Consider the following 114,734-nt stretch of genomic DNA (forward strand, 5'->3'; position numbering starts at 1 on the left):
CCAATACGTCGAGTCCGATCGTGGAGGGGATCGAAGATTTTGACGTGTCCACCGAGCAGTATTACCTCCATGTCGACCCGGCGGTCGAAGTGCTGGCAACGACCCGGTTCCCGGTTGCCGACGGGCCTCACGTGTATAACAAATCCGTTGATATGCCTGTCGCATGGACCAAACGGTGGGGGCTCGGACGGGTGTTCTATTGCTCGCTCGGGCATCAGGCGAACGTGCTCGAGCTCCCGCCGGTGAAGGAAATCATGCGCAGAGGCATGCTGTGGGCGGCGGAAGGCAAAGCGAAGGCGGCGGGTCAGCGTGCGGGAAGCGGGTATACCGGCATGATGGACAGCCAGATATAAATTTTTATAGGAATGGAGAGCGTTCATCATCATGAAGAAAATGAATGTCGGCATTATCGGATGCGGAAATATCAGCTCCATCTATTTTGAGAATTTAAAAACGTTCCCGGCGGTTGAAGTCACCGCCTGCGCGGATTTGGATCTTGGCCGGGCCAAGGAAAAAGCCGAACGGTTCGGAATCGCCAAGGGCTGCACGGTTGCCGAATTGCTTGCGGATCCGGAGATCGAGCTGGTCGTCAACCTTACGATTCCGGCTGCCCACGGTCAGGTATGCCTGGATATTTTGGAAGCCGGGAAGCATGTGTACGTCGAAAAACCGCTGGCCGTTACCCGCGAAGAAGGGCAAGCCATTTTGGCTAAAGCCGAAGAAAAAGGGCTTCTCGTCGGCAGCGCCCCGGACACGTTCCTTGGCGGAGGCATTCAAACCTGCATCAAACTTATTGCGGATGGCTGGATCGGCACGCCCGTGGCCGCAACGGCGTTTATGATGGGGAGAGGGCATGAACATTGGCATCCGGATCCCGAGTTTTATTACGCCAAAGGCGGGGGGCCGATGTTCGATATGGGACCGTATTACCTGACGGCCTTGGTCGCCATGTTGGGTCCGATCAAACGCATAGCCGGCATGGCAAAGATCTCCTATCCTGAGCGGACAATCACCAGCGCCAAAAAATTCGGGCAAACGATCCCGGTGGAGACGGCGACCCATGTCGCGGGCGTACTCGATTTCCACGGCGGGGCGATCGGTACGATGATTACGTCCTTTGATGTGTTTGGCGGGAGCCGGCTGCCTTGCATCGAAATTTACGGAAGCCAGGGAACGCTTGTCGTCCCGGATCCGAATACGTTCGGCGGGCCGGTCACGCTCAAGCGCCATGACAGCCAGGAGTGGAAGGAAATCCCGCTGTCCCACGGCTATACCGGGAATTCGCGGGGGATCGGCGTGCTTGATATGGTTTATGCGCTGAAAAGCGGCAGAAAAAACCGGGTGAGCGGCGATTTGGGCTTCCATGTTCTTGAAGCGATGCACGCCTTCCACGACTCTTCCGAGCAGGACCGATATTACATCATGAAAAGCAGCTGCGAACGTCCCGAACCGATTCCGCAACATCTTCCCTACGGCGTGATGGATTAATCCATCGCGCTTTTTTTTTTAGGCTTTAGCCAGTTGAGCTCGCGAAGCGTGCGAAACAAAAAACCACCCGCTATGCGGGTGGAGGGAACGAGGGTTTGACCAACAAGACCATCCCGATAAAATTGAGATGTTCAGGCTCAATTGAAAGGAATGGTCTTAGATGGCAAACAAGAACTATAGTTTAGCTCACACAAAGTGGATGTGCAAATACCACATTGTATTCACCCCGAAGTATAGACGGAAAGAGATCTATAATCAAGTGAGGAAAGATTTAATCGAAATTTTCAAACGATTATGTAAATACAAGGGAGTAGAGATCATAGAAGGTCACATGATGCCAGATCACGTACACATGCTGGTAGCGATACCACCGAAAATTTCAGTATCAGCCTTCATGGGATATCTGAAGGGGAAAAGTGCGCTAATGATCTTTGAGAAGCATGCGCAATTAAAGTATAAATATGGGAATCGAAAATTTTGGGCGGAAGGATACTACGTCAGTACAGTAGGCTTAAACGAGGCAACCGTCGCAAAATATATTCGTGAACAAGAAGCACATGACCAGGCAGTGGACAAACTGAGTGTGAAGGAGTATGAGGACCCTTTTAGCATAAATAGTAGCAAGAAAAAGTAAACCAGTTTAACTGGTAAGTGAAAGAGGCAAATTACACTGAGCCTGAACAATTTATTGTCAGGCTAGCGTCTTTAGGCGCAGTTTGGCAACAGGGGGTTATACCCCAAGTGCAAACCACCCGTTGGACGGGTGGTTATGATTTTCCGCGCGGGCGGGCCACCAGGCCAGGCATCGTAATCTATGGCAAAAAACACAAGAATATCGTAGAAACCTAGAATACACTATTACCTGCAAGGTCAATGACAGACGATTCTTGAAAATGACTGCCCGAGGTGAAATCGATGCCTGTTAAAAAGAAGAAACAGAGACGGCGCTCGTCCAAATGGACGGGAAAACCGGTGCTTGTCGTGTTGAAGGACGGCAGCAGCTATATCGGCACGGTGAAGAAACAAGACCGCAGCGGCGTCGTCCTTAGCGGAGTATGGGCCGATCCGCAGCGAACGGCGGCGATTTTGGAGAACAGGAACAAGGCCCATGTATCCGGCATATTAAGTCTTCTGTTCGGCGGGGGATCCAGCCGGTCCGCGCCATCCGCCAGTCTGAACAGATCGGAAGAAACGGATGGAAGCGGAACGGGAATGTTCGGCTTCATCGGCAAAATCATTCCCACCATCCAAATCGGCATGAATGTCATGCGTTCGATTATGCCTCTGGTAGGATTGCTGAAATAATGACCTATTCGCATAACCCCTGAGGCTCCCGGAAGGGAGCTTTCTTTTTTGGTTCGTTTTATGAACGTCCGATGCGTCAACATCCGCTGCCCTCCTTCCAATTTGTATTTTTTAACATTGAATACCGAATATACGTTCGCATATAATAAGAACAAAAGTTCTTGTTTGGGGGGATATTCATGCCGCAAAAATACGTCGGTCAATGTCTGGAAATCGTGTATATCGACCGAGCCGGAAACATCACGCAGCGCAAAATCGAGGTGAAGGGCATTCGCGGCCCGCTCGTTCGCGCGACCTGCCTGCAAACGGGGGAACCGCGAACCTTTCGGGTGGAGAACATTTTGGCATGGAAGCCGGCCGGAGGGGATCGCCGCAGTGCTTGCTGACATCGAACGGAAAATACTCCGGATTTTTTACAACTATTCCAGCGGGCGGCGGAGAATGCCTTCCATGCGGGAACTCATCATCAAAACGGGGAGAAGCCGGCAGGACATCGCTCGTGCGCTTGCTTCCTTGGAAAATCAAGGGTTTATTGTTTGGGAAGACAAACAGCGCACCCAATCGGTTCTGATTCTTAAAGGCTGGGAAGATGGCCTTCCAGCGCGCCAAAAAAACGCAACGAGCAGCTTGGATTACTGGACGCAATATTAGTTGGCGGAAACGGGCCGCCGGTACGGCGAAAGACCGCTCATGGTTCCCCGTGCCCGGTTTTTTTGTGCTGCCGGGAAAATGGAAGCATTCGGCGCATCAAGGGCGAGAAATATGTTATACTGCAAAAAATATCCAAACAGGAGGATGATCTTTATGAGTATGGAATCCGAAGTTGCCGCTCAAATATACCGGCTGCAGGAATTGCATAACCGTTTTGCCGCGGGGGAGTACGAGGAGATGAACGCTTTATATTCAGAAGACTTCCAAGGCACGCTCTACATGCCTTCATCCGGAACCATTGAGACGTACAATGCCAATCAGATCCGGGAGGGGAATAAGGAGGCAGCGGCCTATTACAAAGGCCAACGATTCAGGTTCATCTTTTCGGGGGTGACGGTCATCCCCCAATCGGAGAATCAAGCCGCCGTATCTTATGCCATAACGTACATAAATGGCGCCAAGGTCGTCAGGGCCCTCTCTCTGGAAACGTGGAGGCAAGAAGCGGACGGAGTTTGGAGAATGCTACGTTGGCATGAAGAAAAGGGCCAATGAATTTTTTTGATCCAAATCGCCTATTTTTTATTGAAAGCCTTTTCATTGGTGTTTAAATGTGGTATCTTGGAGATAACCTAATTGTGTCTAAATTGTGAATGGATGCGGCGTCATTGCGTATGATAAAGCATCACCGTTACCGAGGGGGAATGTTCCATGACCACGTTGATTCTTGCATTGTTCACCGCAGCGATGATTGGAGTCGTTATGTTTGGGAAAAAACATGAAATATTGATCGCGAGCATCATAAACGCCGTTTTGCTTGCCGGGCTTGTCACCGCATTCAGCCTGAATCCGGGACCGGACGGACTGTTTTATATGGCGCTGGTGTTCTATTTCGTGATTCCGATGTACGGCGTGATCGCGTTGTTCGGTGCCATGAAGAAAAGCCGCGTCAAGAAGGAAAATTCCTTGGTTTGATCGAATAATAACATCGAATGGCCATTCATATAACTCTCTGAAACCGACTCCGTATGGAGTTGGTTTTATTTATGGAGGGCATAGAAGACAGAGAAACGGGAGAGATCAGCAACATGATTCAAACCACGAAAGAACTCATTCATCGACTCGAAGCCGACCCGAGAACCGACTCCGCCATCATTACGGCCTATTGCCGCATCATATCCATATATGGAGACGATGAGGATGCAAGGGCATTATTCCGGGTATTTGCGGAAGATCCGTCGGATTACAGGCGCGTGCTGCTCCTTGATCCGGTGATGAGATGCGGCGGCCTGGAGCTCGCCGAAGACATCGCCCGGGTTAGCTTCGACCAGGGATCGCTGCGCGAAGACATGCCGAGCGATATTTTGCATGTGCTCGGGTACATGGGCTATGAAAAATATATGGATTACATGGCCGCTTGCGTTTGCGAAGACGATTGGGACCTCTCGAAGGATGCCTGCCTTGGATTGCTGCATCTTCCTTGCCAAGCGTACCGGGAACGGTTTGAGAGCGAATGGAATAAGGTGGCCGGACAGCCGCTTTTTCCTGAATTTTTGCCGGCATTAAGTTACACGTTTGCGGATGAACGCATCGTGCCCAAACTTATGTCTTGGGGGAAAACGGCCTCAACGGATTGCAACGCGGGGCTGCTGCTTGGCATATCCATGTTTGGACCTTCGCAAAAAGAGCGGGTGCGGCAAATTTTGATGGATCCTTTCTGGGAATTGAACAGCACGGGGACGGGAAGCCATTGGTGGGGTTACATGTGCATGCCAATGACCGGGTTGACGTTCGCCGAGATCATCGCGGACCTGAAGAATCGAACGCCCGTCGGCGGGGGAACCGGGGACCATAGGCCCGATGAAGTATGGATCGGTCACGGATATCATGTGTTGCATGATTTAATCGAGGTAAAGCTGGCAGGCGATCCGCATCCGATCAAATATGCGCCGCAAAATACGGAAAAAATGATCGATCTGTACCGGGACTTGTTCCAGTGGAGCAGCAGTCATGAAGACGACTCGGTGCCGGGAAGAATCAGCGCTTATTTGGGATACGACCATCCGCTGATCGATCAATATGCGGGCCTGAGAATGAAGATGGAAATGGCTTTGCAGAAAGAGCTCGAAATGGACTTGATGCGCAAGTAGAGTTTCGCAAAAGGGAAACATTTTAAAAAAAACAGAAGCAAGGTAGAAGGAGAGATTCGTATTAGAACGTTGGCGATCAGCGATATTCACGGATGTTTGGACGAGTTCAACCTGCTGCTGACGAAAGTGAACTACGACCCGTCCAACGATAAACTCGTGCTCCTCGGCGATTACGTAGACCGGGGGCCAAGCAGCAGGGGAGTCGTGGAACAGGTGCAAGCTTTTAAGGAAATATGGAACGTCACCGTGCTTCGCGGCAACCACGACCAGATGATGTACGATGCCATCGTGAAGGATACCGAAACGTTTAATGCCAGATGGATCCGCAACGGTGCCCGTCAAACGCTCGAAAGCTACTGCGGCGCCGATTTTTTTGGCGGGGACATGACCCGGGAACGTTACGACGAAGCAAAAGCGCACATCAAAAAACATTATCAGCAGCACTTGGAATTTCTCGGCAGCCTGGAGCTTTATCATGAAACGAACGAGCATATTTTTGTGCACGCCGGCATCAATCCGGAGCATGACGACTGGAGGAACCAGCCGCAGGACGATTTTATTTGGATCCGGGAGCCTTTTTTTGAGCGTCGGACGGGGCTGAGGCAGCAGGTTGTATTCGGTCATACCCCGGTCGTATATCTTCATGAGTCGGCCGACATCTGGTTTAGCCCCGCAGGGGATAAAATCGGGATCGACGGCGGCTGCGCATTTGGAAAACAGCTGAATTGCCTGGAAATCGACGAACAAGGAACATACAAGACGCATTCGGTCCGAAGGGGAGAAGCCGCCATGATGGATGGGAATGCTACCGCCTGACCCGCTTTTCGAGCGGGTTTTCTTTTTGCGCGGAACGGGTAATGCATGGAGGATGATAAAGCATGGGGAATTGGATCAAAATAAATGGTAATTCATCCAGGGTCTTATTCTGCCATGCCAATCGAAATAATCCTTCGGGTTAAAGGGGCGCGCTAATCAATGGAAATATTTTTAATGGTGCTGGTGCTGCTGATTCTTATAGGGATATCGAATGTCGTCAACCACTTTTTGCCCGTCGTTCCGGTACCCATCATTCAGATTGCATTGGGGGTGGCGGCCGCGTTTTTGCCCGGGCTTCACCACATCCCGCTGAATCCGGAGCTGTTCCTGCTGCTGTTCATCGCGCCGCTGCTGTTTAACGACGGCAAAATGACGCCGCGGGACGAGCTGTGGCAGCTCCGATCGAGCATTTTGCTGCTCGCTTTGGGACTCGTATTTGCGACGGTGCTTATCGCAGGACCGTTCATTCATTGGATGATCCCCGCGATTCCGCTGTCCGCCGCTTTTGCGCTTGCGGCCATTCTTTCGCCGACGGACGCGGTGGCGGTCAGTTCCTTGTCGGGCAGGGCGAAGCTCCCCGGCAAAATTATGCGCCTGCTGGAAGGCGAAGCGCTGATGAACGATGCCTCCGGCCTGGTTGCCTTTAATTTTGCGATCGCCGCGACGGTGACCGGGCATTTTTCCTTGCCGAAGGCCATCGGGAGCTTTCTCGTCATCGCCATTGGCGGGGTCATCGCGGGCGTCGTATTGGGTTTTCTGATCATCGGGATGCGGATGCAGCTGCGCCGCATGGGGATGGAGGATGTAACGCTGCATATGCTGATCATCATCCTGACGCCGTTCGTCATTTATTGGGTTGCCGAGGAAATGCATGTTTCCGGGATTTTGGCCGTCGTCGCCGCCGGAGTGACGCATGCCATCGAACGGGATCGGATGAGAAGCGGATCCGTCCGGCTGCGGGTCGTGTCCGACAGCACCTGGTCGGTCATTCTTTTTTGCCTGAACGGTCTGGTGTTCATTTTATTGGGGCTTGAAATTCCGGGGGTCATCCTCGAGATATGGAAAGACCCTGCCTACAATAACGGACAAGTGATCGGGTATATCCTTCTGATCACCGCCGTGTTGATTTTGCTTCGTTTCGTATGGGTGTGGGCGGCTAACCGGCATTTTAAATCGGCGCTTCTTACGGCTTTATCCGGCGTCCGGGGGGCCTTAACCCTTTCCGCGGCCTTTTCGATTCCGTTGACGCTGGCCGATAATAGCCCGTTTCCGGAGCGCAGCCTGATATTGTTTATCTGCTCGGGCGTCATCCTGTTAACGCTCGTCATTGCCAGCGTGCTGCTGCCGATCCTGACGAGGGAAGCCCAAGCCGATCCCAAAGAGCTGGCCGAGACGGAACGATCTGCGCGGATTCGCGTGCTTGAAGCGGGATTATGCGCGGTGCGCGAAGAGATGAACGACGATAACCGGCGGGAAGGGATCGAACTGATCACGGCCTACAACCGCAGGCTTCAAATGGCGAGGTTCCACAATAAAGACGAGTCCGGAAAAGCATGGAAGCAGGCGCTCGACATCCGAATCGGTGCCCTGCAAGCGGAACGAAAAACCGCTGAACGGTGGCTGCAGGAAGGGCGGATTTCCCCTAAGCTCGCAGACCGGTTCCAATCGTCGCTTAGCCGGATCGAAATGCTGCTCACGACCAGTAGAAAGTTCAAAAAACTGCTTGTTCTCGGATGGGGCGGACTGCAGCGGGCGATGCGCAGGGCAAGACATAAAGAGGCGGCATTCGATCCTTCGCATCCGAAATGGAAACTCTATAAAGCGCTCAAACTGGAAGCCGTCCGTGCGGCCATCGCGGAGGTCAAATCGATGGAAACCGACCAGAACCGCGAAATGATACGAAGCATTCTCGCCGATTACCGGGGGATGGAGCTTCAGCTGCTTGACGACAACGTCCCGGCCGAAACGGGAAGGGAGACCGATGCCAGACGCAGGGAGCTTGAACTGAAGGCGATTCAGGCTGAACGCAACGAAATTCAGAACATGTTCGAACAAGGCAAAATCAGCCGGACCATCGCCAACAATCTGCGGATGGACGTGAATTACCACGAAGGGCATCTCTATGAGGCGGAGTCGGTGCATGATGAAGACGCCGGGGATTAGTGGAAACGGATGAAGAGAAGAGTAAATGAAACGTGATTCCTGACAGAGAGCCCCGGCTGCTGAAAAGGGGCAGGAAAAACTTCATTGAACCAAGCCTCTGAGCGGTGCTTCGGAAGCGAATATTCGCGGATGATGCGACAGGAGCTCCTGTTACAGAGCTAGGGTATACGCAGCTTAAACGCGGTTGCCGTACCCGAAGAGGCGGAAATAGCGATATATTCCGCGAACCGGGGTGGCACCGCGAACGCAAATCTCGTCCCCAAGACCCATCGTCTTGGAGGCGGGATTTTTTTGTTTTTTATGAAGCATGGACAAAATTCGAATGGATGAGGGAGGTTTTTCGAACATGAAGAATCGAAACAAGGATGTTGAAGGGCCTGCCGACTTTTTGACAAAGGAGGTATGGGAAGACGTCAGGGACAACGCCTATTCAAGGCCTGTTGCGACGCGGTTTTCCCCGGAGCCGAACGGTTATTTGCATATCGGAAGCGCCTATGCGATTTATATCAACCACTCCGTGGCCCGGAAGTTTAACGGAGCGTTCAACCTGCGCCTGGATGACACGAATCCCGTTAAACGGCAAGGACAGCCCGTTCCGGAACCGTTCGATTGAAGAAAATTTTATCCCGGATTGATGACCGGATCGCCGCTTTTTTCTGTTATACTCAAAATGAGATTTTTACAGAAGGGACGGGCGTGATCGCTTCATGGGAGACACAAATATCACCATCGGTCTGCTGGCGCATGTCGATGCGGGAAAAACGACGTTTGCGGAGCAGCTTTTATACCATACCAACAGCATTCGCAGCAGGGGAAGGGTGGACCATAAGGATGCCTTCCTGGACAGCCATGAACTGGAGCGGGCGCGCGGCATTACCATTTTTGCGGACCAGGCCGTCATGACGTACGGGGATTCGGCTTACGATTTGATCGATACGCCGGGGCACGTCGATTTCTCCGCGGAAATGGAGCGGGCCGTCCAGGCGATGGATTATGCGGTCATCATCGTGAGCGCGGTCGAAGGCGTCGAAGGGCATACCGAGACGGTATGGCAGCTTCTTCAGGCGTATGGGGTGCCGGTGCTGTTTTTTATCAATAAAATGGACCGCGAAGGGGCGGATGCCGCGGCCGTGCTGGAGGAGATCCGCCATCATCTGACTCCGGACGCCGTGATCTTTCAGGGTTCTTTAGCGGAAGGCGTCTCCGAAGAAGTGCTGGAATTCGCCGCGGAACGGGATGAGGAGCTGCTGCGGATGTATTTGGATGGCCTAGCGGATGAAGAGTCCGCGATTCGAAGCTTGCGTACTTTGGTAAAAACACGCTGCCTGTTCCCGGTCATGTGCGGTTCGGCATTGCAGGATAGGGGAGTCAAAGAATTTCTTGCGAACCTGGGCACGCTTGCGGAGGTCAACCGGGATTCGTCGGGCGAACTTTCAGCTCGCGCGGTCAAAATCCGCCATGATGCGCAGGGCGTGAGGCTGACCCATTTGAAACTATTGCAAGGCCGGCTGCGCGTCAGGGACGAAATCGAATACGAAAGCTGCGGCGGCGAACGGTTGCGGGAAAAAATCACATCGATCCGTATTTATAACGGCGAAAAATATGCCGCGGTTGATGAAGCCCGCGCTGGTCAGCTCGTGGCTGTGACGGGACTTACCTCCCTGCCGGCCGGGGCGGGAATCGGCCATATCGGCGAACGAAAGCCTTACGAGCTTGTTGCGGCGCTGAAATCGAAGGTGTTGTTCGATCCTGCCGTATCGATCCGGGAAGTGTTGCGCTGTTTTCAACTATTGGATGCCGAGGACCCGTCGCTGACGGTAAACTGGGACGAATCGCTGCAGGAGCTGCACATTCACGTCATGGGCGTGATCCAGCTCGAAGTGCTGAAGCAGGTCGTGTATGACCGTTTCAACCTGGCCGTCTCGTTCGGAAAGCCGGAAATTCTGTACAAGGAAACGGTAGCGGACGCCGTGATCGGGTCGGGCCATTTCGAGCCGTTAGGCCATTATGCGGAGGTCCATCTAAAGATCGAACCGGGGCCACCGGGCAGCGGCGTCAAGTTCGTTAACGACTGCCATCCCGACGATCTCGGCGTCGGATACCAGCATCTGATCGGCCAGCATGTGACGGAGAAGGAACATCGCGGCCTGCTCACGGGCTCTCCCTTGACGGATGTCGTCGTGACGCTGCTGACGGGCCGTTCCCATAACAAACATACGTCAGGAGGCGACTTTCGGGAGGCGACGCTCCGGGCGCTGAGGCAAGGGCTGGAAAAAGCGCAAAATGTGCTGCTGGAGCCGGTCTACGACTTCAAGCTGAAAGTCGGCGTCGATCACATCGGCCGGGTGATGTCCGATATCCAGCAGGCGCGCGGCGTCTTTGACGCTCCGGATATCGAGGGAGACACGGCGGTGATCACCGGGCAGGTCCCCGTCGCCACCATGATGGATTATCCGGCGGAGGTTGCCGCTTTCACGAAAGGAAAAGGCGCGCTCACGCTCCGGCTGGCGGGTTACCGGCCTTGCGGCAACGCGGAGGAAGTGATTGCGGCCAAAAGCTATGATAAAAACGCCGATCCCGAATACACGTCCACGTCGATTTTTTGCGCCAAAGGGAAAGGATTCAGCGTCCCCTGGGATGAGGCGGATCGGTACATGCATCAAGAGACGGCAAAGAGGACCGGCGTCTAAAAGTTTGAGATATGAAGAATAATGGGCAGTAGGCAGCGGTCAGGCCATGCGCGCTGTATGTTTATCAGGCGGTCGTGAAGGGATAGAGATTTCCTTCCAGGCAAAACGACGTGGTTCCATTCGCCGCGACCAGCAAAATCAAGGCATCGCACCGTTCCGACAAGCCGACGGCGGAGGCCTCGTTCAAGTCAAACAGCCGATCCCAAAATATTTGCTGCGTGACGGGAAGCACATTTCCTGCGGAAAGGACCGTATCGGCTTTGATGAGAACCGCGCCCTGCTGCAATTTGCTTCCCGGATAAAAAATCGATTCCAGCAAGGGACTTGAAATTTGGGCGTTAATAGGGGTTCCTCCCTGGATATGGGGGGTTACCGGGTCGCTTTTTTCCAGAACGATCAACGCCTGCTGCCTTTTCAAGCTCAGTTTGTGGACGGCGCGTGACAATTCCTTGCTGGATTCCGTATATTCCGTGAGCAGGCAGTTCAGAAAATACGTGGATACCAGCATTTCCAAATCGGCAAATTCCTTGGATATTTCCTCCAAGTCGTTCAGGATTTGAATGTCGTTTTGATCGAACGTGGAAATCCCGTGCCGCAGAATTTCCGCGACCCGGTTGAGCTGCTTTGCCATTTCCGCTTGCAGCAGAGCGGGGTTGTCCCGGCAGTTTTTGTTATTCATAACGTCATGTCACGCTCCCAGTGATGCTTTTGACCGTTACGGGCTGATGGTTTGAAAAGGGTAAAGGGCTCCGTTAAACGAAAACGACTCTTTCCCAGTCTCCTCGGATACGACGAAAACCAAGGCATCCGTTCGTTCCGACAAGCCGATGGCGGCGCGATGCCGGGTTCCGAGCTTTTTGCCTTTGTAAATCTTTTTCGTAAGGGGAAGGATGTTGGCTGCCGAGACGATCTTATCGCTGCGGATCAGCACGGCCCCGTCGTGCAGCGGACTTCCGACATGGAAGATGGAATCCAGGAGCTCGCCGGATATTTCGGCGAACAAGGGCGTGCCCCGGGTGATCCATTCGTCGACCGGATCTTCCCGTTCGATGACGATCAGCGCACCTCTGCGGATGTCGCTAAGCTGACCTAACGTTTGAAGGATGACGTCGCATTTCGTGGTATAAGGAAAGAGCAACCGATTCAAGTGGTAGGCGGATGCCATTTTGCTTGTAGCCGAAAACCGTTTGGAGAGCTGCCTGACTTCCTTAAGAATGCCGATTTTCTGCTGATCCAAAGACGAAATCAATGCGTCGACGCCGTCCGCGATATGGTTGAGCCGTTGTTTGATTTCCTCCGGCTTTGGTGAAAAGCCGCCGAATTCGTTCTCCACGGGATGGGCCTCCTTTGATATGCATTACAATTATCCCCTTTGAAGGGGATAATTATTTGCTCGGCGGCGCGATCAATGGATTGGACGTTGCCGGGGGACGAAAAACAGCCCTCGCCTTATCGAACAAGGCGAGGGCTTTATGGTTCAGACCGCTTTCAAACCGGTAATGCGCGCCGCTTAATCCGCCAACAGCTTCAAGGACTCGCGGTTGAAGGCAGGCAAATCGTCCGGCGTGCGGCTCGTGACGATGTTGCGGCTTACGACCACTTCTTCGTCTTTGTAGTTGGCGCCGGCGTTTTTCAGATCGTTGCGGATGGATCTGTATCCGGTTATGTCAACGCCCTTCAACAAATCGGTATCGATCAGCACCTGCGGTCCGTGGCAGATGGCAAACACCGGTTTACCTGCTTGCACGAAGGCTTTGGCGAATTCGCCAAAACGGTCGTCCGCGCGCAGGATGTCCGGAGAAAATCCGCCGGGGATGAGCAGGGCGTCGAAATCCTCCGGTTTCGCTTCATCAATGCCCAGATCGATGCTGACCTTCTCTCCTTTTTTGCCGGTGACTTGCTGCCCGGCCTTTTTTTCAATGGTTATCACTTCATGGCCGGCCTCTTTGAAAGCCTTGGCCGGATCGGTAAACTCGACGTCTTCGAACATGTCGGTGATGAGGGTTGCGATTTTTTTGCCCATGGTTGTCATCCTCCTTCGTAATCATTCAAATGGGTCATAAGATACTTACCACCAGGAACGCCATGTGAATACGGCAAGCCGCAAAAAAATAAAAACAGTCAAGCCAGAACTATAAAAGATCTGTCGCTTGACTGTTTATTTTTATGAAATGCAGCATTCGTTCATGGCGCTTGCCAATGCTCGGGCCTCATTAAGGAAGGAGGCAGCTTGGTACGGGCATCTCCTTTTGCGGCATTAATCTGGGCTTGAGCGAGAAAGAGGCTTCCCCGGAGGTCGGCGCCCCGAAGATCGGCATCCCGCAAATCCGCTCCGATCAGATCGGCCATTCGTAAGTCTGCCGACCTGAGATCGGCCGCAATGAGGTAAGCGCCCCGCAAGCTTTGGTACCTCAGATCGGCCCCCTTCAGTTTGGCCCCGATGAGGTCGGCCCCGCGGCCGGCAACCTTTTTTTGTTTGAGCGGTCCTTGATGTTTGCGCCGCGCGTCTTCGCGGACAAGCTCGCTTGTGCGAAGAAGAAGGACGTTCACGCTTGCCCGATAGGCGGTCATGTCGATGCTTAGGAGCGATTCGGGATCAAGCTCCGTGAGCCGCCAAGTTTCCTGGAGCGCCTCATCCAGCTCCTCATGAATAGGGGACGCGGGTTCCAAAGAACGTGCTTCCGTCAAATACCACAGCAGCTCATGAAGCTGCCACATGACGGGAAACACGTCGAACATTTGGCGCGCTTTTTTCGGGTCCTGGCGCCAGTCGCGCCCGCCGTACGTTTGTTGGGATACTTTTTGCCCGGCTCCGAAGCAGTCGTACACCGTGCACCCGCGCATGCCAAGGTTTCTAAGCTTCTGGTGGACGCCGCAGCGGAAATCCGCATTCAAATGCCGGCAAGGCGTCCCGGCCGGTTTGTCGAACGCGAAGTCTGCCGATGCGGCATAAGGCAGGGCCACGCAGCACAATCCGAAGCATTGTCCGCAGTCTGCCCGAAGCTCCTCCCGATCCGGATGCCGCGCATCATGTTCTGGTAAGTTAAGCATGCAAAATCTCCTTGGTCGTTTTAGTGTTCCGGTTCCGGCTTGTTTTTTCCGTGTTTACATTGTACATGATTTTTTTGCCGAAGAACAAAGATTCTTTCATTGCCAATTGAAATCATTTCCATTATGATAACATTAGTACGGTCGTTCTATTTATGTTTCCATAGGATAAGATCAAAGGTGCAATTCCCATTCTTTTATCAAGATTAGAACGATCGTCCAAAATATTCGAAAGTGGTGGAAGATCATGAGTTGGGTGTATTGGGTATTGGGGGGACTCAACGTGCTGATGTGGGGAAGCATTGCGATCATTTTTACGGCCAACGCCGGAAAGATCGGCATCCTGCATCGTACCCGGGAAGAGCCGGCGGGACGGCAGCCGTTCATTTCGGTCGTCATTGCCGCGAGAAACGAACAAAAGGCATTGGAACGCTGCGTCGAATCGTTAATGAATCAAACCTACGACCCGCTGGAGGTGATCGTGGTCAACGACCGCTCCGAAGACGGCACCGGCGCGATCGCGGCCAAGCTTGCACAGGCTTATCCGAATGTTACCGCGCTGGACGTGCGTGATTTGCCCGAACAATGGATGGGAAAAAGCCACGCGTTGTTCCAAGGCACGAAAATGGCCAAAGGAGAGTGGCTGCTGTTCACGGATGCGGATATTTTGTTTCAGCCGTCGTGCATCGCCAAAGCCGTTGCTTACATGGAACGCCATGAACTGGATCATCTGACCATGATTCCCGATTTTATCGGTCCTCATGCGCTTTCCAAATGGTATGCCTCTTTTATTTTCATGAGCGCGTCTTCCTTCGGCCAACTGTGGAAAATCAAAGATCCGAAGGCATCGCATTCGCTTGGCGTGGGGGCGTTTAATCTGGTCAAACGGGAGGCTTACGAGAAGATCGGAACCCATGAAGCCTTTTCTTACGTCACGACGGATGATGCCGAGCTTGGAAAACGGATAAAGCAGGGGGGATACCGCCAAGATGCGGTTTACGGAACCCGGATGATCGGCGTCTGGAATTGGTACGAAAGTTTGAGCCAACTTATCGGAAGCGTGGAAAAATCGGTGTTCAGTTACCCGAAGGCCGTCATCACCGCGGTCTCCTGCCTGTTGACGATGATTTATCCCTGGATCGGGTTGTTTATCGGTCCGCTCTCCGCGCGCGTTTTATGCGGCGTAAGCATCGTATCCGTATTATGGCTCTATTTCATCTATTCAAGGTATTCCGGCAGCGGTTTTTGGTATGGGATTGCCCATCCTTTGATAGGCCTCATTCTGACGATCGGAGGCTTTCGAGGGGCTTACCGCGCCGGCCGGCGGGGAGGCATGACTTGGCGCGGCACGACGTATGATCGTACTCATCTGAAAGCATAAATGAAGGAATGGAAGGTCTAGAACCCGTGCAAGGCACAGGCGAAAAAAAGCGGAAGCCGTCGTCGTTTCGGCCGATTATCGGTTGGCTTCAAAATATCCGTTTGCGGCGTTGGTCACGGATTGCTTCGATGCGGCAAATGGACTCATGAACATGCGGGAGAGCTTGGCGTCGATCTGATTTTTGAATATGCAGGAGCCGACAAGCATGACCCGTATTTTTCGCCGCTTCATGTAGAGGATTTGGACGGGCAGCTGGAATCTCAATACAAGCAAGCAGGAAAGCAGGTTCTCTTAACGGGGGCCTGTTTTTTTGTTTTGGACCTGAGGCGGTAACTGTATTCATTTTATTATGAAATTATATACATAAAATTTGCTTGACTTCGTCTTTGCGACGGAGTATATTACTTAAGTGTTAAATGATTAAGTGGTTTATTTATTTACGCCTTATTAAATAAAACTTAATTATTTCAAAGATTTCAGCAAAGGGTTTTGCACGGAATCCCGCAGGCGGACTTCACTCGTCAATGTTCGCAAAATCCTTATGACAAAGCACTTGAAAACGTACAAGGAGGTTGGCATTTTGCCTAAGAACGAACTATTGTTTGAAGTCTCGGGGATGTTCCGCCAACTGCTGAAAAGCATGTCCCAGGAATGGAACAAAATCAGCACCAAGGAATACAATCTCACGTTTCCGCAGTTTCAAGTCTTGTATACGCTCAACATGCGCGGCTCCTTGAAAGTATCGGAGCTGGCGGAGGCGCTGGGGTTAACGTCCCCGGCCATCACAAGCTTGACCGACAAGCTCATCGCAGCGGGTTACGTCAAGCGGGAGCGGGCGGAAGACGACCGCCGGGTGGTATACACGATGATCACGCAAGAAGGCTATGAGATCATAGACAAAATCAAAGATGACCAGAAGGAGGTTATCCAGGTATTTTTCGGCATGTTGTCCGAGGAAGATATTCAGCATTTGAGAAGAATCTTCTCTTCGATGCTTTTGAATATAGAACATAACAACGGTTAGAGGTGAAGGAGAGGGAATGGAGCATTTAACGCTTAAACGTAAAATAACGATCATGATCGCGATCATGGCCGCCATGTTTTTTGCCGCCATCAACCAGACGATCACAAGCACGGCGATGCCGCGCATTATCGCGATTCTGGATGGCATGGACTATTACACGTGGACCATCAACATTTATTTGCTGACGTCCACCATTGCCACCATACTGGTCGGTAAGCTGTCCGACATGTTTGGACGGAAGCCGTTCATACTGATCGGTATATTGTTTTTTATGGTCGGGGCCTTTTTGACGGGGACCTCCACCGATGTCTATCAATTTATTATTTACCGCGGGATTCAGGGGATCGGCGCGGGGATCATCCAGTCCACCGCCTTTACGGCCGTCGGCGACTTGTTCCCGCCGCGCGAACGCGGCAAGTGGATGGGCTTGATGACCGCCGTATTCGGCTTCTCCAGCGTGTTGGGACCGACGCTCGGCGGCTATTTGGTCGACCATATCGATTGGCACTGGCTGTTCTGGATTTTCCTGCCGCTGGGCATCGTGGCATTTATCATGATTATGATGTTGTTCCCGAAAGTCGACAAAAAGAAAGGCCAGCATATCGACTACTGGGGTTCGTTGTTCCTGACGACGACGATCGTTCCGCTGCTGCTCGCGTTCTCTTGGGCAGGTACGGAATATCCGTGGGGATCTTGGCAAATTCTCAGTTTGATCGGAGGCGCGGTCGTTTCCGCCCTGATTTTCATTTTCGTCGAAACGCAAGTGAAGGAACCGATTCTTCCGCTGCATTTATTTAAAAACGGCGTCGTAACCATTTCGAACATTATCGGTTTTATTATGAACTTCGGATTGATGGGCGCGATGATCTACATTTCGTTCTACGTGCAGGGCGTTTTGGCCATTTCGCCGACGTATGCAGGTTATGTCACGCTGCCGATGTCCTTGTGCATGGTTATAACAAGCGCCATTACCGGTCAGCTGATCGCAAAATCCGGCAAATACAAACGGTTTGCGCTGATCGGCATGCCGATCATGATCATCGGGATGGGCATCATGATTTTCATGAACAGCTTGTGGATGACGATCGTCAGCTTGATCATTTTCGGCATAGGTTTGGGCCTTGGCATGCCGGTTTTCTCGCTGGCCACCCAAAACGCCGTTTCGCATAAAGAGCTTGGCGTCGTGACGGCTTCCACGCAGCTGTTCCGTAACCTCGGGGGTACGATCGGCATCGCGGTCATGGGTACCGTCATGTCCAATAGCTTGACCAAAAACCTGAAGGAAGCCCTGCAATCGGCCAGCGCTCCGGATTTCAGCAAATTGGATCCGAAGCTGGCACAGAACATGCTGTCTTTTGCCAACCCGCAAACGCTGATGAACAAGCCGCTGGTCGAAAAAACCGAAGCCGGCTTGCCGGATCAAGCCAAGCAGTTGTTTGCCCAGATGATCGACAGCATCCGCGATGCGCTGGGCAACACGCTTTCGACGGTTTTCCTGACAGGGACGCTGGTCCTCGTCGTCGCGCTCCTGCTCGTATTTTTCTTGAAGGAGCTGCCGCTTCGTTCGACCAACCAGGCGCAAGGGGAAGCCGGCGCCGCAAGCGAACCGGCAACGGGCAGACCCGGCAAAACGGTAACGGCAGAGTAACGACATATTTTCGCGGATATGCGATATGTGAGATAACGGTGCTTCAGGCAGCCATGTGCTGCTTGGGGCACTTTTTTTATTTTTGGATGCAAACGGGATTTTGGCCTATCCGATTGGCACATAATGGTTGACAAGGACATAAACTGAAGCTATAATAAAATTAACAAATCGTTAAATGTTAAATAATCATACAGAAGTGAGGCTGTCTTCATGTCCAACGAACAAGCGCTCAAGCAATACGACGTTAAAAAATACCGTACGCCGGACGGCTACACCTCGGACATTGCCGTATTCACCATCTTGAGCGACAAAACCGAAGCGTTCAAGCCGCCCGCCATGAAGCTGAACCTTATGCTGATCAAGCGAAGCATGACCGACAGCGAAGGGCGAACGAACATCGAAGCGGGCAAATGGGCTTTGCCCGGAGGATTCGTCGGCGAAACCGAAACCGCGTTTCAATCGGCGCAGCGGGAGTTAAAAGAAGAAACCGGGGTGGACCGGATTCATCTCGAGCATTTCGGGGTGTACGACAAGCCGGGGCGCGACCCCCGCGGCTGGATCATTTCCAACGCCCATTACGCCATCGTGCCCGAACACCGGCTTGCGGATCGCGTGGCGCAAGATGATGCGAGCGAGGTTGCGCTGTTTCCGGTGGAAGAAGTGTTTAAGCTCGATTTGGCTTTCGACCATGAGACGATCATTCGGGATGCGGTGGCCGTCATCCGCAAAAAGCTGCTTGAGACGACGGCGGCAAAAGCCTTCTTGCCCGAAGAGTTTACGTACTCCGAGCTGCAGGCGGTGCTGTTGACCGTCACCGACGATACGGCCATCGCGCTCGATGCCGCATTCGCCCGCAAAATCAAGACGCTGCCTTTCATCGAGGAAATCGCCGGAAAAAAGACGACCCGCACGTCCAAGAAACCGACGCAATTGTACCGTTTTAACGACGCACCGGTGAACAGTTCCATTTATTACGCCAAAAAGTAATATGAAGCTAACGGATCAGGAGGAATCGCGATGACGAAAACGAATCAAAAGGCACTGATTAACATCGATTACACCAACGACTTCGTGGCAGCCGACGGGGCGCTGACCTGCGGCGAGCCGGGACAAAACATCGAGCAGCGCATCGTGCAATTGACGAAGGAATTCGTGGACAATCAGGACTTCGTCGTATTCGCCGTCGATTTGCACAAGGCCGGGGATACGCTCCATCCCGAAACGAAGCTGTTCCCGCCGCATAACATCGACGGCACCGCAGGCCGCCATCTCTACGGAGCTCTGCAGGGCGTATTTGATGACCATAAACATTCGGAACACGTCTATTGGATGGATAAAACCAGATACAGCGCCTTCGCGGGCACCGACCTGGAGCTTCGGCTGCGGGCGAGAGGCATTACCGAACTTCATCTCGTGGGCGTCTGCACGGACATTTGCGTTTTGCATACGGCCGTGGATGCATACAACAAGGGATTCGATCTTGTGATCCATAAGGATGCGGTGGCGAGCTTCGATCCGGAAGGCCATGCTTGGGCTTTGCGGCATTTTGAAGGTTCGCTGGGCGCGAAGGTCGTCTGACTATTTTTCGAACTCTCACAAGGGAGGATGTTGGCCATGACAGATCAAACGGTTGGAACGCCCGAAGCGCTTTACCCGGATGACAGCCTGGCGCTGCATACGGACAAATACCAAATCAACATGACCCAGGTGTATTGGCAGGACGGAATTCACGACCGCAAGGCGGTATTCGAGGTGTATTTCCGGAAAATTCCGTTTCAAAACGGCTATGCGGTGTTTGCCGGGTTGGAGCGCCTTGTCCGTTATCTCCAGGATTTCCGCTTTTCGGACAGCGACTTGGCATTTTTGAAGGAAGACGGTTATCCGGACGAATACCTCGATTATTTGCGAACGCTCCGCTTCACGGGAACGGTCCGCTCGATGAGGGAAGGGGAGCTCGTGTTTGCCAACGAACCGATGCTGCGAATCGAAGCTCCGCTGGCGGAAGCCCAGCTGATCGAAACCGCGGTGCTGAACATCGTCAATTTTCAAACGTTGATTGCCACCAAAGCCTCCCGGATCAAGCAGGTCGTGGGGGACGAAACGACGATGGAATTCGGCACCCGCCGGGCGCAGGAGCTGGATGCGGCGATTTGGGGCACAAGGGCTGCCTTTCTTGCCGGCTTCGACGCGACGTCGAATGTCCGGGCAGGAAAGCTGTTCGACATCCCGACGGCGGGCACGCATGCCCATGCGATGGTCCAGGCCTACCGCGACGAGTACACCGCCTTCCGCAAATATGCCGAGTGCCATACCGACTGCGTGTTTCTGGTGGACACGTACGATACGCTGCGCTCCGGGGTCCCGACGGCGATCGAGGTTGCGAAGGAATTCGGCGATCGGATAAAATTTAAAGGAATCCGTTTGGACAGCGGCGACCTGGCGTATTTGTCGAAGGAAGCGCGCCGAATGCTGGACGAGGCGGGATTTACGGACACGAAAATATACGCGTCGAACGATCTTGACGAGCACACCATTTTGAACTTGAAGGCTCAAGGGGCCAAAATCGATGTATGGGGAATCGGCACGAAGCTGATCACGGCATACGATCAACCGGCATTGGGTGCCGTGTATAAGCTGATCGCCATCGAGGACGATAACGGGGACATGGTCGACACGATCAAAATCAGCTCGAATCCGGAAAAAATATCGACGCCCGGCCGCAAGCGGGTATTCCGCATCATCAATAAAGCAAGCGGCAAATCGGAAGGGGATTACATTGCGCTGGAGCACGAAGAACCGCAGCAGCAGGATCGCCTGAAAATGTTCCATCCGGTCCATACGTACATTGCGAAGTTCGTGACGAATTTCGAAGCGAAGGAGCTTCACCATACGATCGTCGAAAACGGCAAATTGGTTTATCGGCTGCCCGACCTGCGCGAGATCCAAGCCTTTGTGAAGGAAAACTTGAACGTGCTGTGGGATGAATACAAACGCCTGCTCAACCCGGCGGAATATCCGGTCAACTTGAGCCAGGAATGCTGGGACAACAAAATGAAACGGATCGAGGAAGTTCAGCAAAAAGTGAACCGGAGGGTTCAAGCTTAAGGAGGACCTATGGCTAAAATCGGAATTTACGGCTCGTCCTTTGACCCCATCACGAACGTGCACTTGTGGACGGCAAGCACGGTGGCGCAGCGCTGCAAGCTGGATCGCGTGATTTTTCTTCCCTGTTCGAGCAAAAGAACCGACAAGCAGCTTCATATCAGCGATGAACACCGCTGGAACATGGTCCTGATGGCGATCGAAGGCAATGACAAATTCATTGCGGACGATTACGAAATGAAGCAGGCCGGCTGGGAAATCGCGACGTATTTGACCTTGAAGCATTTTAAGGCCAAGTTTCCGGAGGACGAAATTTATTTTATTATGGGCGCGGACCTGCTGCTGGATATCGGGGAAGGCAAATGGAAGAAGTCCGAAGAGCTGATACAGGAAAACAAATTTATCGTCATGGCGAGAGACGGCATCAACATGCTAACGGCCATCAGCAAATCGCCGATTCTGCGCAATAGCGACGACGGGCAAACGTTTCATCTCATCGATAAAGGGCTGGCCATGGAGATCAGCTCGAGTTATATCCGGGACGAATTGAAAATGGGGGGAGAACCCCGGTATTTGGTGCCCGAAAAATGCTACAGCTACATCAAAGCCCATAAATTGTACACGTAAGCCTCTGAAAATCCATAATCCATAAAAGGGAGAATGCAAAAACGATGAACACACAAGAGCAGATCATGAAAGAGCTGAACGTAAAACCGACGATCGATGCGAAGGAGGAGGTCCGCAGACGGGTGGATTTTCTCAAAGCATATTGCAAAAAAGCCGGAGCGAAAGGTTTCGTTCTGGGCATCAGCGGCGGACAGGATTCCACGCTGGCCGGGCGTCTTTGCCAGTTGGCCGCCGAAGAGCTGCGCGCGGAGGGGTACGAAGCTTCGTTTTGCGCGGTCCGGCTTCCTTTCGGCACCCAAAAGGATGAGGACGACGCGCAGGCGGCGCTGGCGTTTATCAATCCGGATGAGTCCATCGTCTTTAACATCGAAAGTTCGGTGAATGCCCTGGCCCTGACCTACGCCGATGCGACGGGAAGCGGTTTGTCGGACTATCATAAAGGCAACGTGAAGGCCAGAATGCGCATGATCGCCCAATACGCGATTGCCGGAGAACGCCAGTGCCTCGTGGTGGGAACCGATCATGCGGCAGAGGCGTTGACCGGATTTTTCACCAAATTCGGGGACGGAGGAGCGGACGTGACGCCGCTGACGGGGCTGACCAAGGAACAAGGCCGCGAGCTGCTGAAAGAGCTCCGCGCCGACGAGCGGCTGTATTTGAAGGTGCCGACGGCCGATTTGCTCGACAATAAACCGCAGCAGGCGGATGAAACGGAGCTGGGCATGAAATATACGGTCATCGACGAATATCTCACCGGGCAGCAGGTCGATCCCGAAAATCGCGAAAAAATCGAAAAACGCTACAAAAATACGGAACATAAACGGCAGCTCCCGGTGACGCCGTTCGATGAATGGTGGAAATAGGAAAGCGGCTTTTCGAACACGAAGCTCAGCGGATGCTGAGCTTTTTTTCATGCGTATTTTATCTTTCGCCAGCATAGGACTGTGAGGAACAAATAATGATAGGCAGGAACTGATTTTGACCAAGTACCTTGCAATGCACAGTACTAGGTGATATTATAATACCGAAAGGAGCGAACGGATGTATGGAAATGTCGGAATGGACATCGCAGGTTCGCAGGGGAATATTGGAATACTGCATCTTGCAGCTGATCGGCCATAAGCCCAGATACGGTTATGAACTGGTCACTCTGTTAGACCAATGGGAGCCGCTTGCCGTAACGGAAGGGACCTTATATCCCCTGCTGCGCAGGCTGCTGAAGGATCATTACATCGAATCGTTTTGGAAAGAATCCGAGTCCGGTCCGCCGCGGAAATACTATAACCTAACCGATTCCGGGCACCAACTGATGCATATGATGGCTGCGGAATGGAATAAAATCAGCGGCGCGGTCGAACAAATACAACGATTTGGAGGAGAGAACATTGATTAGCCGGTATGGAAAGGAATATTTGGAGAAGTTGAACCGTTACTTGGAGAAGCTGCCGGAAGACGAAAGGATGGACGCCGTCATGGAGATCGAAAGCCATATTGCGGAAGGCATCGCTAACGGCGTTCCGGAGGCGGTCATCTTATCGCGCCTTGGCGACCCGCGCAAACTGGCAAAGGCATATCGCAGCGTGCGCTTGAACGGGTTGAAGGGCATGAAGTCGCTTAAAGACGTGTTCGCGGTGATCGGATTTTACTGCACGGCAGGTTTGCTCAGCGTCATGATCGTTCCGGTGTTGGCCACCGTTGCTTACGGCTTCGGATTTTGCGCGGTTCTCATCGTGATCGCAGGCATCCTTCGTACCTTCGGAGCGGCTTGGATCAATATGAGCATCGGACCCGGAATGGAAATCGCGACCGAATACAGCATGATTTACGCGCTTGTGGTTGGAGGAATCGTTGGAGGCATCGCCTTTGCGAGCTGGTTGGGGTTGAAAAAATACCTTGCGTTTTTATCCGAGCGTTACAGACGCGTGCTGCCCGGCAAACAGGCAGTTCATGGGTAATGCCTGGCAAGCATAAAAGAAACCTCCTTCGTTGGAAGGAGGTTTCTTCATGCCTCTAAGGCAAGTTATTTCGCCAAACGGTAGCCGCCGTGGAATACCGGGCCAACATATTGGTTGAACTGGTAGCCGCTTCGGATGGCCGCGGATACGAAATCCTTCGCTTTGGCCACGGCCTCGCTTACAGGCAAGCCATTGGCCAATCCACCGGTGATGGCCGCGGCGAACGTGCAGCCCGCACCGTGGTTGAATGCAGGTTCGATCTTGTCCGATTCGAGCACGGCAAATTCTGCTCCGTCATAGAAAACGTCGATCGCTTTTTCGCCATCGAGCGCTTTGCCGCCTTTGACGACGACGTTTTTGGCGCCAAGCTCGTGAATCCGGCGGGCCGCCTCTTTCATCTCTTCGATCGATGTTAGCTTTCCAAGGCCGGAGAGCACGCCCGCTTCGAACAGGTTAGGGGTGACAACGGTTGCCAGCGGAAGGAGCAAATCGCGAATGGCCTCGGCGCTTTCCGGGTTCAGCACTTCGTCTTCGCCTTTGCAAACCATGACCGGATCGATGACGACGTTGGTTTGGCGGTGTTCCTTGATCGCTTGTTCGGCGACGCGGACGATTTCCACGCTGCCGAGCATTCCTGTTTTCATGGCGTCGACCGGGCCGCCGGCAAACACCGTTTTCAGCTGCTCCGCGACAAGCGCGGCGTCAACCGGATATACATTATGGTGCCAGCCATTGTCCGGATCCATCGTCACGATGGTGGTTAATGCGCTAAAGCCGTATGTTCCGTACTCCTCAAACGTTTTGAGGTCGGCTTGAATGCCTGCGCCCCCGCTGGAATCGCTGCCGGCAATCGTTAATGTCTTGATGATTTTGGACACGGTGAAAACCTCTTTTCCTGCATTAAAATATAAACCGCTTAAGTCGACATTGATTATATCAAAAAACGACAAGCAGGTGAATCATTAAGCTTCGTTATTCCGAATGAATGCGCTCCAGGACGGCATCCTCGATCCTCTCCCAGATCGACTTGCCGTTTTGGATCGCGGTTCCCGCCGACAGGCCTGCCTGCCCGCCGGCATCGTTACCAGGCACGTTCCCGGCGTTTTGCTGAAGAAATAAGGTTTCCGCCGCACCATCCGGTTTCTCCTCCAATTGCTGAAAAAAGTATACGTAAAGAGCAAGCACGCTCGCAGCCAAAAATGACATCACGCCGTACATGATCGTTTGAGTTCGTTTCACGTCGTTAAACCTCGCTTTGAAAAATGATGACAGGACTGATAGTATTAAATCATGTGATGTTGTTCGTGATCGATAGGTGTTGTTCTTACTATAAAATGAGCCCGTGTGGCAAACAATGGAGCAAATCTGATGAAATTATCATTTTTGGTTAGGGCCGCCCTTCGGTGCGCCTAACCGCGGTTAGAAAGTGGGAGATTGAACATGCCGGATATCGTAAAAATCATTCTGGATACAGCCGGGCAAAAAGGACATGGTTCGTTCCTGTATCTCGAGCAAGGGAGAAGCGTCACGATCGGCAGACACACGCATATGAACCGGGATGTCCTGGCGATCTATAATCAATTGGTATCGAAACGCCATTGCTGCTTGCACCGCGTTCACCAGGAAGTGTTCATCGAAGATCTGGGCAGCAAAAACGGCACCGAGCTGAACGGACAGCGTTTGATTCCGCACAGGAGATATCCTGTTTCCCCCGGAGACCGGCTGACGCTTGTGAACGGGCTTGTAAGGCTGCAGGTGGAATTCGACGGGGATCTGGAAGAAACGCGGGAGTATTCGGTTTCCGAATTGCTGGAGCGCGAAGTGCAGCTGTATGACCATTTGCAGAGCATTCAGATCGGCACCGAGCAGGTGACCTTATCGAAAAAAGAGTATCTGTTGTTTAAGCTGCTGCACAGCCGCTTGAACCATTTCGTCACCAAAGAGGAAATCATGAAGCAGGTGTGGCCGGAACGCTGCGTCGAAAACGCCGAGCTGGTCGGCATCGATGAAGTGAATTCGCTTATTTACCGGACGAACAAAAAACTCGGTTCGAATTTCGTCATTAAATCGGTGTATAAAAAAGGCGTATACATGAAGCGCGAAGGCAGCTTCGCCGAGCTGGACGCGTCAAACGCATGAATTTAGAAAAAGGCCGCAATCGCTGCGGCTTTTTTTGTGCGCCCGAAATGGGCTGCAGAAGGGAATATTTTGCTCATGAATGGAGAAATTACCAAGTAACTCATCATAATCGGAAAGCCAGGCGATCATTCATGAACGAGTCATCCCAACATGCCTTTTTCAGTTTGGAGCAAAATACGAAGTATATTCAAAAGGCGCTGTTTGATACCCATGACCTCAAAATAAAACATCATCCGTACAAAGATACGCAGGGAGCGCTGATTTACCTTGAATCCCTCGTCGATCCGGCATTGATCGAACGCAATATTCTTGCGCCCATGAGTTTTGCGGAAGGAAAAAGCCTCTCGGAACTGTTTACGACCCTAAGGATGGAACGGAGCAACGACCTTGAAAAAGGCATTCAGGGCTTGATGCAGGGCAGCTGCCTGTATGTTTTGGACGGGGACGATGAATTTTATGCGCTTACGACGCCGGCCAAATACGAGCGGAGCATTACCGAACCGGAAAACGAAGCGATCGTTCGCGGCCCGCATAACGGCTTTATCGAAAATTTAACCGTCAATCTGCATCTGGTCCGTCAGCATATCGGCACTCCCGACCTCACGGTACGGTACCACACCGTCGGCAACACCGTGCCGAGAAAGGTTGCCATGCTGTACGTTCAAAACCTATGCGATAACGAGCTGGTCCAAAAAGTGGAACGACGATTATCGGAGATTTCGCTCGACACGGTGATGTCTACGGGGTTCATTCAGGAATTGATGGAGGACAATCCGTTTTCGATCTTCCCGCAGCATGTGAATACGGAGCGGCCCGATCATACGAGCGCGTATCTTGTCGACGGACATATCGCCTTGATTTTGGAGGGCGATCCGACGGCTTTGATCGTGCCCGCTTGCTTTTTTACTTTCTATCAAACGCCCGACGACTACAACAACCGGTGGATGATCGCGTCTTTTATCCGGTTCATCCGCCTCATCAGCTTTATTACCGCGTTCCAGCTGCCGGCGATCTACATTGCGACGGTATCTTTCCATTCCAACGTTTTGCCGATCCAATTGTTTTTTACGGTGCAAGGTTCGCTGACGCGCGTTCCTTATCCGCCGATCGTTGAAGCGATGATTCTCGAGCTTATATTCGAGCTTTTAAGGGAGGCCGGACTGCGGCTTCCAAGCCGCGTCGGCCAAACGATCGGTATCGTTGGAGGTTTGGTGATCGGAGACGCGATCGTCAAGGCCGGATTGGTTTCGTATACGATGACGATCGTCGTCGCATTGACGGCCATCTCTTCCTTCCTTATCCCGTCCAACGAAATGAGCTCGTCGCTAAGGATTCTAAGATTCCCGCTCATGATCGCGGCCGCCTTGTTCGGATATATCGGCATCGCTTTTGGATTGACGTTGTTGTTTGTTCACCTGTGCAAGCTCGAATCATTCGGCAAGCCGTATTTTTATCCGATCGCTCCTCTCAAATTTCAGGGGTTGAAGGATACATTCTCGAGGTTTCCGGTCTGGAACATCCGCAAAAAGGCGCAAGGGAACGACAATTGAATTTTAGGAAAAGAAGCAGGAAAGGGGGGACGATATGGCTCAGACCGAAAAAAAGATATCGGCCAGGCAGCTGTTCCTGTTTATCATACAGGCCCAAATCGGAGTCGGGGTTCTTTCCATTCCCTATAAACTCAACGAGACCGCCAGAGGCGGGGCGGGCATTACCGTTCTCATTACGGGAGCCATCACGCAGCTTATCATCCTGATGTTCTGGTTGCTGCTGCGCAAATTTCCGGGCCTTAATTTGTTCCAAATCTGCCTGCGCCTCGGGGGCCGCGTATTCGGCAAACTGCTCATTGCAGGATACATCGGATATTTCGTGCTGCTCGGCGCCAATATTATGCTCAGCGCGGTCGGCGTGCTGCAGAGATGGATGATGAATGCAACGCCGACATGGATATTGCTTGGGTTGTTTTCGATCATGACGTATTACTTGGCGAAGGAGAAGCTGACGGTGATGGCCCGTTTTTATACCTTGTCGTCCGCCTTGTTTATCCCGCTGATCATCTTCGTAAGTTATGGATTGACCCAAGCCCGCCTGGAATATATGTTTCCGCTGATGGAAGCGGGCATTTGGAACATTTTGAAGGCGACGAAGGACACGACGATCTCCATGTACGGATTCGAGGTGATTCTGGTCATATTTCCGTTTATCGATGCTTCGGACAAAAAGAAGCTGATGATCATAAGCATGTCGAATTTGTTCGTCACGTTGTTTTATGTTTTCGTGGTCTGCACCTGTCTCATGGTGTTCAGCTCCGAGCAGCTTCGCTTGATTCCCGAGCCCGTTCTTTATCTGGTCAAATCGCTGAATTTTTACATCGTCGACCGGGCGGACGTCTTGTTCCTTCCCATCTGGTCGATTACCCTCGTCTGCTCGATCACGAGTTATGCGTATGCCGCTTCCGTGGGGCTTGCGCAATTGTTCGAGCGAAAAAGCCATGGAGTGTTTACGCCCTACGTTAACGCCGTGATATTTTTCATTACGCTGCTTCCAGCAACGCCGTTAGCCACACGCCGGTTGGACGTTTCCGCGGAATATGCGGCGTATCTGTTTATATTCATTCTTCCGTTTGCCATGGTCTTCGGATCGAAATTGTTCAAAAAGAAGGTGGAACGATCTGCATGAAACGTTCAGTCGCCGTGCTTGGAGCGGTCCTGTCGACGGCAATGTTGGCGGGATGCTGGGACCGGGAGTATTTGAAAGATTTGAATCTTGCATACAGCGTCGGCTTTGATCTGACGAAAGACAAGAAGATAAAAGAAACGGTTGAGCTCATTATTCCGCCCGAATCGGAGCAATCCGGCACGAAAAACGAAATCCACAGCGCAGTAGGACCAACGACCCGCGGCTCGAGCAACGAGCTTCGGGCCCGGGTAAGAGGGAACATGCGGGTGCTCAAAAACGGCGTTCAAGTCATCGGCAAAGACTTGGCGCTAAACGGCTTGAAACCTCCGATGGATGTGAACTTCCGGGATCCCGACAATCCGAGCTCGAACGTAAGACTGATCATCACAGACGGGGAAGCGTCGGAAATCATCGGCCAAAAAGAGGTCGGGGAACTGAAAATCGGGGAATTCCTGATCCAAAAGATCGAAAGCCTGGAGAAAATGAGCCTTTTTTATCCGCCCGAAACGATGGATACGGTCTTCAAGGCTTTGAAGGATCCGGGCCAGGACTTTGCGCTGCCGTACATCGGGTTGGAAGGGAAAGAGATCGTTGCCAAAGGCGTCGCATTGTTTCATGATCAATATTTCACCGGGGAGCTGAATATCGAGGATTCGATTATGCTGGTCCTTCTCAAGGGACGTTCCGGAGATAATGCGCGTTTGACCAAAAAGATCGATGACGGACCGCTTCGCGGAAACATCAGTTTCAACGTCGGCAAAAAAAAGGTCAAACGAACATTCAAGGTGATGGTTGGAAAAAACGGGGAGGTTCACGTTCAGCTGAACATCAAGCTCAAGGGGCTGATCGAAGAATATACGGGAAGTCATCCCTTGACCGAGGAATCGCTCGTTCGGGTCAATCAAGAGTTGTCCGATATTTTGACGAGGCAAGCGCGGGACGTCGTGCGCAGCTTGCAAAAGGCTAATTGCGATATATTCGGCGTCGGCAGGGAGCTTATCGCATACCATAATAGCCTTTGGAAACAAAAGGACTGGAGCAAGGAATATCAAGAGGTGCAATTTCATACGGACGTCCAGGTTTCCATCATAAACACGGGGATCATCCAATAGCCGGATGATCCCCGTGTTTGCAGCTAAATACGTATAAGGACGTTTCTTGGATTTGACGAATCGATTACGCGCCTGTGATGGTCAGCTCGGAGCGCTTTGAGTCCCAAGTGACGGTGAATCCCATCTGCTTCAATAAGGAGGCGGGAATCATCGTCGCTCCGTTCTCTGCGGTGATCGGGCTGGGCAACAGCACTTTTTTGCCATTGATGTCCACTTCGTTATAACCAGGGCGGAAGTCAACCGAGGTATCCTTATATTTGAGCGTATACATGCCTCCGTCCGCCGTCGTCGGGGTCTTCAATTCGGCCCCCAGGGCCTTTGCCGTATCCTTTAAGGGCACGTTAATCAAGTTGCCGGACATCGTAGCGGGGAAGGAGGAAGAGAGCAGGCTTCCGTTGACCTTAACGGTGATCGGGATTTGCAGCCGCTTCGGCGCATATTCCATGCCGTCCTGCGAATTTCTGCGGCCCCCGACCTCGTTCCATTGATTGGCTCCCCAGCCCCAGACCTGGCCCTGAGCATCGATAGCCAAAGCATGCCTCGATCCGGGGGAGAGGGCAACGATCCCTTTCAAGCCATTCACTTTGCCTTCCTTGCCGTCAGGTCCTTTGCCGTAAGTCCAAACCTCGCCTTGTTCGGTGAGGAGCATCGTTAAGCCGCTGCTGGCCGCCTGTTTAAACTTGAGGCCGGGATAGAGCTTTATTGGTTTCCCGGAAAGTTTATACGACGCGGCAGAAGGCGTTAACGACCATTTCCAGGCTGTGCCTGATCGATCGATCCCGTACATACCGGAGGAGAAATCCCCTGTGACCTGCTTTAGGGCAGGGAGGCCTGAAACGCGAACCGGCGGGAGTACGTTCAATCGATGATCTTGCCGTTCCGCCCGAATCACCCATAACGACCCGGCATCGTCGAGTGTATATGCGGTATCTCCCGCAACGCTCAAACTGACGTATTTGCCGGTGTGCTTAATCTCGAAGGGCTGACCTATTTTCCCGGTATCAACATCCTTCGTCCAAGCCCAAAGCGATCCGTCCTGCTTAAGGGCAAAGTTGACGGCATGCTGCGTCGCGACCTGGGCAACGCGCGTTAGCAAGGGGAACTGCCGCGGCGGCAGCGTCTCGGTCGAATTTCTTAGATGGGATCCCCATTCCCAGACGGTTCCGTCATCTTTGACGGCAAGCTGATACCCGGAACCGCTCGTCGCGATCGAGCGGATTCCGGTGAGACCGACCAGCCGGACCGGCGAATTGACGCTTCCGACCGCGCTTGTGCCGGGCAGCCCCAATTCGCCGTATAAATTGCGGCCCCATGTCCACACCGATCCGTCCGCACGCAATCCGACGGAATAATAGGTACCTGCCAATACCTGCGTAAAGGCGGTTTCTGCTGCCGTTTTGGCGGGAGAAGAAGCTACCGGACCTGAAGAAACATGTGCAGCGGCATGAGCAGGCACGCTAACGCCGCGATGATTTTCGTCTGCCGCCAGGCTTGTACCGGCACCCGATGCCATTATTATTGCAGCGATGGCCAGAACGGCCGGCCGGCGAAGCGACGTTACGGGCTTTGCGCGGTTCATATACGACCCTCCTTGTTTTTTTACCGAACCGAACTAGTTCATACGGATGGCGATCCGTTCCTCGTTCGGCAGCCAGTTGACGGTGGCGCCCAGCTTTTCGCTGATCAGACGAAGCGGAAGGTATACCGTTCCGTCCACGGTAAACGGTTTGTTATCGAACCGGATCGGGTTGTTGTTCAGCGTGATGCTGCCCGTTTTGACGTTTACCGCGATTGAAATGGCAGGTTTTCCGGCTTCATTGCGCGTAACCTTAGCCGTCTTGCTTTTTTCGTCGTAGGAGACTTCGGCGCCCATTTTTTCGAACACGGAACGAAGCGGCACGAAATTTTGCTCATTGCGCGTGATGACGCCGCTGCCCAATGGCACGTTTTCCCCGTTCAAGGAAACGGAGATCGGTTTTTGCACGGGTACGGGCGTGTTATGCATGAACTCATAATCGCCATGGCCGAGTTCCGCCGCTTTATTGACGCCCCATCCCCAAAGGGTGCCGTCTTTTTTCTGCATGATGATGTGGCGGTCGCCGTTTTTGACCGAAACCACGTTCGAGGCGAGCAGCTTAAAGGAGACGTTGGACGGTACTTGATTCCGCTGGATCGAAGTCTCGTACACTTTGCCGTCGCCCGTGAAGGCCACAATCGAATTTTCTACGATATACGCCTCTTTCACGTTTTTTACGCCGGTTAACAGGACCGGTTTGGCATGGTCGGTATATACCGGGCCGTCCGAATATCCGGTTACGGTTGCACCCCAGAACCAAAGCCGGGATTGGTTGTCGATGGCCAGCGAGGATTTCTGGTTCTGCCAGATGCTTTTGATATGGCTTAAAGACTGGATTTTCGTCGCGCTCAGCGTGCCGGGAAGAGGGCCGGTGCCTTTTAAGGTTTTCGGCCAGGTCCATACGGTGCCGTCTTTTTTCAGCGCGATCGTGTCTTCGAGTTGAACGACGTTATCGAGATTTTTGACGGGGGTGAAGGTTTGGGCGGAATCCGAGTTCGTCCAGACCGTCCCGTCAGATTTCAAGAAAACGCGGCGTCCTTCGCCGGTTTTGTCGTTGCTGCGGTAAAAGCTTTCGACGTCCGTCACATGGTCGATGCCTTTAACGGGTTCGAAATGCGTCAGATCCCAGCCCTCATCCGTTTTTACCGAGCTGAAAACGTTCCCGTCCGCATCGATGGCGAGCATGGGCCCATAACCCTCGATTTTCGCAACGTTGCTGATCCCGCTGACAGGTTTGACGGTCACCGCTTTGCTCAGCACTTTGGTCTCCCAGAGCCATACCGTGTGGTCTTGTTTCTCGACCATTTTGTTGCCGAGCATGGACGTTACGCCGCTGAGTTCCGGGACTTGGGTCGGCACGGGCTGCTGAGGGCCCCAGATCCAGAACGTCCCGTCCGTTTTGACAAGGGAATCCGTTCCGTACGATGCGATGGTCGAAGCGGTATTCGTATTTGCTGCCGCTGCGGACGCCTGGGCCGAAACCGTTAGGCCGATTGCCAGCGACAAAAGTGTAATCGTTTTTTTCATGTTTGAAATTCTCCTTTCAAGATGTAACCAAAAAATGATGCAGATTGCCGCGAAAAAATGAGATCGGTAGGGAGCTTGGATCGGAAGATTCCAAATATTAGACGTGCATCATGATAAAATGTTACATTTTTGACCGCAAAAAAACACCCCTGGATGCATTCCGCAAATTTTGTCGCAAGTACTCGAAGTTTTTTTTATTTGAGAACATTCACCCTGGATTCGCGGCGCACATCGCGCATCATGTTGTCACATTTTCCAAGCCAAAGTTTCGATGAGAAAACAGGCCGGTCTGTGATACAATGAGTTGGTCCAATTTTAATAGAGAAGTTTCACATGCATGGGAGAAGGAGTCGGCTACATGGAAAAAAACACGCCTTTTATTGCCGTTGAGGGACCGATCGGGGCGGGCAAAACGACGTTGGCTGCGATGCTTGGAGAGCATTTCGCGCTTCCGGTCGTGAAGGAAATCGTCGAAGAAAACCCGTTTATCGATAAATTTTATCAAAATATGGACGATTGGAGCTTTCAGCTCGAAATGTTCTTTCTGTGCAACCGGTACAAGCAGTTGAAAGAAACGGTCCAAGAGTACGTCATGTCGGGAAAACCTGTGGTTTCGGACTACCATATTTTTAAGAACCTGATCTTCAGCCAGCGAACGTTAACCGGCGCGGAACGGGACAAATACGAGCAAATCTATCATATTCTGACGGATGATTTGCCTAAACCCAACATCATGATCTACATCAAAGCAAGTTTGGAAACCCTGCTGCACCGGATCGCCAAGAGGGGGCGGCCGTTCGAGCAGGACATGGATCCGGGATATCTCCAGCAGTTGATCGAGGATTACGAAGCGGCGATGTCGTCGCTTGCAGACCGCGAACCTTCAACGATCATCATGACCATCGACGCCAACCGGGTCGACTTCGTCCAAAACAAAAACCAATTCGAGGAAATTGCCTCTCAGTTAAAGGAGAACTTGTCATGAATCCATACCAAATCCCGGAAAACGCGATCATCACGGTCGCGGGTACGGTCGGCGTGGGCAAATCCACGCTTACGAAAGCGTTGGCGGCGCAGCTCGGCTTTAAAACCTCCATGGAAAAGGTCGATCATAACCCTTATTTGGAAAAGTTCTATCACGATTTCGAACGATGGAGCTTCCATTTGCAGATCTATTTTTTGGCCGAGCGTTTTAAGGAACAAAAAAGAATGTTCGAAATAGGAGGAGGGTTCGTCCAGGACCGCTCCATTTATGAAGATACCGGCATTTTTGCCAAAATGCACGCCGACCAAGGAACGATGTCGAAAATCGACTACGAAACATACACCAGCCTATTTGAGGCGATGGTGATGACGCCGTATTTCCCGCATCCCGATGTCCTCATTTACCTTGAAGGCAGCTTGCCGTCCATCCTGGCCCGGATTAAGGAGCGGGGACGCGAGATGGAGATTCAGACCGACGTATCCTATTGGGAACGTATGCACCAAAGATATTCGGATTGGATCCGTGAATTTCAGGCTTGCCCGGTGCTTCGCTTGAACATCGACGAATACGACGTGCATGATCCCGATTCGATGTCGGACATATTGAAGCAGGTGGGAGCCATCATTCGTCCTTCCTAATGAACAATCGCAAAATGAAAGCAGGCGGCATCAACAAATAACCATACCGATAACGAAAATGCCGGGAACGGACGACGGATCCGTTTTCGGTATTTTTTGTATGCAGGTTAATCGATGTTTTCAACCTCTTTTAAAGGCTGTGTCATTTTTGATGAAAAAGTCCCGGATCCCCGCCAGGCAGGGTTCGATCCGGATACAAGAAACACATATTCCCTCATTTCCCGTTATGGATTATAATCATGCCTTGTGGAAAAAGAAGGATATGGAGGGAGGATTGGATAAATAGAAAACGCTTCCACGGAAAGCAATGACTTAAATCGTCAGAGAGGGATGGCATGATGAAAAAGGATGTATTTTTCCGGCTCATAAAATATATGAAGAAGTATAAGCTTCTCTATGCCGGGTTAATCGCGACCATGCTGGCTGGAATCACCTTGGATCTGTCCGTGGCATGGTTTTTGTCCCAAATAACAAACGCGGCGGTGAAGTTCGACGTTGACCGTTGGCCGTTACTTGTCGCCATTGGGATCGCCATCATGCTTGGCTGCAGCTTGATTTCATTTTTCGATACATATTTGAAACAAAAAGCTTCAGTAAAAGTCAGGAACGACATCCGTCTGGACACGATGGACCATGCCTTGCGGCTGCATCAGGCCTTTAGCGACCGGATTCATACCGGCGATTTGCTCGCGAGGTTCACGAGCGACAACCAAGCGGTGGGCGAGGCGGCCGGGAACGTGATCATGGGGTTGATCCGAAATCCGCTGCTTGCCACATGCGCCTTTATCTACCTGCTCAACATTCATTGGCCGCTTGCGTTGATCACGATTTGCGTCGGACCGGCGATGATCTTGACGGGTAAAATGTTCGGGGAATCGATGCGCAGGAAAGGGGTCCGCCTGCAGGAGACGATGGGACGAGGAACGTCGTATTTGCAGGATGTGCTGGGATCTGGCGTTTTGTACAAAATTTTCGGCCTGGAAAAAAAGATATCCAAGCAGTACCGGCAATTCAGCACGGAAATCGCGGAAATCGAGCAAAGCCAGGGCAAAACCCAAGGGGCTGCCGCGGCCATGTCGCAGGGGATTGCGCTTGTAACCTTCATGACGGCCATCCTGCTAGCCGGGTATTTCGTCGCCAAAGGCAGCCTGGAAGTCGGCGCGATGCTTGCTTTTATCCAGCTCATGAACTATCTGGTGAATCCGTTTGCTCTTTTGCCGGCTTTATGGTCCAGCATGCAGCAAGCATTGGCAGGGGCGGAGAGGATTTTCCAGGTGATCGACGCCCCCAAAGAGTACGCCGAGCTGCCGGCGGCGAGCCGGGCAAAAACGGCATTCAGCGAGCTTGTTGTGTCCTCTGTCGGATTTTCGTACAAGGAGGGGGCGGAAGAGGTACCGGCGCTGCGCCATATCGGATTTCGGGTGTGCGCGGGACAGACGGTGGCCGTCGTCGGCGGCAGCGGAGGAGGCAAGTCTACCTTGTTCAAACTGCTGCTTGGGTTATATCCTCCCGGATCGGGCAGCATTAGAATCGACGGGAAAGCGCTCGGGGACATCGGACCCCGGGAATACAGGGATTATTTTTCGCTCGTGCCGCAGGAATCCATTCTGTTCACGGGGACGATCCGGGACAATATTTTGGATGGAAACCCGGATGCGAGCGAGGAGCAAATCATCGCAGCCGCCAAACAGGCCAACGCCTACGATTTCATCATGAAGCTGCCGGAAGGATTCGCTACGGAGATCGGGGAACGGGGCTCGCGGCTCTCCGGCGGACAAAAGCAGCGGATTGCGATCGCCAGGGCGATCTTGCGGGATGCGCCGATCCTGCTTCTCGATGAAGCGACAGCCGCACTGGACAACGAATCCGAAAGATTGGTCCAGGATGCGCTTTCGAAGCTGATGATCGGCAAAACGACGCTGGTCATTGCCCACCGCTTGTCCACCGTGCAGCATGCGGACCTGATTCTGGTCATGGAAAACGGCGAAATCGTGGAAAACGGGACACATCGCTCCCTGCTGGCGGCAGGCGGAAGATACCAGGAGCTTTATCAAGCGCAGATGAAGAATGAGGCTATTGCAGCCTCTACGTGAACGGGGTCATGCAAACGGCCGATGCTTCAACCGTAACGACGACAGCGATTACCATTCCCGGAGGGGATGCCCTGGGTCCCGGAACTCCGGTAATCGTCCAGTTCGTCATATCCTGATCCTTTTGACCGCACTACAACATCGATGCATTTCATCGGCTTCTGCCCAACATGTTTTTCATCCTTGAGACCTGCTCCTGCTTTTGGGGCGGGTCTCTTTTTTGCGAAAGGGCACCCCGGGCGGAACAAAAAATTTTAATCGTTCCAGACCCCTGTGACATATGGTACAATTTTCAAAAGGCAAGGGTATTTGGACCAAGCGGAATCTTTTGCCGATCGTGGTCATCGTTTGCGGAATGGAACCTATTCGGAACTGCAACGTAGGTATATGGAAAGATGAGGTAAGACGCAATGCAGGATCGGCGTCAAGGGTACATAAACAAAATGGAAGAGAATGGTTCGCAATCACGAAAACCTTCCGCCAAACGGAACAAGCAACTTAAAATATATTGCCTTTAACAACGCAAGATCACATGGGATAGCCTGAATGTGTTTTCCCGCGTTTGGCGAGGTAGCAAAAGGAGGTAGACGTTGGATCGAATGAAGTACATAAAATTTTTCGGGCTTGTCGCAGGGCTCGTGGTCCTGAACATTCTCGTGCTCTCTCCCGGATTTTTGGGCATTTCGATCGGGGGAAGCGCTCTTTCGACGGCATGCGGGATTACGTTGCTGGTTGCAAGCGCCATCATCCTATTTTATGGATGTTATATGCTGCTGTTCAAGCCTCCGGCCGTCATTCCCGTCAAAGAGATCAGCACGCATGAAGACTATGTGGAGGCGCTCAATCGCTACCGCAACGTCAAATCGCTTCAGGAATTCGTTACGCTGGCCCTCGAGCAATTGGACCGCATCCTGAAAAAAAGAGCCACGCTGATGAATATCATCAACCAGCGGTTTGACGAAGGGGAATTGAGCCACAAAAAGTTTTCGTCCGTCGCCTACGAGGTCGAAAAGCTGTTCTACCTTAACGTCAAAAGCATTTTAAACAGGCTCAGCGTGTTTGACGAGTCGGAATACCTGAGCGTCATGAACCAGCGGCAGTCCAAGTTCTCGCGCGAAATTCTCGAGGAAAAAACGAAGGTGTACAACGAGTACCTGTCTTTCATGAAAAGCTCTTTGAGCACGAACGAGGAAATTTTGCTGAAGCTCGATAAGCTCATCATCGAAATCTCCCGCCTGGACAGTTTTGAACCCGGCGACATCGACAACATGCCGTGCATGCAGGAAATCGACTCGTTAATCAAGCAGACCAAATTATATAAACAGTGAGAGGTGCAATGAATGGCAAGAAGAGGCAAGTTTTTTCTTATTTCCGGTATCATCCTGGTCATCGTTTTTGTGCTGGTTTACGTCGGGGTCAACATGACTTCCAATCTCGGCAAAACCAAACTGCAGGTTTCGGCCGAAGATGCGGCCAAGCGCTTAAACAAGCTTTACTCCAATGTCGCGGTAAAAACCGATACGCCGGTCAAAGGGCAAATCGACCTGAACCCGATCGATATCGGGGATTCGCTTCCGGACATCTCCAAGTTTCCGATCACCGTTAAAAACACGACGGGGGACAACTTCGTCGAAATTTTCTCTTCGATCGAAAAATCGGGCACGGGCGTAGACGGCTGGTTGACCGAAGCGGCTACCGAATTCAACAAAGCCAAAGTCATGGTGAACGGGAAACCGGCCTCCGTCAAAATTCGCAACATCGCGTCGGGCACGGCCGTCGATTACATCAGGTCCAAAAAATACGTTCCGGACGCGTTCACCCCTTCCAACGAGCTATGGGGAGAAATGGTCAAAGCCAGCGGCATCAAGACGCAGCTCGTCTCCAAACGGCTTGTCGGCAACGTCCCGGGCATCGTTTTATCGAGAGCCAAACATGACGCCCTGGTTGAAAAATACGGAGCCGTCAACGTCAAGACCGTCACCGAAGCGATCGCAAACAACGAGTTTTCGATGGGATATACCGATCCGTTCGCCAGTTCGACGGGGTTGAACTTCCTGCTTACCGCGCTTTATACGTTCGACAACAAAAATCTTTTGGGAGAAAAGGCGGTCCAAGGCTTCGAGAGCTTCCAGGCCAACGTGCCGTTTACCGCCTCGACGACGATCCAAATGCGCGACGCGGCCAAATCGGGCATGCTGGACGGCTTCGTTTTGGAAAACCAGACGTTTGTGAATGCCTCCGACCTGAAAGGCGGATACGTATTCACCCCGTTCGGCGTAAGACATGACAGCCCGTTGTACGCCATTGGCGACGTGCCTCAAAACAAACTGAATATCATTAAGAAGTTCGCCGAATTCGTCACGCAGGAAAAATATCAAAAAGAAGCGGAGAAAAAAGGCTTCAACGGCCTCGAAGATTACAAATCCGAGCTTCCCGTGGTCAGCGGCGACGTCCTGATCGCAGCCCAAAAGCTGTGGAAGGAAAAGAAAAACGGCAACAAGCCGATTGCGGCCGTGTTCGTCACCGACGTTTCCGGCAGCATGGCGGGCGAACCTTTGAACCGTTTGAAAGAATCGCTTTTGAAGGGTCAGAAATATTTGGGGAAAGACAACAGCATCGGCCTCGTGTCCTATTCCAGCGACGTCACCATCAATTTGCCGATCGGCAAATACAATACGAATCAGCAGTCGATGTTCGTCGGCGCGGTCCAAGGCCTGCAGGCGAACGGCGGCACGGCAACCTTTGACGGAATCGTCGTCGCGATCAAAATGCTGCAGGATTATTTGGCGGAAAATCCGTCGAGCAAACCGCTCATTTTTGTCCTGAGCGACGGGGAAACGAATGAAGGCCATACGCTGAAAGACGTTAAGGGATTGATCGAAGCCTATAAAATCCCGATCTACACGATCGGATACAACGCCAACATCAAAGCGCTCCAAAGCATCTCGAGCATCAACGAGGCGGCAAGCATCAATGCGGACACCGACGATGTCGTCTACAAAATCGGAAACCTGTTCAACGTTCAAATGTAACGTCATTTAAAGGAGGATTACGATGTCATTTTCGATGGAAGTCGCAAGCCCGGAAGAAATCAAAGCCGTCATTGAGGAAGAGGTCAAACCCGTTCCGGAGGAAGTCGCCAAGCTGAAGGAATTGGCCGATTCCAACGTCGCGGCGATTATGGACCTGGATCTGGATTCGCTCGAGAAGCGGAAGGAGATTTTGCAATCGATCGATACGTTCGGTTTGAATACGATGAGAATGTCTTCGGACAAAAATACGATGCTGCAAGTTTCGGTGGGGAAACTTTCCCAGACGGGAGACGAAGGAGGGCAAGTCGCCAAAGGCTTGGCCGAACTCCACACGCAGCTGAAGGATTTGGACCCGAGCGCGATCGATTTTGCAAAAACGGGTTTTCTCGGCAAGCTGTTCAACCCGCTCCGCGCCTATTTCTTGAAATTCGAAAAAGCGGACAGCGTCATCGGCGATATCGTGGTTTCGCTCGATAAAGGAAAACAGACCCTCAAAAACGACAATACGACGCTCGAAATCGAGCAGCAGAGCCTGCGGGATTTAACGAAAAAGCTGCAAAAGGAAATTCAGCTCGGCGAAATGATGGATGCTTCCATCGAAGCCCAGATTGAAGCGGCCAAAGCGCGCAATGAAGACCCGGATAAAATCCGTTTCATTACCGAAGAGGTGCTGTTCCCGCTCCGCCAGCGGATCATGGACCTGCAGCAGATGCTGGTCGTGAACCAGCAGGGGATCATGGCGATCGAAGTCGTCATCCGAAACAACAAAGAATTGATCCGCGGGGTAGATCGGGCGAAAACGGTCACGATTTCGGCGCTCAAAATCTCCGTCACCGTTGCCGCAGCGTTATATAACCAGAAAATCGTGCTGAAAAAGATCGAGCTTTTGAACCAAACGACCAACGAGCTGATCGCAAGCACGTCCCGAATGCTTAAAAACCAAGGAGCGGCGATTCAAAAGCAAGCGCTGGAGGCCAGCATTTCGGTTGACACGTTAAAGCAGGCGTTTACGGACGTGTTGTCCGCCTTGGATTCGATCAGCACGTATAAGCAGGAGGCTCTGCCTAAAATGCGCGAAACGATCAATCAATTCCGGGAAATGGCCGATACCGGGGAAAAGCAGATTTCCCGAATGGAGCGGGGCCACAAGCTGGACTTATAATTGAACTGAACTGATCCGACCATAGCCGCTGCATAAAGCGTCTCTAACGCGGTCACCCAAAAAAAGGATATAAGTCCTCGCCTGGCCGTCCAGGGGGAGGCTTATATCCTTTGCTTTTGCCGCGATTTGCAAGCGAAAATTTAACCGGTAAATTCCTGCACCCACTCGTTATTGTAAAAAGCGATGCCGATTTTCGTGAAGCTTTTGTTGAGAATATTGGCTTTATGCCCCGGGCTGTTCATCCAGTCATTCATCACTTGCGTGGGAGTGGTTTGTCCCTTGGCGATGTTTTCCCCGGCCGATTGATAGGTAATCCCGTATTCCTTCATCATGTCGAACGGGGAACCGTGCGTCGGGGAGTTATGATCGAAATAGTTGTTATTGTACATGTCCTGCGCTTTGGCCATGGCCATTTTGGAAAGCTCATCGTCCATGCTCAAGGAGCCGAGCCCTGCTTTGGATCTCTCTTTGTTCACCAAATCGAGCACCTGCTGCGCGAACTGGGCGGAATCCTTGCCGCTTGCAGGCGTTTGTGCGCCGGTTCCGGCCGTTCCGTTTCCGGCAGCGCTTCTTCCGGCTTGTCCGTTCGTGCCGTCGATCGGCTCCTGATCCGCCGGTGTGCCGGCAGGCGGCTTGTTCGTTGGTGCGTTAGTCGGTCCCTGATTGACCGGTGCGCCTGCAGGCCCCCGATTTGCGGGCGTACCTCCGGGGGCTTGGTTAGCCGGGGTGCCTGCCGGAGCTTGAATCAAGTCCAGCAGTTCGGAAGTAATCCCGTCCTGCGTTCCTTTTGCAGACAGTTTCCCGATCCGGTCCGTTGACGTCGACGATGCTTGGGTTTTGATCGAAGCGGGGTTCGTCGAACGGGATTGGGAATGGGAATGGGTTGTTATTTTGGCCGGTTGCGGGGTGGCCTGCTTCGTCGAGACGTTGTTGTTCGATGCGCAGCCTGCAGCCAAAATGAGCGCGGCGAGCGCGATGTACTTTACCATAATATGGCCTGAGCCCTATTTTACGAAAGGCGGTCTCGTATTCGGTTTTCGGTTTAAGGGATTTGCATGAACGATTTATAAACGGTAACCAATTTTTCTTTAGGCAAGTCGCTGCTAATCTGAATGATCAGCGTCTGGTGGATGCCTAAGAGCTGGTTGTACACGCCCGGACTATAAAATACTTCCTGACCGCCGAGCGCGATTTTCTCCGTTTCCTTCGGAACGGTGGAAATCGTCGATTGGTACGTTTTTAGATTCATCAGATGGATCCATAACGCGTGCTGCTCCGAATCGGTGTACTTTAACGAAACCTTATCGTATCCTTTTCCCTCTACGGAAGGATTGGATAACGTATAGTTTTCAAAATGATATTTCGAAGGTATTTGGTTTAATTCCGGCAGCGAAAACGATAATTTGGATTTGAGTTCGTCCAAATTAAGGGGTGGACCGACGCTTTCCCGGACTTCGGACCATTCCAAACGGGAGAAGTTGTCCCCGTCGCTGTTTTGTTCGACGTACGTATCCGGTTTTTCGGTTTTTGGCGTCACGAGGCTTGGCGGCACATCGCCGTTTTTGATCACGATTCCGATCATGCCGTTGCCCAAATCCACGACGGATTGAACGATCGGAGACAGAGCTTTGGTGACGCCCGAAGGGCTGAAAAACACGGCGCCCGCGATAAACGATGCGGCTACGAAGCCGCTAAGCTGCAAACGCCGTCTCTGTTTGCGCTTGCGTTTGACCTGATCGAGTTGCGCTTGAACCTTCTTCCAGGATGCTCGCTTGCTTTCGTCGGACGTTAAGGAAGATGAAGACACTGCGCGGTCAAAGGCAACATCAAACCACTCTTCAAATTTTTCGCTTTTCATCCTTAATCCCCCACTCTTTAAACAGCATTTTCTTAATATTTTCCCGAGCCCTGAATAGACGTTGCTTGACGACATCTTCACTCAGCTCCAGCATACTTGAAATTTCTTTGTAACTCAGTCCCTGTTTCCACCTGTATTCGATCAACACTCTGTATTCGGGCTTCAATTGTTGAAGGTATTCCATGATCGATTCTTCGATCAATTTGGTTTCAACGGTGTTTTCGACCGACATGGGCGACTGGGGAACGTCTTCTTTATACATAAAAACACCTTCAACATCCACTTGGTTACGGTAATTTTTATTTTTTCGCAAATAATTTATCGTCGTATTTTTGGTCACGACCTTGAGCCAGGCTCGAAGTTTGGCTTCGTTTTCGAATACGGGCTTGTTTTTGACCACTTTAATAAAGGCTTCCTGAATGATGTCTTCGGTAGCAGCGTGATCCTTGACAATGTAATATATCATGCCGTATGCAAAATCGTAATACTCGTAATAGATCTCTTCCTGTAAATCCTCACTGATATCGCTGAAGTCCGTCGTCGTGAGGAGCCGAATCATTGTGGACATGGTTATCCCCTTCCCGAAAGCCCGTGTTTCAATTTTGAATCCCGTCTTACAATTCCATATATTCATCGGCTATCGGAAACATCCGATCGGCAAGTCTGCCGAAAAGCCGGTTCGCTTGCTGGCAATTCCCCATCGTGGAGGTTTTTCTTCTATCTATTTTACAATATTTATGTATGCTTAGCCTAATATTTGGCATTGAAATTTTTTGGGAAACAAAAATACAAATATAGGATAATCGTCGTACATAAGCGTTAATGTTTCAAATATATGCGCATTTTCTGGTAAACAGCCTCACATTCCGTTTTTCGGAGGATCGTCGGTGCAGGAGGGGCGTTCGGCATTTTACAGCAGTGCCCTCGCAGGCTTACGATTTACGTGCAAACCGTTCATGGTGGGGAGAGAACGCGATGGATGAATACAAAAGAAAAACGCCGGAACAAGTTTTGGAAGAAATCCGAAAGGTTCGGCGAGGCGCATTAAAAATCATGATCGGCGCCGTTAGCGGGAGCGGTAAAACCTACCATATGCTGCGTGAAGGCCAACTATTGAAGGAGCGGGGGATCGATGTCGTCCTATGCGCCGTCTCCGCCTTAAACAGGCCGGAAATTGAAAAGCAGTTGGCCGGTTTTGAACGGGTACCCAGCATCCATTGGCTGGACCGCGGCAAGGAGACCAAGGATTTAAATCTTGAAGGATTGCTTGCGCGAAATCCCGAGGTCGTACTGGTGGACGAATTGGCGCATCGGAACCGCAAAGGGGCGCAATTTCCGAACCGGTTAAAGGATATCGAATTTTTGCTTGATCATGGCATCGGCGTGGTCACGACGTTAAACGCATACGAGATCGAAGGCGTCCATGACCTGGCCCGAAAGTGGGCCGGCGTGGAATCCAGGGAAACCGTTCCGATGGGAACGTTGGGGCATGCGGATGAAATTCGATTGATCGATGTTTCGCACGAAACGCTGATCGCAAGAATCAAGGAAGGTCAACTGGGGGCGAACGACGATGCCGGTTCGTTGACCCGCAAGGATTTGGCCGTGCTGCGCGAATTGTCATTGCGCCTTGTGGCCGAGGGCGTTCAAGCCGAACTCGAGGAACACCGCGAGCACATGGGGTTGCAGGGGCCGTCGGGCGCGTCGGAAAGGATTTTGGTGTCGGCGCAGTATCACTCGAACGGTTCTCTTTACATCCGCAGGGGGCAACAGATCGCCAAACGTTTAAACGGGGACCTGCTCGTCGTTGTTTTTATGCATGAAAAACGCAAGTTGACGAAGGAAGCGGCGGCTTTCAAACGTTCCCTGCACAAGATGGCGAAAAAAACGGACGGCGCCGTCGAGGAACGGACGCTGCGTTCATCCAGGCATTTTCCCAAGGCGCTCATTCAGTATGCCCTCGAAAAAAACGTGACGCGAATCGTTCTTGGACATTCAAAGAAAAGCCGTTGGCAGGAATTTTGGCACGGCTCCGTCACGGGCGGCATACTGAAGCACGCAAGGGGGATCGATCTGTTTTGGGTGGCCGACCGGACGGCGCATGGAGACTCGCGCATACTTCCTGCCCTCCGTTTTCAGCCGCATCAACAAGAGCGATTTCATAGACTGAGCAATGAAGAGATGGAATTGAAAGTGAACCGCATCCAACGCGGACGGTTGAAAATTTATATCGGAGCAGCCCCGGGCGTCGGCAAAACGTACACGATGCTGCGTGAAGGCAACGAAAGCTTAAGCAGGGGGACGGATGTCCTCATCGGCTGGCTGGAGACCCACGGACGGGCGGCAACGGCGGCCCAAATCGGATTGTTGGAATCGGTGCCCGCATCGGAAATTGCGTATAAAGGCAGGGTGTTAAAGGAAATGGACTTGGATGCCATCCTTGCCCGCAATCCGGAGCTGGCCCTTGTCGACGAGCTCCCGCACACGAACATGCCGGGCAGCCGCAATAAAAAAAGGTACGAGGACGTTCTGATGCTGCTTGAGCATGGCATTTCAGTGATCACGACGATGAACGTGCAGCATTTGGAAAGCCTGAATGATGCGGTGCAGCAGATCACGGGAGTTCGGGTAAGGGAGACCGTTCCGGATTCCATTCTGTCGATGGCCGATGAAGTGGAGCTCATCGACGTCGCTCCCCGGGCGCTGCGCCGGCGGATGAGGGAGGGGAAAATTTACGCAGCGGGCAAGGTTGAACAGGCACTGGACTCCTTTTTCAAAACCGGGAATCTGATCGCCTTAAGGGAGCTTGCCCTGCGAGAAATCGCCGATGACGTGGACGAACGGCTTGAATCCAGGGAACGCAGCTTTTCCATCCGCGGTCCATGGCGAAAAGAAGAAACGATCTACGTATGCATTTTTCCCGGAACAAACGGGGAGCGGCTCATTCGGCGCGGTTTTAGAATTGCGTATCGTTTGAAGGCGGCACTTTATGTTGACACCATCCGTATGAGTACCGCTGAAGTCATAACCCCCATGATGGACGACTGCCGCAAGCTCACGGAGCGTTTGGGAGGAACATATGGCGTGTTGGAAGCCGGAGCATGGCGGGATATTCCCCGGATCACGATGGAAAAAGCATCCGGCCTCCAAGCGACGCAAATCATCGCCGGACAGGACGGATCGCCCGGATCCAAGCAACGCAGGCGCAAAGCCGTCCGGGAACTGCTCCGTTTGGCCAGGGACATTGACGTGCTTCTGGTAGGAAGCCCGGAGCCTCCGGCTTGATTCAACGATTTATCGCAGCTAGCGTTTCCGAAGGCCTCTGAAGCATGGTATATTAAGTAAAGGATGAAATCTATCCTTAGTATGCTAAATATCTTTTCATGGATGAAGAGGAGGCAATCATGGAGACACAACATTCGGCCTATGTAGGCGATTTTCAAGGCGAACGGGCGGTTTGGCTGAAACATGGACCGTACGAAGCGGCGCTGCTCCCGGAGCTTGGGGGCAATCTGATTTTGTTCCGCGACGTCGAAAAGGGATTCAAGTATCTGCGAGAGCCTGAAGAAGGCGAAATGGAAGATTTCAAGGCTAATCCGGGCATTTACGGCATTCCGGTCCTGATTCCGCCAAACCGGTATGACGGCGGTAAATTTGCCTGGGAAGGCAAGGAGTACCGGCTGCCGGTCAACGAAACCGACCGCGGCAACCATCTGCATGGTTATATGCATACGATCCCTTGGAGGGTTGAATACATAAAGGGCGACGAGTACGAAAGCGTGGTGGTCATCTCGCAGAAAGTGGGCGAAGGCCATCTTTACAAGCAGTATTTCCCGTTCGATTTTACGGTGACGCTTCGATATACCTTAAATGCCGAGGGTTTGCACCAGAAGGTGACGATCGTCAACGACGGCAAGGAAAACATGCCGAATTTGCTGGCGTTCCATACGGCGATCAACGCGCCTTTCGTGCCGGGAAGCAAAGCTTCGGATTATACGTTCAAAGTGACGATCGGGGAGCGCCGGGAAATGGACGAGCGGATGCTGCCGACGGGACGGTTCCAGCCGCTTAGCGCCGAGGAAGAGTTAATGAAGACCGAAGGCGTCAGCCCTTACTTTGCCGAGATGGACAACCATTACACGGCTAGCCCGCAAAACGGCCGCAACCGCATGGAGCTGACCGACAACAGGACCGGGGACGTTTTGGTATACGATGTCGGAACTTCTTACAAGCATTGGATGATTTGGAACAACGGCGCCTCCGGCAAGTTTTTCTGTCCGGAACCGCAAACCAATCTGGTCAATGCGCCGAATATCACGGGGTTGCCTGCGGAGAAAATCGGACTTTTCGGACTCCAGCCGGGCGAACGATGGGAAGAAACCAGCTCGTTTTATGCTTTGAAACGTTAAAACTTAAGCCTGAATACTGTAACGTGGCATAAAAAAACCGCCTTTCCGTCATCGGAAAGGCGGTCATGCAATCGTTAATATATAGCGGACGTCACTCGGCTAAATGAAACCCGCAGCTCCGGCAAAATTTATCCGTCGAACCTGCCGCCTCCCCGCATCTGGGGCAATAGGAAGTTTTTTCGGCCTGAACGGCGGACGGTTGGAGCACGATGGTTTGGAACTGCTGACCGCAAAACGGACAATAGGACGCGTCGGCCGGCAGCATCTTTCCGCATCCGCATTCCTTCAGGTTTTGGAGCTGCTGGATTTTGCGGTTGAGCTCTTCGATTTCCTGCTCGAGGTTCACGATGGCCTCGCGATATTTTTGGTATTCCGCATTGGGAACGAAGCTGGTTTGATCTTCAAGGGAACGGTAGACGATCCGTCCGATCTCCGTATAGTTTTTTTCGATTTCCTTTTCTTTGGATGCTACCTGAAACTTCAATGTCGTGGATTCCACGGTTTGCTGAGCTTTTTTGCCTGCATCCGATACACCCTGTTTGAGTTTGTTTAAAAAGTTGGACATAACGGGGTTTCTCCTCCTTCATCCGCTTGGCGTATCCATATGGATCGTCATCTCATAGACTCCGGCTTCATATCTTTACCGACCTCTCGCTTATGGATACCTTGGTAGTATAGTTTATGGCTTTGCTTTGGATTATAGAATGCATTCGTATGCCTAGGGACTTTCTTATGGCATTATACCCGAGACCCGTGAAATAGGGAAATAAAAAATGGAAGGGAATGGGACTGGGCTGTCGGAAGAAGGAGAGCTGACCCATGGATGAGAAGATGCAGACCGGTACGATGGTGAATAACTACGATGAAGCCGTAAAATTAATCGAGGAACTTGGGATTTTGCCGCTCGCGTCCTTGATACCGGACTATCCGTCGCTCGAGAGCGTGACGCCGCAAACGAGCTGGCACAGCGACACGGAGCAGGATCCGTGGAAATGGCGGGTTCGTTTTCCCGCGGAAGGAAAAGCAGCCTACGGCAAGTTCATGAAGAAAAAAGCGGTTTTGGTCTCGCCCGACTGGTTTCCGCTCGTGTTTAACGCTTTGCGTTTAGGTCCAAGCGCCGAAGCTTGCTATCGAGACGGATTGCTGTCCCAAGCGGCGTGGGAGCTGTACCGGCTCATCGAAATCGAGCAGGGGATCGATACCCGGGCGCTGCGCGAGCGGGCGTTCATGAAGGCGAAGGAAGACAAAAAAGCTTTCGACCAGGCGGTCGTGGAGCTGCAGGACGCCTTGTTCATCGTCATCTCCGGCGTACAAGCGAAAGTGAATGCGGACGGGGAGAAAAACGGGTGGAACAGCACCGCCTATGAAACGACGACGCATGAACCAAAACGGGATCGAAGAAAGCAGATTATCGCAGGAGGAATCCCGTGCCGAGCTTATCCGCAGGTTGCAGGTGAGATGCAGCGGCAAAGCGCTGGCGTTTTTCGAAAAAATATTCCGTGCATGAGCAAAGCCGGGAATAGCTTCCCGGCTTTGTTTTTGCCGATTAGGCCCAATTGCCGTTGACGAAAATCGGTTCTTCTTTCCCGTCGCGGGTGATGCCGGTAATATTCATCTCCGGAGAACCCATCATAAAGTCGACGTGCGTGATGCTAGCGTTCATGCCGTGAGCCGCAAGCTCTTCGGCCGACATCGTTTTTCCGCCTTCCAGGTTGAAGGCGTAGGAGCTGCCGATCGCGAGGTGGCAGGACGCGTTTTCGTCGAACAAGGTCGTCAAAAACAAAATATTGCTTTGCGAAATCGGAGACTGGTACGGCACGAGCGCCACTTCGCCGAGATAATGGGATCCTTCGTCCATATTGATCAGACGCGCAAGCGTATCCTGTCCTTCTTCCGCCGTGAAATCCACGATTCTGCCGTTTTCGAACGTCAGCTTGAAGCGGTCAATGATGTTTCCTCCGTAGCTGAGCGGTTTGGTGCTGCTGACATATCCGTTTACGCCGGTTTTTAACGGAGCCGTGAATACTTCTTCGGTCGGAATGTTCGCGACGAACGGAGTCCCTTGTTCGTTTTCGCTGCCGGCTTGCGCCCAAATATGTCCTTCGGGAAGTTCGATCGTTAAATCGGTGCCCGTCGCGACGAAATGGAGCTTATGATATTTTTTGCCGTTGAGCTCATCCGATTTGGTTTGAAGCGTATCGATATGTTTCTGCCATGCGGCGACCGGATCTTCCTGGTCTGCCCGTACGGCATGGAATATGGCGTCCCACAGCTTTGCGACCGCTTCGTCGCCGGGGAGATCGGGGAACACTTTCGCGGCCCAGTCCGGAGAAGGGAAAGCGATGCCCGTCCAGCTCATTTTATCGGCCTGCTGGTACTGGCGGTATTTGGCCATGGCTTGGCCGAAGGTTCGCTGGTTGTTCGCGATGCGCTCCGGATCCACGCCTTTCAGCAGATCGGGATTGGCGGAAATGACGGTCAAAAACGCCGCGTTTTGCTCCGCCAGCTCAACCCATTCGCGCGCTTGCGCGGCAGGAGGGAGCAGGAAGGATTCATCCGGCGCCAGGTCGTATCTCAGCCGGGTGACGGCTTCGTCGGTATAATTGACTCTTACGAAATTGGCCCCCGCTTCATAAGCTTTTTTGACGATCAATCGGACAAGCTCGCGTGCCTCGATGTCGGCGCTGACGACCAAGGTCTGCCCAGGCTGCACGTTGGCCCCGATTTTGACCGCTAGTTCGGCATAGTTGTTCAGTTTTTGTTCAAACGTTAACATGGCGGAATCCTCCTTAAAGAACACAATCAGTGTGTTTGGGTTATTTTTCTATTGTAAATCAACCACAGGTCAAATAAAACCGAAACTTTGCCGCAGACGGACGCATATACGCAAAATGGAGCCTTTCCCGCTTCTGCAGGAAAGACTCCAGCTGGCTCCAAGGTTGACATCGTATGCGTTTGGCATTGATGCGTTTTGGAGACAAGAATTAAAATGCCCAGTTTCCGTTTTTAAATACGGGTTCTTCTTTCCCGTCCGCCGTAATGCCGAAAATGTCCATTTCGCCCGAGCCGATCATAAAATCGACATGCGTCACGCTGGTGTTCAGCCCGCGTTCGCTAAGCTGCTCCTGCGTCATGTCTTTGCCGCCTTCGAGACAGAACGCGTACGCGCTGCCGATCGCCAAATGGTTGGATGCATTTTCGTCGAACAGCGTGTTGAAGTACAAAATGTTGGACTCGGAAATCGGAGACTGATGCGGCACGAGGGCAACCTCGCCCAAATAGTGCGAGCCTTCGTCCATTTCCACCAAGTGCTCGAGCACCTGTTGGCCTTCTTCGGCCTCCACCTTGACGATTCTTCCGTTTTCGAACGTAATGGTGAACTTATCGATGATGTTGCCGCCGTAGCTGAGCGGTTTCGTGCTGCTGACGTATCCGTTGACGCCGGTTTTCAGCGGAGCGGTAAACACTTCTTCGGTCGGCATGTTGGCCACGAAGCTGTGTCCCTTTTCGTTGAAGCTTTCTCCGGCGGCCCAAATATGGCCTTCCGGGAGTTCGATCGTCAGGTCGGTGCCCGGCGCTATGTAATGCAGTTTTTTATATTTCTTTTCGTTCAGGATTTTCGATTTTTCATCCAATGTTTTCAGATGTTCGGTCCATGCTTCCACGGGGTTGTCCTGGTCGACGCGAACCGTATGGAAAATGGCATCCCACAGCTTTTGCACGCGTTCTTCCTTCGGCGCGTCCGGGAACACTTTGTCGGCCCATTCCGGCGACGGAACCGCGATCAGGCACCAGCTGAATTTATCGGCTTGCTGGTAAGCGCGGTATTTGGTCATCGCTTGGCCTCTCGCTTTTTGGTTCGCCGCAATCCGCTCCTGTTTGATGCCCTTGAGCAAATCCGGATTTTCAGCGAGCACGTGCAGGATGGCTGCGCCTCTTTCCGCCAGTTCGGTCATTTCGCCCGCATACCATTTCGGCGCTTCGGAGAATACCTCATCAGCGGCATGCTCGTATTTGAGCCGCGTGATTTTTTCGTCGTTCCAGTTGACGCGGACTTCGCTGGCTCCCGCCTGATAAGCTTTTTCGGTGATCATGCGCACGAACTCCGCCGATTCGACCGGCGCATTTACCACGAGAATTTGTCCTTGCTGGACGTTGACGCCGACTCTGACGGCCAGATCGGCATATTTGTTCAAATTTTCTTGAAAGCTGGCCATATTTTGTCCCTCCAATATTGATCGTCTTCTCCCGCGATGCAGTCTGAACACCACTTTTTCGCTCCACCGGCTCAAGACGTCACCGACTCAAGCGATGGTTTTTCTATTGTACTAAATCGGATGACATATTGAAAATATGTTCGCGTTGGATGGAAAGAATACCGGACATGGTATACTATAGATACATGGAAAAGCAAAAAAGGAGAACAGATCTATGGAATACCAAATCATGAAAGCAGACATGGCGCAGGACGAAGAAAACATTACCTCGGTCATGTGACGTTTACCCTCGCAGGTCACCAGTCGCAATACGAAATCACGCTGTTCAGCAAAAACGGCAAGGATTGGGATTACAGTCTGAACTTTGCGGGAGAGTCCGGGATCGAAGAGGAGTTTCTCAAGGCGGACGAGCTTCTTGAAGAAGATGACGACATGTTCGACGCGTTGGTCGATGCAGCGATGGAATCCATGGCGAAATAAGGAGTCGCTGCCCGCGCTCTTTCAAATTAGTCAAGGAAAGGATGGTTCGGCATGAATTACGATGATAACGTGGTCCGGCGCTTAAAGCGGCTCGAAGGTCAGATTCGCGGAGTGCTCGGCATGATGGAAGAAGGAAAAGACTGCAAGGATGTCGTCGCGCAGTTGTCCGCCGTCCGCAGCGCAACCGACAAAGCGATGGCATATATCGTTGCGACCAATCTGGAGCAGTGCATCCTCGAGGAGCGCGCCAAAGGAAACGACACCGGCGGGCTGGTTAAGGAAGCGGTGGAGCTTTTAATCAAAAGCCGGTAGGAGATCTGCCTTACAAAGCAAAAACAAGGAGGGGTTCTATGGCTTTCTACATCTTGGCGCTTGTTGTTTTGCTCGTGGATCAAGGCTCAAAATGGTGGGTGCGCACCCATATGTTTGTCGGGGAACAGCGGAATGTCTTTATTCCGTACCTTCATTTTGAATATTATCAAAATAGCGGGGCCGCCTTCAGTTCGTTCCAAGGGTACGGCAAATGGTTTGCGTACCTGGCGATCGTGGTGGTGGGAGCCCTTATCTATTACCGCATTAAGGGAGCCATCCGCGGCATGGTGCTGGAACTGGCGGCCGGTTTTCTCGCCGGGGGAGCGCTCGGCAATGCCCTGGACCGTCTCATGTACGGCAAGGTGACCGATTTTCTCGTGTGGGGATCCCGTTCGGGCATCATGAACATCGCCGATCTGGCCATCAATGCCGGCGTGGTGTTGCTGATCTTCGGCATGCTGCTGCGCGGCTGGCAGGAGAAACGGAGCTATTCTTTCAAATAACGCAATATACGAATGGAAGAGGAAGAGACGAATGGAACAGGTCAAAAAATCGCAACTTGCCCAAATCATCAGGGAAAGACGATCGGTAAAAACCGGGTATAAGGACGATCCCGTACCGCAGGAGCTGGTGCTCGAATTGCTGAACGACGCGGTCTATGCGCCGACCCACAAGCTTCGCGAGCCGTGGAGGTTCATCTTCGTGCCGACCGATGCAAAGCCGTTTTTCGCGATCGAAATGGCTCAGCATTACCCGGACGAGATGTTCGAATACCGCGTCAAATATTTCAACGAACCTGCTGCTTATCTGATCGTCGTCATGACGGATGCCGAAAATGAAAAACAGCGGGACGAGGATTACGGGGCCGTCAGTTCAATGATCCAAAATTTTCAGCTTCTTGCCTGGGAGCGCGGGCTCGGATCGGTCTGGAAAACGAATCCGCACATTTACGATCCGAACGTCAAGGAAGCACTCGGGATACAACCGGACGAAAAAATTGCCGGATTTCTGCATCTCGGATTTTTTCACGAGGCGCCGGAGGGACAACCGAGAACGCCTGCGGAAGAGAAATTCACGGTATACAAGCCGAGGTTATGAAGTTGGCGGAGCTCCCGTTTCATCGGGAGTTTTTCTGTTTGCCGGTTAGCTGCCGAAGCGCTTCGGGCCATATGTGGGTACAATAGGATTAGATCATGGATACATAGAGCGGAGGGATTAAACTTGAAATCGAGATATTTGGCAGGGACCTCCCTGGCCGTCATGGGGGCGGGGTTTCTGATCACCTTGTTTTTGCCTCAAAATATAGCGGTTCGCTTATTGCAGGGAGGTTTTGAAGCCGGATTGGTCGGCGGTTTTGCCGACTGGTTTGCGGTCACGGCCTTATTCCGCCATCCGATGGGCATCCCGATTCCGCATACGTCCCTGCTGCTGAAAAACCGCAATAAAATCGTCAATTCGCTGATTTCGGCCCTTGAAACGGAACTGCTGAACAAGGAAAGCATTACGGGACGATTGCGGCAGATGAAGCTGTTTAAAGGGATTTCGTCGGGCCTATTGAAGCTGATCGCCAAAAAGGAAATCCGGCTGAAGGTCATTGATTCACTGAGCGAGGCCGTCCGGCAGCTGCCGGTGGACAAAATGACGCCTTCCGCGCAAAAGCTGCTGATCGATTTGGTGGGTAAGCAGGATTTATCGCCGATGCTTGAAGCGGCATCCAAGCAGGCTTTCCGCAGTCAGCTGGACGAAAAGGCTTTTAATTTCGTGTTGAATTTTGCAGGACGCTGGGTAAGCCGCCCCGAAAACGAATATATGCTGGGACAGCTGGCGCTAAGCAAGCTGCAGGAAGTCCAGTTGAGCGGGATGAAGGGATTTGCGCTGCAGGCGATGCTGGGATTCATGAGCGAAGAGAAGCTTGGCAACATTCTGAAAAACCTGATTCAGTCCACGTTGCATGAATTGGCGCACGAAAGCAGCCCGGTCCGCCAGCGCATTTTGACGGAGGTGCGGCAGCAGGTGACCGGTTTTGCGGAAAATCCGGAAGTCGCCGAGCGCCTTAAAATATTGATCAGCGATAAAATTGCGGCTCCCGGCACCGAGGAATGGATGCTGCGAAAGCTCGAAGAAATCCGGGATCGCGTGCTTGCGGCTTTGGAGCAGGAACGTGAAAACGGAGGACGCGGCATCGTTAAGCTCTATCGCTGGACAGCGAACATGCTCCGGGACAAGGAAGACATGATGGCCCGCTGGGAGCAAGGGACGTTATCCCTGATCGTGAAGGCGGTCGAAGCCAACTATTACCGGATCGGTCTGCTGGTGCGCGAAAACCTCGATCAGCTCGACGATCAGTCGCTGGTGAAGATGCTTGAAGAGAAAGTAGGCAGCGATTTGCAGTGGATTCGGGTCAACGGGGCGATTTGCGGCTTTTTGATCGGTCTCGTATTAACGGTCGTTCACATGCTGATTGCCTGACCATGGGAAAAAGCGATATACGGAGAGGAGTATGAATGATGAAAAAAAATCGCCTGGGATCATCGGATTTGTACGTTAGCGAAATCGGACTGGGCTGCATGTCGCTTGGGACGGAGGAAAAACCGGCGGAACGCCTGATCCACGCGGCGCTGGAACGGGGAATCAATTTTTTGGACACGGCGGATTTGTATGATGCGGGCCGGAACGAGGAAATCGTGGGCAAAGCGTTAAAAGGCCGCCGGGGCGACGTCGTGCTCGCGACCAAAGTGGGCAACCGGCGCATTCCCGGCAAGGAAGGCTGGAGCTGGGATCCTTCGAAAGCTTACATCAAAACGGCGGTAAAGGACAGCTTGCGCCGGCTGCAGACCGATTACATCGACCTGTATCAGCTGCACGGCGGCACGTTGGACGACCCGATCGATGAGACGATCGAGGCGTTCGAAGAATTGAAGCAGGAAGGCGTCATCCGTTATTACGGCATTTCCTCGATCCGTCCGAACGTGATCCGCGAATACGTCCAACGTTCGAACATCGTGTCGGTTATGAGCCAGTACAGCATCTTGGACCGCAGACCGGAGGAAGAAGTGCTGCCGCTGCTTGCGGAGCACGGCATCAGCGTCGTTGCCCGCGGCCCCGTAGCCTCCGGCGTGCTGGCGGAAACGGGCGAAGGAAAAGCCGGCAAAGGATATCTGGATTACGGGCCGGAAGAACTGCTGGACATCCGCCGCAAGCTGGAGGCGTTCATCCGTCCGGATCGCACCATGTCGCAGACCGCCATCCGTTATTCGCTAGGCCATCCGGCGGTAGCCGCGGCCATTCCGGGAGCCAGCTCGCTGGACCAGCTCATTCACAATGCGGATTCGGCCGCTGCGCCGGTATTAAGTCCGGAGGAGTTGGAGCAAATCCGCGGGATCAGCCGCGCGAACGTATATACGGCACATCGTTAACCCGGGATATGAATAAGAAACCGTTCCTGTTTTCGCCGGAGAACAGGGACGGTTTCTTTTGTTGCCGGGAGTCCCAATACGCTTATTTTTGCGCAAGCTTGAGGACGCGCAGCAGGTCGGCTTTTTGTTTGGTCAACTCGTCGTAAAACTGTCCGTCCACGATGCGGTCGATAAATAACACGCCGTCCAGATGATCGATTTCATGCTGTATGCAGCGGGCGAGATAACCATGACCCTCGATCACAACCGATTCGCCCGTCCGGGTCAGCGTTTTGACTTTGACGTAATCGGCCCGTTTTACGATCCCGGCATAACCGGGGTAAGAGAGGCAGGCCTCCGGACCGATTTGCTCACCGCTTGATTCGAGGATCTCCGGATTGATCAATTCGACCAGCCCTTCCCCGCAATCCATGACGACCATTCGGCGCAAAACGCCGATTTGCGGAGCGGCCAGGCCAGCGCGTCCGTCTTCCGCGTACAGCGTATCCACCAAATCATCCAGGATCCGCAGCATTTTCGGGGTCAGCTGTTCGACCGGCTTGGCTTTTTTCCGGAGCACCGGATCTCCAAAAGGAAGTATTTCTCTTTCTGCCACTTTGATGAACCTCCCGATGTTAAATTAAGCTCCTTGCATGTTCGTAGGCGTATGAACCCATAAATCACCGGTCGTACACTCCAAAGCCGTGCAGAGCGCATCCAACGTTTCGGCTTTCATTTGTTTGGGCTGTCCGCGCAGCAATGCGCTGATGGAAGGAGGGGAGAGCTCATATCCGGCTTTTTCCTTCAGCAATCTTGCCAATTCGGCGCCCGACCAAATGCCCTTTTGGGCCATAACCTGCCGAAGCATCCACACAAGCATCCATGTCATCCCCTTTCACAAAGCGATTTTTTAGGTGCTGCCTAAATAAATGATCTGCCACCTAATTTACCACGATAGAATCCAACAAGCAACCATCTGAAATCATTTGACGTCAAGGAACAATAGGCTTTTAATGTTAATAAATTGTATGATTCGGGAGGCTGGAAGGGTGAAACATATCAATTGGAAAAAACTAGCTTTTACTGTAGGGAAATTGCTGGCTATCATCGTTCTCCTGCTTCTCGGATTATTTTTCAGCGTCCAACTCGCGGTCATCGTGCTTTTATGGTCAGCGGGCTGACGGCTGAAGAAAGTCAACATTAAATTTTTTTGAACGGTGGTAGAATCTTCTTCTCATCTCCATGTATAATAGACATGATCCTAAGGATGAGAGGAAGTGTCAACGCATGAAATTCAGCGAATACAAATATGAGCGTCCGGATATCGAGTCGATCAAGGAACAGTTCGGACAGCTCGTGCAACGGTTCGAATCCGCCGAGCGGCTGGAAGATCAGGAGCAGGTTTTGTCCGAGATCAACCATCTCCGCGGGGAAGTGGATTCGATGGCACAAATCGTAACGGTCCGCCATTCGGTCGATACGAACGATCCGTTTTACAAAGCCGAACAGGACTATATTGACGAAGTCGTGCCAATCTATCAGGAATACATAACCGATTTTTACCGTGCGCTGGTAAATTCCAAATTCAGGGCGGAGCTTGAGGCCAAATGGGGCACCCAACTGTTCCAGCTCGCCGAGCTGGCCCTCAAAACGTTCAGTCCCGAGATCATCGAAGACCTCCAACTGGAGAATAAGCTGGCCACCGAATATGCGCAGCTGATCGCCTCCGCGAAAATTCCGTTTGAAGGCGAAGAACGCACGCTGACCCAACTCACTCCGTTCGAACTGTCGACGGACCGCGATGTACGCCGCCGGGCATCGGAAGCCCGCTACCGGTTCATGGCCGAACATGAGGCGGATTTCGACCGCATCTATGACGAGCTCGTCAAGGTGCGCACGCGCATCGCGCATAAGCTGGGCTACAAAAACTTCGTCGAGCTGGCTTACGTTCGGATGAACCGCACAGATTACAACGCCGAAATGGTCGCCAATTTCCGCAAGCAGGTTCTCGAGCATATCGTTCCGGTAGCAACCCGGCTCAAAGAACGCCAACGTCAGCGGATCGGCGTGGATCAATTGTACATCTACGACGACGGTTTCAGTTTCAAAACCGGAAATGCCGCGCCTAAAGGAGATCCGGACTGGATTTTGGAACGCGGCGTAAAAATGTATTCCGAGCTGTCGCCTGAAACGAAGGAATTTTTCGACTTTATGGTGGAAAACGGACTCATGGATCTCGTCAGCAAGAAAGGCAAGCAGGGCGGTGGTTATTGCACGTACATCAGCAAATACGGCGCGCCGTTTATTTTCTCGAACTTCAACGGCACGTCCGGAGACATCGACGTCCTCACGCACGAAGCGGGCCATGCGTTCCAGGTATATTCCAGCCGCCATTTCGAGGTGCCGGAATACCACTGGCCGACGTACGAGGCAGCAGAAATCCACTCCATGAGCATGGAGTTTTTCACTTGGCCTTGGATGAATCTGTTCTTCGAGGAAGACACGGAAAAATACAAATTCGATCATTTGAGCAGCGCGCTTCTGTTTGTTCCTTACGGCGTGTCCGTCGACGAATTCCAGCACTTTGTGTATGAGAATCCGGATGCGACCCCGGCGGAGCGGAAGCAGGCTTGGCGCGAAATCGAGAAGAAATACCTGCCTCACCGCAATTTCGGAGACAACGATTATCTGGAACGCGGCGGATTCTGGCATAAGCAGGGCCATATTTTCCAATCGCCGTTTTATTACATCGACTACACGCTGGCGCAGCTGTGCGCATTCCAGTTCTGGAAGCGCATGAACGAAGACTACAAGGCTGCCTGGGCCGATTACTTGAAGCTCTGCAAAGCGGGCGGAAGCCAATCGTTTACGGGCTTGGTCGAATACGCGGGCTTGAAGTCGCCGTTTGAAGACGGCTGCGTGGCGTCGGTCATCGGAGACATTGAAAACTGGCTCAATCAGGTGGACGATTCCGTTCTTTAATCCGGCCTCCTATAGAGTCCGGGTGGATTCAAAATTTGCAACAACCCCAAAACGTCTGCGCTTCATCCGAAGGCAGGCGTTATTTCATGCGTTCATAAAAGTCAAAGAAAGTCAAAGACAATTAAAGTCAGATAAAGTCAAATTCTCAAATTCGCCTTCTACCGCTTAAAACCGCCGGATTTCATACAAGATCGGCTTTGCCCGAAAGCTGCAAGAAACGTACAATATAACTGTAAGGTTCATCGCCGAATGAACCAAAATATTGCGCAGGTTGGCCGGCAATGAAGGCCGATTTTGCAAATTCATAAACCAAAGGAGGAACACGATATGTTTGATTTGATTCCTTTCCAACGGAGAAGCGACGTCTTCTTTAACAGCATGATGAAATCTTTTAACGATATATTCGATTCCTTCGGAGTAACCGAATTCGGCACGAAACCATTCCGCGCGGATCTTCGCGAAACCGAAAAGGCGTATTACGTCGACGCGGAACTTCCGGGCTTCGAGAAAGACGATATCCGAATCGAACTGAAGAAGGATGAATTGATCATTTCCGCCAAACGAAACGACATGTTCGAAACGAAAGACGAGGATCAAAAAGTGATCCGCCGCGAGCGTCATTACGGCGAATTCGTCCGCCGGTTCTATCTTGACCGCGCAGACGGGAACGGGGCGCGGGCCAAACTGGAAAACGGCATGCTCCGCATCGAAATTCCGAAAAGAGCGCAGGATACGGACGGCACGAAACACATTTCCATTGAATAAATTTCGAATGGATACACATGATGGGGCGTATTCCGGGTAAACCGGATACGTCCTTTTTTGCATCGTTGCTTGATGTAGCATATTCTATCTTTTTTTCGAATAAACTTGTCTCACCATAACTTATTTGAGGAAGTAACGGTACGATCGTGTCAACGCCGGTGAACGGCGTCTGAATATGGTTTTCGAAGAGAGGGGCGGAGTCGCAGATGATGGCATCCGTATACGCGGGCAGAACGGCGGTCACCGGGATCGGGACAAGCATCCCGCCGTACAAGCTGCAGCAGGATGAAGTTTTTGAGAGAATCGCGGAGTCCTGCCGAGATGATTTGGACATCACGCGATGGGCCCGAAGAATTTTCAGGCAATGCGGCGTCGAAACGCGTTATACGTGCGAACCGGAATTTTTGGAGCCGGCGGGAAAATGCCGTTATCTGCCCGACCGGACCGGCATGCCGGTTCCGTCGACGGCGCACCGGATGAATACATATGAACGGGAATCGGTCCCGCTTGCCGTCCATGCGGCCCGGGAAGCGATGGCGGATGCCGGGATCGGCCCGGCAAACGTTACGCATCTGATTACAGTGAGCTGTACGGGACAGTTTCTGCCCGGATTGGATTCCATGCTCGTCCAGGAATTGGGATTGCCTTGGCGGGTGAACCGCATCCCGCTCGTGTTTCAAGGCTGCCATGCCGGGCTAAAAGCCGTCCAGCTCGCCAGAACGATCGCCGAAAGCCAAGCGGATTACAAGGTGTTGATCGTCTGCGTCGAGCTTTGCACCATCCATTTTCAGCCGCCGACCTCCCGCGAAACGCTGTTCGGGGCGTCCTTTTTCGGAGACGGCGCATCAGCGTGCATCGTCGAAACTGCCGCCGACGGTCAGGAGCATGTATTCCGGCTTGGCCAAGGGCATGCCGTGCTGGTTCCGGATTCGCGGGAGGAGATGATCTGGAGGGTTGGAGACCGGGGATTCGATCTGTATCTGTCACCAGACATCCCTAAACGGCTGAAATCTTTCCTGCGCGAAGAGGCAGAAATGCTGCTTGGCAAGCGGAGTTTGCCGTCCCTGTGGGCCATCCATCCCGGAGGGCGGGGCATCATAGACGCCGTGCGGGAGATGTTTGCCTTGGAGGAATCTCAGGTTTCATACAGCCGCAACGTCTTGAAAAATTTCGGGAACCTGTCGTCGGCCACGATTTTGTTTGTCCTGAAAGAAATGAAATCCGAGCTGGCCAGACAGGAGATCGATCGGGCCGATGGCATTTCGCTTGCTTTTGGTCCGGGATTAACGGCGGAGCTGATGGCGTTTACTTATTTATCAAAAGCGGAAGCGGTACAATCGGCGGGGAGTGAAGGCGCATATGTTTAAAGCGCTCGACGGCCGTTCGCCCCAAGAAGAATACATGGACGATTTTGATGCAGGCGGCAAGGAACTGGAGGAAGCGCTCCGCCATCTACGACTGCTTAATCGGATATTCGCAGCCTCTGGACCGGTATTAAGCGGCGTGAAGGAATTATGGAGGCGTTCAGGCTGCCCGAACGACCTTCATGTGATGGATATCGGAGCAGGTTCGGGGGAATTGAACCGCCGCATTCTCCGCTGGGCCGATCGCAACGGCATCCGGATCCGCATGACGTTGGTAGACATGACCGATGAAGCTTGCCGCGAAGCCAGTCGGATATTTACGGACGAACCTCGCGTCCGTGCGATCAGGCGAAACGTGTTCGACGTTGCCGAGTCGGCGGCCGATATGCTTATATGTTCGCAATTTCTGCACCACTTTCCGGACGAGCGGCTGGCGGAAGTGACGGGACATATGCTGAAATCCGCAAGGCTCGGCATCGTCATCAGCGACATTCACCGCCATTGGCTGGCCTGGTCCGCGGTTTGGCTGGCAGCCCGCATCTTCTCCAAAAACCGTTATATCCGCCATGACGGGCCGCTTTCCGTCGCGAAAGGATTTCAAGCCAAGGATTGGAACAGGTTAAGCGAGGCGATCAAGCAGCATGGAAGCTATGATTTGAAATACCGGTGGAAACCGTTGTTTCGGTATACGGTCGTGATTTTCAAAAAAGGACACGCAGGGAACAAATGTTGAGGGGGGGACGCCGAAATGCCGGACGCGGTGGTAATAGGGGGAGGACTGGCCGGAAGCAGTCTGGCAATCCGTCTCGGCAGCCTCGGATGGAACACCATGTTGTTCGACCGGCTCCGTTTTCCCAGGCATAAAGCCTGCGGAGAATTCCTTTCGCCGGAAACGCTCGAAGTATTCAAGGAACTTGGCGTTTATGAGGCGCTGAAGGCGCTGCAGCCTGGCCGAATCACGAAGGCGCGAATCGTTTTCAGGCATGGGGGCGTCGTCGAAGCCAAGCTGGAGCAACCTGCATGGGGCTTAAGCCGGTATGAAATGGATGCGGTTCTGCTCGAGGCTGCGGAAAAAGCCGGCACACAAGTGCATACCGGAACGTCGGTATCCAGCATCGCCGCCGATTCGGGGGCATTTCGCATCGGCATCCGCTCGGCGGGAGGGACCAACATCCTGTATGCCCGTACCGTTTTTGCCGCTTGGGGAGTACATCCACGAACGGAATTGGCGGCACGACCGGCAAAAAGGCGCGGAAGAACAGCCTATATCGGAATCAAGGCCCATTTCGGCGGAGTAGCCACCGATCAGGCGGTGGAGCTTTATTTTATCAGGCATGGCTATATCGGCATTTCGCCCGTCGAAGGGGGGAAAACGAACGTCGCGGCTCTCCTGCCGCTGGACCGGATCCGGCGTAAAGGCAACTCCGTGCGGGAGCTCCTGCTATCGGCTGCAGCCGATAACAAGCAGCTCGCGGAGCGGCTGGCCGGTGGGACGGTGATCCCGGATTCGGAGGTATCGATTGCCCCTGTCTATTTGTCCTTGGAGCCGGACGTTTGGGGAATCGTGCCCCAGATTGGCGATGCCGGCGCGATGATCCCGCCGTTGTTTGGCGATGGCATGTCCGCCGCGCTGCGATCGGCAGGGAGATGCGCCCATTACGGCGATAAGTACCTCCGGAACGCCATGAGCATGGAAGAGTGGTACCGCGCATATCGACTTGACATGCAAAAGGAATATGCATCGATTTTGAGCTTAGGACGCCGACTGCAGGCGTTGGCCAACATGCCGGTTGTTCCGCGAATTTTCACGGCCTGTGCACGCATGTTCCCTCAGCTGGGCGATGCGGTGGTCAAGTCCACCCGGATGGGTCCGCAAACCCCGCCGGAAAACGGGGATGACGGGCATGGGTGAGTGGTTGTCTCGGTTCGTATATCGCCATTCGGGTGCAATCGCGGCATGCTGGATGGCGATTTTTGTTATATTCGGATCGTTTTCGGCACGGCTCCCCTCCATCGTCCAAGGCCCCGGCTTATACACCAAAGGCAGCTCGTACGAAGTACAGCGGCTCCTTGAGGAAAACGGCGGCATGCCGGAAGATCCGGTGATCGTCGTGTTCCAAAGGCAGCCAACCGTTTCGCATGCCCGATTTTCAGAGATTATCGATGATACCTTGAAGAGACTGGCCGTACTGGACGGAGTTGCATTCGTGCAGTCTCCGCTGAAACATCGCGAGCAGATGGCAAAGGATGCAGCATATGCCCTCATTGGAACGGATGAGCCCCTGGGAGAGCGCAAAAATCTATTGAACTGGATTCGGGACCGACTGCCGCATTTCGAAGGCATCACGATCCAATTGACGGGGAAAACGGTGGTCCAGGAGGATGTCAATCAAGCGAGCATGCATGATTTCAAACGGGCGGAACGTTTCGGGATTCCGCTTGCTTTCCTCATTTTATTGCTTTCGTTCGGCGGTTTCTGGTATGCGCTGCTTCCCGTTCTGATGGGATTGCTTTCCGTTTCAACGGCGATGGGCTTCATAGCGATGCTGGGCGCCGCTTTCGATCTCGAGCTGTCCAATTTCATCCTGAACGTCATTCCGATGACCGGGCTGGCGCTATGCCTGGACTTCGCCTTTATTATGACGAACCGTTTCCGGGAAGAGCTGGGGAGGGGCCATCCGGAAAAAGCGTTGCAGGTAACGCTTCGCACTTCGGGAAGAGCGGTTTATGTTTCGAGCGCATGCGTCTTAGGCGGATTGGTTGCCGTCGCTTTCATCCCGATGCCGATGTTCCGGAGCGCATCCCTTTGCGCCATCATCGTCGTGATCCTGTCGGCGGCCGTAAATTTAAGCCTGGTGCCGGCGCTGCTGCGATTCATTTCACCGTGGCTGGTACGGAAACAGGCCGGACAAGCATTCCCGGACGACCGAAGCCGCAGGTTTTGGGCTCTTTGGGCGGAAAGGGTGAGGCGTAGACCGGGGAGGGTATTGCTGGCCGGATGCTGCCTCATGATGCTATTGCTTTTTCCCGCATTGCGGATGACCACGGCGGTTCCGGATGCACGTTCCCTCCCTCCCGAAACGGAATCAAGAAAAGCCGATGAAGCGATCCGCACGTATTTTCGGCAGGATGGCGTCTCGGAGGTGCTGCTTGCCATGCAGCCTTCAGGAAAGGGATTTACGCCCGAAGAACGCAAGGAAGCGGCAGCCTGGATCAAGCGGATCCAAAACGACGTTTCGGTTATTGGCATCAAACCATTGCCGGTACCCGTTTTCAAGGACAATTCCTATTTAAATACAGTCTTCTACCGGATTTCTTACATGGGAGAGCCGGGCTCGGCGGAGGTCCATACCTGGCTGCGAAGCCTGGAAAAAGAGGCCGGACAATCAGGCATCCGCGTGCTTCTCGGGGGCGAAGCCAAATCCCGGCAGGAGGTCATCGACGCGGTTGCCGGTGCATTGCCCCGCATGCTTACTTTTATCGTCATCACCAATATGCTGGTGTTGTTTGCGGCTTTCCGTTCGGTGTTGATTCCGGTGAAGGCGGTTGTTATGAACCTGCTCACCATCGCGGCCTCGTTCGGCGTCCTGGTGATCGTGTTTCAGAGCGGGTTGGCGGGTTCATCGCCGGGGGAGATCGCCGTGATGGTTCCCGTGTTTGTTTTTGGTTTGGTTTTCGGCGTAAGCATGGATTACGGGGTGTTTCTGCTGTCGCGGATGACCGAAGCCTTCCGGGAAACGGGACAAGTGGATGTTGCCATCCAAGAAGGATTGGCTTCTACGGGAAAGCTCATTACGACTGCAGCAGCCATTCTGATTGCGGTCACGCTGCCGTTTGCTTTTGGAGAGGTGGAAGGGGTTAGGCAGCTCGGCGCCGGCATCGCTTCTGCCGTATGGATTGACGTTACGCTGCTCCGGCTGCTTGTGGTGCCGTCCTTGATGAAGCTGCTGGGGAAATATAATTGGTGGGCGCCGACCTGGTTTCGTCCGCATTAGGACGCAGGCGGCACCCGTTATTCGAGGATTCGAATCCGTTATTTGCGAAGCATCACTTTTTCGATCAAATGGTCCGAGCCTTTTTTGATGATCAGTTTGGCCCGTTCTTTCGTCGGCAAAATATTTTCGTGCAGGTTTTTGGCGTTGATGTCCTGCCAGATTTTGGCTGCGGTGCCGACCGCTTCTTCCTCCGAGAGCGTCGCGTATTTGTGGAAATACGAACGGGGGTCCTGGAAGGCCGAATCGCGGAGCAGCAGGAACCTTTCGATGTACCACTTGCGGATGTTCTCTTCGTCGGCATCGATATAGATGGAAAAATCAAAGAAGTCGCTGACGAAAAACGGCTCGCTGGTGTTCACCTGCAGCACGTTGATCCCTTCGACGATCAAAATATCGGGCCGGTCCACAAGCTGCGTGCGGTCCTTCAGAACGTCATATTCGAAGTGGGAATATAACGGAGCGTGAAGGGCGGGTTCGCCGGACTTGGCGCTGCTGATAAAATGCATCAGTTGGTTGATGTCGTAGCTTTCCGGAAAGCCCTTTTTGTTCATGATGCCTTTGGCTTCAAGCACCCGGTTGGGGTACAGAAAACCGTCTGTCGTCACCAGATCGACCTTGGGATGCTCGGGCCAGCGGGATAAAAGCGTTTGCAGCAATCTGGCGGTGGTGCTTTTGCCTACGCTGACGCTGCCTGCTATGCCGATGACAAACGGGGCTTTCGGCGCAGGGACGCTCAAAAACGAACTCATCTTCGATTGAAGCTGGGCAAAAGCGGTGACGTATAAATGGATCAGCCGCGCCAGCGGCAAATATACGGCGGATACCTCTTCGATCGAAATTTTTTCGTTTAAGCCCTTTAACTTTTCGAACTCTTCTTCCGATATCGTGAGAGAGGGCAAATCCCGGGACAACGCCCATGCGTTCCGGTCAAATTCAAAGTACGGGGAATATGTATTTTTCATGATCGCTCACTTTCTATCGGGCCCGGCCCCGGCTGCAATCCGCAGGTCTTGTTTTGAAGTCCATCCTTGTGGTCGAAGGCCGGCCTTGTCTTTGACGATGTACGTTCATCGACTATTTTTGTTATACTGATTGTGACGGAAAAATTCACAATAACTATCTTAACAAATAAACGGCGCCGGAAAAAGCATATCTTGCAAAAAGGAATCAGGCAAGCGATCGGGGAATTGCAGGATAAGGCGCGCGAAACGAACGGCTCATGACGTAAGAGAGAGAAAAGACGGGTGATGATCAAAGAATGGACATAGAAAAACAACGATTGTCGATTGAAGCTGCGAGACTTTACTATCAATCGGATTTCAGCCAGCAGGACATCGCGCAGCGGCTCGGCGTGTCCCGTCCGACGGTATCGAGGCTGCTGCAGTTCGCGAAGGAGCAGGGGTACGTGAAAATCGAGATCGTGGATCCGCAGGAAGACTCCCATATTTTATCGAAAAAGCTGGAACAGAAATACGGGCTGGATACCGTCCAGGTCTGTTATTCTCCCCTGAATACCTATGAAGAAATTCAAAAGCATATCGCCAAACAAACCGCCGATTATCTGTACGACAACGTCCAAGACAAAGATATTATCGGCGTAACCTGGGGGACGACGATGTTTGCGGTGGCGAAGCAGCTGCAGCCCAAAAGCGTCAGGGGAGTCGAAGTCGTCCAGCTCAAGGGAGGCGTCAGCCATTCCCACGTCAACACGTACGCGGCGGATACGGTCAATTTATTTGCCGAAGCTTATCAAACGGTGGCCCGCTACCTTCCGCTTCCGGTCATTTTCGATAATATCGCCTTGAAACGCATCGTGGAAGAGGACCGGCACATCAGCAGGATCATCGAGCTGGGCAAGCAAGCGAACATTGCCGTGTTTACGGTCGGGACGGTAAGGGAGGATGCGCTGCTGTTCAGGCTCGGTTATTTCACCGATGAGGAGCAAAAACTGCTGAAGAAAAAAGGCGTCGGCGATATCTCTTCCCGTTTTTTCGACAAGGACGGCAACATCTGCAGCGAGGAGATCAACAACCGGACGGTCGGCATCGATTTGCACGAATTGCGGAAAAAGGAAAAGTCCATCCTGGTTGCCGGCGGGCAAAGCAAGGTGGATGCGATCCGCGCGGCATTGGCCGGAGGGTACGCGAACATTTTGATCACGGACCAGTTCACGGCCCAAGCCCTGACGGTTTAAAGGATTTCAAAATCTGCCATAGATACATATGGCAGATTTTTTTTGCGCAAAATAGGCTGGTGAATGCCACAAAACCGCCATGAACATAATTTCAAGACAGTGTTTACATATGTTCTGACGAGTGTTATGATATTTCTGCAGCAAGCAAAGAAAGCGCAATATTTTCGGGTAATTATTCTTGAAGGAGATGACATGATGACAAATCTTGCAGGTATGATCGATCATACGTTGCTTCGCGCGGATGCAACCCAAAGCGAAATTCAAAAATTGACGGAAGAAGCGAAAAAGTACGAATTTGCTTCTGTATGCGTAAACCCGACATGGGTTAAATATGCCGCCGAGCAGTTAAGCGGCACGAAAGTAAAAGTGTGCACGGTCATCGGGTTCCCTCTGGGAGCAACCACATCGGCCGTGAAGGCGTTCGAAACGCAAAATGCGATCGAAAACGGCGCAACCGAAGTCGACATGGTCATTAATATCGGGGCTCTGAAGGACAAGCAGGACGATTTCGTGGAGCAGGATATCAAAGCCGTCGTTGACGCAGCCAAAGGGAAAGCGCTTGTAAAAGTCATTATCGAAACCTGTCTGCTTACGGATGAAGAGAAGGAGCGCGCTAGCCGTTTGTCCGTGAAAGCGGGTGCAGATTTCGTGAAAACCTCGACCGGATTTTCCACGGGAGGCGCGACGCCGGAGGATGTCCGTTTGATGCGTCAGACGGTCGGCCCGAACGTTGGCGTGAAAGCTTCCGGAGGAGTACGCAGCCTGGAAGACATGAACAAAATGATCGAAGCGGGCGCTACCCGCATCGGCGCGAGCTCCGGCGTAAAAATTATGGAGGGCGGCCAGTCGACGTCTTCCTACTAATGCTTCAAACCGACGGCGTCAGCCGCCTGGACGCAAAGCGGAGAGGCGAAACATCCATGCTCCGCTTTTTCATGAATCGTCTGGAAGCGCTTTATGAAAACGATTTTTCATAGCCTTGTTCATACGGATCTTCATACAAAATTCAACCTAGGGAGACAGCCATGAAATATTTGATTGCGGTATTGGGATTACTCGTCGTGTTTGCACTGTCTTTTGTCGTCAGCAATAACAAACGTGGTATTCGCTATCGCCCATTGATCATCATGATCATTCTTCAGCTTATTCTGGCATTCATTTTGCTGAATACGGTTGTCGGAACCGCGCTGATTCAAGGATTTTCGGATATTTTCAAAAACTTGCTGGATTATGCCGCGGAAGGCATCAACTTCGTATTCGGCGGCATAGCGAACGAAGGACAAGCTCCGTTCTTCCTCAATGTGCTGCTGCCGATCATCTTCATTTCGGCCCTGATCGGAATTTTGCAGTACATCAAAGTGCTTCCGATTATCATTCGGCTCATCGGCCTCGTGCTCAGCAAGATCAACGGCATGGGCAAGCTGGAATCCTACAACGCAGTGGCCTCGGCCATTTTGGGGCAATCCGAAGTGTTCATTTCCGTCAAAAAGCAGATCGGCGCGCTGCCGAAGCACCGCTTGTACACGCTTTGCGCGTCCGCAATGTCCACGGTTTCGATGTCCATCGTTGGCGCGTACATGACCATGATCGACCCGAGATACGTCGTGACGGCGCTCGTTCTGAATCTGTTCGGCGGATTTATCATCGCTTCCATCCTCAATCCTTATAAAGTGACGCCTGAGGAAGACAGTCTGGAAGTTCAGGAGGAGTCCGAAAAGCAGTCGTTCTTCGAGATGCTCGGGGAATACATTATGGACGGGTTCAAGGTCGCGATTACCGTTGCGGCGATGCTTATCGGTTTCGTCGCGTTGATCGCGATGATCAACGGCATCTTTAACGGCATCTTCGGCATCACCTTCCAGGAACTGCTCGGTTACGTCTTCGCTCCGTTTGCCTTCGTGATGGGCGTGCCTTGGAACGAGGCCGTGGAAGCAGGCAGCATCATGGCTACGAAAATGGTATCCAACGAATTTGTCGCCATGCTCGAGCTCGGCAAACATACGGCCATGTCCGCCCGCGCCGTCGGCATCGTATCGGTGTTCCTCGTTTCGTTTGCGAACTTCTCCTCGATCGGCATCATTGCCGGCGCGGTGAAGGGACTTCATGAGAAGCAGGGCAACGTGGTTGCGCGTTTCGGCCTCAAGCTGCTGTACGGAGCGACGCTTGTCAGCGTGCTGTCCGCAACGATTGCCGGCGTGTTTTTATAAAATAGATACGTTATACTCAATTACGAAGGAGTGATCATGAATGGCAGAATTTAAACGCGTACACTTGATCGTCATGGACTCGGTAGGAATCGGCGAAGCGCCGGACGCCGCGCAATTCGACGATTTTGACGTCGACACGCTCGGGCATATCGCCAAAGAACGCGGCGGATTGAACATGCCGAATATGGCCAAGCTCGGCCTTTCCAACATTCGCGAAATCCAGGGCGTCGACAAAGCGGATAAGCCGCTCGCCTATTACACGAAAATGCAGGAGAAATCCGCAGGCAAAGACACGATGACCGGACACTGGGAAATCATGGGCCTCTACATCGATACGCCGTTCCGCGTGTTCCCCGACGGATTTCCGGACGAGCTGATCAAGCGCATCGAAGAAAAAACCGGACGCAAGGTCATCGGCAACAAGCCGGCGAGCGGAACGGCCATCATCGACGAGCTTGGCGAAGAGCAAATGAAGACCGGGGCGCTCATCGTTTACACTTCGGCAGACTCCGTGCTGCAGATCGCCGCGCATGAAGACGTGATTCCGCTGAAGGAACTCTACGAAATTTGCGAGTTCTGCCGCGAGATCACTTTGGACGATCCTTACATGCTGGGCCGCATCATCGCGCGTCCTTACGTCGGACAGCCGGGTTCCTTCAAGCGCACGGCCAACCGCCACGATTATGCGCTGAAGCCGTTTAACCGCACGGTAATGAACGAGCTGAAGGACGGTGGCTTCGACGTCATCGCCCTCGGGAAAATTTCCGATATTTATGACGGGGAAGGCGTAACCGAAGCGATCCGCACGTCTTCGAACATGGACGGCATGGACAAATTCATCGCTACGATGGACCAAAACTTTACCGGTCTCAGCTTCCTGAACCTGGTCGATTTCGACGCACTGTACGGACACCGCCGCGATCCGCAAGGGTACGGTCAAGCGCTTGAGGATTACGATGCGCGCCTGCCGGAAGTTTTCGCGAAAATGACCGACGACGATCTGCTGATCATCACCGCGGACCACGGCAACGATCCGACGTACCGCGGCACGGACCATACCCGCGAGTACGTGCCTTTGATCGTGTATTCCCCGCGTTTCAAGAACGGCGGCAGCGAGCTTGCGCTCCGCAACACGTTCGCCGACATCGGCGCAACGGTAGCGGACAACTTCGGCGTGACCATGCCGGAATACGGCACGAGCTTCCTTAAAGATTTGAAATAATTCGCAACCTATTTTATCCATAATAAACACTTGTCAGGAGGACATATTCATGAGTACTCATATTGGAGCCAAAACCGGAGATATCGCGGAAACGATTCTGCTGCCTGGAGATCCGCTGCGTGCAAAATTCATCGCGGAAACGTACCTGCAGGATGTGACCTGTTACAACGAAGTTCGAGGCATGCTTGGATTTACGGGGACTTATAAAGGAAAACGCGTTTCCGTTCAAGGCACGGGCATGGGTATTCCGTCCATCAGCATTTACGTGAACGAACTGATCAATGAATACGGCGCTAAAAACCTGATGCGCGTCGGCACTTGCGGCAGCATGCAGAAAGACGTGCATGTACGCGACGTCATTTTGGCCCAGGCTTCTTGTACGGATTCCGGCGCAAACCGCCATTATTTCGGCGGCTATGACTTCTCCCCGATCGCCAGCTTCCAGCTGCTGAAAACGGCTTATGAGAAAGGCGTGGAAAAAGGCCTCAAGCTGCATGTCGGCAACGTCTTCAGCTCGGACATCTTCTACCGCGACGATAAATCCGTCGTTGAAAAGCTGATGCAGCACGGCATTCTCGGCGTGGAAATGGAAACGACCGCACTTTATACGCTTGCCGCCAAATTCGGCGTCAACGCGCTTACGCTGCTCACGGTCAGCGACCATTTGTTGACAGGGGAAGAAACGACCGCGGAAGAACGCCAGACGACGTTCAACGATATGATGGAAGTCGCGCTCGAAACGGCTATCACGCTGTAAGCCGGAATAATATCATTAACTTTTTGAAAGTGAGGCATTGCTACCTATGAGAATGGTCGACTTGATTGAAAAGAAACGTGACGGCGGAGAATTGACAACGGAAGAAATCAATTTCATCATAGAAGGCTATACCAAAGGGGAAATTCCCGATTACCAGGTCAGTGCCTTGGCGATGGCGATTTTCTTTAAAGACATGACCCAGCGGGAGCGGGCGGATTTGACGATGGCCATGGTTCATTCCGGCGATACGATCGACTTGTCCGAAATCGAAGGGATCAAGGTCGACAAGCACTCCACGGGCGGCGTGGGCGACACGACGACATTGGTGCTTGCACCGCTTGTCGCGGCGCTGGATATCCCGGTAGCCAAAATGTCCGGCCGCGGCCTGGGACATACCGGCGGAACGATCGACAAGCTGGAGTCCATCGAAGGCTTCCACGTGGAAATCGAACGCGAGGAATTCGTGGAGCTGGTCAACAAACATAAAATCGCGGTCATCGGCCAAACCGGCAACCTGACCCCTGCGGACAAGAAGCTGTATGCGCTTCGCGACGTCACGGGGACGGTCGATTCGATTTCCCTTATTGCGAGCTCCATCATGAGCAAAAAAATCGCCGCAGGCTCCGACGCGATCGTGCTGGACGTCAAAACGGGAGCCGGCGCTTTCATGAAAACCGTCGACGACGCGAAGGCGCTTGCGCATGCGATGGTCAGCATCGGCAACAACGTCGGACGGAACACGATGGCCGTCATCTCCGACATGAGCCAGCCGCTTGGCTTCGCCATCGGCAACTCCCTTGAGGTCAAAGAGGCGATCGATACGCTGAAAGGCCAAGGGCCGAAAGACCTTGAAGAACTGTGCCTGGCGCTCGGCCGCCAAATGGTATACCTGGCGAAAAAGGCAAGCTCCCTCGAGGAAGCGGAAGAAATGCTGAAGGAAGTCATCAAAAACGGCAAAGCGCTCGAGAAATTCAAGGAGTTCATCCGCAACCAAGGCGGCAATCCGGATGTCGTGGATCATCCCGAACTGCTCCCGCAAGCGAAGTATCAAATCGAGGTTCCTGCGAAGGAAGACGGCGTCGTCGCGGAAATCGTCGCTGACGAAATCGGTACGGCGGCCATGTGGCTTGGAGCGGGACGCGCGACCAAAGAATCGGAAATCGATTTGGCCGTCGGCCTGATGCTGAACAAAAAAATCGGAGATCGCGTGAAAAAAGGCGAATCGCTCGTAACGATTCATGCCAACCGCGAAAACGTGGATGACGTCATAAACAAAATTTACGACAACATCCGTATCGCCGACCATGCCGAAGCCCCTGTATTGATTTACGGAACGGTGACGGAATAATAAGGATCGCTTTATGCAGCAGAGCTGCCCAAGGTCTTCAAGGCCGGGGCAGCTCTTTTTGTCTCTCCTGGATGTTTAACGGCGAACTCTGTTTTATCGTAGCGAATGCAAAAAAAGGATTGAAGCGCATGCTTCAATCCTTTTTTGCGTTATTAAGCCGATGTCAAAGGCGGAATCGACGAAAGCACATCATAATAGCTGTCGGTAGCGCCGAAGGCCATGAGGGCAATGACGAGGATGACGATAATGATTCCGTATAAGGCTGTGCCGATAATGCCGCAAACGAGTCCGCCGATGGCCAGGCCGCGTCCGCCTTCTTGTCTCTGCTTGATCTCCTTGAAGGAGAGGCAGGCCAGGACGATCGCGATGATGCCGAGGATCAGGCCCACGTACGGGATCATCAGGCTGAGAATGCCGAGCACGAGGGCTGCGATCGCCTTGCCGTTGGTCTTCGGCGGCTGCATCGGCGGCATTTGTTGAAACTGGTTAAATTGTTCGGATGAATATGGATCCAAAGATATGTTCCTCCTCAAAATGATACTTTATGTATAAAATATCAAACATTCAGAACTATTATACCCAGAAAAAAGGAGATTGACCATGCAAAATCCTAAATTTCATTCGACAAATTTTTGTTTTCGATCAGGAATCCTATCGTTTTTACATTAAATATGGAAGTTTTTGCGCATTTCGCTTGGCGAAACATGCTTATATTTCTTGAACGAGCGGCTGAAATAATAAATATCCTTAAAACCGGTCGATAGCGCGATTTCGGAAATGTTCATGCGCGAGTTGCGCAGCAGGTATTCTGATTTGTTGATCCGCAGCGTATTAATATAGTCCGTAATGGTGCGCCCGGTCAGCTCTTTGAACAATCTGCTGAAATGAAACCGGCTGAGGCCCGCAAGCCTGGCGAGCTGATCGACGCTTAGATCCTCGGGGTAATGCTCTTCGATATATTGAAAAACGGGCGTGAACCGCTCCAGATTCTTCAGGCGCTGATGGTCTTCTTCCGTGGACAGTTTATTCGTTCCGTATCGGCGCAGCAAAATGGTCAGGATTCGATACAAATACGACTTGATCGATAACTCGTATCCCAGCTCGCGCTGGTTCAGCTCCTCGATGAGGGAGGATATGCAGCTGATGATTTCGGCGTCGCCGGTAATTTTGCTGGCGAACAAAATCCGGTTCTGCGAAATCGGCGTGATGAATTTGGTTTCGATCGCATCGATCGAGTGGCTATGGAGCAGCTTGATGTCAAGGATCATCGCATAATAGACCAAATCGTCGCATTGGCTGACGCCGTAATGCAGATCGTTGCTGTTTATGACGACCAGGTCCCCCTCGCGAACCTCGTACGGAACGGAATTCAGCTCGATCATGGCGGATCCTTTGGTGAAATACAGGAATTCGAGATGATTATGCCAATGATGGTTAAAGAGCGTCATTCCGTATTCTTTGGTCGTCGTGTAATGGACTTTGATCGGGAAAAAGCGGTTCGGCATATCCATCGGTTCTTGCAGAGAAAGGGGTCTTTCCATATCGTTCACCTCAAAATCGCACAATTATACAAATAAAGAGCAAGGCTTTGCATGGCAGACTTAACTAGAAACATTATAATTCAATATATATAAAACATCTATCGAAGCACTTCCCAATCAATCCAAAAGATGAGAATGAATCCAAAGGAGCGTTGAATGCGAATGAGCAAAATCAAAGTGGGCATCATCGGTGCAGGTTCCATTTCCGAGTCGCACATGAATTCGTATCAAAAAAACCCGGATGCCGAAATCGTGGCCATCTGCGACCTGAACGAAGAACGAGCGAAGGCGGCCGCGCAAAAATACGGCGCAGCGCACACATATACGGACTACAACGAGCTTCTCGCGAACCCTGAAATCGACGCCGTCAGCATCTGCACATGGAACAACTCCCATGCGGAAATCAGCATCGCCGCGATCCAGGCAGGCAAACACGTCCTGGTCGAAAAGCCGCTGTGCCGCACCGTGGAAGAGGCGCTGAACGTCCAAAAAGCGGTCCGTTCCAGCGACAAGCTGCTGCAAGTCGGCTTTGTGCGCCGGTATGACCCGAACATCGGCCTTCTGCAGGAATTCATCCAAAAAGACGAATTCGGCGAGCTGTATTATGCCAAAGCATCGATTTTGCGCCGTCTCGGCAACCCTGGCGGATGGTTCGCGGACAAAGAACGTTCCGGCGGCGGACCGCTGATCGACATCGGCGTGCACGTCATCGACCTGTGCTGGTACATGCTGGGCAGACCAAAAGTGAAATCGGTTTCAGGGAACGTTTATCACAAGCTTGGCAACCGTTCGAACGTGAAGCATCTGTCCTTCTACAAGGCTGCCGACTATGACGCAAGCAAAAATACGGTGGAGGATTTGGCGAATGCTTTGATCCGTTTTGAAAACGGCGCATCGCTGATGGTGGACGTCAGCTTCTCCCTGCACGCGAAAAAGGATGAAGCAGGGGTTCGCATTTATGGCACCAAAGGCGGATTTGAAATCGATCCGGAGGTAGTGATCGTAACCGAAAAGAACGACGTAATGGTCAACATCGAGCCGCAGATCGACAACAAAGGCTTTAACTTCGCAGCCGCGTTCCAAAACGAAATCGATCAGTTCATCCTCAATATCCAACACAACAGGGAGCCGATGAGCCCGGTCGAAGACGGATTGGAATTGATGAAAATATTGACGGGCATTTACGAATCCGCCGAAAAAGGAGTCGAAATCCAGCTATGAAAGTGGGAGTAAGCACTTATAGTTTGTACCGTCCCGTGCATGAAGGCAAAATGACGATCCTCGAGGCCATCGAGAAAATCGCGGAAATCGGCGGGGAGCATGTGGAAATCGTGCCGATCGGCTATTCGCTGACCGACAATCCCGAATTGACGGACCAAATCGTCGCTAAAGCGAAGGAAGTGGGCATCGAAGTTTCCAACTATGCGATTTACGCCAATTTCGGCGTCGACAGCGACGAGGAGATCGCCAAGGAAGTCGAACGCGTCAAGAAAGAAGTGGACGTCGCCGCCCGTTTGGGCGTGAAGCTGATGCGCCATGACGTGGCAGGCCGCAGCGACACTTCCATCAAGCAGTTCAACAGCGAGCTTCCACGCCTGGCCGAAGCCTGCCGCCAAGTTGCGGACTATGCGGCGCAGTACGGCATTACGACAAGCGTCGAAAACCACGGGTATTACATTCAAGCAAGCGACCGCGTGCAGGCGCTGGTTCACGCCGTGGACCGTCCGAATTTCAAAACGACGCTCGACGTCGGAAACTTCATGTGCGTCGACGAGGACCCGGTCATTGCCGTCCGCAACAATCTGCCGTTTGCATCCATGGTTCATATCAAGGACTTTTACCTGCGCCATGCATCCAAGGATCCGGGCGAAGGCTGGTTCAAAACGGCCGGCGGCAATTACTTGAGAGGGGCGATCGCCGGACACGGCGACATCAACCTGCGCGAATCGATCCGCCTGATCAAGGCTTCGGGTTATGACGGATATTTGTCCATCGAATTCGAGGGCATGGAAGACGCGGTCCAAGGAACGCGCATCGGATTGGAAAACGTGAAGCGCTTCTGGAACGAAGCGTAAATCATACGAATACGGAAGGAGTCAATGGTGATGAACAATAAAATCGGCGTTATTGTAGACAGCTTTCGCGTAGGCGTTAGAGAAGGCCTGCAGCGGGCTAAAAAGGTCGGGGCGGACGGCGTTCAGATTTATGCCGTAAGCGGCGAGATGGACCCGGCAAACCTCTCTGCTGCGCAGCGTAAAGAACTGAAGGAGTACATCGCGTCGCTTGGTCTGGAAATTTCCGCGCTTGTCGGCGATTTGGGCGGTTACGGATTCCAGGACAAAAGCGTAAATGCGGAAAAAATCGAAAAATCGAAACGGATTCTCGATCTGGCCGTCGAGCTGGGCACTTCCGTCGTGACGACGCATATCGGAATCGTGCCGGAAGATAGAAACAGCGAGATTTATCAAAACATGCATGATGCCTGCGAAGAGCTCGCATCGTACGCAACCAGCATGAACGCCTACTTTGCGATCGAAACCGGTCCGGAGCCTTCGGCAAGATTGAAGGAATTCCTCGACGGTCTCGGCTCCAAAGGCGTATCCGTCAACTTCGACCCGGCCAACATGGTCATGGTGACGGGAGACGATCCTGCGCAGGGCGTATACAACCTGAAGGATTACATTGTGCACACCCATGCGAAGGACGGCATCCGTTTGCGCGAGGTACCGGCGCATTACATTTACGAGTCCCTCGGCTACGATGCGCCCGTCAACGAACATAACACGTTCGTTCCAGGCGAAGGCCAATATTTCCGCGAAGTTCCGCTTGGCGAAGGCAGCGTGAACTGGACGGAATATTTGAAGGCGCTCGAAGACATCGGTTATGCCGGATATTTGACGATCGAACGCGAAGTGGGCGAAGATCCGGAAGCCGACATTTCCAAAGCCGTGCAATTTTTGAAGCAGTTCAGAGGTTAATGCGAAGCGTTGTACGGCGAAAAACGGCAAGGCGAAGCGAACATTACACTTTAAAAGCCGCATTGTTGCGGCTTTTTTGTGTTTTGACAGTAGATGACCCTTGGAATTGTTTTTAAATGAGAGAAGGTTCAAGATTTTTGACCATTAATATGTGGGGAATACCATCTTCCATAAATTCAGCTGATGAAGTCCGGTAGCCAAGCTTGTTATAGAATCCCTCTGCCTGGGTTTGCCCGTGCAATTTAACTTGCTGATGCCCCTTTTCAAGCGCGATTTCTTCCAATCCTGAAATGATTGTCTTTCCAATCCCCATTTTGCGGTAAGGTTCTAAAATACAAATACGTTCTAATTTGCCTACTCCATCATGAGCGCGGATCCGGCCCGTGCCAACGGGTTGTCCATCGTAGTAGGCGAGCAGATGCTCGCAATCTCCATCCAGCGTATCAAATTCATCAAACTCGTCTGTGAGTGGCACACCTTGTTCTTCAACGAATACTTTCTTTCTTATTAAGAAAGCAGCCTCTAGTTCCTCGGATTGTGTAATTCTTTTTGAATGCATCATTTTCAACCCTCTCCGGATTTATGTTTCGATCAGATAGTCATGATGACGTCAACGTCAATGACAAGTATATAGAATTTATTATTTGTTGTAAATGCAATAAAAAAAGGCCGACAGGGTACCGAATGAGAGGGAATCTATTTTTATAAACAGGATCCCAGGCAAAAATTGGACTTGATATGAAACCAAACGGTTGTATATAATAAACAAGAAATAAAACCAGAAGGTTTCGCATTTAGGTATAAAAAACGGGAGGGATCAACAATGGAACATGAAAAACAAGGGGCTTTGCCCGATATACGGTATACCGGCGTGTTTAAGGCGCCGATTCAGAAGGTATGGAAGGCCGTCGCTACGGCGGAAGGGCTGTCGGCATGGTTTATGCCCAATGATCTCGAGCCGGTCGTTGGCCATGAATTTCAGCTGAATGCGGGCCCCTATGGAATGTCTCCGTGCAAAGTGACGGAAGTGGACGAACCCCGCAAAATTGCGTTTCGGTGGGGGAAAGACTGGACGCTGACGTTTGAATTGAAGGATCTGGCAGATCAAACCGAAATTACGATCATTCATTCCGGCTGGAACGAGCATACGTTGACGGAGTTCGGGCAACCTCATCCGATCGTTCGCGGCGTGATGGACAAAGGCTGGGCCGGTCTGCATCAAAAACTGGGCGCGTACGTCGAGGGGTAACCATGGGGGAAGCGCAAGCCAAACACGACGTTTTTCAGGCGATTGCCGACCCGACGCGCAGACAGCTGCTGAAGCTTCTAGCCGGGAAAGAAATGCCCGTGACGGTCATCAGCAGCCATTTTCCGATGAGCCGGACGGCCGTGTCCAAACATCTCCGCGTTTTGTCGGAGGCGGGACTCGTAAAAGAGAGAAGGGTCGGGAGAGAAAACAGGTACAGCCTTGACCCGCAGCCGCTGCAGGAGATCAAAGAGTGGTACGCCTATTTCGAGCGCTTCTGGGAAAACAAAATGGCTGCTTTGCAATTTTTCGTGGAAGCGGACCGCTCGGATGATCCTGTCTGATTCCATAAAAAAACCTCGCATGAACCAGGCTGCATTCCTTGACAGGCGAACGGCCTCCGGACGCAAGGTCCGGTTCATTGCGAGGTTTTCTTTTTATTTTTAAGCGTGTATGCGCACTTCTTGTCGCCCTGGGCCAGGCATTCGGTACGAACCACTTCGGCCCCCAGCAGGGATTCGAACATTTTCATTTCGCAGGTGCAGGCGTGGTTGTATTTTTTCGCGATTTGCGAAATCGGGCAATTGTATTCCATCAGTGCATATTCGTCTTCGCCGTTTTGTTCCAGCTCGACCATATACCCGTTTTCGTTCTGGATTTCCGCCAAGATGGCGACTTTTTCGCCGAACGTTTTGCCTTGCATTTTTGCCGCATGGTTCCTTTGCAGCGATTCGCTGCGCCGTTCGAATAAACGGTCGACCATCCCGGAGCCGGCGTCCAATTCAAGCTCGCCAAGCAAATCCAGCGTTAACGTATGGTATTTGTTCGGGAAAAAGGATTCCGCCTGATCCGTCAAATGATAAATCGCGGTAGGGCGGCCCATCGGCTGCCGAATCGTTTTCGATTCGATCAATCCTTCCTTTTCGAGCGTATTGATATGCCTGCGTACGGCCATGCTCGTGATTCCGATGAACTCGGTAATCTCTTTTGCACTGAGCTCGCCTTTGGTTTTCAGCAGCTGCAGGATTTTGTCCCGGGTTGAAATATCCAGTTGTTGGTTCATTTTCATCACCGCCTGTTCTGCTTTTTTCCTGAAGCTCGGGTGCGAAGTGCAGACAGCCTGCCGACACGAAAGATCAACAGGCTGCAATCACTCGAAATGTATCGTTGGTGTATCAGCTTATCTATTTTTGAAGAAGTTTTCGGCTTTTTCGAGGAACCCTTTTTCTTCTTCAGGCAAATCCGCGTCATAATATACCGCGCCGACCGGGCAAGCCACTTCGCATGCTCCGCATTCGATGCAAATGTCGGTGTCGATGTAATATTGGTCAGGACCTTCCTCGATGCAATCTACAGGACAAACATCCACGCAATCGGCAGCTTTTTCATCCATGCAAGCCGAGGTAATAACGTATGCCATTTCTTTCACCCTTTCAAATTAGTTCGCTAGTTTGTTGTTTATGATATTTGATGCCAAATCCATGAAAATATGCCACTGTTCGCTGTTTTCGTCAAACAGGTTGGAAGCCGCATCGGCTTCATCCGGCGTATCGGCCGATTGAATCGGCACCTCCGCGAGCAGCTTCGTCTGCAGCTCATCGGCAAGCCTCTGCCCGCCGCCGCGTCCGAAAAGGTAATGCCGTCTTCCCTCGGGATCGGTGAAATAGGACATGTTTTCGATGACCCCAAGAATGGGGTGGTTCGTCTGCAGCGCCATTTCGCCGGCACGGGCCGCCACATGGTGGGCTGTTTTATGAGGCGTGGTCACCACGATTTCTGCGCACTGCGGAATCCGGTTATGAACGTCAAGCGCAACGTCGCCGGTTCCCGGCGGCAGATCCAAGATGATATAATCCAGGGTACCCCAATCCACTTCGTTCAGGAAGGTGCCGAGCATTTTGCCGAGCATCGGGCCTCTCCAGACGACGGGCTTATTGCCTTGAACGAAAAATCCCGTCGAGATCACCTTCATGCCATGGCTCTCCACAGGGGCGATCCGGTTTCCTTGCTTTTGCGGAAGCTCTTTGATCCCCAGCATTTCCGGAATGCTGTGTCCGTAGATATCCGCGTCAATGATACCCACCCGCTTGCCTTGCTTAGCCAAAGCTCTTGCAAGATTGACCGTGACGGTAGATTTTCCGACGCCGCCTTTGCCGCTGGCTATGGCGATGAAAGTCACGCCGGAATCCGCGGAAAGCAGCGGGGAATTCATCAGCGTCGGGGCGCGGCGCACCGATTTATTAAGCTTAATAGCTATAATATCATTTTTTTCTTCATTTGAAATAGGTTTGAAGCGTATATGAACATCGGTAATTCCTGTCTTTTGCACCGCACGGGTAATTTGCTCCTTCAGCTCCTGCTCCCGCGATACGGAATCCGGGGGGAGAAGCACGGTCATTGCGGCATGATCCTTGTTCGTGGTAATGTCCCGGATCAGTCCGATCTCCGTGAGCGGCAGCTGGCGCTCCTCGTCTTTGATATGAGCGATCGCAGCAACCAGATCATCCTTCGTCAAAATTTTCTCACCTTCAATCCACTTCGATCTTTAAAACAAAGTATGTCCATAATCTCGCAAACCTTACCGGGTTATCTTGACATTGCCATCACCGTGTATGGGGAGGCCAAGAAAAAGGATCGGAAACGTCCGCGCGTACAAGTCAGGACACGGTAATTGTAGAACACGCAACGCATATAGTCAACATATATGTATAAAAAGTAAAAGGATATTCATGATCCGTACTTGACAAAGGGTTTAAAGGATTATAATAATTAATATACATTTATGTATACTAATTAGGATGCGGTAAAAAAGAAGTTACTCGGTTAAGTTGGACCGTTCCTTGTATGAAAAATAGCCGGATCCAAAAGCTTGCATTGCAGTTTTTTGCTGATCCGGAATATGGATACATTCATGCATTTACCGGAAGGAGGATTAATTTTCTTCATGAACTCAGACCATAATCAAGGAAACGCGGCGCAAACGGGGGAATCCGCACGGCGGCCGGTATCCTATTACGAATTGATGGGCGGGGCGCCAACCATACGCGCGATCGTCGAAGCGTTTTATCCGAAAGTGATAGAGCATCCGCTGCTTGCTCCGCTGTTTCCGGAAGACATCACGCCCGTCATGGAAAAGCAGGAAATGTTCCTGACGCAGTATTTCGGGGGACCGCAGCTCTACACGATGAAAGAAGGGCATCCCCGCATGAGGGCAAGGCATATTCGTTTTCCGATTACGCCCGACCGGGCGACGGCTTGGCTCAGCTGCATGCAGCAGGCCATGGATGAAGTCGTGGAGGACTCCGCGCTCCGGGAGCAGATGATGGAACGTTTGGCCATGACCGCCTATTTCTTCGTCAACACGGACGAACAAGAAGACGACATGTAACGGAACGATCGACAAGCTTTCGTTTTTGACGGAAAGGGAATACGATGGAAGCGTAAGCATCCAATAGCAACGGCATTCAACGGCTGAAGGATACTCCCGGTACCGGCAAAATAAAGCGAACATCATACCCGAGGCTTTTGCAAAAACCGGGTCCATGCGAACCGTCCATTTTGCAGCGGCCTCGCACGAAAAGGAGACTGCCTTCATGAAGCTGGTTGGAATATCAGGTGCGATCATCGGCAGCAAAACAGCCATTGTCGTACAAAAAGTACTGGAAGAAGTCAAAAAAATAGATCCTGAAATCGAAACCGAATTGCTGGATATGAAAGACTACGACGTGCAATTCTGCGACGGGAGGGATCCGTCCGCGTATACGGGGGACACCAAAAAGGTGATCGACGCCGTCATTTCCAGCGATTTTTGCCTGATCGGAACCCCGATCTATCAAGCCTCCATGTCGGGCGTGCTCAAAAATCTGTTCGACTTGATTCCGCAGTCCGCGCTGCAGCAAAAAGTTATCGGATTCGTGGCGACGGGAGGAACGTACCAGCATTATCTCGTGATCGAAAATCAGCTGAAGCCGATCGCCGGCTATTTCAGATCCTATGTGGCGCCCGGTTATGTTTACGTGCATGACGATCATTTTAACGAGTTTAAGGAAATTTATGATCCCAACGTGTTGGAGCGGATTGAAAGACTTGCTGCAGAGCTTGTATTTATGCAAAAACGGCTGAAGTCTTAAAAGACAGCCGGAAATTTACATAGATCGACATGAAATTCGTAGAAGCGACCTGATCAATCCTTTGATCGGGTCGTTTTTTGTCGGTACGCCCAGCATGGGCGTCATCTCTAGGGTGAAAGTCCCGAACGGGGGCTGGCGAGCGCCTACCGTTAGCCAAGGGCAAGGGTGTCTGCCGCGAGGCAGAATCTGAAGGAAGCCGGAGGCAAAAGCACGGGCCAAGGTACACGAACTGGATTTGAGGCAGGGATAGCCGGATGAGCTGCCCGAACACAGCGAAATCCCAAGCCGCCAAGAGCTATTTCTGTAAACTCCAGTGGTCGCGGGCGGAAAGATGACGTTCTTATCTGGGGAGGCCTGCGGGAGGAAAAAATGCGAAGTCACTTCGTAACCGTAACCGAGAGGTTGCGCTGAACCCGCAGGAGTCAGCAGAGATCATAGTACGTGAGTACGGGACGCCGGAAAGCGGAAGGACCGAACCGAAAGGAGAGAGGAAACCGATGCGTTCGAGTGAGGAGCAAAGAAAGCCGAATATCCCGCAAGGGAGCTGCCGACAAAGAGGAGCGGTGAAGCCGCAAGGGTATGTTGGAGCGCCGAGCTCTTCACCGGCACAAGTCGCCCCTTCCCCTCGCGGAGATCAAAACGACTTGCTGGAGAAGATGCTCGAAGGAAATAACCTTCGGCTCGCCTACAAACGAGTGGTTCAAAACGGGGAGCTCCTGGTGTGGACGGCGTAACGGTAGCCGAGCTACAAGCTTACCTGAAAACCCACTGGGAAACGGTGAAAGCCGAACTTCTGGCGGGAACCTACCGGCCGGCGCCAGTCAAACGGGTGGAAATCCCCAAACCCGGAGGCGGCGTACGGCTGCTGGGCATCCCGACCGTGATGGACCGTTTCCTCCAGCAAGCGCTTCTGCAAGTGATGAATCCGATATTCGACGCAGACTTCTCGTGGTACAGCTACGGCTTCAGACCCGGAAAGCGGGCGCATGACGCGGTGAAGCAAGCGCAGCGGTACATCCAAAGCGGCCGAAGATGGGTCGTAGATCTGGACCTGGAGAAGTTCTTTGACCAAGTGAATCACGACATGCTCATGGCAAGGGTGGCGCGGAAGGTGAAGGACAAGCGAGTACTGAAGCTGATCCGAGCCTACCTGAGTGCCGGAGCGATGGAAAACGGAGTTTGCCAAAAGACAGAGGAAGGAACCCCCAAGGCGGTCCGCTGAGTCCGCTGCTGGCAAACATTCTGCTGGATGATCTGGATAAAGAACTCACCAAGCGAGGCTTGCGCTTCGTCCGCTATGCGGACGACTGCAATATCTTTGTCGCAAGCAAACGGGCAGGTGAACGTGTCATGAGATCGATAACTCACTATGTAGAAGGAAAGTTGAAACTGAAGGTGAATCGGGACAAAAGTGCCGTAGACAGGCCGTGGAATCGGAGATTTCTTGGTTTTAGCTTTCTGAGGAATAGACAGGCGACGATTCGTCTGTCCCCTAAGACGATCTCCCGATTGAAGGAGAAAGTCCGGGAGCTAACGAATCGTTCCCGGTCCATATCGATGGAAGAGCGAATTTTAAAATTGAACCGCTACCTCATGGGATGGATTGGATACTTCCGGATAGCTTCTGCCAAGGGCCACTGCGAGAGATTCGACAAATGGATTCGAAGAAGACTGCGCATGTGCTTATGGAAACAATGGAAGCGAGTGCGTACACGTATTCGAGAACTCCGCGCCCTGGGCGTGCCAGAATGGGCCGCTTTTATGATGGCCAACTCCCGCAAAGGAGCTTGGGAAATGTCCCGAAACATAAATAACGCCCTTCCGACAACCTATTGGGAAGCGAAAGGGCTGAAAAGTTTGCTTTCTCGTTACTTGGAACTTCGTTAACCTTTTGGAACCGCCGTATGCGGACCCGCATGTACGGTGGTGTGAGAGGACGGGGGTTTGCCGCCCCCTTCTACTCGATTATAATGAAATAGTAGATTGATAGATTCGAAGATTGGCATGACCCAAGAACTGTAAAGAGAGGCAAGCTTGAACACGGGGAGAGATGCAGATTCATGCGTAAGTATATGATTACCTTTGCTGCCGCGGTGCTCATTGTAGCAGGCGGTTATTGGGCTTTGGGGAAAAACCATGCTCCGGCTGCCGACGGCGCCGTGGTCGAAAAGCCGCCCGCGCTCGCGCAGCAACATTCGCAACCATCGCCGTCGCCGGTTGTCGGCGAGGATGATGATGAGGACAAGGCGTCAGCGGATTCCGCCAAACGGCAAACCGGGGACACGTTGACGTCCGGCAGCGCAGACAAGCAAGGAGAAACGCCGAATCAGGCCGGCTCAGGCGCGATGAATACGGGCGCGAAAACGCAGCAGGCCGCGAAACCTGCGCAAAACGCTTCTGCAGGCAAATCGTCATCAACCGGCAATGCGGCCTCCGAGGCGGGGAGCGGCACGAGCAAAACGGGAGGAAAAGGATTTATAAATTCTTACAGCGTGGAGCATGTCGTTTCCAATCCGGAAAGCATCGCTGTGCTGGTCAACAAAACGTACAGACTCCCGGCCGGCTACGTTCCTCCGGATCTCGTATATCCGAACGTCCCGTTCATCTTTTCGGAAAAGGCAGACAAACGCAAAATGCGCAAGGAGGCGGCAACGGCGCTTGAAAAGCTGTTTGACGCCGCCAAAAAAGACGGGGTTCAGCTGGCGGGCGTATCCGGTTACCGCTCCGAATCGCGCCAAAAGACGCTGTATAACAACTACGTAAAACGGGACGGCGTAAAAGCGGCCGATACGTACAGCGCCCGTCCGGGGCACAGCGAGCACCAAACCGGCCTGACGATCGACGTATCCGGCATTACGGGCAAATGTGCCGCGGAAAGCTGTTTCGCCGGCACGAAAGAGGCCAAGTGGCTGGCTAAGCATGCGCATGAATACGGATTTATCATCCGTTATCCTGAAGGGAAAGCTTCGATTACGGGCTATAAGTACGAGCCTTGGCATCTTCGTTACGTCGGCGCCAAAATCGCCAATGAAGTGACGAGCCGCCACATAACGCTGGAGCAGTATTTCGGCCAAGCGGTGCCCGTATCCAAATAATTCGCGTCCCCCGTGACGCGGATGGATTCGAAAAACAGGACTTCCTGCATGCACTGCGTGCGCCCGGGGTCCTGTTCTTTCATTTGCCTTTTTTTCCGGGGATGTGTACGATCTAAATGGGGCATGCCTTCATCCTGAACGGAACATGAAGTAACTCATCCGATAATTCTATTTATGACGAAAGGTCGTGTAAACGAATGGATTCCGATATCAGCGTTAAATTGACTTCCCTCTCTAGCAAAGGCGGCTGCGGCTGCAAAATCGGCCCGGCGGATTTAAGCCAGGTGCTCCGTAATCTGCCTCCAGCCGAGCCGAACCCGAATTTGCTCGTAGGGCTGGATACAAGCGATGACGCCGGCGTGTACAAACTGAACGACGAACTGGCGCTGGTGCAAACGCTGGATTTCTTCACGCCGATCGTGGACGATCCGTACGCCTTCGGGCAAATTGCCGCAGCGAACGCCATCAGCGATATCTATGCCATGGGGGCCAAACCTTTAACGGTATTAAACATCGTCGCATTTCCGATCTCCACGCTGGACAAGCGGATTTTGTCCGAAATCCTGCGCGGGGCGGGGGATAAAGTCAAGGAAGCGGGAGCGACGTTGGTAGGCGGCCACTCCATCGACGATAAAGAGCCGAAATTCGGTTTAGCGGTCACGGGTCTGGTCCATCCTGATAAAGTACGCAGCAACGCCGGAGCCAAGCCGGGGGATAAACTCATCCTGACCAAACCGATCGGGGTCGGCATCATGACGACTTCCATCAAAAAAGACCAGCTCAACGCCGAAGAAATCGCGCGGGTAACCCAAGTGATGGCGACCTTGAACAAAACGGCCGCCGAGGTCATGGAAGGTTACGACGTCCATGCCTGCACCGACGTGACGGGCTTCGGCCTGATGGGCCACTCGCTGGAGATGGCCAAAGGAAGCGGCGTGGAGATCCGCATCCGCAAGGATGACGTGCCCGTGCTTCCCCGAGTCCGCGAGCTGGCGGAACAAGGAATGGTTCCCGGCGGTTCCAAAAACAACTACGAGCATGTCAAAGACAGCGTTCGGTTCCCTGAGCAGATGGACCAAATCGACCGCTGGATTTTGTGCGATGCCGTCACATCGGGCGGGCTGTTGATTTCCGTTAGCGGCAGCGAAGCAGAGAAACTTCATGAGGAGCTCGTGCAAGCCGGCGTCGAAGCCAAAATCATCGGCGAGGTTACGGCAAGCGGCAGCGGACAAATCGTAATCGAATGAGGAGATTGTTATGTTCCAGGACATTTCTATAGAGAAACTGAATGAGCTTCGCGGGAAAAACGAAATCACGGTGATCGACGTTCGATCGCCTTCCGAATATGCCGAATCGACCATCCCGGGCAGCATCAACATCCCCTTTTTTACGGATGAGGAACGTGCCGAAATCGGAACGCTTTACAAGCAGGTCAGCATCCAAACCGCCAAAGAACGCGGGCTCGAGATCATGTCCGCCAAACTGCCCGCTTTCGTGAAGAAATTTGCCGAAATTCAGGGCAACAAGGCGGTTTTCTGTTGGCGGGGCGGCATGCGGAGCCGGACGACGGCAACCGTGCTTTCGTTGATGGGGATTCATGTGTACCGGCTGGACGGCGGTTACCGGGCTTATCGCAGATGGGTGGTCGAAACGCTGGGGACCATGGAATTTCCGCCGGAGGTTTACGTGCTGCACGGATATACCGGAACAGGCAAAACGGAGATTTTGAGGGCCTTGAAGAACAAAGGGTATCCGGTTATCGACCTGGAAGGTCTGGCCGGACATCGGGGATCGATTTTTGGCGAAATCGGACTGAGAAGCCATAACCAAAAAACCTTTGATGCGCTTCTTCTGGAGGAACTGCTTCGATACCGGCACGAGCCGTTTATCCTGATCGAAGCGGAAAGCAAACGGATCGGCAAAGTGATTTTGCCCGAGTTTTTGATCGATAAAAAGGAAAAGGGCACTCATATTCTGCTCGATGCCGCCACGGATTTGCGCGTAAGAAACATCATTAACGATTACCGTCCGACCGAGCATGCCGAACAAAGCTTGCAGGCATTTCGACAGATCCAATCGCGCATCCACACGCCGGTAGCCCAGGAAATCGAAACTTGCCTGCTGTCCGGGAACTACGAACGCGCGGTGGAGTTATTGCTTGCCTATTATTATGATCCGAGATACGCCCACACCGTATCTTCCTACGGAGAGGAATTCCAAAAACTGGAGCCGATTTCTTTCGATACGCTGGAACAGGCCGTCCCGCTGGTCGAAGAGCACATTCGAAAGCTGTCGTCACGGAATCGCTTGAACCGGCAGGAACAGCCGGGCGCTTAGCATCGGCGAGCGGCTGATGCACGAACTGACAAAAAAGAGAGCCTGAGCGCTCTCTTTTTTTCATGCGAAGCTATACGGATCAAATGCCGACAGGAATTCCGTGCGTAACCACGACGTCAGCCTGCTGCGGCGGGTATTCCAGCATTTTGGCTACTTCTGCGGCACATTTGCTCGGACTGTAGTAATCCTTCGCGGGAGAACCGAAGAGGGAAGGGCGGGAGAAGCGTTCGATGCGGATTTGTTCGCCGCGCGCCAGCTTCCGCAGCCATTCTTCGAGGACGTTTTCGTTTTGCAGCGCTTCGCCGTAACCGCGTTTGACGAAATATTCCCGGTTCATTTCTTCCTGGCCGGGCAGCGATTCGCAGAACAGCATCGGCAGCCCTTTGGCAAGCGCTTCGGTGCAGGTCATTCCTCCCGGTTTGGTAATCAGCAGATCGGATGCGTCCATCCATTTGCTGATTTCGCGCGTATGCCCGAGAAGCACGATGTTTTCATGCTGGAATCCCGGGTCGCTTTTCAGCTTGTCGAGCAGCTTCTGATTGCTGCCGCAGCAGAATACGAGCTGAACCTGATCTTTCCACCGTTGAAGCTGCTGGACGAGCTGATGATTCGAAACCAGTCCCCAGCCGCCTCCCATGATCAATACGGTTGGCATGTTTTTGATGTTGAGCGTGTTTCTGACGCAGGTTTTGTCTTCGGAAGACCAGAAGTCGGGATGAACCGGAATGCCGGTGACTTTGACGTTTTCCGCATACACTCCCCGGTCCAGCAAAAGCTGGCGGACGTTGTCCGTGGAGACGAGGAAGCGGTCGACCTCTTTGTTGATCCAGGAGGCATGGGCGTCATAATCCGTAATGACGGTAAACAAAGGCACGTTAAGCCCGGCCGCTTTAAGCCTGGAAATGATGTTGGTCGGGATGGGATGCGTGGTGACGATCAGATCCGGTCGCAAATGCGCGATGACCTCAGCCGTATGATGATAAAAGATGCGATGAAGCGCCATGATGGCCAGTTTGCTCAGCGGTTTGTCGTGCTGTTTGCGGTACAGCAAACCGACGAGACCGGGATTGGTGTTTATGGTCAGACGATATGCCGAAATAATCCAGGGCGCGACGGTAGGATTCAGGAACGATCCCAGTTCAATCACTTTGGCTTGAATATCGGGATTCATTTTTTTCATGCCTGCGGCCAGCGCGTATCCGGCTTGGGTATGGCCGCTGCCGAAACCTTCGGATAATATCAGTACTCTTTTCTTGCGCATATGATCACCTTCGATCTTAATATATTGGACGCTCCTTCGTCGGGAAGGCAGCTTATGTTCTAACGTTAAGCAACCCTGAAAATCAGGCGGGTTCCGTTCTATGCTCGATCGCTTCGTCTTATGAAATAAGTTTATGACGGATTGAAAGGGTCCAAAACGGACCGCGGACTGGTTTCCATGCTAGACCTAGGTCGGGGGAACAAGGCCTGTTCGGGTTATTCTATGTAGTTAGACGATGCGCGAAAAGATAACCATGCAGGTTTGATGAAAAATTTTTGAAAGGGAAGGAAAAGCGGGTGTGAAAATCCGTTGTTATTCTACTAATAATAGATTATGAGTAAATTTATGTATGTTCAAGGGGCAAATGCGCAAAAATTAAAGCCCCGACTGAAGAATCGGATGGATCAAGTTTCCGAGCGGCGCCCGGGACCGTTAGCCAACGCTGCCCAAGACGGCCATGCCGATCTGCCGCGTTTCGTTTTCGGCATCTTTTCGGCATGCTCGATTTGAGTGTAAAGGCATATCGTATGCGCCGTATTGATTCAGTGTAAAAATTCGCGATAAGTTATAAAAAATTCATGCTTTCGCATGTGAAACGTTTGAAGCTTTCCGGGACAAGCGTTACAATAGATAATAGACAGTTTGTCTAATTAATGGCCATAGGAGGAATATGCGATGAAGCTCCAAGACAAGGTTGCGGTAATTACGGGTGCCGGCTCCGGCATGGGAAAGGAAATGGCTTTGCTGTTCGGGCTTGAAGGCGCAAAGCTTGTGCTTGCGGATATCTCCCAAGCAAGGTCGTGGCGGAAGTGAAGCAAAAAGGCGGTCAAGCGGTCGGCGTCAGCGCCAACGTTGCCAAGGAAGAGGACGTTCAGAACATGATTGAAACCGCTGTCAAGACGTACGGTTCGCTGGATATCCTGGTGAATAACGCGGGAATCATGGACAAAATGACGCCGGTGACGGAGCTGACGGACGAACTATGGGAACGCGTCATAGCCGTCAATGCGACGGGGCCGATGCGTGCGATCCGCAAAGCCCTCCCGATCATGATCGGGCAAGGTAAAGGCGTCATCATCAATACCGCTTCCATCGGCGGGTTGTACGGCTCCCGGGCCGGGGCCGCTTATACGGCTTCCAAGCATGCAGTGGTCGGCTTGACGAAAAACGTGGGCTTCCAATACGCCGATGCGGGCATCCGCTGCAACGCGATCGCTCCGGGCGGCGTGGAAACGAACATTATGGCGGATGCCGGAGACATGAACCCCGAATCGCGCGGGTTAAGAAAAGCCATGTCCGGAGCCGGCTTCAATCCCCGGAACGGCAAACCCGAGGAAATCGCCAAAATCGCATTATTCCTGGCTTCCGATGATTCCAGCTTTATCAACGGTACGGTGATTACCGCCGATGCCGGCTGGACGGCATACTAAGCGATCGCCCTAAGACAAGAGGGAGCAGGTCATCCGAAGCAAATGAACCGCGTTCAAGGTCCGAATCCCCGACATCCCGGGAGAGCGGGCCTTTTTCCCTTTTAAGACACAAATAAAAAAGCGCCGTCGTCCGTGCCTTTTCGGCACCACGTTCGGCGCTGCTCCGCTTTTTTGTTCATGACCACCTGCGTCATCGGTTTGCGGCTCCATGTGACCCGTCCCCCCATAACCGGCGCTGCCTGTCTCGTCTGTCCGGATTTCGCGGACTTCGTCGTCCGTTGTTTCATCACTAATCTCTCCTTCGAAAAGCTGGTTACGGTTTTCAGCATAAAACACTCGATTCCCGCTTCCGCTAACAAGGTAGCAAAAACCGTCATTGCGGGGACGATCGGGCTCAGCTTGCTGCAAGTTCCGATATGGGCGGGAGCTTCGCCGGCATCCGTCTCGGAGTCGGGCACGGGGATCGCCAAAGAGGCCAAGGCCGCTAACTCGGCCGCCGCAAATCCTGCTCCAGGGGAAAAAGCGAAAATAAGCAAAGAAGAAGCTGCGAAAAAAATGGTCGCCTTGTTTCCCGTCTTGAATGAAGCCAAGCTGGAAGATGCCAGCTATACGGAAGGGACGGACAATTCCTTCAACGAGTCGGTCTGGATGCTTACTTGGACGATAACAAGAGGAAACAGCACGTATTCGTTCTCGGCGAGCGTGGATGGCATGACCGGCGATGTGCTCAATTTCTACCAGCCGGAGTATGTTTCCAACGAAAGCAGGGCCTATTATCCTCCCGAAATCAGTCAGGAGCAGGCCGAAAAAGCGGCCAAGGCGTTTATCGTGCAAGCCGCCAGCTCCATCAAAGCGGATGACCTGGTTCCACAAGAAGGCGTCAATAACGGGAACCAATCGCTGTTCGGGCAGGTGGTGTACAACTTCAGCTACAGCGCGAAAGTCAACGGCATCCCGTCCGATGGCGAAAACATCCAGATCGGCGTCGACGGCAAGGGGCGGATCTTCAGCTATAATCGCATGTCAACCTCCAAATCCTATCCATCCGCCAATCCGAAAATATCGTCTTCCGATGCGCTTGAATCATTCAAAAAGGATTTATCCCTTGGGCTGGCTTACGTTCAATTCAACGATTATTACAACCCTGCCCGTTCCAAAAAGGATTGGCGGCTGGCATACATACCCGCTCCTTCCATAACCATGACGGACGCCAATACCGGAAAAAGGTTCAATCCGTTGCAAAACTCGGAACAAACGGTTCCGAAAGCGCTCGAATACACGGCGCTGCCCTCCGGGTCGGCATCCTTTAAAGCGCATCAGGGCAATACGCTAACCTCCAAGGAAGTCCTTCAGTTATATCCCGATCTTGTCCCGTCAAGCAAGGATTATTCCCTGTCCTCTTCGCTGACGAACTATTGGATGGATTCGGGAAAACAGGTATGGTCCTTGAACTGGTACAAAAAAAGCGCGTTGGGAATGTCCGGGGATAGCGTATATATGATGGTCGACGCAGGGACGGGACAACTCATCAGCTACAATATCAATGAACTCCCGGCGTATGCGAAAGAGGCGGACAATGCCAAGCCGAGCCCGATTACCGATGCGAAAAGCAATGCTCCGGGCATGTCGGCATCCGAAGCCCAGAAAAAAGCCTTCGACCTTGCCGGGCGTTACTACCCCGAAGCGGCCAAGGCATTAAAGCTGTCCAACGACTCCTCGACGGATCAAGCAAACGGAAAAACGGTTCACAGATTCGTATTCCAGCAATTTTACAAAGACCTTCCCGTTTATAACCAGCAGGTAAGCCTCGTTCTTGACGGCAGCGGCAAACTCCTTTCGTATAACGCTAATTTGCCGCTCACGGGGGATGACCGCCAAAAGCTTGATGCATTGACGGCCAAGATCAAACCGGAGGACGCGGCGAAAACGTACCGGGAGGCTTTGGGGGCTCAGCTCATCTATGCCTCGACCGGAGGATATTACGTGGAAAGCAAATTCGCGGAGCCCCGGATTTTGTTGGCTTACGCGCCGACCTTCAACGGCGACCGCCACCTGCCGTTCATTAACGCCGTTACCGGCAAAAACGAGTTTTACGGTTATTTCGGAACCCAGAACGGCGGCGCTGATCCGGCAGCCAACCTGCCTTCCGATGCGGTGGGCCACGGTGCGGGCAAAGAACTGGCGACGCTGCTCGAATACGGCATCATCGCCCCGGAATCCGACGGGCTTCTGCATCCCGACAAAGAGATTACGTACGGCGATCTGCTGGCAATGATCGCGAAGGGAGTGAGCCCGACCCAAAGCTACTACGATCCGGGCCGTCTCGGCAAACAGTTTAAAGATGTTCCTGCCGACAGTCCCTATGCCGAAGCCGTGCAGATGTTCGCGGATCGGGGCTGGCTGCGCAATACGTCGGGCGAGCTCCATCCGGAGCAAAAGCTGACCCGGGATAAGCTGGCCGAAACGATCGTGAACGTGCTTCGATACGATAAACTGTCGGCCTTTTACGAGTCCGACCCTCAAATTTTGGCGTTGGCGGATGCCCAAGCCATCCAACATAAAGGTGCCGTGAAACAGGCGATCCAGCTGGGTCTGATGTCCGCTAAAGACGGCAAATTCGAGCCTGCCCGACCGGTCACCAAGGCCGAGGCTGCCCAAGTGCTCGTTCTGCTGGCACAGATCCAAGGGAAGGTGGATTCGCCTGTGGCGGGATATTGACGCAACGTTTTGGTTCCGGCTGCGGCCTGCTGCAGCCGGATTTTTTTAAAAGATGATCATAATGGAGGCTTTGTTCATGAACGCTACCTTCAGGGCTGAAAGCATTTTGCGGAGGTTGTCCGGCGTTTTTGCTGCCGCTTTATTCATTGGGTTGGCGGTCATTTCCTCGCTTTGGTTTGAACAGCCGCCCGCGGGCAAAGGAAAAGCATCGCCGGAAACCGTCTTTTCCGCCGATCGCGCTTTCGACCATTTGACCCATATCGCAAAAGCGCCCCATACGCCGTTTATGCCCGAGATCGAGAACGTCAGGAAATACATCGTCGGGCAGTTCGCGGAGCTGGGTCTCGAAGTCGAGGTGGAGCCTTTTCAAGCGCAAATGAATCGCGGAAACGGCTATGAAACCGTCGCCATGAACAATATCATCGCGACGTTGAAGGGATCCGAGCCGGGGAAAGCGTTAATGCTCTCGGCCCATTACGACTCGGTTGCCCACGGGCCCGGAGCCAACGATGACGGCGTAGCCGTGGCTTCCCTGATCGAAACCGCAAGGGCATTAAAGGCCCAAGGAAAACCGCTGCACGACATTTTGTTTGTCATCACGGACGGGGAAGAAGGCGGGCTGCTCGGAGCCAAAGCATTTTGGAGCGCCTCCAAATTTAAAGACCAGGTCGGATTGGTCGCAAATTTTGAAGCTAGAGGGGCCAGCGGGCCTTCGCTCATGTTCCAGACGAGCAGCGGAAACGGCAAGTTGATTCGCGAGTTTGCCGCTATTGCGCCAGTTCCTGTAAGCAATTCGTTTCTGGCCGATATTTACCGCCTGATGCCGAATGACACGGACCTGACGATTTCGCTTCGGGAAGGGATTCCCGGACTCAATTTCGCTTACGTCGGCAGCTGGGATAAATACCACTCGGCGGAAGATACGATCGAAAACGTCTCCATGGCTACGCTGCAGCATCATGGAGAGAACGCGCTTGCGGTCGCGAGCCGTTTTGGGGCAATGGATTTGGGCGATTTAAAGGAGCCGGATTCGGAATATTTCAATTTGTTCGGCAAACTGTTTTATTACCCGCAATCCGTGAATTTGCCGCTAACCATCGTTTTGACGGCCGCGTGGTTCATGCTTGTCGGTTTATACGTCAAAAAACGCAAAGCCCGTGCCGGCAAAATAGCCGGGGCCGTCGGGGCAGCGTTTATCGGCTTCTTATTGTCGGCGCTGCTGTCCTGGGGTTTCTACGAGCTGCTGTCGGCAATGACCTCCCGTATTCCGAATCCGTTCTATCATTTCAGCTTCCTTGCCATTACGCTGCTGGTCCATGTTTTGCTGAGTTCCATCCTGCGCCGCGGCCGCAGCGAATTGGAGGCGGTCCTTGCCGCCGCATGTTTATTTTTGATGTTGACTTGGATCGTTACGTTTTTGCTGCCTGGCGCATGTTATTTGTTTGCAATTCCGCTTCTAGTCCACTGCATCGCGCTGGCGTTTCTGCAAGGGACGCAGGATCCATCCGCAGTTCTACGGCGCAGCTGGATGACGATGATCCTTTCCGCAATGCCCGCGTTGTTGTTTGTCACGCTGTTCCATTTGCTTTTCATGGCGATGCCGCCGCTTGTAAACGTGGCTTGCGCCATGCTGTTTTCGCTGAATTTATCCATGATCGAACCGTTTACTCGGAATATCGCAGGGCTCTTTACAAGGAAAAAATATCCGAAAAACGTTGCGGCTTGACTTCGGACAGGATTATCCGTTTGACAAAAACCATCCTATTGTTACGAACCGGAGGTACAACATGAACCATTCCAGGCCGAAACCTTTATTTTGGAGCGCTGCCGTCATTGCGTTGCTGCTGCTTGCCTATAGCCTGGCAGCCCCGCCTCCAAAGCATGCGGAAGCTCCGGCTTCAAGCGCCGACCCTGACCGCGAACAGCGTAACCACGTGATCCAAACGGCGGAAGCAGGCACCATCCGCAACGAATTAGGTTCCGTGATCTACGGCGCCGACGATCATTCGGTCCATATCGTGCTCGATTTGGACGCCGTCCATCATGACCAGGTAGGCATCACGTTTCACGGCCCCGACAATCATGGCGTGACGTTCGGCGATATGACTAGCAGCGTAAAAGTTGGGCATGTTGAATATGAGACGACTTTTGTGCCGGTCAACTATAAGCTGGTCCTTTGGACGCAACTGCCGATCCGTATTCTCGGAGAAGGCCGGGATGGGTGGATCGAGATGACCGATAAAAAAAGCGGGAATGTCATTTTGAAAGAGAAGCTGACTTTTCGATATTGAACCTGAGGAAGGGTGCCGAATGAACCTGCAGCAAAAGAGTGTGAGTCTGACATCATGATCTCGTTTGTCCTGACGTTAAAGCGGCTGTTAAGCGGCCTGTTTCATGTTTTTCACCATAAAAGGTTCCGGGTTCTGTTCGTGGTGACCCTCTTCATGCTGTTGTCGGGGACGATTTTTTACACGCGCGAGGAAGGATTGCCGATTTTGGACGCGTTGTATTTTTGCATTGCGACCCTCAGCACGTCGGGACACCCAACCTTCGTTCCGCAAACCCCGTTCGGCAAAATTTTTACGATGCTGTACATCGTCGTCGGCACCGGCCTGTTCATGGGTCTTATGAGTTACATCGCCTACGGCGTCGTAAAAAGCAGCCAGCGGGAAGATGAGGAGGAGAGGATGCATCGAAACGGCGGCACAAAATCCACCGGCCGCGAAAAACGTCAAGGCGGCAGCGATGCGGAAGCGGATCCTGACCGGGGTTAGGATGCATATGTTGGATTCCTGCAAAAGATGCGCGTTCCGTCCCCATCCGACTTCGAAACCGGCTTGCTTCCAGCGCAGATCGGTTCGATCTCTTCCAAGGCATCCCGGCTTCTTATTCCCACGGAAAATCGATCGTCAAATAATCCGCGAATTTTTTGCTTTCCTCTCGGCGGTGTTTGCGCATCGCCGCTCTTTGGGGCGCCGTTTCGTGCAGCCGGATTTCTTCTTCCGTCTCGGGGATCACTTTCGGTACGGGGACGGGCTTTTTGTCTTCGCCGATCGCGACGAACGTCAAAAACGAGGTGGCCGCGATATGGCGTTTTCCCGTTCTCAGATCTTCCGTGATGACTTTGACGAACACCTCCATCGAGCTGCGGCCAGTCCAGGTCACGTACGACTCCAAGCAGACCGAATCCGTCATGTGGATGGGCAGCAAAAAGTCGACCGAATCGGTCGAAGCGGTCACGACCAGGTTCCGGCTGTGTTTGGAGGCCGAAATGGAAGCGATGTCGTCGATGTAAGCCATCAGCTTGCCGCCGAAAAGCGTGTCATGGTTGTTGACGTCCGTGGGAAACACGCGCGCGATTTTATAGCATCTCGATTCTTTGACATACCGTTGTTCCATACATATCCCTCATTCACTGAATTTTCGACACGGTCATAGTATCTTCCGGCAGTTGGATGCACATGTATCGTATCGCCAAAATCATATATACGTAAAATATATTATGTAAACTAAAAGGTTTAACAACCCTTTTCCCGATGACGAATGTCAGAGGAACGTCACAAAAGGGAACGCAAACGGGGCCGGCGTGCTGTGATATAATGTAGTCATCGAACATTGACGGAAGCAGGTGTCCTCATTTTGAAAAAGGCAGTCATCATCGGCGGAGGCATCACGGGATTGTCGGCCGCGTATTATTTGCAAAAAAAAGCCCGCGAAAGCGGACAAGACGTTAGCATTACGATCGTAGAAGCCAGCGAACGGTTAGGCGGCAAAATCAGGACCGTTCATGACGGGACGTTTACGATGGAAACGGGCGCCGATTCGATCGTAACGCGCAAATCCAATGCGGCCGAACTCATAGAGGAAGTAGGCCTGAAAGACGAAGTCGTCTATAACGCGACGGGGATTTCGTACATCTATACGGACGGAACGCTGAAACAAATTCCGAAGGACGCCGTGTTCGGCATTCCATTGAGCATCGAGTCGCTTGCGACGACCGGCCTGGTGTCGGCCGAAGGGAAAGTCGAGGCGTTAAAAGACTTTTATACGCCGAACGAAACCTTTACCAAGGACGATTCGGTAGGGGATTTCCTTGAAGCATTCCTCGGGAAAGAGCTGGTGGAAAAGCAGATCGCCCCGGTGCTGTCCGGCGTATATTCCGGCAAGCTGAGCGAACTCACCATCGCCTCCACATTGCCGTATTTAATCGATTATAAAAACGAATACGGAAGCATCATCAAAGGCTTAAACGCCAATAAAGCCAAGTTTCAAAGCGGAAGCGGGAAAAAGTTTCTCTCATTCCGCCGGGGCGTGTCGCAGTTGATCGACGCGTTGGAGCAGAAGCTGGGTCAGGCCGAAATCATCAAGGGCGTTGCAGCCGAAGCGGTGAACCCCCTCGCGGATGGCCGGTACGAAATAACCCTGATGGACGGACGGGCGCTTGAGGCGGACGTCGTATCGATCGCCACGTTATCCGTCGCGGCCCAAAAGCTGCTGCGGAATGAACGGTTGGATGAGGAGTTCAACCAGTTCAAGCATAGCTCGCTGATCAGCGTCTATATGGCTTTTGACGTACCCGACGAGGAACTCCCGGCTGACGGCACCGGCTTTATTACGGCGGGCAGCGAGGACGTCAAATGCAATGCGTGCACTTGGACGAGCCGAAAATGGGAGCACACGTCGGGAGACGGCCGTTTGCTGGTCCGACTCTTTTATAAGAGCATGAATCCGCATTACGATACGCTTGTGGCCATGACGGAAAACGAATTGCTGCAAATCGGCATGGAGGATATTCAGGCCAGCCTGGGAATCGCAAGCAAACCGCCGACCTATAACGTAACCAAATGGCATGAAGTCATGCCGAATTATCATATCACGCATCGTCAGATCGTCGAATCGCTGGAGGCGAAAATGACGGAGCTGTACCCGAACGTGGCGTTGGCCGGCTGCTCCTATTACGGGGTGGGGATTCCGGACTGCATCGCAAACGGGGAGGACACGGCGGCAAAAATGCTCGAATGGATCGCTGAATAGACAAACGAACAAGGCTCGGGATGGCATCCCGGGCCTTGTTTTTTGCGTTCTCCTGTTCCTCAAGGAATCATTGGAATGGGCAGGCGAATAAGGGATAATGGAATCAGGGTGATATACGTCCGGATTTTTTTCGAAAGATTTTAAGAAAAGTTGTCAGAAATCCTTTGCTTTTGAAGTCTATATCGTATGTCAACGTTTTGAGAGGGGATTTTCACTTGAGTCAATTGCGGGAAATAAGCGTGGAATGGGAAGAAATGGACGATGCGGCGCTGGTCAAAAAAGCGAAGGAAGGCAGCCGGGAAGCCTTCGGCGAGCTTGTTCGCAGGCACCGTTCCAAGGTTTACGGGTATGCCCGAAGCATGGTTCAGGAAGCGCATGCGGCCGAAGATATCGTGCAGGACGCGTTGATCCGCGCGTTTTTGCATCTGGGCAAGCTGGTGGATGCCGAGCGTTTTTTGCCCTGGGTTCACCGGATTGTACGCAACCAAGCGCTGACCCGGTTGAAAAAAGCCGGAAGAGGGCAGGAAACGACGTTTTCCGGCCTGGAGGCGGCGGTGTCCGGAGGCGGGGAAGAGCAGGAAATGTGGGGGAGTCTGGATTACGTCCTGAAGAGGGTCGCCCATGCCATGGAACGGGAGATGCAGCAGGATGGCGTTCCCGAGGCGCGGCTGATGCGGCTGGAAACACAGCAGGTGTTGATGGATATCATCGCTTGCCTGAAACCAAAGGAGAGGCAAATTTTCGAATCGCATTTTTTCGACCAGCGTTCGCCTCAGGAAATCGCCCGCGAGTTCAGCCTGACTGCTGCCAACGTGTACCAAATCTTGTCCCGCTCCCGCAAAAAAGTGATTCCGCGTAACCGTTGACGCCTATATTCAAACGCGAAAGGATTGGGGAACGATGGGAAAAACGGTGTTGGGTACGGAAAAATGGCAGGAGGGCGGGCATTCATGGTCGACGGCGGGCAATGTGCTTCATGCGCTGGCCAAAGCGGCGGGGCGGGATCACTCGTTGGTGGCGGTGATGGGGCTTACAGGGTTGGCCTTCCGGATTCAAGTGCTGCCGGGCGTGCATATTGCCGGACCGACGGCTTTCGATTTTGCCGAGGTGTTTCGGAGAGGGCTCCGGAACCTGGGGTTGACGGTCAGGATCGTGGACGGGATGAAGCCGGGGATCGGCGATAACGTCAATCTGCTCGGCGAAGCGGCGACAAGCCTGAAAACGATGCAGAAAAGGGACATCCACCAGGCGCTTCCTGAAGCGCTCGATTTGATCCATCATGCTGTGGACCGCGGATATCCGGTGCTGGCATGGGACCTGAGCATTCCGGAATTCGGCATGTTGTACGGTTACGACGACGAACACAAATTGCTGTATATGGATGAATGCTGCCGGAAGGATACGTTGTCCTATGAAAATTTAGGCAGGGGCGTGATGGAAGAGATCTTCGTAATGGCCGTCGATTCGGCGTCGAACCTATCGTTTAAAGAGGGGCTGCGCGGGGCGCTGGAGATGATCCTTGAGCATTATGCCGGCAAGGAGCCGAACGTGCCTGCGGAAGCCGCCAAAGGGTTGGAGTCTTACGATGCGTGGATCGAAGCGTTCCGCAGCCAAGGCGTGGAAGCGAACGGTAACGGCTATAACGTCGCGGTCGTGGGAGATTGCCGGAAATATGCTGCCGGCTTTTTGGAGGAGGCTGCCCGCTTGTTGGAAAAGACGGAGGATGCCGGGGGAAATGTCCCGTTAAGATTAAACGAAGCCGCCGAAACCTATCGTCAGCTTGCGCAAACATTCGCGGAATTGCACGTCCTGTTTCCATATCCCGAAGGCGGCAAACCGAATGATCCGAAGGTGGCACCGCAGGCGATTGCTTTGCTGGAAAAGGCTAAAAAGCTCGAAATTCGAGGCGCAGAACAATTGGAGAATCTGTCGAATGCCTTGAATTCATGACGAAAATTATTCATGACATGAAGCATAAGAGCCTTGTTCGTTTTCGAACACGGCTCTTTCTCATGGACATCGTCCGGAATCTCATAGCTTCATGCCATATAGTTTTTTAAGCTTTCTTGAAAGAGAGTTTTAACCATGTCCCGTAATTCGCCCGGATAAAGGACTTCCGCATCCGGCCCATACCTCAATAACAACCGGGAAAGATAAGGAAACTCTTCGCGGGGCACGTTACCGAGCCATTCTTGTCCGGACATCCCCCGGAACATGGGATCAGACATCGCCATGCGTGCGCCGAAGGAGCTAAACAGGATTTTGGTCGGGACTCCTTCCCGCGGATCGGAAGAATCCAGCCATTGTTTGAGCGTAGGAAGGCCGGGGACGGCTTCCTCCAGAGGCGTCATGGCGATGACCCGGTCCGCACGGTATAAGAGGATTTTTTCGCGGCCGTATGCAGGCATGTACCAATAGCCGTGCTCGAAATATAAACCGACGGGGCAGACGTCAAAGCGTTTGCTGCCCGAAGCGGAGGCGTATTCCATGCGGACGCGCCGTTTCTCCATCGCGGCCTCCAAAATAAGCGAAGTAAAAGGCGACGCCGCCTGGGTGGGCGTCATCCGAAAGGCAACATAATCCTTTAACCGGTCGACCTGCTCCTGCACGTCCTGCGGAAGCTCCGCGTAATACTGCTCGGATAAATGCTTGCGGACCGACCCGAACGGGATGTCCGGCAGGTCTTCCAGCAGCTTCAGCATCAGGAACAGCCCGATCGCCTCGTCGCGGGACAGATGGAGCGGAGGGAGCAGCCGGTTCGGAAGCGCCCGGTATCCTCCGTGGGGACCGGTTTCGGTATACAACGGAAGGCCGATTTGCTGCAAATAATCAAGATCTCGCTGGATCGTCCGGACCGAAACGTGAAATCGCTCGGCAAGCTCGCGAGCGGTATACTTTTTCCGGGAATCGAGCAGTCTCATTAAGGCAACTCTGCGTTCGTTCATAATCGCATGGGCTCCTAACATCATCATCATATAAACATAACTGCGACATTTTATGTCATAAATCCATTGTAACATAAGATTTAGAAAGGAGCGATGAAGGATGAACGATGCGAATGGAAATCAAGTAGTGCTCTATATTGCAATGAGCCTTGACGGGTATATCGCGCTTCCCGACGGATCCGTGGACTGGCTGCATGACGTCAAAGGCGACGGAGGAGATAACGGGTATGCCGAATTTTACGACACGGTGGGCAGCGTTATCATGGGCAGACAGACGTATGACGAAGTGCTGACGCTTACGGAAGAATTTCCGTATGCAGGCAAACCTTGCTTCGTCGTCACCCGCACGCCGTCGGCGCATCAAAGCACGCCTCATGTCGAGTTCACCGGCGAACCGCTGTCCGACCTCGTACGACGGGCAAATGAGCAATCGACCGGATCGGTCTGGCTGGCGGGAGGCGGCAAGCTGGTCCAAGCATTCATGCATGAGGGGCTGCTGGAGGAAGCCGTGATAGCCGTCATTCCGAAAGTGCTGGGCCGGGGCATTCCCCTGTTTCCCGAAGGAACCGTGCCGGGCACGTTCGAGCTAAGCCGTATGGAACGTCGCGGCGATATCGCCTTGCTTTACTACAGGATCCAATAAGCCGAGAGGCGGATTTTCGGACAGAGCGCTTTGGCCTGAAAGGGCCCGGGCGCTCTTTTCTATTGGTAGACCAATTCATCATTTTTGCGAGGCCCGTAACTGGGGGCTGTACCGACGAATATACTCCAATCAGAAACACTTTGCATGCGGAGGGGGGATCAACCTGTCAAAACATCTCATCATTTATGACGTCGATTGGTGGATATTGGGCAAAACAGCCAAGATCATTCAGCAAAACCGTCCCGATCTTGACGTGATCTCCTGCGCGAAGCTGGAAGAACTCATACAGAACGTCGGCGCGGCAGAAGTCAACCGGCGGTATTCCCGGATCTGCGCTTTATGTTTGGGGATTGCTGCCTGGGCCATCTTCAAAAATATCCGGATCGATGCCTCCGCCGCCGTATCGTATTATTACTTTAGCCGCAATTACGACACTTTGCGCGAATGGAAGGATCCGATCGTGCCCGACCCCGATTTTCTCCGTTTGGTTATTCCGCGGATTCCCGTCATCGGAGCCATGAACCGGAAACTGGCCGAGACGTTAAAAGGTTTGGCTCCCCATGCCCGCGTGGATTATATCGGACATTTCGTCGATACCGCCAAATTCGCGCCGGCGGCCGCCAATTTGGATCCATCGCTGCCGCTTACCATCGGATGGGCCGGAGACAAACGCAAAAGATCGAAAAATTACGAATCGCTTTATCTCCCCATTCGAAAATCGTTTGAGTATCACCCCAGAGTGCGCTTCGCGGAGACCTCCGGGGAATACGCATACGACGACATGCCCTTATTCTACCGATCCATCGACCTTTTGTTGATCACCTCGGCGAATGAAGGGGGCGGCGCGCCGGCATTGGAGGCTTATGCATGCGGCAAGCCGGTGTTGTCTACGAATGTCGGTTATATCAAGGAAGCTGCCCACCCGGATGCGCACCCGTTCATTTTGGACAGCGACGATCCGCAGGATTTTATACGCAGCATCCGCGAGTGGATGCACAAGAGAAGCGAGCTTGATGCGATCGGCCGGCGCTGCAGGGAAAAGATCGTGAGCGATTGGGGCGCCGACAAAGCCGTAGAACGCTGGATCAGCTTGCTGTTAACGGATGGGGGTTGAAACGATGGGAACTTCGAATTGGCAAAATATTTCGTATTGCGTGGAACTGATCCGCTTGGTGTCTCCAGCAAAGGTTCTTGACGTTGGGGTCGGCTTTGGACGGTGGGGAATGATCTGCCGGGAGTTTCTCGACGTATGGCAGGGAAAAGTGTTCCGCGAGCAGTGGACGACAAGAGTTGAAGGCATTGAAGTGTTTGAACGCAACATTGACGTTTATCATGCCTGTTTTTACGATCATATCTATCGTGCCGACGCTTACGAGCTGCTGGTGCAGCAAGAGGCTTTAAACGATTACGACCTGGTGATCCTGGGCGACGTGCTGGAGCATTTCGCCAAACCCGAGGCCAACCAGTTGCTGCGCGCATGTTGGGATATCAGCAGGTACGTGCTTCTGAACGTTCCGATCGGCAGCGATTGGCCGCAGGGCAGCGAATACGGCAATGTCTATGAAACGCATCGAAGCGAGTGGAGCGAGGACGAATTCAATGTCTATCCCGTAGCCGCCAAGCGGATGTTTAAGGATTATATCGGGCGCGATTTTGCGACCGTATTGCTGCAAGGAAAAAGATGCCTCTCTTGAATATGAATACGGACCACGGAGGAGTTGACGTGTTATGGCAGGTTCGGTTGCTCAAGGCGGAACGCACGTGGTTTGCGAAGTGCCTGTCGAGCTGCTTTTTTCGGACATCGATGTAAAATCGTCAAACACGGAGCACCTCATTTCGTCATTTACGGATGCATGGTATGAACATCATCTTCGGCACAGCAACCTTTCGATCATGCGGTTCGAGCCGCACCGGGAGCTATTCCGATACTTTTTGGGACAATCCGCCTCCCCGAAGCCTTATTTGGAATGGTACCGGATGATACATGTTACCCGCGGCCTGGAACCGCCCATGAGCCCCGGCCAGCTGCTTCGGCAGCGCAAAAGGGAATTTGAGAACATGAAGAAAGGGTTGGCGGATAACAGCTCCTTTTTTTATGATCATCCGATCGAAGTCGTCTATCACCCGTCAGGATATTTCAACATGAAGGACGGTCATCATCGCGCGTCTTTTTTGTACTGCTGCGGCGTTCGAAGGGTGTTCGCGCGGATGAGCGCGGAGGACCATGCAACGTGGGTCAATGCCGAACAAGCGGCTGCCGTCAAACGCATCGTCAAGGCACAGCAGCGTCGGCTGATCTATACCCCGATCCTGAATCCGGCATTTTACGACTGGCGAAGCGAAAGGGACGAGAACTATCCCACGAGGCTGGATTATATGCTGCATTACCTGGGACCCGACCAACTGCGCGGAGTCCGGGTGCTGGATATCGGCTGCAACATCGGATACCATGCCAGATGTTTGGCGAGGGAAGGGGCGATCGTGACCGGCATCGAACATGATCCCGTGCATTGCGAGCTGCTGAAGAAGCTGAACGACCTGGAGCAGACCCATTTCGACTGGATTCAGGCTTCCTTTGAGGACATCGAACCGGGACGTTTTGATATGGGCGTTCTGCTAACCGTTTTTTATCATGTGATGAAAAAGGAGGACCGCGGCAGCGCGTTTTTAGCCAAATTGAATGCTTCCGTTACGCGCCTGCTGTTTTGGGAGTCGGGAGACGAACCGGAATCCGAAAAAAGGATGATTCTTGAAAATACCGATTTCGCTTATTACGAGAAGCTTGCGAATACATTCGGAACAGGAAAACACAGGGAGCTGGGGGTGTTTTTAAAGTAACTCCCGCGACGAAGAGGAAAAGGAGGCGGAGCATGGAAGCAGGAGATATTTCCGTACTCATACCCTATCAATCGGATGGAGGGCCGCGCGATGAAGCGCTGCGTTTCGTAAGGTCGTTTTATAAGCGGATGCTGCCCGAAGCGGAAATCTGCGTCGGCGAGCTTACGGGCGAAACGTTCAGCAGGTCCAAAGCCATCAACAAAGCTGCTTCGGCAGCAACCGGCTCCCGATGGATCATAGCGGACGGGGACTTGATCTACGATCCCGAGCTCATAAGGGGTGCGCTTCGCCAGTTAAGGGAGGACAACTGGATCATTCCGTTTACAAGCATTACGCGTTTGACGCTCAGCAACTCCCAGTCGGCTTATCGATCCGAAGCTGTTTGGCCGCTGCAGATTCCCGTCGAAACCAAACCGGACGATGCCCGTTATTTCGTCGGAGGCGTCAGCGTCGTGACCCGAACGGCTTTCGAGACGATCGGCGGATACGACGAGCGGTTTATCGGATGGGGCGGGGAGGATGAAGCTTTTGCCTATTCGATGGATACGATCATCGGAAAACATATCCGGCTCGAAGGCAATTTGCTGCATTTTTGGCATCCGTTCGTCGGTCCTTCAGGCAATCCGCATTACGGCCAAAACTATGCGCTGTTCCAGGAATACCGAAAGGCGCTGGGTCATCGAGCCGAAATGAGCCGGTTGATTCAAGGCAAACAAGAAGGGAGGACGACTGCATGAAACTTTCCCTCATCGTTCCGGTGTTGAACGAAGAAACGTTTATTCCCCTATATTTGGAAAGCGCGGCCGCTTATGCGGACGAAATCGTGATCGTGGACGGCGGAAGCACGGATCGGACCGTGCCTCTCATCGAATCCTACCTTCCGCATTTGCCGATCCGTTTATTCACCATGCCGCAAACCGGAATGCCGTACACCGACGACTGGAACGAGTCCCAAGTCCGAAACTTCCTTATCGGCCAGGCGACCGGAGATTGGATCATGAACCTGGACGTCGACGAACTGATGGATGACCGGTTTCGCGACGTGTTGCCCGAGCTCATGAACCGGATGGACGTGGACATCTATCAGTTTCCGTTCGTCAATTTTTGGGGAAATCCGTGGACGCTCCGCGTCAACAGTCCCGGAGACGAGCGATGGTCCAACGACATCACGCGGATGTGGCGGGCGAACATCGGGATCCGTTACCGGGACGAAAAGCATCATTGCACGCTCGAGGGCGAGGGCGGACGGAGCATTTGGAGCCTTCCCCGGGATCGCGTGGACGTGAACATCTATCATTATCATTATGCGCTTGGGAAAAAAATCAAGTTTAACGATAACCGCCGCGGAGACGTGAACGTCCCCGACAACAAAGGGGAACCGGATTGGCATTTTGACCATGCGGAATACCGGATCGCCACCGTACCTTTCGAGGGAAGCCATCCGGAAGTCGTCCGGCGGTACATCGCCGCAAACCCGGAGCATCGTTAAAAAGAAAAGCTTTCGCCATGCCGGGCCAAAATGGCTCGGTAGACGAAAGCTTTTTTTTGCGGAGCCTTTGCTTTATTACGAGGGACAGTTCCTTTCATCCGGGATTACGGTTGAGGAGCCCTCCGCAATTGGGAGATGAGGAGCGGCACGTCTTCCGTTTCGAGCACCCTTGGGGTTTGCAGCTTTATTTTCAGATCGTCCAGCTGATGGGCATGGTACGAGTAGGCATCGACCACGCAGCGGTCGGAAGAAAAATAAGGGAGAACATCGGCTCCGCCGCAGTAGACCACGCTTTCGAGATCGGCATGGCTGAACAAATCCGGCCTGTTCGTTACATACAAGCGAGGTCCGGCTTTTCGGATGCCGACGACCTCATGGCCGAAATACGCCGACAAATACACGACGATGATGCAGTCATTCCGCTGCGACAGTTCTCGGACCATCTGCTGCCAGCGTGCCGGAGTTCTTGACCATTCGCTGCCGCCGAGAACCAACAGGCAGGAGCGACCGCCGAGTTTTCCCGCTACCCCTTCGGGCGTATCCGCTCCATAAAAAATATTTTCCGGCCGTTTCGGCTGCCGCCACGGTTTGTTCCATTTCCGTTCATAATAGGCTTTGTTGCTTCTCCACAGATCATCGTATTGTTCCTGCTTCAGTTTTTTGATCGTGGCGCTTCCGTGGTGGTACACAAATGCGTCTTCGACGATCAGAAGTTTGTACCCGGCCCGCCGGACCTGTTCGCAATAATCATCATCCTCGAACATCCCGATGCCGTATTTGCTGTCCAGCCCCCCAACTTCTTCAAACACGCTCCGCCGCATGGCCACGCAAAAAAAGCCCAACAAGTCGGTATACCGGCTCCGCCCTTTATAGAGTCCGTAAAACTCTTTTAACCAATGGGGATTGGCTCCTTCCACGGGATTGCCTACGAACAAATCCACCGCCTGGTCGTTGCCCACATGATTGGACATCGGCCCGGACATGCCGATTCCCGGGTGTTTCTCCAAAGGGCGGATCAGCCTGCGAATCCAGCTTCCGTCGGGCACGATCGTGTCGTTATTCAGCAGGATGATGTACTCCCCTGCAGCTTTGCGGCACCCGAGGGAGTTCCCCGCGGCAAAACCGAGATTCACGTCGGAGCGGATGATTTTGAAGCAGTCGGGATCCAGCTCCGCCAATCGTTGGGACGTTTCGTCCGTCGAACCGTTGTCGATGATGATCACTTCCAGATGGGGATAACGTCCGGGCTTCTGCAAGCTGAAGAGACATTGACGCGTATACGGCCAGTTGTTATGCGCCAGCATGACGATGCTCACCTTTGGAAACAGCCGTTTCAAAATGGTCCGGTGCAGTTCTTCATACCGTGTTTCCCAAGTATGGCTTGCTGCAAAATTTTTTCTGGCCTCCATAAGCTGAGGGGTATTCTGCCGCAGGGAGCGTTCCACCGCTTGCTCGAAGGCTTCCGGGGTACGCGCGATGACGGTAAGCCCGGCGGCGACGGTTTCCAGCTCCGGCAAAGCCGTTGACACGACGGGCTTTCCTGCCGCCAAATACTCGTACAGCTTCACAGGGTTCGTTGCCTTGGTAAGCTCGTTTTGCAAAAACGGAATAATCGCCGCATCGAACCGATGAAGATACATCGGAAGCTCGTGATAGCGTTTTTCGCCCAAAAGAAGCACGTTCGGCAATTTCTCCAGCCCAGCCGTATCGCAGCCAAAGGTATGGCCGATCAGGGCAAAGGTCCACTCCGGTCTTCGTTCGGCCATCCGTTCCACGAGCTTGGCGTCGAACCAATCCGATATCGCTCCGTAGTAGCCGATCACAGGTCCTTGAATGGAGGCGAGCTCGGGTGCAGCCGGCGCCTGCGCTGCAAAATGGGCAGTATCTGCGGCGTTGCGGAGCAAAAGCGGGGAGGAATGGTATGTTTTCATGCGGTCATGCAGCCGCTGGGATGAGGCCAAAACAAGATCCGCTTTGCGGGCAAGCTGTTCCTCCAGCCGGATCATCGACGGGGCGTTCGTCGAAAAACCGTTATGTTCGTCCATGCAGTCATACAGCAGCTTGCTGTCTTCCATGGAGGAGACAAGCGGCGTCCAGAAAGGGAGGTCGACGATGGATACCAAATGTCCGATTTGGAACCGTTCCCGGATATATTCGATGGACCAATTCAAATACCGAATATCCGTTGCGCTCATCTGATCGGTATATAGGTTCAAGTTTCGGTTCGCGCATAACGTGACAAGCCAAACGTTCGGCTTGACGAGCTTCACCTTGACGTATCTTGCAACCTCATCGAATGCGGCATCTTCTTTTGGGAGAACGGACATCGTCGTGGTCGCATAAAAGACGCGATGACCGTGCCGCGCGAACTGGACCGACATCTGCTGGGGCCTTTGCCATCTGAAATCCCAATCGATTACCGGAAAACGGAACACGTCGTACATCCCGGCATGGCCTGCGGCAGTCTCGGTGATTCTCGAATCGGCCGCGTGATTTGCCGCATGATCGCTGCTTGCAGCCAATGGGGCCGCCAGCGGGTCCGCGGATGCGCCCGTATCGTGCCGGAATGCCGGAATGACGGGAGGGTGCGGATCGATCCGTCTGATCGGCGCCTTTGTTTTGCGTTTGGCAGGTTTTGAAACCGTAGGGGATACGGATTTGATTTTAGGCTTCCGTGGCCTTGAATGTCGTCTCTTCAAAGCGGTGTTCTCCTCCCTAAACGATTGTCTATCTTCAAAATATGTACGGCGGCGGATATCCGCTTGGGTAAAAAACTATTGCAATCCTTAAATGTTCGATCAATTTCCGTCGTTCGCGCCACTGCTTTGACCGCCTTAGGCATATTCATTAACTTTAATCTCCACGGTAGCCGCCTGCATCATGAAAACATATTGTACTCATGACTAAACGAAGGAGGTAAAAGCTGTGGAGCTGCATCGAAAAAAATTCCATCACACGGATTGCGCGGCGGATGCGCATCGGCACAAGCCGGATGCCGGCAGCCGTAAAAAAAGCGCGCTGAAACATAAGCTGCATGGTCTGAAAAGATTCGTCGTCGTCAGCCTTGCCAGGCTGTCCAGGCAACTGAAACGGCTCCGGAACCGGGTAAACGGCCTTTCCGCCCAGGTATCCTCCCTTCAGGAACAGGTGGGTTCGCTGACTTCAAACCAGCCCGGCACGGTTCAATTTTTGGCTTCAAAACTCAACTCGAAGGTGACGATCGAGACGCCGGCGGGCACGTTATTCGGCACCCTGGTGTTGATCGGCGAAGATTTCATCCAGCTGAGGGAGGACGACGGCAGCATCGTGCTGCTTCCGCTGCGCAGCGTCCTCTCCGTGCTTTGAGAAAAAGCTTGCTTGACAGGGAGGAGGGGGAATACGAATGAATTTTATTGAAGCCTTAAACGCGTTCATCGGAAGAAGGACCGAAATCGTTCAACCCGGACAGTTTCTTCAAGGTCAGCTGTCCGCCGCCGCGGGAGGTTTGATAACCGTTCAGCTGTCGAGTTCGAATTATATTCCGTCATCCCAGCAGGTTACCGCATTTATCAACAATGTTACTTACGTCCGCATCCTACCTTAATGATCGAGATCGGCGGGGCTGCTAAACGTTCGATCCGCCACCCATGAACTCCAACGCTCGTATAAAGGCGCATGAATCCGGGAGACGCTGCTGCTTCGAAGCCGGCGGTGATAGAGAGGGAGAGCGATGTAATGCAAAGTTTCCTTTAAGGACAGTCTTGCCAACAATTCCACGTCTTCGAACAATCTTCCGCTCCACGGGGCGGACGCGTTCCACCCTTGGTGTTTCTTCAAAAAGCTCGTGCGGTACATCCGGGGGGCGATCACCCATCCTTCCGCCAGAAGCTTGCCGGCCGAAAGGGCAGAAGGCGCTTGTTTGACTCCCCGGTACATCAGCCGGCCGTGCATACGCTGGATCCATTCATGATGGTCCGCGTACACGGCTGTTTCATGCCGCAAAGCTAAAGCCGTTTTTGCAAGGTGCAGCAGGCAGTCCGAGGATAGCCAATCATCGGCGTCGAGTTCCAAGAGCCATTTGCCTTTTGCCATCGTCAACGCTTGGTTCAGCGATTCCGCTTTCCCTTGATTGTTTGCGTTGGTCAAGCAGCGGATCTTTCCGTGACCTTTCAGTTTTTTTACATATTCGTCCGTTCCGTCGGTCGATCCGTCATCGACGATGATCAGCTCCCAGGCCGCATAGGACTGGGCAACGACGGAGCGCACGGCCCACGGGAGATAAGCAGCATCGTTATAGGTGCAGATCACAACCGAAATGACCGGGTCGGACAGGTTTTCGGAATGTTTCGGGCCGGGCGGTTCCAAAGGCTGCCGCAGCAGGGCGAAGACGTCATCGTAAGCCGCTTGGTGCAAGGGCGGCCCGGGGCGAACCGCTTTGGAAGGAACAAACGAGTCGGTTTCCAGAGCCTCCCACGTCCAAGCCGGGCGAAGCCGGAACAATCTTTCGATCCATAGATAGACACTGAAGGGGAGATGGCTGGATTCGGAAAATCCGCCATAAGCAGAAGGCGTGACGGCTGCGGTCCGCCATAAGATCCCGTGGGGGGCGTCGAAACCTTGCTTTGAGCCGGGGCGGGAACGGCCTTTGGGATGGAGTACGACCGCACCCGTTTCCGGATGCATGTCGGCAATCCGGCTCATAAGCTCCTCTTTGATTGCAGGGGTGAAAGTGTCGCCGCCGTATAAAGCAAGAAAAAACGGCTCCCTGCAAACCGCGAGGATCTCATTGAGCACTTTACCCGGATTCATTTCCGGCAAACGCTCCACCCGCGCTTCAGGGAACGCCTCCTTAACGGATATTTCGGTTTGAATCATCTCCGTATAACTGCCTTTCGAAACGATAAAAACGATCATTTCCGCGTTATCCTTTCCGGTTCGGCAATCCATTTTTCGCAAACGGCTATTACCATTCCAGTCTATGCAGCATCCGCCCAAGTGACACGGAAACCGACGGAAGCGGCCGTAAAAAAAAGCAGCCCCCGATAAATACATCGGGGGGGCTGCTATGATTCGCGGCCGAATGCCTGCAACGTTCGCGGCATTAAGAGCGTCCGCGGATTTCCTGGCGCAAAAACATCACGTAAGAAATGGCGAAGCAGACAAGCGTCAGCGCGATCAGGCCTGTGACCTGCGGCCATACGAGCAGCAGGCTTTGCCCGAAAGGAAGCGGGCTGTCGATCGCCCCGTAAGCCTGCTCGGTCGTCAGCGGCCCCAAATTTCGCACGGTAGGCATCAATAGCGTCGAGGTGGCTTCGTTGAACAAGGTATACGGGGAAATCCGGCTGAGTCCCAGCATCAGGTTGACATGATTCAGCATATCGTCAACGGTCGAAGCTTGATTGTTCCGAACAAGCGCGGAGGACAACAGGTTCAGAATCATGTCGTAAAAGAAGCTGAAGAACAGCCATACCGCGATGCCGGCCAAGGCCGACGTTGCGGGCTGCCGAAAACGCACCGAAAACAGGATGGATAAATTCAGCCAAAAACCGATGTAAAATACCGTTACCACCAAAAACGCCAATATCCGCAGCAGCTCCTCGAAGGATGGGGGAAGTCCCACAATAAGGAGACCAAGCGATAAAACGAGCAAGCCCAGCGCCAAAAACATAAACCCGATGATAAACAAGGAGGCGGTGAATTTGGCGTTTAGCAAATCGTCGCGGTGGATGGGCTGCGCCATGATCCTGCTTAACGTTCCTTTGTTGCGTTCGCTGTTCACGGCGTCGAATCCGAGGCCGATGCCGAGCAGCGGACCGAGAAACCCGATGAATCCGATGAAGGAAGGCAGGGTGCCGTCCGAAATGGTAAACAGCTTCAAAATGACGAAATCGCTGTAACCGTCCTCCGATTTGATGGCGTCCTTCAGGCTGTTCAAAGCGGTATAGAGGGAGGCGACGCAGGTCAGGAAAATGATCGCCAGCAGCAAAATGAACCGCCAGCTTCGGACATGGTCGGCGATTTCCTTGCGAACGAGCACCCGAAACGCCGCCGGATTGGAGTTGGACTTGTCGAAGCGGTCGCGGTCCGACAAGGAGCCCGCAAATTTGCGAAGCCCGTCGGGCAGGCGCTCCGACACCGCATTCCGCCATTTATTTAGCCGCCTTTTTAGAACGCTTGCTTCCATGTTCCTCACCTCCCGCAAAATAACGTCGATAAATTTCATCCAGGCCGTATTGTTTCCGCTGCAGGTTGTATAACGAAACGCCCGACGAAACGATCATGCGGGCAATCGCGTCACTGCAGTCCTCGCTGCATCCGATCTGGAGCAAAACGCGGCTGCTGGAGGGCAGGACTGCATCCGGATCTTCCGCTCCGGATTGTACGTCGCGAACCTGCTCCAATTCGGCCAGTCGATCAAGCAGCTGCTGATCGGCCCGGTCCACTTCCGCGGTGATCACGATCGGCGTATCCGTCAACAGCTGCCGGGTCAACGCCTCCAGATTGCCTTCCGCCAGAAGTTTGCCTTTAACGAAAAGGCCGACCCGGTCGCAAATCTGCTGGACTTGGTGCAGCTGGTGAGAGGATAGGAGGACGGTTAACCCTTGCTCCCGGCTAAGCCCGTAAATCAGCGCCAGCAGCTCGTCGATCCCTTTCGGGTCGATCCCCAGCGTCGGTTCGTCCAGGATGATGATCTCCGGCTGCTTGATGAGGACGTCGGCGAGGCCGAGGCGCTGCCGCATCCCGCGCGAGTACGTGCCCGCTTTTTTATGGGCGGCATCCTTCAGCCCTACCTCGCCAAGGAGCCGCATCGCGCGCTCCCGGGCTTCTTTCTCGCCGATTCCGTTCAGCCTTGCGGTCAGCTGCAGATTCTCCAGGCCGGTCCAATCCTCGTAGAAGCCGACATCATCGGGCAGGTAGCCGACCCGCCGCTTCACTTCGATGGGCCGGCGGGTCGGGTTCATGCCGAGGACGTTGATCCTTCCGCCGTCCGGCTCGCTGAGACCGAGCAGCATCAATATCGTCGTGGATTTCCCGGCCCCGTTGGGGCCGAGAAGCCCGAATATTTCACCGCGGCGGATTTGCAGGGACAAGCTGTCAACGGCCCGATGGCTGCCGTAGCTTTTGGACAATTGCTCGATGTCGATGACTGTTTCCGCCACCATTATCTCCTCCCATATTTACGAATGAGCACATAGATGCCGCCAAGAATGATGAGAATGATCAATACGCCGATCCATCCCCACAGGACGGAGCCTTTGACCGCGACCCGGAAGGTTGCCGTCGAGGAGGCCTCCGATGCCTGAGCCGTCATATCCGTGACGTAATCGCCCGCGATGGCTTTATCGCTGGACGTGAGCTTGGCTTCGACCGTCGTGGATTTGCCCGCAGCCAGCTTGTCGATCGTTTTCGGATTAAATGTCACCTCCCAGTTGGCCGGGGTGGAGGAGGTCAGGTTAATATCGGTCAAATCGGCAGTTCCGGTGTTTTTGACGACGAGCTCGATCGTTTTGCTTCCGCCTGCTTTTACGCTCGTGCTGAGCAATCCGCTCGGCGTCGTCAACTCCATGCTGTATTTGCCGGAAATGGCCGCTTCCAGCACAAGCTGGGCGTCCGTCGATTGGTTATGCGCCCGAATCGGGATTTTGAACGTTCCCTTCGTTACGTTTTCGGCCGGTTTGACGTTGACGGTGATCGCTTTGCTTGCGCCCGGATCGACTTCGACGGAAGATACCTGCTTGCCGTCCGCGCTAAACGTCACGTCCCATCCGGCCTCCGCCTGCGAAGTCAGCGCATAGGTCTGCTTTTCGGCCGTCCGGTTTTGCAAATTGACCGAATACGTAAATGTCGCGTCCGAATGCCCTTCCATGTTGGCCTGATCCGTGGTCAGCTCCGTTTGGTAAGTGCCTTTTTCCGTAATTTGCACCGTCAGGGGCAAGGAAGCCAAAGTTCCCGCTTTGAGCGTAAAGCGATAGGTGCCTTTATCGATTTGCATCGGAACCGTAACGGCAAGGTTGATCGATTGCGACGAATTCGGCATGACCGAAATTTCGTTCAGATCCCAGCCGCCGCCGGTCATTTTGGCCGTCCAGTTTTGAGGTAGTCCTTCAATGGACAGCGGGACCGTGACGACGCTGCCGGTATCGTTTTTCAGCTCGACGTTGTAATTGAGAGATTCGCCGGGCGGGACCGAAATGGACGTATACGTCGTATACAAGGTCACCCCTCCAGCCGCATGAGCGGGTATACCGCCGAGAAGCGGACCGATTCCAAGCGCCAAAACAAGAAAAATAAGGCCCGTCAGTTTGATGTTCCTAAGGAATCGTGTCATGAAGCATAACCCTCCTAATTGAAAATATTTTTTATTCACCCTAAGTACGAACCGAAAATCGGCATTGGATTTATCCGAACCTTAAAAAAAGATAAAAAATTGCTGAAAATGAGATAAAACTCTCGCAGAGAAAATTCCGTTTCCGTCCGCATCTGCTAAAATGTTGCTGAATAAACACCACGACCAGAGGCTTGAGACCAGGGGATAGTGACATAAGGGGGGATCATAAAAATGGAAGAACATCCTGCCGA

General features: G+C 52.8%; 113 protein-coding genes and 5 pseudogenes (2 of these 118 running past the window's edge). 86 read left to right on the forward strand and 32 right to left on the reverse strand.

The annotated features are described in order from the left end of the window. The 13 genes and pseudogenes from NYE48_RS12730 to NYE48_RS12790 all read left to right on the forward strand — a co-directional run. Window positions 1-353, forward strand: partial view of a ThuA domain-containing protein gene (locus NYE48_RS12730; RefSeq protein WP_340998961.1) — the 3' portion only. It extends 367 nt beyond the left edge of the window; only the last 353 of its 720 coding nucleotides appear in the window; the start codon falls outside the window, past its left edge; the stop codon is at window positions 351-353. Between the two features lie 31 nt (window positions 354-384). Beyond that, complete coding sequence (locus NYE48_RS12735) at window positions 385-1,488, forward strand: Gfo/Idh/MocA family protein (RefSeq protein ID WP_212951040.1); 1,104 nt, start codon at window positions 385-387, stop codon at window positions 1,486-1,488. A 160-nt stretch (window positions 1,489-1,648) separates the two neighbouring features. Beyond that, a complete protein-coding gene (tnpA, locus tag NYE48_RS12740) occupies window positions 1,649-2,122 on the forward strand; it encodes an IS200/IS605 family transposase (RefSeq protein ID WP_160043221.1) in 474 nt (157 codons plus the stop codon). Window positions 2,123-2,403: 281 nt separating this feature from the next. Then, window positions 2,404-2,793 (forward strand): hypothetical protein, encoded by a 390-nt coding sequence (locus NYE48_RS12745; RefSeq protein ID WP_340998962.1) that lies wholly within the window; start codon window positions 2,404-2,406, stop codon window positions 2,791-2,793. A gap of 179 nt (window positions 2,794-2,972) precedes the next feature. After that, entirely contained in the window at window positions 2,973-3,179 is a 207-nt protein-coding gene (locus NYE48_RS12750; RefSeq protein WP_036712033.1) for a hypothetical protein, read from the forward strand. After that, window positions 3,169-3,444: a hypothetical protein gene (locus NYE48_RS12755; protein WP_036712035.1), complete on the forward strand. Its 276-nt coding sequence runs from the start codon at window positions 3,169-3,171 to the stop codon at window positions 3,442-3,444. The genes NYE48_RS12750 and NYE48_RS12755 overlap by 11 nt, the downstream gene beginning before the upstream one ends. Window positions 3,445-3,597: 153 nt before the next feature. Then, window positions 3,598-3,996 (forward strand): DUF4440 domain-containing protein, encoded by a 399-nt coding sequence (locus NYE48_RS12760; RefSeq protein WP_340998963.1) that lies wholly within the window; start codon window positions 3,598-3,600, stop codon window positions 3,994-3,996. 156 nt (window positions 3,997-4,152) lie between these two features. After that, entirely contained in the window at window positions 4,153-4,416 is a 264-nt protein-coding gene (locus NYE48_RS12765; RefSeq protein ID WP_036712037.1) for a hypothetical protein, read from the forward strand. Between the two features lie 113 nt (window positions 4,417-4,529). Then, entirely contained in the window at window positions 4,530-5,591 is a 1,062-nt protein-coding gene (locus NYE48_RS12770; RefSeq protein WP_340998964.1) for a hypothetical protein, read from the forward strand. Between the two features lie 69 nt (window positions 5,592-5,660). After that, window positions 5,661-6,407: a metallophosphoesterase family protein gene (locus tag NYE48_RS12775; RefSeq protein ID WP_340998965.1), complete on the forward strand. Its 747-nt coding sequence runs from the start codon at window positions 5,661-5,663 to the stop codon at window positions 6,405-6,407. Window positions 6,408-6,566: 159 nt separating this feature from the next. Continuing rightward, entirely contained in the window at window positions 6,567-8,570 is a 2,004-nt protein-coding gene (locus NYE48_RS12780) for a Na+/H+ antiporter (RefSeq protein WP_340998966.1), read from the forward strand. Window positions 8,571-8,916: 346 nt separating this feature from the next. Further along, a pseudogene (locus tag NYE48_RS12785) lies at window positions 8,917-9,147 on the forward strand (glutamate--tRNA ligase family protein); the annotation flags it as partial. Between the two features lie 130 nt (window positions 9,148-9,277). Continuing rightward, a complete protein-coding gene (locus NYE48_RS12790) occupies window positions 9,278-11,260 on the forward strand; it encodes a translation factor GTPase family protein (RefSeq protein WP_340998968.1) in 1,983 nt (660 codons plus the stop codon). A gap of 64 nt (window positions 11,261-11,324) precedes the next feature. On the opposite strand, the gene NYE48_RS12795 is transcribed toward NYE48_RS12790, so the two are convergent. From NYE48_RS12795 to NYE48_RS12810, 4 genes are all read right to left on the reverse strand, one after another. Next, a complete protein-coding gene (locus tag NYE48_RS12795; RefSeq protein WP_036712046.1) occupies window positions 11,325-11,939 on the reverse strand; it encodes a diadenylate cyclase in 615 nt (204 codons plus the stop codon). A gap of 36 nt (window positions 11,940-11,975) precedes the next feature. After that, window positions 11,976-12,593 (reverse strand): sporulation-specific diadenylate cyclase CdaS, encoded by a 618-nt coding sequence (gene cdaS / locus NYE48_RS12800; protein ID WP_036712049.1) that lies wholly within the window; start codon window positions 12,591-12,593, stop codon window positions 11,976-11,978. A 177-nt stretch (window positions 12,594-12,770) separates the two neighbouring features. Continuing rightward, window positions 12,771-13,283, reverse strand: coding sequence for a type 1 glutamine amidotransferase domain-containing protein (locus tag NYE48_RS12805; RefSeq protein WP_212951048.1), 513 nt, complete (start codon window positions 13,281-13,283; stop codon window positions 12,771-12,773). 161 nt (window positions 13,284-13,444) lie between these two features. Further along, entirely contained in the window at window positions 13,445-14,311 is an 867-nt protein-coding gene (locus NYE48_RS12810) for a pentapeptide repeat-containing protein (protein WP_036712052.1), read from the reverse strand. A 244-nt stretch (window positions 14,312-14,555) separates the two neighbouring features. Here NYE48_RS12810 and NYE48_RS12815 point away from each other — a divergent pair, with 244 nt between their 5' ends. The 11 genes from NYE48_RS12815 (at window position 14,556) to NYE48_RS12865 (ending at window position 24,045) form a co-directional block, all read left to right on the forward strand. Continuing rightward, complete coding sequence (locus NYE48_RS12815; protein WP_212951050.1) at window positions 14,556-15,689, forward strand: glycosyltransferase; 1,134 nt, start codon at window positions 14,556-14,558, stop codon at window positions 15,687-15,689. An 82-nt stretch (window positions 15,690-15,771) separates the two neighbouring features. Beyond that, the gene (locus NYE48_RS28230; RefSeq protein ID WP_081992523.1) at window positions 15,772-15,867 is read left to right on the forward strand and encodes a hypothetical protein; all 96 of its coding nucleotides are present in this window, start codon (window positions 15,772-15,774) and stop codon (window positions 15,865-15,867) included. A 402-nt stretch (window positions 15,868-16,269) separates the two neighbouring features. Beyond that, a complete protein-coding gene (locus NYE48_RS12825; protein ID WP_036712055.1) occupies window positions 16,270-16,713 on the forward strand; it encodes a MarR family winged helix-turn-helix transcriptional regulator in 444 nt (147 codons plus the stop codon). A gap of 16 nt (window positions 16,714-16,729) precedes the next feature. Further along, window positions 16,730-18,361, forward strand: coding sequence for a DHA2 family efflux MFS transporter permease subunit (locus NYE48_RS12830; protein WP_052147111.1), 1,632 nt, complete (start codon window positions 16,730-16,732; stop codon window positions 18,359-18,361). Between the two features lie 210 nt (window positions 18,362-18,571). Then, entirely contained in the window at window positions 18,572-19,348 is a 777-nt protein-coding gene (locus tag NYE48_RS12835) for an NUDIX hydrolase (RefSeq protein WP_036712057.1), read from the forward strand. A 30-nt stretch (window positions 19,349-19,378) separates the two neighbouring features. Next, window positions 19,379-19,939, forward strand: a complete 561-nt coding sequence (locus NYE48_RS12840) for a cysteine hydrolase family protein (RefSeq protein ID WP_212951052.1) — start codon at window positions 19,379-19,381, stop codon at window positions 19,937-19,939. 36 nt (window positions 19,940-19,975) lie between these two features. After that, window positions 19,976-21,466 (forward strand): nicotinate phosphoribosyltransferase, encoded by a 1,491-nt coding sequence (locus NYE48_RS12845; RefSeq protein ID WP_212951054.1) that lies wholly within the window; start codon window positions 19,976-19,978, stop codon window positions 21,464-21,466. A 9-nt stretch (window positions 21,467-21,475) separates the two neighbouring features. After that, the gene (gene nadD / locus NYE48_RS12850; protein ID WP_036712059.1) at window positions 21,476-22,090 is read left to right on the forward strand and encodes a nicotinate (nicotinamide) nucleotide adenylyltransferase; all 615 of its coding nucleotides are present in this window, start codon (window positions 21,476-21,478) and stop codon (window positions 22,088-22,090) included. Between the two features lie 44 nt (window positions 22,091-22,134). Next, window positions 22,135-22,953, forward strand: a complete 819-nt coding sequence (nadE, locus tag NYE48_RS12855) for an ammonia-dependent NAD(+) synthetase (protein WP_036712061.1) — start codon at window positions 22,135-22,137, stop codon at window positions 22,951-22,953. A gap of 182 nt (window positions 22,954-23,135) precedes the next feature. Next, entirely contained in the window at window positions 23,136-23,483 is a 348-nt protein-coding gene (locus NYE48_RS12860; protein ID WP_340998969.1) for a PadR family transcriptional regulator, read from the forward strand. Beyond that, on the forward strand, window positions 23,476-24,045 hold the full coding sequence (locus NYE48_RS12865; protein WP_340998970.1) for a DUF1700 domain-containing protein: 570 nt from the start codon (window positions 23,476-23,478) through the stop codon (window positions 24,043-24,045). Before NYE48_RS12860 ends, NYE48_RS12865 begins: the two co-directional genes overlap by 8 nt. Before the next feature lie 65 nt (window positions 24,046-24,110). Here NYE48_RS12865 and pdxK read toward each other — a convergent pair whose 3' ends face one another. Continuing rightward, window positions 24,111-24,923, reverse strand: a complete 813-nt coding sequence (gene pdxK, locus NYE48_RS12870; RefSeq protein ID WP_036712067.1) for a pyridoxine/pyridoxal/pyridoxamine kinase — start codon at window positions 24,921-24,923, stop codon at window positions 24,111-24,113. Between the two features lie 94 nt (window positions 24,924-25,017). Then, on the reverse strand, window positions 25,018-25,284 hold the full coding sequence (locus tag NYE48_RS12875; protein ID WP_036712069.1) for a hypothetical protein: 267 nt from the start codon (window positions 25,282-25,284) through the stop codon (window positions 25,018-25,020). A 201-nt stretch (window positions 25,285-25,485) separates the two neighbouring features. Here NYE48_RS12875 and NYE48_RS12880 point away from each other — a divergent pair, with 201 nt between their 5' ends. The 4 genes from NYE48_RS12880 (at window position 25,486) to NYE48_RS12895 (ending at window position 29,975) form a co-directional block, all read left to right on the forward strand. After that, a complete protein-coding gene (locus NYE48_RS12880) occupies window positions 25,486-26,184 on the forward strand; it encodes an FHA domain-containing protein (protein ID WP_340998971.1) in 699 nt (232 codons plus the stop codon). Between the two features lie 131 nt (window positions 26,185-26,315). Then, the gene (locus tag NYE48_RS12885) at window positions 26,316-27,734 is read left to right on the forward strand and encodes a spore germination protein (RefSeq protein WP_212951056.1); all 1,419 of its coding nucleotides are present in this window, start codon (window positions 26,316-26,318) and stop codon (window positions 27,732-27,734) included. A gap of 34 nt (window positions 27,735-27,768) precedes the next feature. After that, window positions 27,769-28,863, forward strand: a complete 1,095-nt coding sequence (locus NYE48_RS12890) for a GerAB/ArcD/ProY family transporter (RefSeq protein ID WP_036712074.1) — start codon at window positions 27,769-27,771, stop codon at window positions 28,861-28,863. After that, on the forward strand, window positions 28,860-29,975 hold the full coding sequence (locus tag NYE48_RS12895) for a Ger(x)C family spore germination protein (RefSeq protein WP_212951058.1): 1,116 nt from the start codon (window positions 28,860-28,862) through the stop codon (window positions 29,973-29,975). The genes NYE48_RS12890 and NYE48_RS12895 overlap by 4 nt, the downstream gene beginning before the upstream one ends. A gap of 64 nt (window positions 29,976-30,039) precedes the next feature. On the opposite strand, the gene NYE48_RS12900 is transcribed toward NYE48_RS12895, so the two are convergent. Further along, entirely contained in the window at window positions 30,040-31,554 is a 1,515-nt protein-coding gene (locus NYE48_RS12900) for a stalk domain-containing protein (protein ID WP_212951059.1), read from the reverse strand. A gap of 33 nt (window positions 31,555-31,587) precedes the next feature. After that, window positions 31,588-33,078 (reverse strand): stalk domain-containing protein, encoded by a 1,491-nt coding sequence (locus NYE48_RS12905; protein ID WP_212951061.1) that lies wholly within the window; start codon window positions 33,076-33,078, stop codon window positions 31,588-31,590. 358 nt (window positions 33,079-33,436) lie between these two features. Here NYE48_RS12905 and NYE48_RS12910 point away from each other — a divergent pair, with 358 nt between their 5' ends. The 7 genes and pseudogenes from NYE48_RS12910 to NYE48_RS12940 all read left to right on the forward strand — a co-directional run bounded on the left by NYE48_RS12910 (window position 33,437) and on the right by NYE48_RS12940 (window position 40,985). Then, the gene (locus NYE48_RS12910; protein ID WP_036712077.1) at window positions 33,437-34,063 is read left to right on the forward strand and encodes a deoxynucleoside kinase; all 627 of its coding nucleotides are present in this window, start codon (window positions 33,437-33,439) and stop codon (window positions 34,061-34,063) included. Next, complete coding sequence (locus tag NYE48_RS12915) at window positions 34,060-34,701, forward strand: deoxynucleoside kinase (RefSeq protein ID WP_340998972.1); 642 nt, start codon at window positions 34,060-34,062, stop codon at window positions 34,699-34,701. Before NYE48_RS12910 ends, NYE48_RS12915 begins: the two co-directional genes overlap by 4 nt. 374 nt (window positions 34,702-35,075) lie before the next feature. Next, on the forward strand, window positions 35,076-36,794 hold the full coding sequence (locus NYE48_RS12920; RefSeq protein WP_341000649.1) for an ABC transporter ATP-binding protein: 1,719 nt from the start codon (window positions 35,076-35,078) through the stop codon (window positions 36,792-36,794). Next, a pseudogene (locus NYE48_RS12925) lies at window positions 36,776-36,910 on the forward strand (DUF4183 domain-containing protein); the annotation flags it as partial. The gene NYE48_RS12920 and the pseudogene NYE48_RS12925, both read left to right, overlap by 19 nt. Before the next feature lie 480 nt (window positions 36,911-37,390). After that, window positions 37,391-38,119 (forward strand): hypothetical protein, encoded by a 729-nt coding sequence (locus NYE48_RS12930; RefSeq protein WP_341000650.1) that lies wholly within the window; start codon window positions 37,391-37,393, stop codon window positions 38,117-38,119. A 12-nt stretch (window positions 38,120-38,131) separates the two neighbouring features. Beyond that, the gene (locus tag NYE48_RS12935) at window positions 38,132-39,823 is read left to right on the forward strand and encodes a vWA domain-containing protein (protein WP_212951064.1); all 1,692 of its coding nucleotides are present in this window, start codon (window positions 38,132-38,134) and stop codon (window positions 39,821-39,823) included. Window positions 39,824-39,845: 22 nt separating this feature from the next. Beyond that, the gene (locus NYE48_RS12940) at window positions 39,846-40,985 is read left to right on the forward strand and encodes a toxic anion resistance protein (protein WP_339324996.1); all 1,140 of its coding nucleotides are present in this window, start codon (window positions 39,846-39,848) and stop codon (window positions 40,983-40,985) included. Window positions 40,986-41,125: 140 nt separating this feature from the next. On the opposite strand, the gene NYE48_RS12945 is transcribed toward NYE48_RS12940, so the two are convergent. From NYE48_RS12945 to NYE48_RS12955, 3 genes are read right to left on the reverse strand one after another with little or no spacing between them, the layout of a single operon-like run. Then, complete coding sequence (locus NYE48_RS12945; protein WP_340998973.1) at window positions 41,126-41,974, reverse strand: CAP domain-containing protein; 849 nt, start codon at window positions 41,972-41,974, stop codon at window positions 41,126-41,128. A 53-nt stretch (window positions 41,975-42,027) separates the two neighbouring features. Next, window positions 42,028-42,843: a hypothetical protein gene (locus NYE48_RS12950; protein ID WP_340998974.1), complete on the reverse strand. Its 816-nt coding sequence runs from the start codon at window positions 42,841-42,843 to the stop codon at window positions 42,028-42,030. Continuing rightward, the gene (locus tag NYE48_RS12955; RefSeq protein ID WP_339324993.1) at window positions 42,824-43,411 is read right to left on the reverse strand and encodes an RNA polymerase sigma factor; all 588 of its coding nucleotides are present in this window, start codon (window positions 43,409-43,411) and stop codon (window positions 42,824-42,826) included. Before NYE48_RS12955 ends, NYE48_RS12950 begins: the two co-directional genes overlap by 20 nt. On the opposite strand from NYE48_RS12955, the gene NYE48_RS12960 reads away from it, so the two are divergent. The 3 genes from NYE48_RS12960 (at window position 43,404) to NYE48_RS12970 (ending at window position 47,252) form a co-directional block, all read left to right on the forward strand. Further along, complete coding sequence (locus tag NYE48_RS12960; protein WP_340998975.1) at window positions 43,404-43,592, forward strand: hypothetical protein; 189 nt, start codon at window positions 43,404-43,406, stop codon at window positions 43,590-43,592. The two genes, NYE48_RS12955 and NYE48_RS12960, sit on opposite strands and share 8 nt — an antisense overlap. Window positions 43,593-43,818: 226 nt before the next feature. Next, window positions 43,819-46,128: a universal stress protein gene (locus tag NYE48_RS12965; protein WP_340998976.1), complete on the forward strand. Its 2,310-nt coding sequence runs from the start codon at window positions 43,819-43,821 to the stop codon at window positions 46,126-46,128. A 119-nt stretch (window positions 46,129-46,247) separates the two neighbouring features. Further along, window positions 46,248-47,252: an aldose 1-epimerase gene (locus NYE48_RS12970; protein WP_340998977.1), complete on the forward strand. Its 1,005-nt coding sequence runs from the start codon at window positions 46,248-46,250 to the stop codon at window positions 47,250-47,252. 91 nt (window positions 47,253-47,343) lie between these two features. Here NYE48_RS12970 and NYE48_RS12975 read toward each other — a convergent pair whose 3' ends face one another. Then, the gene (locus tag NYE48_RS12975) at window positions 47,344-47,817 is read right to left on the reverse strand and encodes a zinc ribbon domain-containing protein (RefSeq protein ID WP_052147119.1); all 474 of its coding nucleotides are present in this window, start codon (window positions 47,815-47,817) and stop codon (window positions 47,344-47,346) included. Between the two features lie 254 nt (window positions 47,818-48,071). On the opposite strand from NYE48_RS12975, the gene NYE48_RS12980 reads away from it, so the two are divergent. Further along, entirely contained in the window at window positions 48,072-48,818 is a 747-nt protein-coding gene (locus NYE48_RS12980) for an AlkZ-related protein (protein WP_340998978.1), read from the forward strand. On the opposite strand, the gene NYE48_RS12985 is transcribed toward NYE48_RS12980, so the two are convergent. After that, a complete protein-coding gene (locus tag NYE48_RS12985; RefSeq protein ID WP_340998979.1) occupies window positions 48,799-50,028 on the reverse strand; it encodes an aminopeptidase in 1,230 nt (409 codons plus the stop codon). The two genes, NYE48_RS12980 and NYE48_RS12985, sit on opposite strands and share 20 nt — an antisense overlap. 208 nt (window positions 50,029-50,236) lie before the next feature. Next, on the reverse strand, window positions 50,237-51,469 hold the full coding sequence (locus NYE48_RS12990) for an aminopeptidase (RefSeq protein WP_340998980.1): 1,233 nt from the start codon (window positions 51,467-51,469) through the stop codon (window positions 50,237-50,239). Between the two features lie 276 nt (window positions 51,470-51,745). Between NYE48_RS12990 and NYE48_RS12995 the strand changes: the two genes are divergently transcribed. The 6 genes from NYE48_RS12995 (at window position 51,746) to NYE48_RS13020 (ending at window position 55,677) form a co-directional block, all read left to right on the forward strand. Further along, the gene (locus tag NYE48_RS12995) at window positions 51,746-51,949 is read left to right on the forward strand and encodes a hypothetical protein (protein ID WP_445323983.1); all 204 of its coding nucleotides are present in this window, start codon (window positions 51,746-51,748) and stop codon (window positions 51,947-51,949) included. Window positions 51,950-52,000: 51 nt separating this feature from the next. Beyond that, the gene (locus NYE48_RS13000; protein WP_036712113.1) at window positions 52,001-52,261 is read left to right on the forward strand and encodes a metal-sensitive transcriptional regulator; all 261 of its coding nucleotides are present in this window, start codon (window positions 52,001-52,003) and stop codon (window positions 52,259-52,261) included. Between the two features lie 5 nt (window positions 52,262-52,266). Further along, window positions 52,267-52,764 carry a signal peptidase II gene (lspA, locus tag NYE48_RS13005; protein ID WP_341000651.1) on the forward strand — a complete coding sequence of 166 codons (498 nt, stop codon included), beginning with the start codon at window positions 52,267-52,269 and terminating at the stop codon, window positions 52,762-52,764. Window positions 52,765-52,795: 31 nt separating this feature from the next. Further along, window positions 52,796-53,359: a nitroreductase family protein gene (locus NYE48_RS13010; protein ID WP_340998981.1), complete on the forward strand. Its 564-nt coding sequence runs from the start codon at window positions 52,796-52,798 to the stop codon at window positions 53,357-53,359. A 123-nt stretch (window positions 53,360-53,482) separates the two neighbouring features. Further along, complete coding sequence (locus tag NYE48_RS13015; RefSeq protein WP_036712117.1) at window positions 53,483-54,730, forward strand: DUF445 domain-containing protein; 1,248 nt, start codon at window positions 53,483-53,485, stop codon at window positions 54,728-54,730. A gap of 38 nt (window positions 54,731-54,768) precedes the next feature. After that, a complete protein-coding gene (locus tag NYE48_RS13020) occupies window positions 54,769-55,677 on the forward strand; it encodes an aldo/keto reductase (RefSeq protein ID WP_341000652.1) in 909 nt (302 codons plus the stop codon). 82 nt (window positions 55,678-55,759) lie between these two features. On the opposite strand, the gene def is transcribed toward NYE48_RS13020, so the two are convergent. After that, window positions 55,760-56,272, reverse strand: a complete 513-nt coding sequence (def, locus tag NYE48_RS13025; protein ID WP_036712120.1) for a peptide deformylase — start codon at window positions 56,270-56,272, stop codon at window positions 55,760-55,762. Window positions 56,273-56,296: 24 nt separating this feature from the next. Then, on the reverse strand, window positions 56,297-56,536 hold the full coding sequence (locus tag NYE48_RS13030; RefSeq protein WP_036712122.1) for a helix-turn-helix domain-containing protein: 240 nt from the start codon (window positions 56,534-56,536) through the stop codon (window positions 56,297-56,299). Window positions 56,537-56,705: 169 nt separating this feature from the next. On the opposite strand from NYE48_RS13030, the gene NYE48_RS13035 reads away from it, so the two are divergent. From NYE48_RS13035 to NYE48_RS13065, 7 genes are all read left to right on the forward strand, one after another. Continuing rightward, window positions 56,706-56,837 carry a hypothetical protein gene (locus NYE48_RS13035; RefSeq protein WP_281422505.1) on the forward strand — a complete coding sequence of 44 codons (132 nt, stop codon included), beginning with the start codon at window positions 56,706-56,708 and terminating at the stop codon, window positions 56,835-56,837. Window positions 56,838-56,943: 106 nt separating this feature from the next. Next, window positions 56,944-58,638, forward strand: coding sequence for a M3 family oligoendopeptidase (locus tag NYE48_RS13040; protein WP_212949675.1), 1,695 nt, complete (start codon window positions 56,944-56,946; stop codon window positions 58,636-58,638). A 327-nt stretch (window positions 58,639-58,965) separates the two neighbouring features. Continuing rightward, window positions 58,966-59,403 (forward strand): Hsp20/alpha crystallin family protein, encoded by a 438-nt coding sequence (locus NYE48_RS13045; protein ID WP_340998982.1) that lies wholly within the window; start codon window positions 58,966-58,968, stop codon window positions 59,401-59,403. 206 nt (window positions 59,404-59,609) lie between these two features. Next, window positions 59,610-60,770 carry a type III polyketide synthase gene (locus NYE48_RS13050; RefSeq protein WP_340998983.1) on the forward strand — a complete coding sequence of 387 codons (1,161 nt, stop codon included), beginning with the start codon at window positions 59,610-59,612 and terminating at the stop codon, window positions 60,768-60,770. Beyond that, window positions 60,763-61,500, forward strand: a complete 738-nt coding sequence (locus tag NYE48_RS13055; RefSeq protein ID WP_340998984.1) for a methyltransferase domain-containing protein — start codon at window positions 60,763-60,765, stop codon at window positions 61,498-61,500. The genes NYE48_RS13050 and NYE48_RS13055 overlap by 8 nt, the downstream gene beginning before the upstream one ends. 15 nt (window positions 61,501-61,515) lie before the next feature. Further along, window positions 61,516-62,679 carry an NAD(P)/FAD-dependent oxidoreductase gene (locus NYE48_RS13060; protein ID WP_340998985.1) on the forward strand — a complete coding sequence of 388 codons (1,164 nt, stop codon included), beginning with the start codon at window positions 61,516-61,518 and terminating at the stop codon, window positions 62,677-62,679. Further along, entirely contained in the window at window positions 62,672-64,762 is a 2,091-nt protein-coding gene (locus NYE48_RS13065) for an MMPL family transporter (RefSeq protein WP_340998986.1), read from the forward strand. Before NYE48_RS13060 ends, NYE48_RS13065 begins: the two co-directional genes overlap by 8 nt. A gap of 38 nt (window positions 64,763-64,800) precedes the next feature. Here NYE48_RS13065 and coaA read toward each other — a convergent pair whose 3' ends face one another. Further along, the gene (coaA, locus tag NYE48_RS13070) at window positions 64,801-65,724 is read right to left on the reverse strand and encodes a type I pantothenate kinase (RefSeq protein ID WP_340998987.1); all 924 of its coding nucleotides are present in this window, start codon (window positions 65,722-65,724) and stop codon (window positions 64,801-64,803) included. A 296-nt stretch (window positions 65,725-66,020) separates the two neighbouring features. Between coaA and NYE48_RS13075 the strand changes: the two genes are divergently transcribed. The 6 genes from NYE48_RS13075 to NYE48_RS13100 all read left to right on the forward strand — a co-directional run bounded on the left by NYE48_RS13075 (window position 66,021) and on the right by NYE48_RS13100 (window position 72,490). Continuing rightward, window positions 66,021-66,956: a sugar-binding transcriptional regulator gene (locus tag NYE48_RS13075; RefSeq protein ID WP_036709837.1), complete on the forward strand. Its 936-nt coding sequence runs from the start codon at window positions 66,021-66,023 to the stop codon at window positions 66,954-66,956. Window positions 66,957-67,148: 192 nt separating this feature from the next. Continuing rightward, window positions 67,149-67,820 carry a deoxyribose-phosphate aldolase gene (gene deoC, locus NYE48_RS13080; protein WP_212949666.1) on the forward strand — a complete coding sequence of 224 codons (672 nt, stop codon included), beginning with the start codon at window positions 67,149-67,151 and terminating at the stop codon, window positions 67,818-67,820. A gap of 161 nt (window positions 67,821-67,981) precedes the next feature. Continuing rightward, window positions 67,982-69,163 carry a NupC/NupG family nucleoside CNT transporter gene (locus tag NYE48_RS13085; RefSeq protein WP_340998988.1) on the forward strand — a complete coding sequence of 394 codons (1,182 nt, stop codon included), beginning with the start codon at window positions 67,982-67,984 and terminating at the stop codon, window positions 69,161-69,163. Window positions 69,164-69,203: 40 nt separating this feature from the next. Then, window positions 69,204-70,385, forward strand: coding sequence for a phosphopentomutase (gene deoB, locus NYE48_RS13090; protein ID WP_340998989.1), 1,182 nt, complete (start codon window positions 69,204-69,206; stop codon window positions 70,383-70,385). Window positions 70,386-70,434: 49 nt separating this feature from the next. Then, a complete protein-coding gene (deoD, locus tag NYE48_RS13095) occupies window positions 70,435-71,142 on the forward strand; it encodes a purine-nucleoside phosphorylase (protein ID WP_340998990.1) in 708 nt (235 codons plus the stop codon). Window positions 71,143-71,188: 46 nt separating this feature from the next. Continuing rightward, window positions 71,189-72,490 (forward strand): pyrimidine-nucleoside phosphorylase, encoded by a 1,302-nt coding sequence (locus NYE48_RS13100; protein WP_340998991.1) that lies wholly within the window; start codon window positions 71,189-71,191, stop codon window positions 72,488-72,490. Window positions 72,491-72,642: 152 nt separating this feature from the next. Here NYE48_RS13100 and NYE48_RS13105 read toward each other — a convergent pair whose 3' ends face one another. Both NYE48_RS13105 and NYE48_RS13110 read right to left on the reverse strand, forming a co-directional pair. Then, window positions 72,643-72,963 (reverse strand): DUF4190 domain-containing protein, encoded by a 321-nt coding sequence (locus NYE48_RS13105; protein WP_212949739.1) that lies wholly within the window; start codon window positions 72,961-72,963, stop codon window positions 72,643-72,645. A gap of 192 nt (window positions 72,964-73,155) precedes the next feature. Further along, window positions 73,156-74,031: an AraC family transcriptional regulator gene (locus NYE48_RS13110; RefSeq protein ID WP_340998992.1), complete on the reverse strand. Its 876-nt coding sequence runs from the start codon at window positions 74,029-74,031 to the stop codon at window positions 73,156-73,158. A 162-nt stretch (window positions 74,032-74,193) separates the two neighbouring features. Between NYE48_RS13110 and NYE48_RS13115 the strand changes: the two genes are divergently transcribed. From NYE48_RS13115 to NYE48_RS13125, 3 genes are read left to right on the forward strand one after another with little or no spacing between them, the layout of a single operon-like run. After that, the gene (locus NYE48_RS13115) at window positions 74,194-75,252 is read left to right on the forward strand and encodes a Gfo/Idh/MocA family protein (protein WP_036709815.1); all 1,059 of its coding nucleotides are present in this window, start codon (window positions 74,194-74,196) and stop codon (window positions 75,250-75,252) included. Beyond that, complete coding sequence (locus NYE48_RS13120; protein ID WP_340998993.1) at window positions 75,249-76,106, forward strand: sugar phosphate isomerase/epimerase family protein; 858 nt, start codon at window positions 75,249-75,251, stop codon at window positions 76,104-76,106. The genes NYE48_RS13115 and NYE48_RS13120 overlap by 4 nt, the downstream gene beginning before the upstream one ends. Before the next feature lie 24 nt (window positions 76,107-76,130). After that, window positions 76,131-77,009, forward strand: coding sequence for a sugar phosphate isomerase/epimerase family protein (locus NYE48_RS13125; protein WP_036709808.1), 879 nt, complete (start codon window positions 76,131-76,133; stop codon window positions 77,007-77,009). Window positions 77,010-77,121: 112 nt separating this feature from the next. Here the strand turns inward: NYE48_RS13125 and NYE48_RS13130 are convergent, their stop codons facing one another. Further along, window positions 77,122-77,568, reverse strand: a complete 447-nt coding sequence (locus NYE48_RS13130; RefSeq protein ID WP_212949737.1) for a GNAT family N-acetyltransferase — start codon at window positions 77,566-77,568, stop codon at window positions 77,122-77,124. A gap of 264 nt (window positions 77,569-77,832) precedes the next feature. On the opposite strand from NYE48_RS13130, the gene NYE48_RS13135 reads away from it, so the two are divergent. Then, entirely contained in the window at window positions 77,833-78,258 is a 426-nt protein-coding gene (locus NYE48_RS13135; protein WP_212949657.1) for an SRPBCC family protein, read from the forward strand. 2 nt (window positions 78,259-78,260) lie between these two features. Further along, the gene (locus NYE48_RS13140) at window positions 78,261-78,599 is read left to right on the forward strand and encodes an ArsR/SmtB family transcription factor (protein WP_212949655.1); all 339 of its coding nucleotides are present in this window, start codon (window positions 78,261-78,263) and stop codon (window positions 78,597-78,599) included. A 74-nt stretch (window positions 78,600-78,673) separates the two neighbouring features. Here NYE48_RS13140 and NYE48_RS13145 read toward each other — a convergent pair whose 3' ends face one another. From NYE48_RS13145 to NYE48_RS13155, 3 genes are all read right to left on the reverse strand, one after another. Beyond that, window positions 78,674-79,318 (reverse strand): helix-turn-helix transcriptional regulator, encoded by a 645-nt coding sequence (locus NYE48_RS13145; RefSeq protein WP_036709801.1) that lies wholly within the window; start codon window positions 79,316-79,318, stop codon window positions 78,674-78,676. 117 nt (window positions 79,319-79,435) lie between these two features. Next, the gene (locus NYE48_RS13150) at window positions 79,436-79,675 is read right to left on the reverse strand and encodes a DUF362 domain-containing protein (RefSeq protein ID WP_036709799.1); all 240 of its coding nucleotides are present in this window, start codon (window positions 79,673-79,675) and stop codon (window positions 79,436-79,438) included. 18 nt (window positions 79,676-79,693) lie between these two features. Continuing rightward, a complete protein-coding gene (locus NYE48_RS13155; protein ID WP_331480310.1) occupies window positions 79,694-80,770 on the reverse strand; it encodes a P-loop NTPase in 1,077 nt (358 codons plus the stop codon). 507 nt (window positions 80,771-81,277) lie between these two features. Between NYE48_RS13155 and NYE48_RS13160 the strand changes: the two genes are divergently transcribed. From NYE48_RS13160 to mnmH, 6 genes and pseudogenes are all read left to right on the forward strand, one after another. After that, a complete protein-coding gene (locus NYE48_RS13160; RefSeq protein ID WP_052146987.1) occupies window positions 81,278-81,643 on the forward strand; it encodes a globin domain-containing protein in 366 nt (121 codons plus the stop codon). A 205-nt stretch (window positions 81,644-81,848) separates the two neighbouring features. Then, window positions 81,849-82,385 (forward strand): NADPH-dependent FMN reductase, encoded by a 537-nt coding sequence (locus tag NYE48_RS13165; RefSeq protein ID WP_340998994.1) that lies wholly within the window; start codon window positions 81,849-81,851, stop codon window positions 82,383-82,385. A 497-nt stretch (window positions 82,386-82,882) separates the two neighbouring features. Then, a pseudogene (gene ltrA / locus NYE48_RS13170) lies at window positions 82,883-84,272 on the forward strand (group II intron reverse transcriptase/maturase). Window positions 84,273-84,445: 173 nt separating this feature from the next. Beyond that, window positions 84,446-85,480: a M15 family metallopeptidase gene (locus NYE48_RS13175; protein ID WP_340998995.1), complete on the forward strand. Its 1,035-nt coding sequence runs from the start codon at window positions 84,446-84,448 to the stop codon at window positions 85,478-85,480. A gap of 197 nt (window positions 85,481-85,677) precedes the next feature. Continuing rightward, window positions 85,678-86,727: a selenide, water dikinase SelD gene (gene selD, locus NYE48_RS13180; protein ID WP_036709792.1), complete on the forward strand. Its 1,050-nt coding sequence runs from the start codon at window positions 85,678-85,680 to the stop codon at window positions 86,725-86,727. Window positions 86,728-86,737: 10 nt separating this feature from the next. Further along, window positions 86,738-87,817, forward strand: a complete 1,080-nt coding sequence (gene mnmH, locus NYE48_RS13185) for a tRNA 2-selenouridine(34) synthase MnmH (protein ID WP_340998996.1) — start codon at window positions 86,738-86,740, stop codon at window positions 87,815-87,817. A 79-nt stretch (window positions 87,818-87,896) separates the two neighbouring features. Here mnmH and NYE48_RS13190 read toward each other — a convergent pair whose 3' ends face one another. Further along, window positions 87,897-89,078 carry an MGDG synthase family glycosyltransferase gene (locus tag NYE48_RS13190; protein WP_052146976.1) on the reverse strand — a complete coding sequence of 394 codons (1,182 nt, stop codon included), beginning with the start codon at window positions 89,076-89,078 and terminating at the stop codon, window positions 87,897-87,899. A 675-nt stretch (window positions 89,079-89,753) separates the two neighbouring features. Here NYE48_RS13190 and NYE48_RS13195 point away from each other — a divergent pair. Beyond that, a pseudogene (locus NYE48_RS13195) lies at window positions 89,754-90,508 on the forward strand (SDR family oxidoreductase). 101 nt (window positions 90,509-90,609) lie between these two features. Here the strand turns inward: NYE48_RS13195 and NYE48_RS13200 are convergent. Continuing rightward, window positions 90,610-90,795, reverse strand: coding sequence for a hypothetical protein (locus tag NYE48_RS13200; protein WP_036709785.1), 186 nt, complete (start codon window positions 90,793-90,795; stop codon window positions 90,610-90,612). A gap of 112 nt (window positions 90,796-90,907) precedes the next feature. Here NYE48_RS13200 and NYE48_RS13205 point away from each other — a divergent pair, with 112 nt between their 5' ends. The 4 genes from NYE48_RS13205 to NYE48_RS13220 all read left to right on the forward strand — a co-directional run bounded on the left by NYE48_RS13205 (window position 90,908) and on the right by NYE48_RS13220 (window position 96,000). Further along, on the forward strand, window positions 90,908-93,226 hold the full coding sequence (locus NYE48_RS13205) for a YcdB/YcdC domain-containing protein (RefSeq protein WP_340998997.1): 2,319 nt from the start codon (window positions 90,908-90,910) through the stop codon (window positions 93,224-93,226). Between the two features lie 76 nt (window positions 93,227-93,302). Further along, entirely contained in the window at window positions 93,303-94,952 is a 1,650-nt protein-coding gene (locus NYE48_RS13210; RefSeq protein ID WP_340998998.1) for a M20/M25/M40 family metallo-hydrolase, read from the forward strand. 61 nt (window positions 94,953-95,013) lie between these two features. After that, the gene (locus tag NYE48_RS13215) at window positions 95,014-95,517 is read left to right on the forward strand and encodes a hypothetical protein (RefSeq protein WP_340998999.1); all 504 of its coding nucleotides are present in this window, start codon (window positions 95,014-95,016) and stop codon (window positions 95,515-95,517) included. Between the two features lie 54 nt (window positions 95,518-95,571). Further along, window positions 95,572-96,000, forward strand: a complete 429-nt coding sequence (locus tag NYE48_RS13220) for a potassium channel family protein (protein WP_445323985.1) — start codon at window positions 95,572-95,574, stop codon at window positions 95,998-96,000. 112 nt (window positions 96,001-96,112) lie between these two features. On the opposite strand, the gene NYE48_RS13225 is transcribed toward NYE48_RS13220, so the two are convergent. Beyond that, a complete protein-coding gene (locus tag NYE48_RS13225) occupies window positions 96,113-96,625 on the reverse strand; it encodes an acyl-CoA thioesterase (protein ID WP_339324957.1) in 513 nt (170 codons plus the stop codon). Window positions 96,626-96,865: 240 nt separating this feature from the next. Here NYE48_RS13225 and hemG point away from each other — a divergent pair, with 240 nt between their 5' ends. The 3 genes from hemG to NYE48_RS13240 all read left to right on the forward strand — a co-directional run bounded on the left by hemG (window position 96,866) and on the right by NYE48_RS13240 (window position 100,210). Further along, on the forward strand, window positions 96,866-98,260 hold the full coding sequence (gene hemG, locus NYE48_RS13230) for a protoporphyrinogen oxidase (protein ID WP_340999000.1): 1,395 nt from the start codon (window positions 96,866-96,868) through the stop codon (window positions 98,258-98,260). 215 nt (window positions 98,261-98,475) lie between these two features. Beyond that, window positions 98,476-99,126, forward strand: a complete 651-nt coding sequence (locus NYE48_RS13235) for an RNA polymerase sigma factor (RefSeq protein WP_340999001.1) — start codon at window positions 98,476-98,478, stop codon at window positions 99,124-99,126. Window positions 99,127-99,160: 34 nt separating this feature from the next. After that, a complete protein-coding gene (locus NYE48_RS13240; protein WP_340999002.1) occupies window positions 99,161-100,210 on the forward strand; it encodes a hypothetical protein in 1,050 nt (349 codons plus the stop codon). Between the two features lie 89 nt (window positions 100,211-100,299). On the opposite strand, the gene NYE48_RS13245 is transcribed toward NYE48_RS13240, so the two are convergent. After that, window positions 100,300-101,205, reverse strand: a complete 906-nt coding sequence (locus NYE48_RS13245) for a helix-turn-helix transcriptional regulator (RefSeq protein WP_340999003.1) — start codon at window positions 101,203-101,205, stop codon at window positions 100,300-100,302. Between the two features lie 100 nt (window positions 101,206-101,305). On the opposite strand from NYE48_RS13245, the gene NYE48_RS13250 reads away from it, so the two are divergent. From NYE48_RS13250 to NYE48_RS13275, 6 genes are all read left to right on the forward strand, one after another. Continuing rightward, on the forward strand, window positions 101,306-101,848 hold the full coding sequence (locus tag NYE48_RS13250; protein WP_340999004.1) for a dihydrofolate reductase family protein: 543 nt from the start codon (window positions 101,306-101,308) through the stop codon (window positions 101,846-101,848). Window positions 101,849-102,053: 205 nt separating this feature from the next. Then, entirely contained in the window at window positions 102,054-102,962 is a 909-nt protein-coding gene (locus NYE48_RS13255; RefSeq protein ID WP_340999005.1) for a glycosyltransferase family 4 protein, read from the forward strand. 4 nt (window positions 102,963-102,966) lie between these two features. Continuing rightward, on the forward strand, window positions 102,967-103,542 hold the full coding sequence (locus NYE48_RS13260; protein WP_036709765.1) for a class I SAM-dependent methyltransferase: 576 nt from the start codon (window positions 102,967-102,969) through the stop codon (window positions 103,540-103,542). Between the two features lie 34 nt (window positions 103,543-103,576). Beyond that, a complete protein-coding gene (locus NYE48_RS13265) occupies window positions 103,577-104,686 on the forward strand; it encodes a class I SAM-dependent methyltransferase (RefSeq protein WP_340999006.1) in 1,110 nt (369 codons plus the stop codon). Window positions 104,687-104,718: 32 nt separating this feature from the next. Next, a complete protein-coding gene (locus tag NYE48_RS13270; protein ID WP_340999007.1) occupies window positions 104,719-105,423 on the forward strand; it encodes a galactosyltransferase-related protein in 705 nt (234 codons plus the stop codon). Further along, window positions 105,420-106,175 (forward strand): glycosyltransferase, encoded by a 756-nt coding sequence (locus NYE48_RS13275; protein WP_036709758.1) that lies wholly within the window; start codon window positions 105,420-105,422, stop codon window positions 106,173-106,175. Before NYE48_RS13270 ends, NYE48_RS13275 begins: the two co-directional genes overlap by 4 nt. Before the next feature lie 104 nt (window positions 106,176-106,279). On the opposite strand, the gene NYE48_RS13280 is transcribed toward NYE48_RS13275, so the two are convergent. Continuing rightward, the gene (locus tag NYE48_RS13280; RefSeq protein WP_340999008.1) at window positions 106,280-108,874 is read right to left on the reverse strand and encodes a glycosyltransferase; all 2,595 of its coding nucleotides are present in this window, start codon (window positions 108,872-108,874) and stop codon (window positions 106,280-106,282) included. 226 nt (window positions 108,875-109,100) lie between these two features. Between NYE48_RS13280 and NYE48_RS13285 the strand changes: the two genes are divergently transcribed. Further along, on the forward strand, window positions 109,101-109,520 hold the full coding sequence (locus tag NYE48_RS13285) for a hypothetical protein (protein WP_340999009.1): 420 nt from the start codon (window positions 109,101-109,103) through the stop codon (window positions 109,518-109,520). Between the two features lie 37 nt (window positions 109,521-109,557). Then, window positions 109,558-109,758: a hypothetical protein gene (locus tag NYE48_RS13290; RefSeq protein WP_036709754.1), complete on the forward strand. Its 201-nt coding sequence runs from the start codon at window positions 109,558-109,560 to the stop codon at window positions 109,756-109,758. On the opposite strand, the gene NYE48_RS13295 is transcribed toward NYE48_RS13290, so the two are convergent. From NYE48_RS13295 to NYE48_RS13310, 4 genes and pseudogenes are all read right to left on the reverse strand, one after another. Continuing rightward, entirely contained in the window at window positions 109,755-111,068 is a 1,314-nt protein-coding gene (locus tag NYE48_RS13295; RefSeq protein WP_340999010.1) for a glycosyltransferase family 2 protein, read from the reverse strand. The two genes, NYE48_RS13290 and NYE48_RS13295, sit on opposite strands and share 4 nt — an antisense overlap. 187 nt (window positions 111,069-111,255) lie before the next feature. Next, window positions 111,256-112,338, reverse strand: coding sequence for an ABC transporter permease (locus tag NYE48_RS13300; RefSeq protein ID WP_340999011.1), 1,083 nt, complete (start codon window positions 112,336-112,338; stop codon window positions 111,256-111,258). After that, window positions 112,304-113,257 (reverse strand): annotated as a pseudogene (locus tag NYE48_RS13305) (ABC transporter ATP-binding protein); the annotation flags it as partial. The pseudogene NYE48_RS13305 and the gene NYE48_RS13300, both read right to left, overlap by 35 nt. Before the next feature lie 59 nt (window positions 113,258-113,316). Continuing rightward, window positions 113,317-114,483, reverse strand: a complete 1,167-nt coding sequence (locus NYE48_RS13310) for a COG1470 family protein (protein WP_052146969.1) — start codon at window positions 114,481-114,483, stop codon at window positions 113,317-113,319. A gap of 231 nt (window positions 114,484-114,714) precedes the next feature. On the opposite strand from NYE48_RS13310, the gene NYE48_RS13315 reads away from it, so the two are divergent. Next, window positions 114,715-114,734, forward strand: the 5' portion of a protein-coding gene (locus NYE48_RS13315) for an RNA polymerase sigma factor (RefSeq protein ID WP_340999012.1). The gene runs 598 nt beyond the window's last position; the window shows 20 of its 618 coding nt (coding positions 1-20); its start codon is at window positions 114,715-114,717; its stop codon lies off the right edge, out of view.

Source organism: Paenibacillus sp. FSL M7-1455 (genome assembly GCF_038004655.1).
Taxonomy (GTDB): Bacteria; Bacillota; Bacilli; order Paenibacillales; family Paenibacillaceae; genus Paenibacillus_AQ; species Paenibacillus_AQ cookii.

What these genes read in the sequence shown, in the direction of transcription:
- NYE48_RS12735 (WP_212951040.1), top strand. Translation starts at nt 385, where the DNA reads ATGAAGAAAATGAATGTCGGCATTATCGGATGCGGAAATATCAGCTCC.
- tnpA (WP_160043221.1), top strand. Translation starts at nt 1,649, where the DNA reads ATGGCAAACAAGAACTATAGTTTAGCTCACACAAAGTGGATGTGCAAA.
- NYE48_RS12745 (WP_340998962.1), top strand. Translation starts at nt 2,404, where the DNA reads ATGCCTGTTAAAAAGAAGAAACAGAGACGGCGCTCGTCCAAATGGACG.
- NYE48_RS12750 (WP_036712033.1), top strand. Translation starts at nt 2,973, where the DNA reads ATGCCGCAAAAATACGTCGGTCAATGTCTGGAAATCGTGTATATCGAC.
- NYE48_RS12760 (WP_340998963.1), top strand. Translation starts at nt 3,598, where the DNA reads ATGAGTATGGAATCCGAAGTTGCCGCTCAAATATACCGGCTGCAGGAA.
- NYE48_RS12765 (WP_036712037.1), top strand. Translation starts at nt 4,153, where the DNA reads ATGACCACGTTGATTCTTGCATTGTTCACCGCAGCGATGATTGGAGTC.
- NYE48_RS12770 (WP_340998964.1), top strand. Translation starts at nt 4,530, where the DNA reads ATGATTCAAACCACGAAAGAACTCATTCATCGACTCGAAGCCGACCCG.
- NYE48_RS12780 (WP_340998966.1), top strand. Translation starts at nt 6,567, where the DNA reads ATGGAAATATTTTTAATGGTGCTGGTGCTGCTGATTCTTATAGGGATA.
- NYE48_RS12790 (WP_340998968.1), top strand. Translation starts at nt 9,278, where the DNA reads ATGGGAGACACAAATATCACCATCGGTCTGCTGGCGCATGTCGATGCG.
- NYE48_RS12795 (WP_036712046.1), bottom strand. Translation starts at nt 11,939, where the DNA reads ATGAATAACAAAAACTGCCGGGACAACCCCGCTCTGCTGCAAGCGGAA.
- NYE48_RS12805 (WP_212951048.1), bottom strand. Translation starts at nt 13,283, where the DNA reads ATGGGCAAAAAAATCGCAACCCTCATCACCGACATGTTCGAAGACGTC.
- NYE48_RS12810 (WP_036712052.1), bottom strand. Translation starts at nt 14,311, where the DNA reads ATGCTTAACTTACCAGAACATGATGCGCGGCATCCGGATCGGGAGGAG.
- NYE48_RS12815 (WP_212951050.1), top strand. Translation starts at nt 14,556, where the DNA reads ATGAGTTGGGTGTATTGGGTATTGGGGGGACTCAACGTGCTGATGTGG.
- NYE48_RS12830 (WP_052147111.1), top strand. Translation starts at nt 16,730, where the DNA reads ATGGAGCATTTAACGCTTAAACGTAAAATAACGATCATGATCGCGATC.
- NYE48_RS12835 (WP_036712057.1), top strand. Translation starts at nt 18,572, where the DNA reads ATGTCCAACGAACAAGCGCTCAAGCAATACGACGTTAAAAAATACCGT.
- NYE48_RS12840 (WP_212951052.1), top strand. Translation starts at nt 19,379, where the DNA reads ATGACGAAAACGAATCAAAAGGCACTGATTAACATCGATTACACCAAC.
- NYE48_RS12845 (WP_212951054.1), top strand. Translation starts at nt 19,976, where the DNA reads ATGACAGATCAAACGGTTGGAACGCCCGAAGCGCTTTACCCGGATGAC.
- nadD (WP_036712059.1), top strand. Translation starts at nt 21,476, where the DNA reads ATGGCTAAAATCGGAATTTACGGCTCGTCCTTTGACCCCATCACGAAC.
- nadE (WP_036712061.1), top strand. Translation starts at nt 22,135, where the DNA reads ATGAACACACAAGAGCAGATCATGAAAGAGCTGAACGTAAAACCGACG.
- NYE48_RS12860 (WP_340998969.1), top strand. Translation starts at nt 23,136, where the DNA reads ATGGAAATGTCGGAATGGACATCGCAGGTTCGCAGGGGAATATTGGAA.
- NYE48_RS12880 (WP_340998971.1), top strand. Translation starts at nt 25,486, where the DNA reads ATGCCGGATATCGTAAAAATCATTCTGGATACAGCCGGGCAAAAAGGA.
- NYE48_RS12885 (WP_212951056.1), top strand. Translation starts at nt 26,316, where the DNA reads ATGAACGAGTCATCCCAACATGCCTTTTTCAGTTTGGAGCAAAATACG.
- NYE48_RS12890 (WP_036712074.1), top strand. Translation starts at nt 27,769, where the DNA reads ATGGCTCAGACCGAAAAAAAGATATCGGCCAGGCAGCTGTTCCTGTTT.
- NYE48_RS12895 (WP_212951058.1), top strand. Translation starts at nt 28,860, where the DNA reads ATGAAACGTTCAGTCGCCGTGCTTGGAGCGGTCCTGTCGACGGCAATG.
- NYE48_RS12900 (WP_212951059.1), bottom strand. Translation starts at nt 31,554, where the DNA reads ATGAACCGCGCAAAGCCCGTAACGTCGCTTCGCCGGCCGGCCGTTCTG.
- NYE48_RS12905 (WP_212951061.1), bottom strand. Translation starts at nt 33,078, where the DNA reads ATGAAAAAAACGATTACACTTTTGTCGCTGGCAATCGGCCTAACGGTT.
- NYE48_RS12910 (WP_036712077.1), top strand. Translation starts at nt 33,437, where the DNA reads ATGGAAAAAAACACGCCTTTTATTGCCGTTGAGGGACCGATCGGGGCG.
- NYE48_RS12915 (WP_340998972.1), top strand. Translation starts at nt 34,060, where the DNA reads ATGAATCCATACCAAATCCCGGAAAACGCGATCATCACGGTCGCGGGT.
- NYE48_RS12920 (WP_341000649.1), top strand. Translation starts at nt 35,076, where the DNA reads ATGAAGAAGTATAAGCTTCTCTATGCCGGGTTAATCGCGACCATGCTG.
- NYE48_RS12930 (WP_341000650.1), top strand. Translation starts at nt 37,391, where the DNA reads ATGAAGTACATAAAATTTTTCGGGCTTGTCGCAGGGCTCGTGGTCCTG.
- NYE48_RS12935 (WP_212951064.1), top strand. Translation starts at nt 38,132, where the DNA reads ATGGCAAGAAGAGGCAAGTTTTTTCTTATTTCCGGTATCATCCTGGTC.
- NYE48_RS12940 (WP_339324996.1), top strand. Translation starts at nt 39,846, where the DNA reads ATGTCATTTTCGATGGAAGTCGCAAGCCCGGAAGAAATCAAAGCCGTC.
- NYE48_RS12945 (WP_340998973.1), bottom strand. Translation starts at nt 41,974, where the DNA reads ATGGTAAAGTACATCGCGCTCGCCGCGCTCATTTTGGCTGCAGGCTGC.
- NYE48_RS12950 (WP_340998974.1), bottom strand. Translation starts at nt 42,843, where the DNA reads ATGAAAAGCGAAAAATTTGAAGAGTGGTTTGATGTTGCCTTTGACCGC.
- NYE48_RS12955 (WP_339324993.1), bottom strand. Translation starts at nt 43,411, where the DNA reads ATGTCCACAATGATTCGGCTCCTCACGACGACGGACTTCAGCGATATC.
- NYE48_RS12965 (WP_340998976.1), top strand. Translation starts at nt 43,819, where the DNA reads ATGGATGAATACAAAAGAAAAACGCCGGAACAAGTTTTGGAAGAAATC.
- NYE48_RS12970 (WP_340998977.1), top strand. Translation starts at nt 46,248, where the DNA reads ATGGAGACACAACATTCGGCCTATGTAGGCGATTTTCAAGGCGAACGG.
- NYE48_RS12975 (WP_052147119.1), bottom strand. Translation starts at nt 47,817, where the DNA reads ATGTCCAACTTTTTAAACAAACTCAAACAGGGTGTATCGGATGCAGGC.
- NYE48_RS12980 (WP_340998978.1), top strand. Translation starts at nt 48,072, where the DNA reads ATGGATGAGAAGATGCAGACCGGTACGATGGTGAATAACTACGATGAA.
- NYE48_RS12985 (WP_340998979.1), bottom strand. Translation starts at nt 50,028, where the DNA reads ATGTTAACGTTTGAACAAAAACTGAACAACTATGCCGAACTAGCGGTC.
- NYE48_RS12990 (WP_340998980.1), bottom strand. Translation starts at nt 51,469, where the DNA reads ATGGCCAGCTTTCAAGAAAATTTGAACAAATATGCCGATCTGGCCGTC.
- NYE48_RS13000 (WP_036712113.1), top strand. Translation starts at nt 52,001, where the DNA reads ATGAATTACGATGATAACGTGGTCCGGCGCTTAAAGCGGCTCGAAGGT.
- NYE48_RS13010 (WP_340998981.1), top strand. Translation starts at nt 52,796, where the DNA reads ATGGAACAGGTCAAAAAATCGCAACTTGCCCAAATCATCAGGGAAAGA.
- NYE48_RS13020 (WP_341000652.1), top strand. Translation starts at nt 54,769, where the DNA reads ATGAAAAAAAATCGCCTGGGATCATCGGATTTGTACGTTAGCGAAATC.
- NYE48_RS13030 (WP_036712122.1), bottom strand. Translation starts at nt 56,536, where the DNA reads ATGCTTGTGTGGATGCTTCGGCAGGTTATGGCCCAAAAGGGCATTTGG.
- NYE48_RS13040 (WP_212949675.1), top strand. Translation starts at nt 56,944, where the DNA reads ATGAAATTCAGCGAATACAAATATGAGCGTCCGGATATCGAGTCGATC.
- NYE48_RS13045 (WP_340998982.1), top strand. Translation starts at nt 58,966, where the DNA reads ATGTTTGATTTGATTCCTTTCCAACGGAGAAGCGACGTCTTCTTTAAC.
- NYE48_RS13050 (WP_340998983.1), top strand. Translation starts at nt 59,610, where the DNA reads ATGATGGCATCCGTATACGCGGGCAGAACGGCGGTCACCGGGATCGGG.
- NYE48_RS13055 (WP_340998984.1), top strand. Translation starts at nt 60,763, where the DNA reads ATGTTTAAAGCGCTCGACGGCCGTTCGCCCCAAGAAGAATACATGGAC.
- NYE48_RS13060 (WP_340998985.1), top strand. Translation starts at nt 61,516, where the DNA reads ATGCCGGACGCGGTGGTAATAGGGGGAGGACTGGCCGGAAGCAGTCTG.
- NYE48_RS13065 (WP_340998986.1), top strand. Translation starts at nt 62,672, where the DNA reads ATGGGTGAGTGGTTGTCTCGGTTCGTATATCGCCATTCGGGTGCAATC.
- coaA (WP_340998987.1), bottom strand. Translation starts at nt 65,724, where the DNA reads ATGAAAAATACATATTCCCCGTACTTTGAATTTGACCGGAACGCATGG.
- NYE48_RS13075 (WP_036709837.1), top strand. Translation starts at nt 66,021, where the DNA reads ATGGACATAGAAAAACAACGATTGTCGATTGAAGCTGCGAGACTTTAC.
- deoC (WP_212949666.1), top strand. Translation starts at nt 67,149, where the DNA reads ATGATGACAAATCTTGCAGGTATGATCGATCATACGTTGCTTCGCGCG.
- NYE48_RS13085 (WP_340998988.1), top strand. Translation starts at nt 67,982, where the DNA reads ATGAAATATTTGATTGCGGTATTGGGATTACTCGTCGTGTTTGCACTG.
- deoB (WP_340998989.1), top strand. Translation starts at nt 69,204, where the DNA reads ATGGCAGAATTTAAACGCGTACACTTGATCGTCATGGACTCGGTAGGA.
- deoD (WP_340998990.1), top strand. Translation starts at nt 70,435, where the DNA reads ATGAGTACTCATATTGGAGCCAAAACCGGAGATATCGCGGAAACGATT.
- NYE48_RS13100 (WP_340998991.1), top strand. Translation starts at nt 71,189, where the DNA reads ATGAGAATGGTCGACTTGATTGAAAAGAAACGTGACGGCGGAGAATTG.
- NYE48_RS13105 (WP_212949739.1), bottom strand. Translation starts at nt 72,963, where the DNA reads ATGCCGCCGATGCAGCCGCCGAAGACCAACGGCAAGGCGATCGCAGCC.
- NYE48_RS13110 (WP_340998992.1), bottom strand. Translation starts at nt 74,031, where the DNA reads ATGGAAAGACCCCTTTCTCTGCAAGAACCGATGGATATGCCGAACCGC.
- NYE48_RS13115 (WP_036709815.1), top strand. Translation starts at nt 74,194, where the DNA reads ATGAGCAAAATCAAAGTGGGCATCATCGGTGCAGGTTCCATTTCCGAG.
- NYE48_RS13120 (WP_340998993.1), top strand. Translation starts at nt 75,249, where the DNA reads ATGAAAGTGGGAGTAAGCACTTATAGTTTGTACCGTCCCGTGCATGAA.
- NYE48_RS13125 (WP_036709808.1), top strand. Translation starts at nt 76,131, where the DNA reads ATGGTGATGAACAATAAAATCGGCGTTATTGTAGACAGCTTTCGCGTA.
- NYE48_RS13130 (WP_212949737.1), bottom strand. Translation starts at nt 77,568, where the DNA reads ATGCATTCAAAAAGAATTACACAATCCGAGGAACTAGAGGCTGCTTTC.
- NYE48_RS13135 (WP_212949657.1), top strand. Translation starts at nt 77,833, where the DNA reads ATGGAACATGAAAAACAAGGGGCTTTGCCCGATATACGGTATACCGGC.
- NYE48_RS13140 (WP_212949655.1), top strand. Translation starts at nt 78,261, where the DNA reads ATGGGGGAAGCGCAAGCCAAACACGACGTTTTTCAGGCGATTGCCGAC.
- NYE48_RS13145 (WP_036709801.1), bottom strand. Translation starts at nt 79,318, where the DNA reads ATGAACCAACAACTGGATATTTCAACCCGGGACAAAATCCTGCAGCTG.
- NYE48_RS13150 (WP_036709799.1), bottom strand. Translation starts at nt 79,675, where the DNA reads ATGGCATACGTTATTACCTCGGCTTGCATGGATGAAAAAGCTGCCGAT.
- NYE48_RS13160 (WP_052146987.1), top strand. Translation starts at nt 81,278, where the DNA reads ATGGGCGGGGCGCCAACCATACGCGCGATCGTCGAAGCGTTTTATCCG.
- NYE48_RS13165 (WP_340998994.1), top strand. Translation starts at nt 81,849, where the DNA reads ATGAAGCTGGTTGGAATATCAGGTGCGATCATCGGCAGCAAAACAGCC.
- NYE48_RS13175 (WP_340998995.1), top strand. Translation starts at nt 84,446, where the DNA reads ATGCGTAAGTATATGATTACCTTTGCTGCCGCGGTGCTCATTGTAGCA.
- selD (WP_036709792.1), top strand. Translation starts at nt 85,678, where the DNA reads ATGGATTCCGATATCAGCGTTAAATTGACTTCCCTCTCTAGCAAAGGC.
- mnmH (WP_340998996.1), top strand. Translation starts at nt 86,738, where the DNA reads ATGTTCCAGGACATTTCTATAGAGAAACTGAATGAGCTTCGCGGGAAA.
- NYE48_RS13190 (WP_052146976.1), bottom strand. Translation starts at nt 89,078, where the DNA reads ATGCGCAAGAAAAGAGTACTGATATTATCCGAAGGTTTCGGCAGCGGC.
- NYE48_RS13200 (WP_036709785.1), bottom strand. Translation starts at nt 90,795, where the DNA reads ATGAAACAACGGACGACGAAGTCCGCGAAATCCGGACAGACGAGACAG.
- NYE48_RS13210 (WP_340998998.1), top strand. Translation starts at nt 93,303, where the DNA reads ATGAACGCTACCTTCAGGGCTGAAAGCATTTTGCGGAGGTTGTCCGGC.
- NYE48_RS13215 (WP_340998999.1), top strand. Translation starts at nt 95,014, where the DNA reads ATGAACCATTCCAGGCCGAAACCTTTATTTTGGAGCGCTGCCGTCATT.
- NYE48_RS13220 (WP_445323985.1), top strand. Translation starts at nt 95,572, where the DNA reads ATGATCTCGTTTGTCCTGACGTTAAAGCGGCTGTTAAGCGGCCTGTTT.
- NYE48_RS13225 (WP_339324957.1), bottom strand. Translation starts at nt 96,625, where the DNA reads ATGGAACAACGGTATGTCAAAGAATCGAGATGCTATAAAATCGCGCGC.
- NYE48_RS13240 (WP_340999002.1), top strand. Translation starts at nt 99,161, where the DNA reads ATGGGAAAAACGGTGTTGGGTACGGAAAAATGGCAGGAGGGCGGGCAT.
- NYE48_RS13245 (WP_340999003.1), bottom strand. Translation starts at nt 101,205, where the DNA reads ATGAACGAACGCAGAGTTGCCTTAATGAGACTGCTCGATTCCCGGAAA.
- NYE48_RS13250 (WP_340999004.1), top strand. Translation starts at nt 101,306, where the DNA reads ATGAACGATGCGAATGGAAATCAAGTAGTGCTCTATATTGCAATGAGC.
- NYE48_RS13260 (WP_036709765.1), top strand. Translation starts at nt 102,967, where the DNA reads ATGGGAACTTCGAATTGGCAAAATATTTCGTATTGCGTGGAACTGATC.
- NYE48_RS13265 (WP_340999006.1), top strand. Translation starts at nt 103,577, where the DNA reads ATGGCAGGTTCGGTTGCTCAAGGCGGAACGCACGTGGTTTGCGAAGTG.
- NYE48_RS13270 (WP_340999007.1), top strand. Translation starts at nt 104,719, where the DNA reads ATGGAAGCAGGAGATATTTCCGTACTCATACCCTATCAATCGGATGGA.
- NYE48_RS13275 (WP_036709758.1), top strand. Translation starts at nt 105,420, where the DNA reads ATGAAACTTTCCCTCATCGTTCCGGTGTTGAACGAAGAAACGTTTATT.
- NYE48_RS13290 (WP_036709754.1), top strand. Translation starts at nt 109,558, where the DNA reads ATGAATTTTATTGAAGCCTTAAACGCGTTCATCGGAAGAAGGACCGAA.
- NYE48_RS13295 (WP_340999010.1), bottom strand. Translation starts at nt 111,068, where the DNA reads ATGATCGTTTTTATCGTTTCGAAAGGCAGTTATACGGAGATGATTCAA.
- NYE48_RS13300 (WP_340999011.1), bottom strand. Translation starts at nt 112,338, where the DNA reads ATGGAAGCAAGCGTTCTAAAAAGGCGGCTAAATAAATGGCGGAATGCG.
- NYE48_RS13310 (WP_052146969.1), bottom strand. Translation starts at nt 114,483, where the DNA reads ATGACACGATTCCTTAGGAACATCAAACTGACGGGCCTTATTTTTCTT.